Annotated in this window: 109 protein-coding genes and 6 pseudogenes (2 of these 115 cut by a window edge); 61 read left to right on the forward strand and 54 right to left on the reverse strand. The window is 52.4% G+C overall.

The genetic code is table 11. From position 1 onward, the window contains the following. The 5 genes from V7775_RS14255 to V7775_RS14275 all read right to left on the reverse strand — a co-directional run. Positions 1-710, reverse strand: partial view of a maleate cis-trans isomerase family protein gene (locus V7775_RS14255; RefSeq protein ID WP_335752580.1) — the 5' portion only. 79 nt of this gene lie to the left of the window's left edge; 710 of the gene's 789 nt are visible here — the first part of the coding sequence; it begins with the start codon at positions 708-710; its stop codon lies off the left edge, out of view. A gap of 21 nt (positions 711-731) precedes the next feature. Next, the gene (ehuA, locus tag V7775_RS14260) at positions 732-1,547 is read right to left on the reverse strand and encodes an ectoine/hydroxyectoine ABC transporter ATP-binding protein EhuA (protein WP_335752581.1); all 816 of its coding nucleotides are present in this window, start codon (positions 1,545-1,547) and stop codon (positions 732-734) included. 3 nt (positions 1,548-1,550) lie between these two features. Further along, positions 1,551-2,249, reverse strand: a complete 699-nt coding sequence (ehuD, locus tag V7775_RS14265) for an ectoine/hydroxyectoine ABC transporter permease subunit EhuD (RefSeq protein ID WP_335752582.1) — start codon at positions 2,247-2,249, stop codon at positions 1,551-1,553. A 3-nt stretch (positions 2,250-2,252) separates the two neighbouring features. After that, the gene (gene ehuC, locus V7775_RS14270; protein WP_335752583.1) at positions 2,253-2,918 is read right to left on the reverse strand and encodes an ectoine/hydroxyectoine ABC transporter permease subunit EhuC; all 666 of its coding nucleotides are present in this window, start codon (positions 2,916-2,918) and stop codon (positions 2,253-2,255) included. Positions 2,919-2,998: 80 nt separating this feature from the next. Then, positions 2,999-3,841 (reverse strand): transporter substrate-binding domain-containing protein, encoded by an 843-nt coding sequence (locus tag V7775_RS14275; RefSeq protein WP_335752584.1) that lies wholly within the window; start codon positions 3,839-3,841, stop codon positions 2,999-3,001. A gap of 252 nt (positions 3,842-4,093) precedes the next feature. Between V7775_RS14275 and V7775_RS14280 the strand changes: the two genes are divergently transcribed. Next, positions 4,094-4,543: an Lrp/AsnC family transcriptional regulator gene (locus V7775_RS14280; RefSeq protein WP_335752585.1), complete on the forward strand. Its 450-nt coding sequence runs from the start codon at positions 4,094-4,096 to the stop codon at positions 4,541-4,543. 65 nt (positions 4,544-4,608) lie between these two features. Here the strand turns inward: V7775_RS14280 and V7775_RS14285 are convergent, their stop codons facing one another. Beyond that, positions 4,609-4,950, reverse strand: coding sequence for a RidA family protein (locus tag V7775_RS14285; protein ID WP_335752586.1), 342 nt, complete (start codon positions 4,948-4,950; stop codon positions 4,609-4,611). A gap of 119 nt (positions 4,951-5,069) precedes the next feature. On the opposite strand from V7775_RS14285, the gene V7775_RS14290 reads away from it, so the two are divergent. The 7 genes and pseudogenes from V7775_RS14290 to V7775_RS14320 all read left to right on the forward strand — a co-directional run bounded on the left by V7775_RS14290 (position 5,070) and on the right by V7775_RS14320 (position 13,717). Next, positions 5,070-5,966, forward strand: a complete 897-nt coding sequence (locus tag V7775_RS14290; RefSeq protein WP_335752587.1) for a LysR family transcriptional regulator — start codon at positions 5,070-5,072, stop codon at positions 5,964-5,966. Between the two features lie 104 nt (positions 5,967-6,070). After that, complete coding sequence (locus V7775_RS14295) at positions 6,071-7,522, forward strand: aldehyde dehydrogenase family protein (protein WP_335752588.1); 1,452 nt, start codon at positions 6,071-6,073, stop codon at positions 7,520-7,522. Further along, the gene (locus tag V7775_RS14300) at positions 7,522-8,496 is read left to right on the forward strand and encodes a membrane dipeptidase (protein WP_335752589.1); all 975 of its coding nucleotides are present in this window, start codon (positions 7,522-7,524) and stop codon (positions 8,494-8,496) included. Before V7775_RS14295 ends, V7775_RS14300 begins: the two co-directional genes overlap by 1 nt. Before the next feature lie 8 nt (positions 8,497-8,504). Further along, positions 8,505-10,211: a hypothetical protein gene (locus tag V7775_RS14305; RefSeq protein ID WP_335752590.1), complete on the forward strand. Its 1,707-nt coding sequence runs from the start codon at positions 8,505-8,507 to the stop codon at positions 10,209-10,211. Further along, entirely contained in the window at positions 10,208-10,861 is a 654-nt protein-coding gene (locus V7775_RS14310; RefSeq protein ID WP_335752591.1) for a DUF3726 domain-containing protein, read from the forward strand. Before V7775_RS14305 ends, V7775_RS14310 begins: the two co-directional genes overlap by 4 nt. Positions 10,862-10,948: 87 nt before the next feature. Continuing rightward, on the forward strand, positions 10,949-12,763 hold the full coding sequence (locus V7775_RS14315) for a BCCT family transporter (protein WP_335752592.1): 1,815 nt from the start codon (positions 10,949-10,951) through the stop codon (positions 12,761-12,763). A 193-nt stretch (positions 12,764-12,956) separates the two neighbouring features. After that, positions 12,957-13,717 (forward strand): annotated as a pseudogene (locus V7775_RS14320) (IS6 family transposase). Between the two features lie 313 nt (positions 13,718-14,030). On the opposite strand, the gene V7775_RS14325 reads toward V7775_RS14320, so the two are convergent. The 4 genes from V7775_RS14325 to V7775_RS14340 are packed head-to-tail and all read right to left on the reverse strand — an operon-like array spanning position 14,031 to position 17,320. Further along, positions 14,031-14,687 (reverse strand): GntR family transcriptional regulator, encoded by a 657-nt coding sequence (locus tag V7775_RS14325; protein WP_335752593.1) that lies wholly within the window; start codon positions 14,685-14,687, stop codon positions 14,031-14,033. Between the two features lie 23 nt (positions 14,688-14,710). Beyond that, positions 14,711-15,406, reverse strand: coding sequence for a type 1 glutamine amidotransferase (locus tag V7775_RS14330; RefSeq protein WP_335752594.1), 696 nt, complete (start codon positions 15,404-15,406; stop codon positions 14,711-14,713). Positions 15,407-15,411: 5 nt separating this feature from the next. After that, entirely contained in the window at positions 15,412-16,506 is a 1,095-nt protein-coding gene (locus V7775_RS14335) for a Zn-dependent alcohol dehydrogenase (protein ID WP_335752595.1), read from the reverse strand. A 16-nt stretch (positions 16,507-16,522) separates the two neighbouring features. Then, positions 16,523-17,320, reverse strand: coding sequence for an alpha/beta fold hydrolase (locus V7775_RS14340; protein WP_335752596.1), 798 nt, complete (start codon positions 17,318-17,320; stop codon positions 16,523-16,525). Between the two features lie 111 nt (positions 17,321-17,431). Here V7775_RS14340 and V7775_RS14345 point away from each other — a divergent pair, with 111 nt between their 5' ends. The 19 genes from V7775_RS14345 to V7775_RS14435 all read left to right on the forward strand — a co-directional run bounded on the left by V7775_RS14345 (position 17,432) and on the right by V7775_RS14435 (position 40,524). Beyond that, a complete protein-coding gene (locus V7775_RS14345; protein WP_335752597.1) occupies positions 17,432-18,694 on the forward strand; it encodes a cytochrome P450 in 1,263 nt (420 codons plus the stop codon). Next, on the forward strand, positions 18,691-19,740 hold the full coding sequence (locus V7775_RS14350; protein WP_335752598.1) for a 2Fe-2S iron-sulfur cluster-binding protein: 1,050 nt from the start codon (positions 18,691-18,693) through the stop codon (positions 19,738-19,740). The genes V7775_RS14345 and V7775_RS14350 overlap by 4 nt, the downstream gene beginning before the upstream one ends. Then, positions 19,737-20,918 carry a CaiB/BaiF CoA transferase family protein gene (locus V7775_RS14355; protein WP_335752599.1) on the forward strand — a complete coding sequence of 394 codons (1,182 nt, stop codon included), beginning with the start codon at positions 19,737-19,739 and terminating at the stop codon, positions 20,916-20,918. The genes V7775_RS14350 and V7775_RS14355 overlap by 4 nt, the downstream gene beginning before the upstream one ends. Before the next feature lie 4 nt (positions 20,919-20,922). Further along, a complete protein-coding gene (gene acdA / locus V7775_RS14360) occupies positions 20,923-22,116 on the forward strand; it encodes a 3-sulfinopropanoyl-CoA desulfinase (protein ID WP_335752600.1) in 1,194 nt (397 codons plus the stop codon). A 3-nt stretch (positions 22,117-22,119) separates the two neighbouring features. Next, on the forward strand, positions 22,120-23,436 hold the full coding sequence (locus tag V7775_RS14365) for a tetratricopeptide repeat protein (RefSeq protein ID WP_335752601.1): 1,317 nt from the start codon (positions 22,120-22,122) through the stop codon (positions 23,434-23,436). Between the two features lie 33 nt (positions 23,437-23,469). Then, complete coding sequence (gene gabT, locus V7775_RS14370) at positions 23,470-24,765, forward strand: 4-aminobutyrate--2-oxoglutarate transaminase (protein ID WP_335752602.1); 1,296 nt, start codon at positions 23,470-23,472, stop codon at positions 24,763-24,765. Next, positions 24,758-26,206 (forward strand): NAD-dependent succinate-semialdehyde dehydrogenase, encoded by a 1,449-nt coding sequence (locus V7775_RS14375; RefSeq protein ID WP_335752603.1) that lies wholly within the window; start codon positions 24,758-24,760, stop codon positions 26,204-26,206. Before gabT ends, V7775_RS14375 begins: the two co-directional genes overlap by 8 nt. Before the next feature lie 125 nt (positions 26,207-26,331). Next, positions 26,332-27,507: an ABC transporter substrate-binding protein gene (locus tag V7775_RS14380; RefSeq protein ID WP_335752604.1), complete on the forward strand. Its 1,176-nt coding sequence runs from the start codon at positions 26,332-26,334 to the stop codon at positions 27,505-27,507. Positions 27,508-27,578: 71 nt separating this feature from the next. Beyond that, on the forward strand, positions 27,579-28,694 hold the full coding sequence (locus V7775_RS14385) for an ABC transporter ATP-binding protein (protein ID WP_335752605.1): 1,116 nt from the start codon (positions 27,579-27,581) through the stop codon (positions 28,692-28,694). Then, positions 28,691-29,554, forward strand: coding sequence for an ABC transporter permease (locus V7775_RS14390; RefSeq protein ID WP_335752606.1), 864 nt, complete (start codon positions 28,691-28,693; stop codon positions 29,552-29,554). The genes V7775_RS14385 and V7775_RS14390 overlap by 4 nt, the downstream gene beginning before the upstream one ends. Then, positions 29,551-30,381: an ABC transporter permease gene (locus V7775_RS14395; protein ID WP_335752607.1), complete on the forward strand. Its 831-nt coding sequence runs from the start codon at positions 29,551-29,553 to the stop codon at positions 30,379-30,381. The genes V7775_RS14390 and V7775_RS14395 overlap by 4 nt, the downstream gene beginning before the upstream one ends. A gap of 31 nt (positions 30,382-30,412) precedes the next feature. After that, a complete protein-coding gene (locus tag V7775_RS14400) occupies positions 30,413-32,242 on the forward strand; it encodes a sensor histidine kinase (protein WP_335752608.1) in 1,830 nt (609 codons plus the stop codon). Then, positions 32,235-32,864, forward strand: a complete 630-nt coding sequence (locus V7775_RS14405) for a response regulator transcription factor (protein ID WP_335752609.1) — start codon at positions 32,235-32,237, stop codon at positions 32,862-32,864. The genes V7775_RS14400 and V7775_RS14405 overlap by 8 nt, the downstream gene beginning before the upstream one ends. A 94-nt stretch (positions 32,865-32,958) precedes the next feature. After that, the gene (locus V7775_RS14410; protein ID WP_335752610.1) at positions 32,959-35,280 is read left to right on the forward strand and encodes a molybdopterin-dependent oxidoreductase; all 2,322 of its coding nucleotides are present in this window, start codon (positions 32,959-32,961) and stop codon (positions 35,278-35,280) included. A 19-nt stretch (positions 35,281-35,299) separates the two neighbouring features. Continuing rightward, on the forward strand, positions 35,300-36,595 hold the full coding sequence (locus V7775_RS14415; protein ID WP_335752611.1) for a glutamine synthetase family protein: 1,296 nt from the start codon (positions 35,300-35,302) through the stop codon (positions 36,593-36,595). Between the two features lie 9 nt (positions 36,596-36,604). Beyond that, complete coding sequence (locus tag V7775_RS14420) at positions 36,605-37,321, forward strand: nitrilase-related carbon-nitrogen hydrolase (protein ID WP_335752612.1); 717 nt, start codon at positions 36,605-36,607, stop codon at positions 37,319-37,321. A gap of 87 nt (positions 37,322-37,408) precedes the next feature. Further along, on the forward strand, positions 37,409-38,425 hold the full coding sequence (locus V7775_RS14425; RefSeq protein WP_335752613.1) for a YeiH family protein: 1,017 nt from the start codon (positions 37,409-37,411) through the stop codon (positions 38,423-38,425). A 456-nt stretch (positions 38,426-38,881) separates the two neighbouring features. Beyond that, entirely contained in the window at positions 38,882-39,313 is a 432-nt protein-coding gene (locus V7775_RS14430) for a MarR family winged helix-turn-helix transcriptional regulator (protein WP_335752614.1), read from the forward strand. Further along, complete coding sequence (locus V7775_RS14435) at positions 39,310-40,524, forward strand: MFS transporter (RefSeq protein ID WP_335752615.1); 1,215 nt, start codon at positions 39,310-39,312, stop codon at positions 40,522-40,524. Before V7775_RS14430 ends, V7775_RS14435 begins: the two co-directional genes overlap by 4 nt. A 423-nt stretch (positions 40,525-40,947) precedes the next feature. On the opposite strand, the gene V7775_RS14440 is transcribed toward V7775_RS14435, so the two are convergent. Continuing rightward, positions 40,948-41,619, reverse strand: coding sequence for a GntR family transcriptional regulator (locus V7775_RS14440; RefSeq protein WP_335752616.1), 672 nt, complete (start codon positions 41,617-41,619; stop codon positions 40,948-40,950). A 92-nt stretch (positions 41,620-41,711) separates the two neighbouring features. Between V7775_RS14440 and V7775_RS14445 the strand changes: the two genes are divergently transcribed. The 4 genes from V7775_RS14445 to V7775_RS14460 all read left to right on the forward strand — a co-directional run bounded on the left by V7775_RS14445 (position 41,712) and on the right by V7775_RS14460 (position 45,782). Then, entirely contained in the window at positions 41,712-42,743 is a 1,032-nt protein-coding gene (locus V7775_RS14445; RefSeq protein WP_335752617.1) for a TRAP transporter substrate-binding protein, read from the forward strand. Between the two features lie 84 nt (positions 42,744-42,827). After that, positions 42,828-43,307: a TRAP transporter small permease gene (locus tag V7775_RS14450; RefSeq protein WP_335752618.1), complete on the forward strand. Its 480-nt coding sequence runs from the start codon at positions 42,828-42,830 to the stop codon at positions 43,305-43,307. An 11-nt stretch (positions 43,308-43,318) separates the two neighbouring features. After that, a complete protein-coding gene (locus tag V7775_RS14455) occupies positions 43,319-44,602 on the forward strand; it encodes a TRAP transporter large permease (protein WP_335752619.1) in 1,284 nt (427 codons plus the stop codon). 34 nt (positions 44,603-44,636) lie between these two features. Further along, positions 44,637-45,782: an alpha-hydroxy acid oxidase gene (locus V7775_RS14460; RefSeq protein ID WP_335752620.1), complete on the forward strand. Its 1,146-nt coding sequence runs from the start codon at positions 44,637-44,639 to the stop codon at positions 45,780-45,782. Positions 45,783-45,898: 116 nt separating this feature from the next. Here the strand turns inward: V7775_RS14460 and V7775_RS14465 are convergent, their stop codons facing one another. The 13 genes from V7775_RS14465 to V7775_RS14525 all read right to left on the reverse strand — a co-directional run bounded on the left by V7775_RS14465 (position 45,899) and on the right by V7775_RS14525 (position 56,495). Continuing rightward, positions 45,899-46,171 (reverse strand): methylglyoxal synthase, encoded by a 273-nt coding sequence (locus V7775_RS14465; RefSeq protein WP_335752621.1) that lies wholly within the window; start codon positions 46,169-46,171, stop codon positions 45,899-45,901. Positions 46,172-46,181: 10 nt separating this feature from the next. Continuing rightward, entirely contained in the window at positions 46,182-46,706 is a 525-nt protein-coding gene (locus V7775_RS14470; RefSeq protein ID WP_335752622.1) for a 2,4'-dihydroxyacetophenone dioxygenase family protein, read from the reverse strand. A gap of 13 nt (positions 46,707-46,719) precedes the next feature. Beyond that, on the reverse strand, positions 46,720-47,424 hold the full coding sequence (locus V7775_RS14475; protein WP_335752623.1) for an SDR family NAD(P)-dependent oxidoreductase: 705 nt from the start codon (positions 47,422-47,424) through the stop codon (positions 46,720-46,722). Then, positions 47,421-48,053 (reverse strand): 2-dehydro-3-deoxy-6-phosphogalactonate aldolase, encoded by a 633-nt coding sequence (locus tag V7775_RS14480; RefSeq protein ID WP_335752624.1) that lies wholly within the window; start codon positions 48,051-48,053, stop codon positions 47,421-47,423. The genes V7775_RS14475 and V7775_RS14480 overlap by 4 nt, the downstream gene beginning before the upstream one ends. After that, positions 48,050-48,967, reverse strand: a complete 918-nt coding sequence (locus V7775_RS14485; RefSeq protein ID WP_335752625.1) for a 2-dehydro-3-deoxygalactonokinase — start codon at positions 48,965-48,967, stop codon at positions 48,050-48,052. The genes V7775_RS14480 and V7775_RS14485 overlap by 4 nt, the downstream gene beginning before the upstream one ends. Then, on the reverse strand, positions 48,948-49,637 hold the full coding sequence (locus tag V7775_RS14490) for an RraA family protein (RefSeq protein WP_335752626.1): 690 nt from the start codon (positions 49,635-49,637) through the stop codon (positions 48,948-48,950). Before V7775_RS14490 ends, V7775_RS14485 begins: the two co-directional genes overlap by 20 nt. A gap of 12 nt (positions 49,638-49,649) precedes the next feature. Further along, positions 49,650-50,681 (reverse strand): C-terminal binding protein, encoded by a 1,032-nt coding sequence (locus V7775_RS14495; RefSeq protein WP_335752627.1) that lies wholly within the window; start codon positions 50,679-50,681, stop codon positions 49,650-49,652. Continuing rightward, positions 50,671-51,168: a lactoylglutathione lyase family protein gene (locus V7775_RS14500; RefSeq protein ID WP_335752628.1), complete on the reverse strand. Its 498-nt coding sequence runs from the start codon at positions 51,166-51,168 to the stop codon at positions 50,671-50,673. The genes V7775_RS14495 and V7775_RS14500 overlap by 11 nt, the downstream gene beginning before the upstream one ends. 24 nt (positions 51,169-51,192) lie before the next feature. Next, the gene (locus V7775_RS14505) at positions 51,193-51,981 is read right to left on the reverse strand and encodes an SDR family NAD(P)-dependent oxidoreductase (RefSeq protein ID WP_335752629.1); all 789 of its coding nucleotides are present in this window, start codon (positions 51,979-51,981) and stop codon (positions 51,193-51,195) included. A gap of 1 nt (position 51,982) precedes the next feature. Then, the gene (locus V7775_RS14510; protein WP_335752630.1) at positions 51,983-52,966 is read right to left on the reverse strand and encodes an ABC transporter permease; all 984 of its coding nucleotides are present in this window, start codon (positions 52,964-52,966) and stop codon (positions 51,983-51,985) included. Further along, positions 52,963-54,489, reverse strand: a complete 1,527-nt coding sequence (locus tag V7775_RS14515) for a sugar ABC transporter ATP-binding protein (RefSeq protein WP_335752631.1) — start codon at positions 54,487-54,489, stop codon at positions 52,963-52,965. Before V7775_RS14515 ends, V7775_RS14510 begins: the two co-directional genes overlap by 4 nt. 84 nt (positions 54,490-54,573) lie before the next feature. After that, positions 54,574-55,608, reverse strand: a complete 1,035-nt coding sequence (locus tag V7775_RS14520; RefSeq protein ID WP_335752632.1) for a sugar ABC transporter substrate-binding protein — start codon at positions 55,606-55,608, stop codon at positions 54,574-54,576. Positions 55,609-55,631: 23 nt separating this feature from the next. Further along, positions 55,632-56,495 (reverse strand): SMP-30/gluconolactonase/LRE family protein, encoded by an 864-nt coding sequence (locus V7775_RS14525; protein ID WP_335752633.1) that lies wholly within the window; start codon positions 56,493-56,495, stop codon positions 55,632-55,634. A 103-nt stretch (positions 56,496-56,598) separates the two neighbouring features. Between V7775_RS14525 and V7775_RS14530 the strand changes: the two genes are divergently transcribed. From V7775_RS14530 to V7775_RS14575, 11 genes and pseudogenes are all read left to right on the forward strand, one after another. Beyond that, positions 56,599-57,252, forward strand: coding sequence for a GntR family transcriptional regulator (locus tag V7775_RS14530; protein WP_335752634.1), 654 nt, complete (start codon positions 56,599-56,601; stop codon positions 57,250-57,252). 174 nt (positions 57,253-57,426) lie between these two features. Continuing rightward, positions 57,427-57,960, forward strand: a pseudogene (locus V7775_RS24780) (ATP-binding cassette domain-containing protein); the annotation flags it as partial. A gap of 318 nt (positions 57,961-58,278) precedes the next feature. After that, positions 58,279-58,971 (forward strand): annotated as a pseudogene (locus V7775_RS24785) (ATP-binding cassette domain-containing protein); the annotation flags it as partial. Between the two features lie 76 nt (positions 58,972-59,047). After that, complete coding sequence (locus V7775_RS14540) at positions 59,048-59,983, forward strand: ABC transporter permease (protein ID WP_335752636.1); 936 nt, start codon at positions 59,048-59,050, stop codon at positions 59,981-59,983. 53 nt (positions 59,984-60,036) lie between these two features. Then, the gene (locus tag V7775_RS14545; RefSeq protein WP_335752637.1) at positions 60,037-61,035 is read left to right on the forward strand and encodes a substrate-binding domain-containing protein; all 999 of its coding nucleotides are present in this window, start codon (positions 60,037-60,039) and stop codon (positions 61,033-61,035) included. Between the two features lie 55 nt (positions 61,036-61,090). Continuing rightward, on the forward strand, positions 61,091-61,987 hold the full coding sequence (locus V7775_RS14550) for a hypothetical protein (RefSeq protein WP_335752638.1): 897 nt from the start codon (positions 61,091-61,093) through the stop codon (positions 61,985-61,987). Further along, complete coding sequence (locus V7775_RS14555; RefSeq protein WP_335752639.1) at positions 61,975-62,784, forward strand: NAD-dependent epimerase/dehydratase family protein; 810 nt, start codon at positions 61,975-61,977, stop codon at positions 62,782-62,784. Before V7775_RS14550 ends, V7775_RS14555 begins: the two co-directional genes overlap by 13 nt. A gap of 1,296 nt (positions 62,785-64,080) precedes the next feature. Then, entirely contained in the window at positions 64,081-64,440 is a 360-nt protein-coding gene (locus V7775_RS14560) for a hypothetical protein (protein WP_335752640.1), read from the forward strand. A gap of 161 nt (positions 64,441-64,601) precedes the next feature. Then, positions 64,602-64,904, forward strand: coding sequence for a hypothetical protein (locus V7775_RS14565; RefSeq protein ID WP_443070127.1), 303 nt, complete (start codon positions 64,602-64,604; stop codon positions 64,902-64,904). A 10-nt stretch (positions 64,905-64,914) separates the two neighbouring features. After that, positions 64,915-65,522 (forward strand): annotated as a pseudogene (locus V7775_RS14570) (ABC transporter ATP-binding protein); the annotation flags it as partial. Between the two features lie 117 nt (positions 65,523-65,639). Next, the gene (locus V7775_RS14575; RefSeq protein ID WP_335752641.1) at positions 65,640-65,957 is read left to right on the forward strand and encodes an SDR family oxidoreductase; all 318 of its coding nucleotides are present in this window, start codon (positions 65,640-65,642) and stop codon (positions 65,955-65,957) included. A gap of 148 nt (positions 65,958-66,105) precedes the next feature. Here V7775_RS14575 and V7775_RS14580 read toward each other — a convergent pair whose 3' ends face one another. Beyond that, positions 66,106-67,230 carry a pyridoxal phosphate-dependent aminotransferase gene (locus tag V7775_RS14580; RefSeq protein WP_335752642.1) on the reverse strand — a complete coding sequence of 375 codons (1,125 nt, stop codon included), beginning with the start codon at positions 67,228-67,230 and terminating at the stop codon, positions 66,106-66,108. Positions 67,231-67,270: 40 nt separating this feature from the next. Here V7775_RS14580 and V7775_RS14585 point away from each other — a divergent pair, with 40 nt between their 5' ends. Further along, complete coding sequence (locus V7775_RS14585; protein WP_335752643.1) at positions 67,271-68,029, forward strand: N-acyl homoserine lactonase family protein; 759 nt, start codon at positions 67,271-67,273, stop codon at positions 68,027-68,029. On the opposite strand, the gene V7775_RS14590 is transcribed toward V7775_RS14585, so the two are convergent. Together V7775_RS14590 and V7775_RS14595 are read right to left on the reverse strand one after the other, a co-directional pair. Continuing rightward, positions 68,026-68,760, reverse strand: a complete 735-nt coding sequence (locus V7775_RS14590; RefSeq protein ID WP_335752644.1) for an SDR family NAD(P)-dependent oxidoreductase — start codon at positions 68,758-68,760, stop codon at positions 68,026-68,028. The two genes, V7775_RS14585 and V7775_RS14590, sit on opposite strands and share 4 nt — an antisense overlap. A 21-nt stretch (positions 68,761-68,781) precedes the next feature. Further along, positions 68,782-69,939 (reverse strand): kynureninase, encoded by a 1,158-nt coding sequence (locus V7775_RS14595; protein ID WP_335752645.1) that lies wholly within the window; start codon positions 69,937-69,939, stop codon positions 68,782-68,784. 136 nt (positions 69,940-70,075) lie between these two features. Here V7775_RS14595 and V7775_RS14600 point away from each other — a divergent pair, with 136 nt between their 5' ends. From V7775_RS14600 to V7775_RS14610, 5 genes and pseudogenes are all read left to right on the forward strand, one after another. Beyond that, positions 70,076-70,786, forward strand: a complete 711-nt coding sequence (locus V7775_RS14600; protein WP_335752646.1) for a GntR family transcriptional regulator — start codon at positions 70,076-70,078, stop codon at positions 70,784-70,786. A 258-nt stretch (positions 70,787-71,044) separates the two neighbouring features. Next, on the forward strand, positions 71,045-71,245 hold the full coding sequence (locus tag V7775_RS24790; RefSeq protein WP_443070133.1) for a 2-oxo acid dehydrogenase subunit E2: 201 nt from the start codon (positions 71,045-71,047) through the stop codon (positions 71,243-71,245). A gap of 34 nt (positions 71,246-71,279) precedes the next feature. Further along, positions 71,280-73,279, forward strand: a pseudogene (tkt, locus tag V7775_RS14605) (transketolase). Position 73,280: 1 nt separating this feature from the next. Then, a complete protein-coding gene (locus V7775_RS24795) occupies positions 73,281-73,445 on the forward strand; it encodes an FAD-dependent oxidoreductase (protein ID WP_443070128.1) in 165 nt (54 codons plus the stop codon). A 4-nt stretch (positions 73,446-73,449) separates the two neighbouring features. Further along, positions 73,450-74,089, forward strand: a pseudogene (locus V7775_RS14610) (FAD-dependent oxidoreductase); the annotation flags it as partial. Positions 74,090-74,575: 486 nt separating this feature from the next. Here the strand turns inward: V7775_RS14610 and V7775_RS14615 are convergent. The 7 genes from V7775_RS14615 to V7775_RS14640 all read right to left on the reverse strand — a co-directional run bounded on the left by V7775_RS14615 (position 74,576) and on the right by V7775_RS14640 (position 81,244). Beyond that, entirely contained in the window at positions 74,576-76,090 is a 1,515-nt protein-coding gene (locus tag V7775_RS14615; protein WP_335752752.1) for a thiamine pyrophosphate-binding protein, read from the reverse strand. Next, on the reverse strand, positions 75,976-76,218 hold the full coding sequence (locus V7775_RS24800) for a hypothetical protein (RefSeq protein WP_443070134.1): 243 nt from the start codon (positions 76,216-76,218) through the stop codon (positions 75,976-75,978). The genes V7775_RS14615 and V7775_RS24800 overlap by 115 nt, the downstream gene beginning before the upstream one ends. 112 nt (positions 76,219-76,330) lie before the next feature. Next, positions 76,331-76,663 carry a hypothetical protein gene (locus V7775_RS14620; RefSeq protein WP_335752647.1) on the reverse strand — a complete coding sequence of 111 codons (333 nt, stop codon included), beginning with the start codon at positions 76,661-76,663 and terminating at the stop codon, positions 76,331-76,333. Further along, positions 76,660-77,829: an acyl-CoA dehydrogenase family protein gene (locus V7775_RS14625; RefSeq protein ID WP_335752648.1), complete on the reverse strand. Its 1,170-nt coding sequence runs from the start codon at positions 77,827-77,829 to the stop codon at positions 76,660-76,662. Before V7775_RS14625 ends, V7775_RS14620 begins: the two co-directional genes overlap by 4 nt. Before the next feature lie 55 nt (positions 77,830-77,884). Next, positions 77,885-78,703: a cyclase family protein gene (locus tag V7775_RS14630; protein WP_335752649.1), complete on the reverse strand. Its 819-nt coding sequence runs from the start codon at positions 78,701-78,703 to the stop codon at positions 77,885-77,887. Then, positions 78,696-79,871 carry a CaiB/BaiF CoA transferase family protein gene (locus V7775_RS14635; protein WP_335752650.1) on the reverse strand — a complete coding sequence of 392 codons (1,176 nt, stop codon included), beginning with the start codon at positions 79,869-79,871 and terminating at the stop codon, positions 78,696-78,698. The genes V7775_RS14630 and V7775_RS14635 overlap by 8 nt, the downstream gene beginning before the upstream one ends. Further along, positions 79,871-81,244 carry a hypothetical protein gene (locus V7775_RS14640; protein ID WP_335752651.1) on the reverse strand — a complete coding sequence of 458 codons (1,374 nt, stop codon included), beginning with the start codon at positions 81,242-81,244 and terminating at the stop codon, positions 79,871-79,873. Before V7775_RS14640 ends, V7775_RS14635 begins: the two co-directional genes overlap by 1 nt. A 91-nt stretch (positions 81,245-81,335) precedes the next feature. On the opposite strand from V7775_RS14640, the gene V7775_RS14645 reads away from it, so the two are divergent. Beyond that, entirely contained in the window at positions 81,336-81,713 is a 378-nt protein-coding gene (locus V7775_RS14645) for a LysR family transcriptional regulator (protein WP_335752652.1), read from the forward strand. 50 nt (positions 81,714-81,763) lie between these two features. After that, complete coding sequence (locus V7775_RS14650) at positions 81,764-83,065, forward strand: patatin-like phospholipase family protein (protein ID WP_335752653.1); 1,302 nt, start codon at positions 81,764-81,766, stop codon at positions 83,063-83,065. 32 nt (positions 83,066-83,097) lie between these two features. On the opposite strand, the gene V7775_RS14655 is transcribed toward V7775_RS14650, so the two are convergent. From V7775_RS14655 to speD, 4 genes are all read right to left on the reverse strand, one after another. Then, positions 83,098-84,639: a polyamine aminopropyltransferase gene (locus V7775_RS14655; RefSeq protein ID WP_335752654.1), complete on the reverse strand. Its 1,542-nt coding sequence runs from the start codon at positions 84,637-84,639 to the stop codon at positions 83,098-83,100. An 82-nt stretch (positions 84,640-84,721) separates the two neighbouring features. Further along, positions 84,722-85,306: a hypothetical protein gene (locus V7775_RS14660; RefSeq protein WP_335752655.1), complete on the reverse strand. Its 585-nt coding sequence runs from the start codon at positions 85,304-85,306 to the stop codon at positions 84,722-84,724. A gap of 36 nt (positions 85,307-85,342) precedes the next feature. Beyond that, entirely contained in the window at positions 85,343-86,626 is a 1,284-nt protein-coding gene (locus V7775_RS14665; protein ID WP_335752656.1) for a rhomboid family intramembrane serine protease, read from the reverse strand. 6 nt (positions 86,627-86,632) lie between these two features. Beyond that, positions 86,633-87,028: an adenosylmethionine decarboxylase gene (speD, locus tag V7775_RS14670; protein ID WP_335752657.1), complete on the reverse strand. Its 396-nt coding sequence runs from the start codon at positions 87,026-87,028 to the stop codon at positions 86,633-86,635. Between the two features lie 460 nt (positions 87,029-87,488). Here speD and rlmF point away from each other — a divergent pair, with 460 nt between their 5' ends. Continuing rightward, entirely contained in the window at positions 87,489-88,415 is a 927-nt protein-coding gene (gene rlmF, locus V7775_RS14675) for a 23S rRNA (adenine(1618)-N(6))-methyltransferase RlmF (RefSeq protein WP_335752658.1), read from the forward strand. Between the two features lie 101 nt (positions 88,416-88,516). Here rlmF and V7775_RS14680 read toward each other — a convergent pair whose 3' ends face one another. Both V7775_RS14680 and V7775_RS14685 read right to left on the reverse strand, forming a co-directional pair. Beyond that, positions 88,517-89,476, reverse strand: a complete 960-nt coding sequence (locus V7775_RS14680) for a YHYH protein (RefSeq protein WP_335752659.1) — start codon at positions 89,474-89,476, stop codon at positions 88,517-88,519. Positions 89,477-89,499: 23 nt separating this feature from the next. Next, on the reverse strand, positions 89,500-90,141 hold the full coding sequence (locus V7775_RS14685; RefSeq protein ID WP_335752660.1) for a PEBP family protein: 642 nt from the start codon (positions 90,139-90,141) through the stop codon (positions 89,500-89,502). Positions 90,142-90,613: 472 nt separating this feature from the next. Between V7775_RS14685 and V7775_RS24805 the strand changes: the two genes are divergently transcribed. The 3 genes from V7775_RS24805 (at position 90,614) to V7775_RS14695 (ending at position 93,345) form a co-directional block, all read left to right on the forward strand. Beyond that, positions 90,614-90,928, forward strand: coding sequence for a hypothetical protein (locus V7775_RS24805; RefSeq protein WP_443070129.1), 315 nt, complete (start codon positions 90,614-90,616; stop codon positions 90,926-90,928). A 256-nt stretch (positions 90,929-91,184) separates the two neighbouring features. Beyond that, positions 91,185-91,556: a glycine cleavage T C-terminal barrel domain-containing protein gene (locus V7775_RS14690; RefSeq protein ID WP_335752661.1), complete on the forward strand. Its 372-nt coding sequence runs from the start codon at positions 91,185-91,187 to the stop codon at positions 91,554-91,556. Beyond that, positions 91,519-93,345 (forward strand): BCCT family transporter, encoded by a 1,827-nt coding sequence (locus V7775_RS14695; RefSeq protein ID WP_335752662.1) that lies wholly within the window; start codon positions 91,519-91,521, stop codon positions 93,343-93,345. The genes V7775_RS14690 and V7775_RS14695 overlap by 38 nt, the downstream gene beginning before the upstream one ends. 97 nt (positions 93,346-93,442) lie before the next feature. Here V7775_RS14695 and V7775_RS14700 read toward each other — a convergent pair whose 3' ends face one another. From V7775_RS14700 to V7775_RS14725, 6 genes are all read right to left on the reverse strand, one after another. After that, complete coding sequence (locus tag V7775_RS14700; protein WP_335752663.1) at positions 93,443-94,660, reverse strand: FAD-dependent monooxygenase; 1,218 nt, start codon at positions 94,658-94,660, stop codon at positions 93,443-93,445. A gap of 131 nt (positions 94,661-94,791) precedes the next feature. Beyond that, positions 94,792-95,814, reverse strand: coding sequence for a hypothetical protein (locus tag V7775_RS14705; RefSeq protein ID WP_335752664.1), 1,023 nt, complete (start codon positions 95,812-95,814; stop codon positions 94,792-94,794). Then, positions 95,811-96,578, reverse strand: coding sequence for a class I SAM-dependent methyltransferase (locus V7775_RS14710; protein WP_335752665.1), 768 nt, complete (start codon positions 96,576-96,578; stop codon positions 95,811-95,813). Before V7775_RS14710 ends, V7775_RS14705 begins: the two co-directional genes overlap by 4 nt. Next, the gene (locus tag V7775_RS14715) at positions 96,575-97,384 is read right to left on the reverse strand and encodes a glycosyltransferase family 8 protein (protein WP_335752666.1); all 810 of its coding nucleotides are present in this window, start codon (positions 97,382-97,384) and stop codon (positions 96,575-96,577) included. Before V7775_RS14715 ends, V7775_RS14710 begins: the two co-directional genes overlap by 4 nt. Then, positions 97,384-98,181, reverse strand: a complete 798-nt coding sequence (locus tag V7775_RS14720; RefSeq protein WP_335752667.1) for a PEP/pyruvate-binding domain-containing protein — start codon at positions 98,179-98,181, stop codon at positions 97,384-97,386. Before V7775_RS14720 ends, V7775_RS14715 begins: the two co-directional genes overlap by 1 nt. Beyond that, on the reverse strand, positions 98,153-99,997 hold the full coding sequence (locus V7775_RS14725; protein WP_335752668.1) for a PEP-utilizing enzyme: 1,845 nt from the start codon (positions 99,995-99,997) through the stop codon (positions 98,153-98,155). The genes V7775_RS14720 and V7775_RS14725 overlap by 29 nt, the downstream gene beginning before the upstream one ends. Before the next feature lie 201 nt (positions 99,998-100,198). On the opposite strand from V7775_RS14725, the gene V7775_RS14730 reads away from it, so the two are divergent. The 5 genes from V7775_RS14730 to V7775_RS14750 all read left to right on the forward strand — a co-directional run bounded on the left by V7775_RS14730 (position 100,199) and on the right by V7775_RS14750 (position 104,122). Further along, positions 100,199-100,426: a hypothetical protein gene (locus V7775_RS14730; RefSeq protein ID WP_335752669.1), complete on the forward strand. Its 228-nt coding sequence runs from the start codon at positions 100,199-100,201 to the stop codon at positions 100,424-100,426. A 65-nt stretch (positions 100,427-100,491) separates the two neighbouring features. Further along, a complete protein-coding gene (locus V7775_RS14735; protein WP_335752670.1) occupies positions 100,492-101,484 on the forward strand; it encodes a nucleotidyltransferase family protein in 993 nt (330 codons plus the stop codon). Between the two features lie 3 nt (positions 101,485-101,487). Next, the gene (locus V7775_RS14740; protein WP_335752671.1) at positions 101,488-102,084 is read left to right on the forward strand and encodes a 3'-5' exoribonuclease domain-containing protein; all 597 of its coding nucleotides are present in this window, start codon (positions 101,488-101,490) and stop codon (positions 102,082-102,084) included. A gap of 62 nt (positions 102,085-102,146) precedes the next feature. Further along, the gene (locus V7775_RS14745; protein WP_335752672.1) at positions 102,147-103,220 is read left to right on the forward strand and encodes a hypothetical protein; all 1,074 of its coding nucleotides are present in this window, start codon (positions 102,147-102,149) and stop codon (positions 103,218-103,220) included. After that, the gene (locus tag V7775_RS14750; protein ID WP_335752673.1) at positions 103,214-104,122 is read left to right on the forward strand and encodes a hypothetical protein; all 909 of its coding nucleotides are present in this window, start codon (positions 103,214-103,216) and stop codon (positions 104,120-104,122) included. The genes V7775_RS14745 and V7775_RS14750 overlap by 7 nt, the downstream gene beginning before the upstream one ends. Positions 104,123-104,194: 72 nt before the next feature. Here the strand turns inward: V7775_RS14750 and V7775_RS14755 are convergent, their stop codons facing one another. Beyond that, the gene (locus tag V7775_RS14755) at positions 104,195-105,301 is read right to left on the reverse strand and encodes a Fic family protein (RefSeq protein ID WP_335752674.1); all 1,107 of its coding nucleotides are present in this window, start codon (positions 105,299-105,301) and stop codon (positions 104,195-104,197) included. 333 nt (positions 105,302-105,634) lie between these two features. Here V7775_RS14755 and V7775_RS14760 point away from each other — a divergent pair, with 333 nt between their 5' ends. Then, complete coding sequence (locus tag V7775_RS14760; RefSeq protein WP_335752675.1) at positions 105,635-106,459, forward strand: enoyl-CoA hydratase-related protein; 825 nt, start codon at positions 105,635-105,637, stop codon at positions 106,457-106,459. Positions 106,460-106,540: 81 nt separating this feature from the next. Here V7775_RS14760 and V7775_RS14765 read toward each other — a convergent pair whose 3' ends face one another. The 7 genes from V7775_RS14765 to V7775_RS14795 all read right to left on the reverse strand — a co-directional run bounded on the left by V7775_RS14765 (position 106,541) and on the right by V7775_RS14795 (position 114,724). Further along, entirely contained in the window at positions 106,541-107,194 is a 654-nt protein-coding gene (locus V7775_RS14765) for a LysE family translocator (RefSeq protein WP_335752676.1), read from the reverse strand. Between the two features lie 14 nt (positions 107,195-107,208). After that, a complete protein-coding gene (locus V7775_RS14770; protein WP_335752677.1) occupies positions 107,209-108,258 on the reverse strand; it encodes an isopenicillin N synthase family dioxygenase in 1,050 nt (349 codons plus the stop codon). An 89-nt stretch (positions 108,259-108,347) separates the two neighbouring features. Continuing rightward, positions 108,348-109,685, reverse strand: a complete 1,338-nt coding sequence (locus tag V7775_RS14775) for a sensor histidine kinase (RefSeq protein WP_335752678.1) — start codon at positions 109,683-109,685, stop codon at positions 108,348-108,350. 297 nt (positions 109,686-109,982) lie between these two features. Continuing rightward, positions 109,983-111,044, reverse strand: coding sequence for a plasmid replication protein RepC (gene repC / locus V7775_RS14780; RefSeq protein WP_335752679.1), 1,062 nt, complete (start codon positions 111,042-111,044; stop codon positions 109,983-109,985). Positions 111,045-111,220: 176 nt separating this feature from the next. Next, entirely contained in the window at positions 111,221-112,183 is a 963-nt protein-coding gene (gene repB / locus V7775_RS14785) for a plasmid partitioning protein RepB (RefSeq protein WP_335752680.1), read from the reverse strand. Further along, positions 112,184-113,368, reverse strand: coding sequence for a plasmid partitioning protein RepA (repA, locus tag V7775_RS14790; protein ID WP_335752681.1), 1,185 nt, complete (start codon positions 113,366-113,368; stop codon positions 112,184-112,186). 306 nt (positions 113,369-113,674) lie between these two features. Next, positions 113,675-114,724: a GlxA family transcriptional regulator gene (locus tag V7775_RS14795; RefSeq protein ID WP_335752682.1), complete on the reverse strand. Its 1,050-nt coding sequence runs from the start codon at positions 114,722-114,724 to the stop codon at positions 113,675-113,677. 261 nt (positions 114,725-114,985) lie between these two features. On the opposite strand from V7775_RS14795, the gene V7775_RS14800 reads away from it, so the two are divergent. After that, on the forward strand, positions 114,986-115,343 hold the beginning of the coding sequence (locus V7775_RS14800) for a GlxA family transcriptional regulator (RefSeq protein WP_335752683.1). It continues 635 nt past the right edge of the window; only the first 358 of its 993 coding nucleotides appear in the window; it begins with the start codon at positions 114,986-114,988; its stop codon lies beyond the right edge, outside the window.

The following is a 115,343-nucleotide window of genomic DNA, read 5'->3' on the forward strand; positions in this document are numbered from 1 at the left end:
AGGCAACTCCAGAATAGCGCCTGATTGGACGTAACCACAGGTTTTCCAACAGCTTGCTCAATCTCTTCAACGACTTCAAGCGCGCGGATGCCGCTGCAGGACAGGAAAATCACATCAGCGTCAGGGTGATCAATCTCGAGCGCAAACTTTTTCCAATAGGCGGGTGTGACCTGACCAAATTCCAAGCCCGTTTCGAGGTTGAGGCCCTGAATATCGAGGATGTCGAACCCTTTCTCGATCAAGAAATCAGCCTCGGCTGAATTGATCTCATCCAGATAGGGCGTGCCAACCACAAGTTTTTGCGCCCCCAATTCGCGCAACGCATCGACAACGCCAGTAACGAGGCACATCGGCTGGGTCCATGGCGCGCCCTTTGTAATTTCTGCGAATACACGGTCCTCACCATTCACAATCGACCCGCTGGTACACGTATAGCTGATCACCTTGGGTTTCATATCCGGTTGCAGGCGCCCAGCGGCCTCGGCCATGTGGTCGATGTGCCGCGCGAGAGTCTCTTTCGTTGTGTAATCTTCGGTCTTAAGGCGAGTGATATGAACACCAACACCCTCGGGTGCCATGTCAAAGAAGTCCTGCTCTGCTGCCAGATCAGTAGACATCAGTATAAAGCCAAGTTGCGCCCTGTCGTGGCGCCCACCGTCCATTTCAGGGACCCGGGCTTTGGACGCGATAACATCACCAGATTTGTACATATTGGTGTCCTTTTTGGCGCTCTACACGGCCTCTTTCACGGCGCTCAAGAACTGTTGAGTGCGCTCTCGTTGCGGATTGCCAAACAATTCGGCAGGTGGACCTTGCTCTTCGATCTTACCGTCATAGAAGAAACAGACCCGGTCGGAGATATCACGGGCAAACCCCATTTGGTGCGTCACCATAAGCATCGTCAGATTATGTTCAGAGACCAGCTTGCGGATAACGTTTGTCACCTCCCCGATCACTTCGGGATCAAGCGCGGACGTGACTTCGTCAAATAACATCACCTTGGGGCGCATCGCCAATGCACGCGCAATCGCGACCCGCTGTTGTTGACCACCAGAGAGGCGAGACGGGTGCTGATCTTTCTTTTCCGCCATACCGACCAACTCAAGAAGTTCTTCACCACGGTCTCGTGCTTCGGCCTTTGACATGCCGAGAACCTGAACAGGGCCCTCCATACAGTTCTGGATTGCCGTCATGTGTGGGAACAGATTGAAATGTTGGAAACACATGCCAATGTCAGTGCGGCGTTCACGCAGGTGACGTTCATTGGCTAGAACCAATTCCCCGCCTTTCTCCATATGGGTCAGTGGTTTGCCATCCACATAGATGACGCCGCCGTTGATCTTCTCAAGCGTCATGAGCATCCGCAAAACAGTCGTCTTGCCTGAACCCGATGGTCCAATAACCGAAACCATTTCGCCTGCTGCAACGTCCAAATCAAGGTCGTCCAAAACCACCAGCGAATCGTAGGCTTTGCGCACTTTCTTAAAGCTGACCATCGGTTTGTTGTCGCCCGTAATCTCGGCCGGGAAACCTGACAAATCTTCCATTTCTTACATTCCTAATTTGCGGCGCACGAAGTTTTCGAATGCGCGGATAAGGCCAGCGGCGGGTAGGGAAAGGGCCAAAAAGATAATACCAACAATTGTGTATGCTTCTAGGTAGCGCCAAGTCTCTGAACCAATCGAATTAGCGGTGTGGATAAGTTCGGCAACGCCAATTACCGAAAGCATCGGGGTATCTTTGAAAATGCCTACAAGGTAGTTACCCATGCCCGGAATGGCTGGTGGGATCGCCTGTGGAATGATCAACCGCCTGTATGTCTGCACGGTTGTCATGTTCAACGCGGTCGCCGCTTCCCACTGGCCTTTTGGCACAGAATCCAGACCACCCCGGTAGACTTCGGACAGGTAGCAGGAATAATGCAAACCAATGGCGATCATACCTGACACCCAAGGACTGAGCGTAATTCCAAACTGGGGCCCGACGTAGAATATGAAGAATATCTGCAACAAGAGCGGCGTCGATCGAACAAACTCAACAAACTCGCGGACAACAAAGGTCAGAACCTTGCTGTCGCTGCGCTGCGCGAGGGCAAAAACCAACCCAAGCACGAGTGCGATAAGATATCCCGCTGCCGCAGCAATCAGCGTATTTACCGTGGCCTCAAGCAGGCGAGGAAGAATTCCCCAAGCGTAATCCCATCGCCAATCAAACTTTGGGAACCAAGGTTCATTAAACCATTCAAACATGGATCATGTCCTCCCCAGTTTTCGGGCCATAAAGCCCTCAAGCCAACGCATGAATGGGGTCAGCATAAAGCGGGCCAATATGTAGTAGATGATCAATGCCGTGCCAAAGATTTGGGCCGACATATAGGTGCTTGCGTTGATCTGCTTGGCTTGGAACATCAAATCGGTGACAGAGATGAGCGATACAAGGGCAGTACCCTTCAAAATTTCGACCATCAGGTTGCCCCATGCGGGAAGCATATTCACCAGCGCTTGCGGAAGAATAATACGCCACATCCGCCGTGCAGAACTCATGTTGATCGCAGTTGCTGCTTCCCATTGACCTTTTGGGACAGACATAATGCCACCGCGCACCAGCTCGGCGCCATAAGCGCCCGCATTCAATCCAATAGCAACCCAACCGGCTGTGAACTTTTCTAAGGTTAATCCGAAGAGCGGGAGAACAAAGAAGATCCAATAAAGCTGCACCAACAACGACGTGCCGCGAAAGAGCTCAATATACGTGACAGCAGAACCCATGATAAATTTGTTCGATGACATTTTCATCAATCCGAACACCAGCGCCAAGAAGACTGTCAGTGCCGCCCCCAACAGGAACTGAGCGACAGTGATCCCGGTTCCTGATAATAGAAGCGGCCAGTATTGGCTTAAGAAATCAAAAAGACTCATATGTGCGTGCGAACCTTTGCTATTTAAGAAAAGTGGCAGGCCAATTTGGCCTACCACTTCGATTTAGTAGTGCTAATCGATTAGCGGTTTTCGCATGCCCACTGAGCTGTCGTGTCTCCTGGGAGGTGATCAACGCCATACTCATGCTCAGCGACTTTCGCCATCATCTCGTCTGTGCCGATGTAACCGGCAAGTGCTTCGTTAAAGCCAGCGAGGAAGTCTTGGTCTTCGTGACGGAAGCCAATGCCAGCAAAGTTCTTGCTCCAGATCGGCATCAATGAATTGTCGCCGAGCTCGATTTCATCATGATCGTTAGCGAGATGGGATGCTTCGAAGTATGTCAAAATCGCTGCATCCGCGCGGCCAGCTTTCAAAGCCGCGACCATTTCCGTTGGGCCAGGCACCTGCATCAAGTGAGCATCGTCGATACCGACTTTCTTTGCCGCTTCAACAGTGTTGTAACCAGCGCCCGTCACCATAATATGGCCACCGCTCAGAACGTCAGCATAATTGTTGATGTTCTTTGGATTTCCAGCGGGAACCAAAACAGCATCACCAGCTTTTGCAACCGGAGTTGAGAACGAGACGTTTTCACAACGGGAACCGAGAATATACATGCCACCAGTGATCAGGTCAAAACGCTCGGCCTTCAGTCCTGGGATCAATCCACCCCAATCACCAACAACGGCTTCGATGTTTGTCAGGCCCATCTTAGCGAGAGTTTCGACTGCGATGTCGTTCGTGAAGCCGTCGGCATTACCATTCTCATCTGGATAACCCCAGAGTGGGATGTTGGCAAAACCGATACGAATGGTTTCACCGGCGTCAATCCGGTCTTGCAGTGGGCCCGCGAGGACAGATGATGCGGTTGTCGCGAGGGCGAAACCGGCTGCGATTAGGGTTTTTGTGACGTTCATTGACATTATTTCCTCCTTGATATTGTTGCGATGGGCAGGCGCCTTTTTTGCGCCTTTTCCCGGATGTTTGATGGGGGGTTCCTCGCACCAAAGCTGCTGCTCAGGCACCAAAGATCTCTGGATTTTGACGTTCTTAGACTTCAACTCCCCAATTTCTGACTTCGACTCTAATGCCGATAGAGGACGTTTTTCGTCAATATTTGGTCATACTCGACTAATTTGATTGCCATTACCAAAATAGTCGATCAAAATCAGATCATGGATGAAAAAGACATAGAGATTCTTAGACTGGTTCAGACCGATGCCCGACTGACTGCTGAGGCTATTGGTTTTGAAATTGGATTGTCGCCACCGGCAGTCCAAAAACGACTTAAAAAACTACGCGAGACAGGTGTAATTGAGAAAGAGATCGCAGTGCTTTCCTCTGCCAAATTGGGCCGAGGGATGACTGTGATTGTCCAAGTCATGCTGGAACGCGAAAGCCGCAGGCATCTTGATGCGTTCAAACGCAGAATGCGTGCGGCGCCTGCTGTGCAGCAATGCTACTACGCCACAGGCGAGGCAGATCTTATCCTTGTCGTTATCGTAAAAGACATCGTCGAATACGAGGAATTTACCCAAGAGTACTTCTTCGATGAATCGAATGTGAGTAAATTCACATCATCAATCGTGATGGACCGGGTCAAGGTTTCGCTCGATATCATTTGAACAATGCGTTGAAGCCGTTTCACCCAACGTAAGGATAAACGGCTTCAAACTGAAGGCGCTGCCATTCAGGAATAAGCAGCGTACACAATGAACTCGACTTTGTAATCAGGGCGCGCGAGCTTTGCTTCGCCGCAGGCGCGCGCGGGGGCGTGGCCACTTGGAACCCATTCGTTCCAAGCTTCGTTAAGCCCGTCAAAATCTGCCATATCGGCTAACCAGATCGTAACCCGCAACAGGTTTTCACGTGAAGATCCGGCCTTGAGCAAGAGCGCATCAATATTGGTCAGGCAGGCTTTAACTTGGTCCTGAATAGTCTCGCCTTCGGCAACCTGGCCTGTGAGATAGGCCACGCCATTGTGCTTCACAATTTTGGAAGAGCGTTGCCCAGTTTCAATGCGTTCGATCATGTTCGTTCCTAGCTTGTATCTATCATCTGCTGAGTACGTCAGCGACGCCGGACTTATGGACATACAGCAATAATTAAGGCAAACGTAATATTATTGAATATAATTCAGGGAAATTGAAGTTGGCTATCAAGATCGAAATGCTCAGATGTTTCACCATGGTTGCGCTGCACGGCAGCCTCTCTGATGCGGCGGACGCGCTTGGGCGCACGCCCTCCGCTGTGTCGATGATGCTGAAACAATTTGAAGATCATGTCGGTTCTCCACTGTTTGAGACGGCGCGCAAGTCACGACTGACCCCAATCGGGGGTCTGATCTACGAGGAAGCTCGTCGTGAGGTGGCGCATTTTGAAAACACTGTTTCAGTTATCGAGGGCCTGTCAAAATCAGAACTTGGCTATTTGCGCCTTGCGGTTACGCCATCTGTTGCAACAACCATATTGCCGACGATAATCCACCGGTTCTGTCAGATGTACCCAGAGGTTCGAATTGATATTCGAGATATGGACTCCGCTGCAATAGCGCGCGATCTAGAACGAGAGCAAGCTGACGTCGGCATCGGAACACTGCCAAAGATTGACGGGATGAACCGCGTTGAACTGTTCAGTGACCCCTTTGGTGTAGTGTGCCGCAAAGACCATTCACTCGCTCAAAATTGGGATCAGCTTTCGTGGCAGGACATGGATGAATATGTGCTTATCGCGAATGGCTTGTGCAAGTTGATTACTGATCCTGGCTTTGCGCCTATCCTTGACAAGTCTCGGCTTATGGTTCGCAATACTACGTCCCTGATGGGTTTGGTGCGCGAGGGTGTCGGTATAACAATATTGCCGCGCTTAGCCGTCACGGGTCCGCAAGACAACATCGCGTTTTTGCCGCTGAAGGACGTAAATACAAAGCGGACTGTTCATCTGGTTTCGCAGCCTCAGAATTTCCTGATGCCAGCGGCCAGAGCGTTCCTAAAACTTATCACATCAATGATCCACGAAGGCGCGTTAGGGGTGGATAAGGAAATTTAGCAAAGCTGAACTAGATTACAATAAATTCGAAATGCCTGAATCGCCACAGTGAGGTATCCTTGTTCAGCACGCGCACCCGCGTTGCTTAGCCAAAGGAATAGATCTTGCAAACTTCAAACCTTAACTTCATTGCGGGTGACTGGGTCGCCGGTAGCTCTGAGATCGAAAACAGAAACCCCTCAGACCTGAGCGATTTGATTGGCATGTTCGCGCAAGCGACGCCGGATCAATTGGATGCCACGCTAGATCAAGCGCGCCGCGCACAAGTTGAATGGGAAGCTTACGGGATCGAGCGCAAGTACAACGTGCTGATGGCAATCGGTACCGAGATGATGGCGCGCGCCGAAGAGCTTGGCACATTGCTGGCCCGTGAAGAAGGCAAGCCAATGGCCGAAGGCAAAGGCGAGGTCTATCGCGCTGGTCAGTTCTTTACTTACTACGCTGCAGAAACATTGCGCCAGATGGGTGACACTGCAGACTCGGTTCGTGACGGGATTGAAATTGATGTGCGCCGCGAAGCAGTTGGCGTTGTCGCAATCATCTCGCCATGGAACTTCCCGACGGCCACGGCCTCTTGGAAAATTGCGCCCGCGTTGTGCTATGGCAATGCAGTTGTGTGGAAGCCGGCGAATGTCACGCCTGCCTCGGCTGTTGCGCTGGTCGAAATTATTGCGCGTCAGGACATCCCGAAGGGGCTGGTATCGTTGGTGATGGGGGCGGGATCATCCATCGGTCAACGTCTGGTCGAAAGTCCGAAAGTGAACGCAATCAGCTTTACAGGGTCGGTGCCTGTGGGCAAAGGCATCGCGGCGGCAGCCATCCAAAACCTGACACGTGTTCAGATGGAGATGGGATCAAAGAACGCTTTAGCCGTGATGGATGACGCGGATATTGACCTGGCTGTCTCGCTCGCCCTTGGTGGCGCGTTTGGTGGATCGGGCCAGAAGTGCACGGCCTCTTCGCGTCTTGTTGTGCATCAATCGGTGCATGACCAGTTTGTTGAAAAGCTGGTTGAGGGTGTAAAGGCGATGAAAGTCGGCCATGCCTTGGAAGCTGGCACGCAGTTGGGTCCGGTTGTTTCCGAGCAGCAGTTGAAAGAAAACCTCGCCTACGTCGATCTCGCCGCTACCGAAGGCGCTGAATTGCTTTGCGGTGGTCAGCGTTTGGAAATGCCAACCGAAGGCTACTATATGTCGCCGGGTGTTTTTGTTGGCACGCATAATGACATGCGCATCAACCGCGAAGAGATGTTTGCGCCGCTTGCCTGTGTGATCCCTGTCGCCAGCTATGATGAGGCCTTGCATGTGGTGAATGATACAAACTTTGGCCTGACGGCGGGCATTGTGACGACCAATCTGGCACGTGCAACGCATTTCCGGCGCAACGCCAAGTCGGGTTGCGTAATGGTGAACTTGCCGACTGCTGGTACGGATTATCACGTCCCATTTGGGGGCCGCGGTGACAGTTCTTATGGACCGCGCGAGCAGGGCAAGACGGCAGCTGAATTTTACACAATTGTGAAGACCTCCTACATCTCCTCAGGGACGCCATTGTAATGCGGATCGACAATCTTCAATACGCGAATTGGTCCGAAAAGATATTTCGTCAAATGCGGGCAGGAGGCGTGGACGCTGTTCACGTCACCATCGCCTATCACGAGAATTTTCGCGAAACCGTACTGAATTTTGAGCAATGGAACCGCTGGTTTGAGCAGTTCCCCGATCTTATTATGAAGGGCCAGTGGGCCAGTGATGTAGACATCGCCAAAGAGACGGGTCGCACCGCGATTTTCTTTGGCTTCCAAAACCCTAGCCCGATTGAAGACGACATCGGATTGGTGGAAATCGTGCACACGCTTGGCGCACGATTTATGCAGTTGACCTATAACAACCAATCGCTGCTGGCGACGGGTTGCTATGAGGCCGAAGACACTGGCATCACCCGCATGGGCAAACAGGTCATCAAAGAGATGAACCGCGTTGGTTTGGTCGTGGACATGAGCCATTCTGCGGATCGCTCAACAATTGAAGCTGCCGATCTATCAGAGCGCCCGATCGCAATCACCCATGCCAATCCTTATGAGTGGTCGCCAGCGCTGCGTAACAAAAAGGATGAGGTCATTCGCGCGGTTACGGAAAATGGCGGGATGCTGGGCTTTTCTGTTTACCCGCATCACCTCAAGGGTAAATCCGATTGCACGCTGCAAAACTTTTGCGAGATGATCGCGCGCACAGCAGAAAAATTCGGTGTGCAAAACCTTGGGATTGGCACGGATCTTTGTCAGGATCATCCCGATAGTGTCGTCGAATGGATGCGTGTGGGTCGTTGGAGTAAAGAGATTGATTTCGGCGAGGGTTCTGCGGCGGCTCCAGGTTTTCCGCCTATGCCGATTTGGTTCAACGACAACCGCGACTTTGGCAACATCGAAAATGGGCTGCTCGAGACCGGCATGAACCAGCAAGAAGTCACAAGCATAATGGGTGACAATTGGCATCGGTTTTATGCCGACAATTTCACGCCAGCCGGATGAAGATAAATATGGAGATTGCTCAATTGAATACATCGTCTGGTATTCCGAAACGCGATCCGGCTGAGGTAATGCGGCTAGCGCGACTTGGCGCCTTTCATCAATCTCGGCTCTCGTTCATGCGGGTTTTGACGCGCCGTATGACGCGCGAAAAATGGACGTTTACACGGCCTGTCTTTGAGATCGACGCTGTTGGTGTCGGCCACGCAGTTTATTGCGCCCATACGCCAGATCGGACCTATTCGCTGATTGCATTTGCCCATGATCTGCCCGCAGAAAACCGGTCTGATCGCGTTATCGCAGAGGCTTGGGATAGCACTTTCACACTCTTTGACGGAGTCCCAACTGACGATGATATTGCGCGCCTTGGCCAAAACGTTCCCTTGCAAGAAGCCGGGCGGGTGACGCAATCAGAACTCTCTGTTTCGCGTGCTAATCGATCTGTGCGCCTTTGGGATCATGTTGTATCCAGCCTCGCATCGGGGCAACAGCCAGACGTGGATGAGGTCAAGAATGTCGGATATCTTATGCGCACAACTGCGGTTTACGGTTCAGGTAAATTGGGCGCAGCGGATCGCGAAATGATCGCAATGCGCCCCGAATGTACAGCCCCATTTCAGATCGAAATGCTGTCGGTGTTTCTGACCCGTACCTATGTGCGTGATCTTGCTCAGCACATGGCTAATCTGCGTGGCGGCGAAAATGCGGTCACGCTTGATCCCGACATTGCACGCGACATGGGTATTGGCAATTCCACCGGGCTTGGCATGGCTCCATTCTTGGTGAACCACCCTGTTTTACTGAACAATTGGATATCTGCCCGCGAAGAAGCGATTGCACGTGTGCGAGATTTACCTCTAGCCAGCGCAGCCGAAGTCGAAATTTTTCGCAACCTCTTTGCGCGTTCGGTCATCTCCGCAGAGGCTTGGCACTCGGTTCATCCAATCCAAGTTGAAAAACTCGTAGTGTTGCGCGCCGATTTGCAAAAACTGACCTCCCATATTGAGAGCGCTGATTTGAGCAAAGACAACCCTTGGGATCGCTTGTTCCTTTGGGCCGACGCGCATTTGGGCCTCGACGCCGTCGAATGTTTGGCCTCCCTTATGTTGGAGCCCTACGGTGATTTGGTGGATTCGTTAGCCGACCGGATGTCACACAACGATACGGCCTCCTTTCGGATTGATGGCACAATGAGCGTTGCCGCGTTACAGGCGATTTTGACCCAAACATACGCTTGGGCACTGTCCATTGACTGGAGCGATAAAGACGCCTGTGCCCGCGCGTGGTACGTCTCTGAAGAGAAACTCGAACCCCGCTTGGGCGAGCGGTTTGAAGAACCCATTGCCGCGTATGAACAGCCCCTTGCACCGGGGCGGGACGCGGCCGCGCTCTATCATGCTTTGCGTGATTGGGAGCCAGATACGTCGCTCGCGGCCTTCTTACTGGCCCACCCCGAACACCGCCACACCATTCGCCGCGCCCAGATTGTTGAACGCGCACCATTTGCGGAAATACGGGACAACACCATTGGCTCGGACTTGCTGCCAATTGATATGCTAAGATGTAAGCTCGCCTTCTTTGGCGCGACACATTTTGATCCAAGGTCGGATCGCTGGCTGCGGATTTGCCTATTTGGCAACGCGCCATATCCAGAGGAATTGCAAACTTCTGCCGATGATTTCTGGCCCTATCCGCGGCTTGAGCAGGGGGGAACATGAGCCACTCCCTTAACGAGATCGAGGCCTTGTCCAAACGCGCAGCGCGTGGGGCGGGCATGTCGTGGGGCTTATCCGAAGAAGCGGCAAAAGCCGTTCGCTGGTTGGCTTCACATGGGTTGCAAGGCGTGGCTTTGCTTGCAGATGTTCTGGCCCGCAATGACCACGCTTCGCGCGCCAGCGTTGCACCAATGTCACTTGAGAACGATTCTTGGGCGGCTGCCTCTGGAACGCTTTGCCCGCTTGCAAGTGGTGCAGCACTCAATGATTGCGCGGATCGGCTGTCGCAAGGTCATTCAATTGAATTGATCAACGTATCACACCCGTTGCTGGTGGTTCCTTTTGCGGCATGGGCGTCAATTCATATCGCGGCACCTGTAACCGTGTCTTGGCTGGACACACGCATTGGAACAGACGGCTGCGGGATATGGATCGATGATCCAATGGGCGAGCTTGAAAAGACAAGTGCTGTATCACTGACTTGCGCGCGCGCGTCTCATATGGGCGACGACACAAAAATGCCAGCCCTGCGCGGCGAAGTTCCACCGGCCGCATGGACGCATTTGGGAACATTCGCCCATCGCACATATGCGCCCTCAAGCGAGCGATCACGTGCTTTGGGCGCTGGTGCCGGAGACACCGACAACGACTAACAACCAGTTTACCAAACCCGCTGTTTATGCGTCGAAACGCAGTGGGATCATAATAGTACGGCGTACAACCATCAACAGGGGACACTCATGTCAATAAAACCACCCTTTACCGCGTTGGAGATCGAAAAGGCTCCATCCGGTTTCTACGAAGGCTACAGCCTTCCTATCGCGCTTATCAGCAAGGCCATCATGGCTGCACTGGTAATCTGGGCCTTGATCTGGCCAGGAAACGCAAGCAGCGTTCTTTCTGCTGTGAACGGAACTTTACTGAATGTTTTCAACAGCTTTTACATAATTTCCGTAGGGCTTTTTGCCTTTTTCCTTTTTGTTCTAGCCTTGTTGCCTGCAACAGGAAGCAAGAAATTAGGCACAGCAGACACGAAGCCTGAGTTTTCCAATTTCTCTTGGTTTTCCATGATGTTTGGTGCCGGTCTTGGCGTCGGATTGATGGTTTTTGCGACCGCAGAGCCCTTAGGCTTGTGGGGGTCAAATCCGTTGATCTTGTCAGGTGAAGTCGCGGCAAATTCCGAAGAAGCAGTCAAATCAGCATATCGCTATACCTTCCTTCACTACGGCTTTCATGCATGGGCAATCTATGTTCTGACTGGCCTGTCATTAGCATATTATGCCTACACACGCGAAATGCCGTTGACGATACGATCCGCGCTTACGCCGCTTTTGGGCAAAGCTGCGAACGGTCCCATCGGGCATTTGGTTGACGTACTTGGCGTTGTTGCAACAATCCTTGGTGTTTCCGTTACGATTGGTTTCGGTGTGAGCCAGTTTGTGGATGGTGTTTACGCGGTCACAGGCATGGAATGGTTGATGAACGGCGATGCAGACGCACCAAAGCCAAGCACAGTTGGTTTGATTTCGGCACTGATTGTCATCATGGCTTTGTCCATCTTGTCAGCGGTTTCAGGTGTTGGACGTGGCATCAAATATCTGTCGAACCTTAACTTGGTTCTGTCAGTTATTCTGCTTTTGACTTTCGTCTTCTTTGGCTCGTTCTTCTTTGCGATGACCAAATTTGGTGCGGGTTTGGTAGATTACATTCTGCATTTTGTTCAAATGTCATTTGGTGCCTACGCGCCGCAATCCGCTGATGCATTTGCAGCGGCAATTCCAGAGGCCGCAAATGCACTACCCGCAGAAGATATCAGCACGATCTATGGTGCTGCGACGTCACCTTGGGGATCACTTGCAGGGTTCACCGAAGGTTTGCCCTCATCTGCAGCTGAGCTAGACGCAGCAGCTCTTTATGCAGCGGGTGAGCAAGGTCGTCAGTTTGGATGGCAGTCGGGCTGGACCACGTTTTATTGGGCTTGGTGGATCGCGTTTTCACCTTTCGTCGGCTTGTTTTTGGCGCGCATCTCCAAAGGCCGAACTGTACGTGAATTCATCTTTGGTTGCGTTATCGCACCTGCGATTGTTTGCTTCTTGTGGATGACTATCCTTGGCGGCACAGCGATTGATTTGGAACTTAACGGTGGTGCTGCTGGTTCGTTGATTGGCGCTACAAACACAGCGAAATTATTTGCGACACTTGAGCAGATGATTTCTGGCGGCTTTCTATCAGCGATTACGATCATGTGTGTTGTTCTGATCATGACGTTCCTTGTCACATCTGCAGACTCTGGCATCTTGGTTATGAACACCATCATGTCTGGTGGTGAGCAAGAAACTGGTATCAAACACCGTATTATCTGGGGGTTGATCCTCACGGCGGTGATTGGCACGTTGATCATTGCAGGCAATAGCGGTGCCGCGGCGAACCCGTTCGGCGCGTTGCAAAACGCGATGATCATCGGTGCACTGCCGTTCACAATTGTGATGGTGTTCATGATGATTTCGCTCACCAAAGCGCTTTACCGCGATAGCGTTCGGGCCAAGCAAGACTAGGTAAATTTTGTAAGTAGGCCGTTAACAACGACTGCGGCCTACTTACCGTTTCACGAAAGACAAGCGACTGATTTCCACCAAACATGGTCGGATCGCCTCCAACGGCTCTGTCGCAAAACTGTGTCGATTGGGTGAGACGGCTAGACCATGTTAGATGCGGAGCTTTGTTCTTGAAGGTGAGCGCCCAACCGTGATGATTGATTTCCAAGGGGATCACTTCCCCAAAAGCGTGATCCTTTTTGCCATATTTTTCTACGTGCGTTACGGCGTCTCGTATAGAGACTTGGAAGAAATTATGGCTGAACGTGGTGTTGAAATCGATCATGTCACGCTGAACCGTTGGGTGGTGAAGTTCTCACCGCTGATCGCTGAAAATGCCAAGGCAAGAAAGAAGCAAACCGCCTCTTCATGGCGAAAGCCCTCTCGGGATATTACTGCGCAATACCCTGTCAGGTGACAGATGAAACCTATGTCAAAGTTCGCGGAAAATAGGTCTACCTGTATCGCGCAGTCGATCGCGGCGGACAAACCCTTGATTTCATGATGTCAGAGCGCCGCGATACCGCTGCTGCGCGGCGATTTTCAAACGGGCAGTTGGCACAAACGGTATCCCAGATCGTATTGCCATCGACAAAAGTCGAGCCAATTTGGCTGGCCTGCAAAACTTAAATGTCATCCTCAAATTCACGGGAGGAGGGCGGATCATCGAAATCGTTCAATCCAAATATCTCAACAACTGCATGGCAGGGTAAACTTGTTTGCCGGAGAATGAACATCGTCGAACAGGATCACAGGTTTATCAAACGGATTACACGGCCAGTGCTCGGCTTCAAAGCGTTCCATTCTGCGGCTGCAACATTGGCTGGGATCAAAGCCGCGCATATGAACCGCAAGGGTCAATTAGCCGATACAGGTATCCCAGCGTTCAGGCAGTTTGCCACGCTCGAAGCATAATTGCGTCCGCAGAAGACCGTTCGTCAATAGAATGAAAAGTTTGCGACAGAGCCTTCAGCAATCACATCAACACTCACTTTGGCTGCACGCCATCTCTCGATCTTGCGTCATTCTTCTAAGCTGAGTTGTTAATAAGTTCTCATTGTGTGGTTTCCTTTTGAGTGCCAACGGGCTGTTACCACTCAAAAGTCGCAAGTCAGGGTGCGCGCGCACCATCACCAGATAATTTTGATACAGTTGACATAGCGTTTGAAAATCAGCGGAATAAATCGGCTCAGTCGAACTAAAAAGCCATATAAAACAACGCTAACCTCTATAATGCAGCCAACTGAAGATCGCACCCATCGGTAATATGGTCGTGCATGGCGCGTTGTGCGTGATCAAACCCACCGGACAGAATTTTGTCCAAAAGATCCATATGGCCGGTCAATGATTCTTGCAATCTCGGGGTGTCCAGTTTTTCGAAACTTTGGATCGCGATTGCCCTATTCCAGTTTGTGTCGAAGGCCTCCAACAGAAATGTGTTGCCAGATGTAGCGACAAAGGCATGGTGTATCGTTCGATTGGCCTCAAAGTATGCGGCATTTGTCTGTGGTGTCTTGCTTTCCTCTAGAGCAATTGTCGCGCGTAGTGTTTTGATATCCTCAGCGGTTCCTAAATCCGCCAGAAGGCCAGCACAAAACCCTTCTACGGCTTTGCGGGCCTGATAGATGTCGCGCACTTCAGATTTCGTGACACGACGAATTTCAAATCCACCGTTCACTGATGACCGCAGCACGCCTTCCTGTTCCAGCCGCAACAAGGCTTCGCGGACAGGTGTTCGGCTAACGTCCAGCATCTGGGCAAGTTTAACTTGATGGAGCCGCTCGTTCGGATTGATTGCACCCGATTGAAGCCCACCGACGATTTGGTCGTAAACCAGATCAGCCAACCGTGGACGGATTGCGGTTACTTTTTGTAGGCCTTGCATGTTTTACCTTTGGTCGAGGTTGTTCAGCCCTCTATATCAAGGGATTGATGTTTTAAGAAGGACTTGATTTGTTCAACCACCGCTGGCGACGGAGATCTATGCATTAAGCGTGTGTGTGCTTCGGAAACGCGTTCAGCAGGGACGCTGGCGCGGCGCAGTTCGATCAGATCCGAGATCAAGCTGTTGTCAAATTCTGGGTGAGCCTGAACGGAATATCCGATCTTTCCATAAGAAATCGCGGCGTGTTCGCAAAACGACGACTGGCCAACAGTTTTTGCGCCTTCAGGCAGTTCTGTGACTTGATCCTGATGCCAAGCATTAATTGTTACAGGTGTCTCTATCCCGTCAAATTTATAGTCGTGGGGACCAAGACCCCAGCCTTTGTCAGATTTCTCTACTTTTCCGCCTAGGGCTTGCGCCATGATCTGGTGGCCGAAGCAGACACCTACCATTGGAATTTGCGCGTCTTTGGCCGCACAGATTAGGTCTTCGAGCTGGGCAATCCATGGTAAGTCTTCATAGGCTGAAAACGCGGAGCCGGTGATCAACCACGCGTCACATTCCGTCACGCTGGCGGGAAATACGTCTTCAAGAACCGCATAGCTTTGAAACGTAAACGCGTCATCGGCGAGCAATCTGACAAACAGATCATCCATTTCGCCGTGGTTTTCATTAATCTGGGGCAGGGTTTTCCCTGTGCGTAAGATACCAATCTTCATCTTGTTCACTCCATTCCAAAGTCAATAATTGTACGGATACCGATGCCGCGATCCATGTCCGCAAAGCCCTCGTTTATCCGAGCAAGCGGTAAGCGCGCTGTCAGCATGTCATCAAGGTTGAGCCGCCCATCCATATAGAGGCGTGCAAGCCGCGGCATGTCGGTGCGAAACTGGTTTGATCCCATGTCGCAGCCCATGACCTTTCGTTCGGCAATGAAGTGGCCAAAGGGCAGGGCGACATCTTCGTCGAGGCCCATCAGGCCGATCATCACCGTGGTTCCGCCTTTGCGCGTGCTTAAGAAACATTGCTTGACCAGCGCGGGATTGCCCACCGCGTCAAATGCGGCCTCAACGCCTTTGCCATCTGTGACGGCGCGAATTGCCTCCACTGGATCGGTCTCCTTGGGATTGACCGTGTGGGTCGCACCAAGGGTTGTCGCCATCGCCAGCCGCTCAGGGTTCAGGTCGACTGCGACGATAATTGTTGCCCCTGCCAACCGGGCGGCCTGTACCGTTGATAGACCGACTGCGCCGCAGCCAAACACCGCGACGGTTTCACCCGCGCGAATTTGCGCCGTCCGCGTGACCGCACCCCATCCCGTCATCACGCCACATCCAATCAGCGCCGCACGGTCCAATGGCATCGCGCTGTCGATCTTTGTGAGGGCATGCTCATGGACAAGTATTTCTTCGGCAAAGCCGGAAAGGTTCATGAATTGCGACACAGGTTTCCCCGCAAGGCTGATGCGAGGTGGTTCATCCTCATGGCGGTGCAATGTATCGCCACCTTCGCAGATGGATGGGCGGCCAGACAGGCACATCTCGCAGCAGCCGCAAAATGCAGACAGGCAGCCGATCACGTGATCGCCGGGTTTGAGGTAACTCACACCAGCCCCAACCGCACGCACGATGCCAGCCGTCTCATGCCCGAGAACCGCAGGAGCCATTATTGGCAGGTGGCCGCGCATAAAATGCAGGTCGGTGTGGCATAAGCCAGTGGCATGAACTTCTACCCGTACCTCGTGATGGCCGGGATTGCCCAATTCGATATTTTCGATAACCAGATCGGAGCCGTATTCGTGTAAAATCGCAGCTTTCATGTCTTTTTCCTAATCCTCATAAACCATGGTCGAGGAAGAACCGTAGGCGCGCGGTAACCGGCGCGTGGTTTTCCAAGTTCACGATATGGCCTGCGTTCGGGATGATTGTTGCGCTTGCCCCGGGGATCATTTGGGCGATGGCATAGGCGTAGGCCGGGGGGGTTTCCGCGTCTTGGGCACCCGCCATAGCAAGTGTGGGGCAGGTGATGTTTGCCAGCTTGTCCACGGCGTCGTGATCAGCAATCAACCGTGTTGTTAGGGCCAATCCGTTGGCGCGCGCGCGCGACATGGAAGTAATTGCCTCGACCTTTATTTCTTCAGGGCAGTCTGGACTGACAATCGCGCGGATCATACCGTCCGAAAACTTGGCAGGGCTGGTGCCACTGTTGAGATCCGCAAGGATTGAGTCTGCAAATGCAATTGGATCAACATCGCCGCCATATCCGAACTTAGGCGAGCTATCTAGAATCGCCGCACTGTCTACTAGATCTGGGTGGGTTGCCGCGAAGTGCTGCAAAATCATGCCACCTACTGAGAGTCCGATAAAGTGCGCCGACTGCAGCCCTAAAGTGTCCGTGATGAATTTTCTTAAGGTCTCGACGGTCCAATCCATGTCCGCACCTTCGGGCGCGTCGTCCGAGCCGCCAAAGCCGGGCATATCCCACGCAACGCAGCGGTAACTATCAGAAAAGATATCCATTTGTGGGGCCCACGCCGTCGCAGAGCCCGCCATCGCATGTAGGAAAACAAGCGCAGGGTTTGCGGCATTTCCCGCCTCTATCCATGCAATCTGGGCGTTCTTGTTTTTAGGCATATTGGTCGATCCTCAAAAAATACTTGCTTGTGTATTCATGAATACAGTATGCACGATCCAATCGCAACTGTCATGGAATGGCAGGCGCAAACCACGACAGGAGAGACCTTAATGAAACCGCAACTCGCTGCAGACCTTTCTGAACAAGGCCTTTTCGATCACGGAATCCCACAGGATATTTTCAAGAAGCTGCGCGAGATGGATGGTTTGGCGTGGAACCCTCTTCCGAGCGAGGGACCGGATGCTGGTTTTTGGTCTGTAGGTCGGTTTGATGATGTTGTGGCCGTCAGTCGCGACACTGAGACATTCTCGTCTGCGACGGGCCATATCCAAATGTACAACATTGACGACGACGCACTCACTGCGCGGGCTTCGATGATTGACATGGATCCGCCCGATCATAGCCGACTGCGGCGTCTAGTGAACCCCGGGTTCATTCCGAAAGTGATACGCACCTACGCTGATATTGTGCGTGATCGTGTCTCCGTTTTGCTGGATGAAATGTTGGGCGATGGCGGTGGTGACTGGGTTAGTAAAGTTTCCAAACCCATCCCGATTGGTATCATCTGCGATATGCTGGGCGTGCCAGAAGCAGACCGCGATTTGATGATCGAGATGACGGATTATCTGGTGGCGGGCACCTCTGCCGAACCGCTTGACCCTAATGCTTATGGAAACACGACGCCTCTGCGTCTTTTACCGTTCAACAGCCCAGCAGCCTATGGATTGAGTGAATACGCACGCAAGCTTGGTGATGAGCGTCGCGCCAATCCGCGCGATGATCTGATTAGCCAGTTGGTCACGCATGAGATCGATGGTGAGCAACTATCGGATGAGGAATACACCAACTTTTTCCGGCTGTTGATTTTTGCGGGCAATGAAACAACACGGACAGCAATGTCACATATGGCATTACAGCTTGCACAGTATCCTGAGCAATTTGCCCGCCTCAAGGCTGAGCCGGAGCTTATTGATACTGCTGTTGAGGAGATCGTCCGCTTCTCATCACCCATCATGTATTTCCGGCGTACAGCCACGAAAGATACCGAGCTTAGTGGCACCAAGGTAGCTGCAGGGGACCGTGTCGTCATGTGGTACGCCAGTGCTAACTTTGACGAGAACCGTTTTGACGATGCGCAGTCTTTCGACATCGCCCGTTCCAAAATGCCAATCCATGCTGGTTATGGCGGAGGCGGTGTACATACCTGCCTTGGCGCAGGTCTTGCGCGGATCGAGTTGAAGGTGTTGCTTGAGGAAATTCTTGCGCGTGACATCAAGATCGAAATCGACGGTGACCCTGAGTATGTGAATACGAATTTCGTCAATGGCATCGAGGTTCTGAACGTGAAGATGTCTCAGGGAACCGGCGCATGAGTGACCGTTTCACCACATTTGATGTACGCGAAGTCGTCAAAGAGTCTGAGATTATCACGTCGTTCTATCTTGAACCGCGCACTCCGCTTGCCCGCGAATTTGTGCCGGGTGAGTACCTGATCTTTGAACATCGCCCTGAAAACGGGGAACCCATACGCCGCGAGTATTCCATTTCTGGAACGCGCGATGATGAAATCCGCGTGACGATCAAGCGCGAATTGGCACCTGAGCAAGGGTTGCAAGATGGCATTATGTCGACCCGTTTTCATGATGCAACGATGGCAGGTGATACCGTTAAGGCTGCGGGGCCAATGGGTGCCTTTACGCTTGATCGGGATGCGGATCGGCCAGTGGTGCTATTAAGTGGCGGCGTCGGGCTAACGCCAGTTGTGGCTATGGCACATGAACTGGCAGGGACTGCACGCGAAACCGTATTTATACATGCTTGTGAAAACGGGCAGGTTCACGCGCTTGGCCAAGAGATGCGCGAGCTGGCAACTGCGCATGAGAATTTCTCAACTCATGTGCTGTACCGCACGCCAATAGATAGGGATCAGCTGGGTCGCGATTATGACACCGCTGGCATGATCACCCAAGATCTGCTGGAAAAATTGACCCCCGGCAAAGACGTTGATTTCTATCTGTGTGGTCCTGGCCCGTTCATGGCGGCGATGTATGACACGCTTTTGGCAATGGATGTTGATCCTGACAGGATTTCATATGAATTTTTCGGGCCTGCGACTGTGTTGAGGCCTAAAAAGAAGACAGTCGCGAAACCCACCGCATCTGATGCTCCAGTGATTACCTTTGCCAAATCTGGCGTCGAAGCGGCGTGGAATCCGGCAGAAGAAAACCTACTGGAGTTTGCCGAGGAAAACGGCGTCATGGTCGACTACAGCTGTCGGGCAGGAACCTGTGTGACCTGCATGACGAAGGTCATAAAAGGATCCGTCAGCTACTCAGTTGATCCATTTGAACAACCCAAAGACGGGTACGCATTGCTGTGCTGTTGTGTGCCTGATGGTGATTTGGAGCTGGACGTATGATGGGTGCATTGGACGGCTTGCGGATTTTGGATTTGAGCCGAATTTTGGCTGGACCAACCGCCACCCAATTATTGGGTGATTTTGGCGCAGACATCATCAAGGTCGAGCGGCCTGGATTGGGTGATGACACCCGCGCATGGGGTCCTCCCTTTGTTGAAGGCGGCGATGGCCCGACCCAAGAAAGTGCGTATTATCTGTGTGCTAACCGAAATAAGCGATCTATCGCGGTGGATATTGCGAAGCCTGAGGGCGCTCAAACGGTGCGTGAATTGCTGGCCACCTGTGATGTGTTGGTTGAGAATTTCAAACCTGGCGGGTTGGATAAATACGGGTTGTCCTACAGCGATTTGAAAGAACAGTTTCCACGACTGGTCTATTGCTCGATTTCGGGTTTTGGACAGACCGGACCAAACAGCGAAAAACCGGGCTATGATTTGCTTGCACAGGCTTATGGCGGCATCATGAGCCTGACAGGAGAACCGGAAGGCGAACCGATGAAGGTTGCCGTTGGTATCGCCGATGTCATGACTGGGATGTATGCGTCCAACGCCATTCTGGCGGCCTTGCGCCACCGTGATAAAATGGATGAGGGTCAGCATATTGATATCGCATTGGTCGATTGTCAGATTGCGTGGCTTATCAACGAAGGTACCAATTATCTGACGTCTAAAATCCTACCCCAGCGGCGCGGAAATCAGCACCCCAATATCGTGCCATATCAAGTCTTTGAAATGGCTGATGGTCATGCCGTGGTTGCCGTCGGAAATGACGCACAGTTCGAACGGTTCTGTACTTTGATCCGTCGCGAAGAACTGGCGAGTGACCCGAAGTACGTTACAAATGCAGGCCGTCTCGTAAACCGTGAGGCGTTGATCGCGACATTAACCGAAACATTGTCCAAATTGGAACGCGACTGGCTGATCTCGGGGATGGAAGCCAACAAGATCCCCGGCGGACCAATCAATCAACTGGATGATGTGTTTGCCAGTGATCAAGTTGCTGCCCGCGAAATGAAAATCACCATGCCCCATAGCGGGGCAGCATCAGGTGAGGTCGATCTAATCGGCAATCCTGTGAAATTCTCAAAAACCCCGGTCACCTATCGGCGCGCGCCGCCGACCTGTGGTGCCGACACTGATGATATCTTGGCTGAACTTGCAGCCACGCAAAAGGAATAACACCATGCTTTTTCTGACAGACAGCCAACGCGACATCCAAGCCCGCGCAAAGGCGCTTTCTGACGGTTACGTCAAAGACATGGCCGCCGAAATTGACCGGACCGAACAGTACCCGTGGGAGACCACCAAGAAGTTGGCCGAAGCTGGCTTTATGGGGATGTCGATCCCTAAAGAATTCGGTGGGCAGGGCGCTAGTTATCTGGACGTGGTTCTGGTGATTGAACAAATGGCGCGCAACTGTGGCGTAACAGCCCGTATCGTTGTTGAGGCAAACATGGGCGGCATCGGCGCGATCATGGCCTATGGCAGCCAAGAACAAAAAGAGCTGTGTGCGCCCTATGTGCTGGCCGGGGACAAGCCAGCAATTTGTATCACTGAACCGAATGCGGGATCAGCAGCAACAGAAATGACAACCACGGCCGAAAAGGTCGATGGTGGCTACAAAATCAACGGTGTGAAGCATTGGATCACCGGCGGTGGTGTCTCCAAGGTCCATCTGATTTTTGCGCGCGTAGTTGAGAACGGTGAATTCCTCGGCATAGGCGGGTTCATTGCGATCCGCGATGAAGACGAAGGTTTGCGCGTAGGTAAGCGCGAACCGGCGATGGGTCTGCGCGCGATCCCCGAGACGCATCTGCACTTTGAGAATCTTTTTGTTGCCGACAACCGTGCGGTGCAATTTCCGCAAGGCTATCGCAAAGGATTTGCAGCACTCATGAACGCCTACAATGCGCAACGTGTAGGCGCGGCGACTGTCGCGCATGGTATCGCACAGGGTGCGTTTGAGCGTGCGGTGGAATTTGCCAAGGAACGCGAACAGTTCGGTCGCCCGATTGCGGAATTCCAAGGCTTGCAATGGATGATGTCGGACATGTCCACTGGCCTCGCTGCGGCGCAGGCGTTGATCTATAAGGCGGCGATGGCCGAGGAAGGCCAATTCCCGAACATGCAAGAAGCGGCGCAGGCAAAAATCTTTGCTGCTGAAAATGCCATCAAAGTGACGGACAGTGCGATGCAAATTCACGGTGCTATGGGGTATTCGCGTAATCTGCCAATGGAGCGGATGTACCGCGATGCGCGTATGTTCACGATAGGTGGCGGCACGGCGCAAATGTTGCGCAATCAAGTCGCAAGCTCACTGCTTGAGATGAAATTGCCCCAAACCCGTGCGGGCCATCTAAAACTCGCAGCGGAGTAACCCATGGATAAGCTCGACCGTTTCGGCGCTCAGGTGTCGCACAAGGATCAATTGGACATAGATGTCTTTGGGGAAGCGGCCGAGCTGATGCTAGGGTATGCGCCTGATCCCGTTGGTATGATAAATACGTTGCTGGAAAAGTCGCCTGATTTCATTATGGCGCGGTGTTTTCTGGCAGGTATTTTTCTGACCGCCAGCGACAAGCGTCGCCAGCCGTTAATGCACAAGCACTACGATATTCTGGCGACACAAGCGGAGCATGCAAATGAGCGTGAAAAAGGTCATATTCACGCGCTTAAACTATGGTCTGGGGGCAATCTTTATGCTGCTAGCCAAGCGTATGCAGATATTCTGAACACGTGTCCGCGCGACATCGTGGCCTTGCAGCTAGGGCATCAGACGGACTTTTTGTTGGGCCACGCATCGTCGACCCGTGACAGGCCTACCCGCGTGTTGGGCCATTGGTCCAAAACTGACCCGCAGTACTCCTACATTCTAGGAATGCAGGCTTTTGGGTTGGAAGAAGCAGGTCACTATTCGGCTGCACAATCCATGGCCGAACGCTGTGTAGGCATGAACGAGAAAGATACGTGGGGCGTTCACGCGCTGGCGCATTGTCTTGAAATGCAGGGCAAGGTCGATGAGGGCGTTGATTTCATGACCCGGTGCGAGGACCGCTGGGGGAATGATACCTATATGTCGATCCATAATCGCTGGCATCTGGGGCTGTATTATCTGGAACGCTGCGAGTTCGACACTGCGCTTGCAATGCATGACGCGCATATGGCGGTCACGCCAAAGTCCGAGCTGATGGACATGCACGATTCCGCCGCCCTTTTGTGGCGATTGCAGATGGACGGCGTGGATGTGGGAGATCGTTGGAACGTGGTCGCGGATAATTACGCGTGTGTCATTGATCAGGCCTACATGTCGTTCACAGATCTACACGCGATGATGTCTTTTGCTGCGACGGGTCGCGATAAAGAAGCCAAAGCGCAGATTGCGGTTTTGGAAAATGCAGCAACTGCCAATACCGACACGGGAACAATTATCCAGCAGGCAGGCTTGCCGCTGGTCCGCGGGTTTGAGGCCTTTGGTCGGGGGGATTATGCGGCCGCCAAACGTCACATTGGCAACGCGCGCCACAATAGTCACCTGATGGGCGGATCCATCGCACAGCGCGACGTGATCAACTGGACCTTAATCGAAGCCGCAATTCGCGACGGTGACACGCCTATGGCAAATGCGCTGTTGGCGGAACGCACGTTGATGAAACCACATTCACCTTTGACGGATATGTTTGCCCGCAAAGCAGCCTGATCCGCATCTTTTTTGCCTTGGGAGGGGCTTGGGATGACACAAAATAAGAACACCGATTTGCTTGAGCGTCGTGGGGCTGCGATTTCAAATGGAGTCGGTCTGATGCATCCTGTTTTTGCACGACGTGCCGAGAATTCGGAAATTTGGGATGCTGACGGCAAACGGTTCATCGACTTTGCAGCAGGTATTGCGGTTACCAACTGTGGTCATAGGCATCCATCTATTGTGGCTGCTGTAACTGAACAATTGGGGGCATTTACGCATACCTGCCAGCACGTGACCCCGTACGAAAACATGATCCAGCTGGCGGAGCGGTTGAATGAAATTGTTCCCGGTGATGGCCCAATGAAATCGGCATTTTTCACCAGCGGTGCAGAAGCCGTTGAAAACGCCGTCAAGCTCGCGCGTGCCTTTACGGGTCGCGACGGTGTTATCGCGTTTGGTGGCGGTTTTCACGGGCGCACCTTTATGGGAATGTCTTTGACTGGGAAGGTCGCGCCCTACAAAGCGGGTTTCGGCGCGATGATGCCTGACGTTTACCACGTGCCAATGCCCAAGGGACTGTCTGGCACAAACGAAGACACCGCGATGGTGGGCCTTAGAGCGCTGTTCAAGGAGAGCATTGAGCCATCACGCATTGCCGCAATCATCATCGAACCTGTGCAGGGCGAGGGGGGCTTTTATCAGGCACCTGATGCGTTGCTCGTGGGGTTGCGGGAATTGTGTGACGCGCACGGCATTATGTTGATTGCTGATGAAGTGCAGACAGGATTTGCGCGCACGGGCAAGATGTTTGCGATGGAACATTCGGGCATAAACGCCGATCTTACGGCGATGGCTAAGGGCCTTGCAGGGGGCATGCCACTGTCGGCAGTCACAGGTCGCGCTAAAATAATGGATCACGTTGGGCCGGGCAGCATTGGTGGGACTTACGGTGGTAACCCGTTGGCTATTGCCGCAAGTCTTGCAGTGCTGGACATTATCGAAAAAGAAGGCCTGTGCGAACGAGCAACCAAGCTTGGTGAAGCATTGAGCGCGCGTTTGAACGCTATGCGCGCGCAAGTGCCTGAGATTGCCGACGTCCGTGGTCCGGGCTTTATGGTGGCGGTTGAATTCCGCGATCCCGTGACAGGCGCCCCTTTGGGTGCGATGGCAAGCGCGGTCAAAGACGGTGCGCGTGAACGTGGGCTGCTGCTGTTGACCTGCGGCTCAGACGGCAATGTCGTGCGTTTCCTCGCACCACTGACCATCCCGCAAGACCATTTCGATGAAGCGATGCCCATTCTTGAGGCGTCTATCCTTGCCGCAAGTGGTGGTGATCATGCTTGAATTGAAGGATAGCAGCCTGCTTACTGGCTCTGCTTATATAGCTGGGGAGTGGTTTGCAGGGTCCGCGCAATTTGCAGTGAGCAATCCCTCAAACGGAGCGCTGATCGGCCGAGTGTCGGATTGCACGCCAGAAGATGCGACCCGCGCAATTGTGGCCGCAGAGGCCGCACAAAAAGGCTGGGCGAAGAGGACAGCCCTTGAACGTGCTGATGTCTTGATGGCGCTTTATCATGCAATGATCACCAATCGCGATGATCTTGCCGCTATCCTGACTGCAGAAATGGGGAAACCTATTGCTGAGGCAACGGGCGAGATCACTTATGGTGCGGGCTTTATACGTTGGTTCGCAGAAGAAGCGCGGCGCTCATATGGCGATGTAATCCCAGGGCATCAAGGCGACAAACGATTGTTCGCGCTGAAGCAGCCCGTAGGGGTGGTGGCCGCGATCACACCATGGAATTTCCCGAATGCAATGATCACGCGCAAACTGGGGCCTGCGTTGGCCGCTGGCTGCGCAATGATTCTGAAACCCGCAGCAGAAACGCCGTATTCAGCGCTGGCATTGGCCGTGTTGTGCGAACGTGTGGGCGTGCCAAAAGGTCTGTTTAGCGTTCTTCCCACAACTGATGCGCCGGCCATGGGCGAAGTGTTCTGCGCCAGCGGAACTGTGCGTAAATTGACGTTTACGGGATCGACGCAAACGGGGCGCACCTTGATGGCGCAGTGCGCCGGTACGGTCAAGAAAATGGGACTTGAGTTGGGTGGAAATGCTCCATTCATCGTTTTTGATGATGCAGATCTGGATGCAGCAATTGAAGGGTTGATGATCGCGAAATACCGCAACAATGGGCAGACTTGCGTATGCGCCAATCGCATTTATGTACAAGACGGGGTTTATGACGCGTTTGCCGAAAAGCTGGTTCACGCGGTTGAAGCGTTGAAAGTTGGCGACGGATTTACCCCAGGCGTGACCATTGGCCCGTTGATCGATGAACGGGCGGTCAAAAAAGTTGACGCGCATGTCTCTGATGCGGTTGCGAAGGGTGCCAAGGTTATTGCTGGCGGCGCCCCGCACCAACGTGGAGGCACGTTCTACACGCCGACAGTATTGCGCGATGTCACTGCGGATATGCAAGTGGCCACTGACGAGACATTCGGACCCGTTTCGCCCCTGTTTAGATTCACAGATACCGATGACGTGATAGCCGCAGCCAATGACACCATCTTTGGTCTAGCATCTTACTTTTATGCCAATGATCTTAGCCGTGTATGGCGCGTGGCCGAGGCATTAGACTATGGAATGGTTGGTGTGAACACAGGGCTTATTTCCACCGAAGTTGCGCCCTTTGGCGGGGTTAAACAGTCTGGTCTGGGCCGCGAAGGTGCGCGGCAAGGCTTGGAGGACTATCAAGAGGTGAAATACCTCTGCCTAGCGGTCTGACACTAGGTATAAATACGGATGCGCGTCTCAATCGACACCGATTGTGGCCCCGCAGCAATTTCTTAGACTTTAGTTAACCGTGCAAAAAGTGCGGATCAAAATTATGATTTAATAGGGAGTCAGAGATGACAAAAGATGAAATGGAAAAGCGCCGCGCAATGGCTGGACGGTCACCGTCCGCTTGGGCACCTGATCCGAGCCGTCGCAATGTCTTGAAGAGCATGGGGGCCGCTGCAATGGCTGCTGGTATGAGTGGTCTGTCCGCGACACAAGCTCGCGCTGCCACATCAATGAATTACATGTGCTGGGAAGGTTATAACGACCCGCGTATTGTTGAGCCGTTTGAAGCCACAAACGATGTGTCGCTTAATTTTGATTTGATCGTCGACAGCCCCGGTGGCTTCGCAAAATTGGCCGCTGGTGGCCACCGTGACTTTGATGTCGTGTCGACCGACAGCCCTTGGGTCCAGCGTATGGGGCCGGCAGAACTCTGTGAGTTCATCGATCCAGCTGAATTCCAAGACGTTTACGACAAGTTCTATCCTCAGTTCCAACCACCGTTCGAACCTTTGCAGTTCAACGGTCAGACAACAGGCCTGCCCACACGTTGGGGCTGGGTTGGACCATGCGTAAATACCGAAACCAGTGATCCTGACGAATGGCGCAGCTGGGACGCAGCGTTTGATCGTAAGAATAAAGACAAGATTGGTATTATGGATTGGGGCGACTGGCCTATCATGCCTATGGCATTGCACGCTGGCATCGACCCATATCAGGAACTGGGCAAGGCCGAATTGGACGAAATCCGCAAAGTTCTGCGGGCTCTGTTTGCGAACTCCCGTGCGCTGTTCTCTGACCTTAGCTTGTCGCAAAAGGCGCTTTTGGATGGATCTGTCAAAACACTCGTCGGCACTGGCACTTATTCGACATCCGGGCTGCGCAAGGCAGGTTACGACAATATCGTAGCCGTTGTTCCCGAAGCGTCGGGCGGCATCAAAAAGGGCATCATCTGGCTTGAGGCTACGGCGATTGTCAAAACGCCTGCTGACATCGAATTGTCAAAGGCAATGTTGCGCCATGTAACCGATGAAGATGCTGCATATGCGTTGACGCTGAATGATTTTACATCAAACCCATCGCCTAACAAAGCCGTTGAAGCCATGTATACCGAAGAAGAACGGTCGGTTCTTCAGCTGGATTATGTGGATACGGTTTGGGAAAATTCGGTTTTGCACAACGTCGCACCGAACATCGATGACATGTTGGTTATTTGGCAAGAAGAACTCGCCAACGCTAACTGATTGATCTCCTTTAAAGACCTATGATCCTGCCACTGTGTGGGCAGGATCAAACCTGCGTGAGAGGAATACATGTGTCTGCTGACATCTCGACCAACGACATTTGCACCATTGATGGTGTCATCAAAAATTACGGAAACTTTCGGGCGTTGCACGGTATCAATCTGACCGTAAAAGAGGGCGAGTTTGTTGCCCTTGTGGGACCCTCAGGCAGTGGTAAATCAACTCTTTTACAAGTCATTTCAGGGTTTGAAGCTGCGACAGAAGGCACGTTGACAATCGACGGCGAGGATATGACTAATGTGGCCCCTGCGGACCGGCCCACATCGATGGTGTTTCAAAAATTAGCTCTGTTTCCGCATAAAACAATAGCCGAAAATATCGGTTTTCCGCTAAAATTACGCAAAGTTTCCAAAGCGGAAATAGAACGCCGTACGCTTGATATGATCGCGCTGATGCAGCTCAAACCAGAATATTTGACCCGCTACCCTGCACAGTTGTCTGGCGGTGAACAACAACGCGTGGCGCTTGCCCGCTCGATGATCTCGCATCCGAAATTGCTGTTGCTCGATGAACCTTTGAGCGCCCTTGACGTCAAGTTGAAGAAAGTGCTTCAGGCAGAATTGAAACGTCTACACCGCAGCCTTGGCGTGACGTTCATTCACGTGACCCACGATCTAGAAGAAGCAATGATGCTGGCAGACCATATCTGCGTCATGAAAGACGGGCTTTTGCTGCAAGTTGGCACGCCTGACGATATCTATTATCGCCCAACCCATAAATTTGTCGCTGAGTTCATTGGCGAGACCAACTTGTTTCCGGTAACTGTTGAAAACAACCGCTACGTTGCGACGGACATGGCGGGTATTCAGGGACATTCAAGTTTCGGTCCCGAAGCTGCTACCCAGCCGCAGGCCTATCTGATGGTCCGTCCAGAATTTGTACACATGGTGGGGTCCGGCGAGAAGCTGGATGTCACTTTGGACGTCATTGTGTCTGAAACATTCAACCGTGGATCCACGACGCAAGTCAAAGCTGTCACAAAGGATGGCGGCCACTTAATGACGCTGGAAATACAGGGTCACATAGACGCCCAAATCATCGTCGGAGCTGAAATTCGGGTTGGGTGGCGTGACGAGGATACTCACTTGTTTGATCGGGCTACTGACACACTTCAGGTCGCCGCATGAGCCAGTCATTAGAACCCAGCCGTTTTATGGTGGCGCTTCACGCGTTGCCCAGTGTCCTTCTACAATCGGCGTTTTTTATCGTGCCGCTGTGCATGACAATCGCACTGTCGTTTCAGGAAACTGAATTTTATCGTGTGCAATGGGTCTGGTCGCTTGAGACCTGGACCGACGTGTTCACAACCAAGTACTACTGGTCGATTTTGTGGAATACGATCTTGATGGCAATCGCCTGTGTGATCGTCTGTGCGGTTATCGGATTTCCGATCGCCTATGCGCTGGTTACGCGGTTCAAACGCTGGCAAACGACGATAAAAATTTTGTTGGTGTTTGCGTTTTTGACCGATGCCGTACTGAAGACCTTTGGGTGGGTTGTATTTCTAGATCAAACTGGCCCAGCAAACTATATCCTGAGCTGGTTGGGGTTGCCCAGTTTACCCGATTGGGTTCTGTACTCACGGTTCTCTGCGCTACTTGGCATGGTTTACACGTTGTTGCCATTTTCGATTTTCACCATCTTTTTGTCGGTCGATGTGATCGACAGAAATTTGCTGCGTGCTGCATATGATTGCGGCGCTGGAAAATTTCGTGCCTTTTGGGAGGTGACTTTGCCATTGAGCAAGAGTGGTCTTATGGCCGGCGCCTTGTTGGTGTTTGTTTTGTCACTTGGGTCGTTCTTAGAACCCAAGGTATTGGGCGGCGGCCTGAACCCGATGGCTGCGGAACTAATTCGACAAACATTTGAGACACGGATCAATTGGCCGCTGGGTTCGGCCCTCACAATCGTTGTCATCTCGATCACTGTTATCACGATCCTTCTGGCCTCGCGTCTGCTGGATCTGCGCCAAAAGGGACAGTCATGAACAAGACCTTTGAAGCAAGGTTCATCAACGTCGGATTGATTTCGTCCGTCATTGCAGTCCTTATCTTTTTCTACATTCCGATTTTCACCCTGATCCTTTTCTCCTTCAAAGAGGGTAGGTATCTGAACTTGCCATTCGACGGTTGGACACTGGATTGGTACCGCGATCTGTTCACTAACAGTGATGTTGGTAAGGCAACGTTGAATTCGCTGATCATCGCGGTGTCAGCCATGCTGATCTCAACAGCGGTTGGTCTTGGGGCGGCACAATCGTTTGTGCGCTTCGATTTTCGCGGCAAAAAAGCGTTTCAGCTAGTTGCCTTGGCACCATTGGTTTTCCCACAGCTTTTGTTAGGCGTGGTCTTGTTGCTGTGGTTCTCTGTTTTGGGAAATATCTTTGATTTCTCAAATAACTTGCTCACGGCGATCATTGGTCATTGCGTCTACCTGGTCCCGTTTACCACGATTATCATCTCGGTTCAGGCAGCAACATTTGATCCCACACTGGAACAGGCCGCACAAGATTTCGGGGCTACCCCGTGGGAAGTTTTCCGTGAGGTCACGTTCCCGATCCTTTGGCCCGGAATTTTCTCTGCTGCGATCTTTGCTTTCCTGCTGTCTTGGGGGAATTTCTACATCACTTACAGTTTGTCAGGCACTGGACGTTCATTGCCGACTTTCGTTTTCTCTGGGATGGCTTTAGGGTCAACACCGCTTTACCCTGCACTTGCGACGGTGACATTCGTAGCCGGACTACTGTTGATTGTGGTCGCTGAAAGCTTGCGTCGCCGGTCGCTGGCCCTAACACAGGGAGCGCCCAAGGAATAGGTGAATTCGATTGCTAGCCAGAACCATACACGTGGCACGGTTTATTTGTCGCAGCATCTGGCAAAGCTTATGGGTTCTGACCCTGATCACCTGCCTTTGGGCACAGGCGGGTCGTGCACAGGATGTAGTTCTGCCCGAGAACTTCTATGATCCCCAACTTTTGGCCTATGGCGATTGGATGGTGTATACTGTGGACGGCTCTCGCCCTGACATTGACGCGTTAGATGATGCGGATTGGGCCAAGGTTAAGACAAAATCGGTTCATGCGCCGCAAGGCAAAGTTTCTTGGTATCGCATCGATTTTACGATCGGATGGCATTACCGAACGCGCGATCTGGGAATCTACTTAGGAATGGTTGAGCAGGCCCATGAGGTCTACCTGAATGGACGCTTGATCGGGAAGGGAGGTTTTCTGTCACCCAATGGTATTGATGCTGCAGGTAAGCCGTCTCTTATGGGGTTACCGAAGTTAGGCATGTGGTACAGCTTCATGAACCTTAGTCGTAGTAATTCGCTCGTTGTGGCGGTTGAGGGGCTGACCGAGCCCTCAGCCTTTGCCGTTGACGCTATTCAAATCGATGACAGGGATCGCCTAATACTGACCGCGCGCAGCGTAGAGGCGTCTCTCAAGATCCTACAGGGGGCGGCGATTAGTATCCTTCTTTTGATTGCATTATTCTGCGGGTTTTTGTTTGTTTCAGGCTTTCGAGGTCCGTCAAATTTGCGTTTTGGGCTGTTCGTACTTGTCGCGGCAATCTTGATCCTTCTGGATTCACTCATCTTTTACGACCTCGGCGGGCGCTTTGCGTGGGTTGAACGTGTCCTAGCGGTAGGAAAGCTGCTGTGTACGGTTTTGTTTTGTCGCCTGGTTCAAGCCGAAATACTTGGCCAACTTGGCCGTGGAATCTCTCTGTCACTGGGGGTTACCCTTACGGCTATAGGGTTGATCGCAGTTGCGATGACACCTATCTCGTTACCCTTTTTGGACCTGACAACCGATGTTGTCGCAGTCGTATTAGTTCTTTACACCATGCTGCGGGCACTCAAAGCGCAAGGTGGCTTTACATTTCAGGTGATGTTGATGTGGGCCCTAGCGGCTGTGCTTTTGTTTGCGTATCTTTATCAGTTCATTGCCGCGTCTCCGTGGCACGCGCTGAGTACTATCCAAATTAGTTACCTTTTGACGACCTTTACCTTTCTTTTTCTGATCGCACAAAGATATCAAGATATGTCTCGTCATCTGGGGAATTTGTCGGAACGATTGGTGACGGTTCGTGATCTTGAACGCGCACGAATGGCGCGCGACATGCACGACGGATTAGGGCAAGGCATTGCTGCGGTGGGGTTGCATCTGAAAATCCTCGCGGCGGACAAAGCCGATGCACGGTTTGGAAATCTCACCCAATCTATTGACGATTTGAATGTGGGCGTTGTGGAAATCATCGAAAATTTGCGCCCTTCCATTCTGCACAATCAGACGCTGGGTGCCGCCATTGAACGGCATCTTGAACGAACGTTGGCCGCAACTGAAATCGGTTATGATTGCGCGGTGAACAAAAAGATTGAGCTGCCGTTCGCTCTAAAAGAGCAGCTATTCCGTATCTATCAAGAGAGCCTAAACAACGCGATTAAACATGCTGAATGTTTCAATATCAGCGTCGAGATGAATACAGTGGGAAGGCGTCTTAAACTCTCGGTTTCGGACGACGGCCAAGGATTTAATGTTGGGGAAAAGCGTGACCTTGGTTTGGGCCTAAGCACGATGCGGGAACGTGCATCGCTGGCAAATGCCGTCTATATATTGGAAAGTGCGCTGGGTCGCGGAACAAAGATCAAAATGGAGGTCACGTTGGATGATTAAGATCGTCGTAGTAGATGACCATCAAATGTTCCGTGAAGGGGTAATTACCCTTTTGAACGCATCTGATGATATGCAGGTTATTGGTCAAGCTGGAAATGCCGGAGAAGCGCGCAGAGTCATCGGTACGCTAAAACCGGATGTTGTCATTATGGATATCTCGCTGGGAAAGCAAAATGGCATCCAGCTCAGTAAGTCACTGCAAGCTGACGGAATGGTCTTTGCACTGCTTATTGTGACCATGCAAACTGATCCCGACTTTTTTAGAATTGCCCACAAAGAAGCGCAAGTTGACGGGTATGTCCTAAAACTTGATGCGTTTGACGAACTTGTGCGCGCCGTTCGGTTTATCGCTGATGGTAAGAAGTTTATCAGTCCCTCGCTCGCGTCTGAGCTGGCGTATGCAAGCGAAGAAACTGATGACACGGACGGTCTGACACCGCGTGAACTTCAAGTCGTTACACTGGTTGTTGATGGGTATTCTAGCTTGCAGATAGGCGAGCAGCTGGGAATTTCTAAACGCACGGTTGATACTTACCGCGCCAACGTGCGCGAAAAGCTGCAAATTTCGTCAAACTCTGAACTTGTGCGCTACGCGATCCGTAAGGGCCTCATTAAGGTGTGAAGACTCCGTATTTGTACGGAGGTATAAAGCAGTTAACCCCAATATATAAGTAGTTCGAATTAGGGCAATCTGCGCAAAGAACGCGCAGGGAACCATGACAGAACATCAAAACACATCGACACACTGGGGCACCTACCAAGTGCGGAGCGAAAACGGACGTTTGAAGTCTGTGAAGCCCTTTGAGGGCGATCCTAACCCTTCCGATCTTGGCGGGAACATGATCGCTGCGATTCACCATGAAACACGCGTTCGTCGTCCGTCAGTCCGTGCTAGTTTTCTAAAAGATCCGACCAATTCAGATCCTCGTGCGCGTGGCACAGAACCCTTTGTTGAAATCCCCTGGGACGAAGCGCTTGATCTTGCTGCATCAGAATTGAAACGTGTTCGAACTGCCCACGGCAACGCGTCGATTTTTGGCGGCTCGTATGGGTGGGCCAGTGCGGGGCGGTTTCATCATGCCCAAAGCCAAGTCCATCGTTTTCTCAACGGTTACGGCGGGTATACGGCGTCGACGGACACCTATAGCTACGCCGCCGTGAGTGCCTTGATGCCACATATTGTCGGCCCGTTTTCAAAAATGGTTCTGGACGAAGCAACATCGTGGGACGCAATCGCGGGCCACGCTGATTTGGTTGTGATGTTTGGCGGCATGTCATTGAAAAATGCTGACATCAATGCAGGCGGCGTTGGGCGTCATACGCTTAAAGCATGGCTGGGCAAGGTCCGGGCAAGCGGAACAGATTTTATCAACATCAGTCCCATCCGCACCGATGCGCCCGATGTTTGCGAGGCTGACTGGATCGCGCCACACCCCAACAGTGATACGGCCCTAATGCTGGGGTTGGCTTACGTGCTTCACACCGAAGGGCTGGCAGATCAAGCTTTTTTGGGGCGTTACACCACTGGTTATGACCGCTTCCTGCCATACCTTCTGGGGCAGGTCGACGACACTCCAAAAACACCGGATTGGGCTGCATCCATTTGCGGCATTCCTGCTCAGACCATCGCGGACCTCGCAAAACGTATGGCTGCAGGTCGCACGATGGTTACGGTCGCTTGGGCGTTGCAACGGGCAGATCATGGCGAGCAACCCTGTTGGATGGCCATCGTCTTGGCCGCGATGTTGGGCCAGATCGGATTGCCGGGCGGTGGGTTTGGCATTGGCTATGGTTGCGCCAATGGTGTTGGAAATCCCACGCATGCGATCCGGTTCCCCGCCTTTCCACAGGGCAAAAACCCGATACCGGACCCAATCCCAGTTGCGCGTATCAGCGATGCATTGCTCTCGCCCGGCCAACCTTACCGTTTCAACGGCCAAGACCGTGCGTATCCCGATCTGCGCTTGGTTTATTGGACGGGGGGCAATCCGTTTCACCATCAGATGGACCTTGGCAAATTGGTACTTGGGTTCCAGCAGCCTGAAACCATCATTGTTAACGAGGTCTGGTGGACCGCGACTGCCCGTCATGCTGACATTGTTTTCCCCGCGACCTCTAGCTTTGAACGGCGTGACATCTCAATGGTGCGTTGGGATCCGCTGATTACGCATATGGATGCTGCTATTCCTCCACAGGGTGAAGCCCGTGATGACTACGCCATCTTTGCAGGACTGTCAGAACGATTGGGTTTTGCTGATGCCTTTACTGAAGGGCGCAGCGCGGATGAGTGGGTTTCGCACATTTGGGACGAAGCGCAGCAGGCTGGTAAATCGGCGGGCATTTCATTGCCTTATCTTGCTGATCTCACTAGAGACGGCACACACGCTCGGCCAATCTCAGAAACACCGAGTGTTCTGCTGGCTGGTTTTAGGGCCGATCCAACGACCTATCCCCTTAGCACCCCATCAGGCAAGATCGAGATTTTCAGCGATGTCATCGCGGGATGGGGTGACCCTGATTGTCCCGGCCATCCAGTTTGGCTGGGCAGTTATGAATGGCGTGGTAGCAAGGCTGCTGAAACCTATCCGCTTCATTTGATTAGTAACCAACCCAAAACGCGGCTGCACAGCCAAATGGATTGCGGTGCGACAAGCGTCGCATCAAAAATCAAAGGCCGCGAACCTGCTACGCTGAACACCGCTGATGCCGCTGCACGCGGTATCAAAGCGGGCGACGTGATAAAGCTATTTAATGCGCGTGGTTCTTGCCTCGCTGGGGCTGTGTTGTCGGACGACATCAAACTTGGCGTGATCCAGCTGTCAACGGGTGCGTGGTACGATCCCGAAACGCCTGGTGATCCGTTAGCGATGTGTGTTCACGGCAACCCTAATGTTCTCACGCGCGATGCCGGAACATCAACATTAGGGCAGGGACCCACAGCGCACTCTACGCTTGTCGAGGTCACCCGCTTTGACGATCCACTCCCCCCCATAACGGTGTTTTCGCCCCCTGAATTTGTGCCCACAGAGGCAAAATAGACCCAACAAGGACTTCTACATGACAAAACCAATCATTCCACTTCCCGAAGGCATCAAGACCGTCGTATTTGGCACTGGTGATATCAACGGTGTCATGCGCGGGAAACGTATCCCTGCCGCTCACTGGGACACGATCTGTGAAGACGGCTGTGCGATCATTGCCGCGATCTATGCCATGGATATGACCTGTGATATCTGGGACACGCCGTATTGCAGTTTTGGCAACGGTTATGTCGACATGCACATTTACCCAAGTACGACACCTGTGCCAATTCCGTGGGAACCGGGTGTTGCGATGTGTCTGGGCTACAGCGAAGGAATGGATCACAAACCTGTTCCAATTGACCCGCGTCAGGTGTTGATCCGGCAGTTGGAACGCGCCAAGGAAATGGGCTTGGAAATTCAGGTTGGTTCCGAACTGGAGTTCTATCTGCTCGATCCCGAAACCAAATTGCCGCGGCAAAAAGGCATTCAGGTTTACGGCATCAACCGTCAATCCGAGATGGAGCATGTTCTGGGTCCGATCCGCGATGACCTGATCGAGATGGGAATTCCGATTGAGCAATCAAACCCAGAATATGCCGCCGGCCAAGCAGAAGTTAACGTGCGCTATTCCGAAGCATTATCCAGTGCCGACAACGTGGTTTTGTTCCGTACGCTGGTCAAAGAGATCGCCCAAAAGCACGGCTATATCGCTACCTTTATGGCAAAACCGTTTATTGATGAGGCTGGAAGCGGGTTCCATACCCATTACTCCGTTTGGAAAGACGGCAAGAACGCCTTTGCAGAGAACGGAAAGTTGAACGAATTGGGAATGTCGTTCCTTGCAGGGATGCAAAAACGGATTGGGTCAACGTCGTTTGTATCGTCAACAACCCCCAATGCGTATCGCCGTCGCCAACCCTATACATTCTGTCCCGTCAACGCGAGCTGGGGTCATGACAACCGTACCGTTGCCCTGCGGGTTATTGAGGGCACGGACAAAGCAGTCCGGGTCGAAAAACGCGACGCATCTGCTGATTGTAACCCGTATTACTTGCTGGCTTGCGATATCGCTGCAGGTCTTGACGGGATCGAACAAGGTATGAAACCAGGCCCGGCCACCGAAGGCGATGCATATTCCGAATGTGACGATCCTGCGCTGCCTCTCAACTTGCGCGACGCTATTGACGCCGCCGAGGCCGACGGTTTTGTGCGCGGTGTTCTGGGGGACGGGTGCTACGATATCTTGATTGAACAGGCACGCCGTGAGATCGCGTTTGTTGAACATCAAGTGACGGATGTCGAACGTGATCGTTACCTTGGCAACTTGTAAGGTAGGTCGATGAAAATTGCGGTCCATCAATGCACGTCCCCTGCGGGGGACGTGGCTATAGCCTTATCCGAGGTACGTTCTGCTTTGGCGATGGCCTCTGCAGGGCAGGCCGATATCTGCGTTTTGCCAGAACTTTTGTTCCCAGGCTATAATCAACCTGAAGCCATACGTGAGCTGGCGCAGGTACAGGGCGGTTCTTGGGAGGTTTCGGTGTCGCAAATGGCAGCGCATGCGAATTGCGGTATTGTCTTCGGCTGGGCCGAGCGGGAAGGGGATGTCATTTACAACGCTGCGAGTGTGTTTGACGAAAATGGCGTTAAAATCGCGCATTACCGCAAACGTCATTTGTTCGGTCCACAAGAAAAAGAGATCTTTGAACCAGCTCATCAGGATTGTATTTTTACCTTTCGCGACACCCTCTGCGGTGTTTTGATCTGTTATGATATCGAATTTACTGAACCCGCGCGGAAGTTGGCAGGGCAGGATGTTCGCCACATTTTTGTTCCCACAGCAAATCCCGATCAATACGCTGATGTGTCTGATGTCACTATACGATCCCGCGCATTGGAAAATGCAGTGACAGTGACATACGCAAATCTGTGTGGCACTGAGGGCGATCTAACCTATGCTGGATTTTCGGTGATCGCAGGGCCGGACGGCAAGCATCTTTTGCGGTGCGGCACGACGCGATCCTTCGGTCTAATCGATACAGGTGAGATGTCGTGATTTAGACGAAATACGGCTCTCCAAATTCTCCATCTCTCTCAGGAAGCAACAACAAGTCGTTCGCGACAATAAGGACGGCTTTTCGCTATGCATACTTTCTCTATCTCTATCGGTTTGTCGAACGTACGTTCGCTATTTCCCGGCTTCCTAATATCGGCGCTCATTGCCTTGGCTGCCCAATTCATATCCGAGCATTACGGCGCTCCCGCAATGTTGATGGCCCTTCTGTTTGGCATTGCCTTGAGTTTTTTGTCCGATGACCCTCATTGCGAAACTGGCATCGCCTTTTCTGCGCGGTCAGTTCTACGCTTTGGCGTGGCACTTCTTGGGATGCGGATCAGTTTTAACATGGCGGCTGACCTTGGTTGGGCAATCGTTTGTCTCGTTATCGGAGGCGTCATCGCGACGATTTTGTTTGGCTTGCTGATTGCACGTCTGTTTGGCCACGGGTCACGATTTGCATTTCTGTCCGCCGGTTCAGTAGCGATATGCGGCGCGTCGGCAGCGATGGCTATCTCAGCCATCTTACCACGGGATGATCGGACTGAAGAACGGTTGGTGTTTACAGTCGTTGGCGTCACGATCCTGTCGACGTTCGCGATGATCGTCTATCCGATCCTTGCGGATGCGTTGGGTTACGATGCAAAGACGGCAGGCATCTTTCTCGGGGCGACGATCCACGACGTGGCACAGGTCGTCGGTGCCGGTTTTTCGATCTCTGAAGATACCGGCGATGTAGCTACGGTCGTGAAGCTTATTCGTGTAGCAATGCTTGCGCCCGTTATTCTGGTCGCATCAATCATCATCAGACGGGTCAGCATGACCGATCAAGATAGCGCGAAACGCCCGCCTCTGATCCCCGCGTTTGTAGCTGCATTTGCAATACTCGTCGCACTTAATTCTTTCGGGTTTTTTCCATCATCCTTGACCACCTTGGCCGCAGAGATTTCTCGGTGGGCGCTGCTGACCGCAATTGCCGCGGTAGGAATGAAGACTGCACTGAAAGAAGTGATTAACGTCGGTTTACCCGCAATTTCACTTTTAGTTGTGGAGACAACATTCATCGGTTGCCTAACCGTAGCGGCGCTCTATTGGATGGTATAAAATATCTGATCCTAAACGAGAAAGTTCAATATTTGATTTTGATCTCGGAATTTATCAAATTCAAAAAAGTCAAAAATTAACATAAGATAGATTTTAGGTAAGAAGTATTAACCTATTATCTCGCCATGTTCAGAGCCAATATTTTGACCACGCATTAGACATTTGCCCCCAAAATATTAAAATACCTAACCTTCATGTTGGCCGCAGCGAAGGGCCGGGTTGAGCCCTCTTTACCGAATTTCTGCAATGCGGCTAATATCCGCTATCACGATAGAGGCAAAAACTTTCTACAATCGATTAGCTTTTGAACAGGGTCTGTGGCTACATTCAACGATGTGGTTTTGCCTGTTCCAAGAGCGAGATTTTTTAACGGCTTGCAGGTTGGTTTTCCTAACGTCACCACAACCTGATCCATTTTCTTGCCGACGCGAAGTTAAGGGTATATACCCTTAACTTATGAGTGACAAATGTATTTGCACGTCCCTGCGTCAGGCCGCTCAGGCCAGCACCGCTCTCTATAACAGGGTGCTAGCACCATCCGGCCTGAAGGTGACAATGTTTCGACTCTTGCGCCAAATCGAAGCCAACCCCGACGCAACGATCAGCGAGTTGGCTGAACTTGTGGGGTTGGACCGCAGCACGCTTGGGCGAAACCTTAAGGTGCTAAAGCGTCAAGGTCTGCTGGTTTTGCCGACTTGCGCGGATGCGCGGGCGCGCAGCGTGGTGCTGACCCCAGCGGGCTGCGCGACGCTTGTGAAAGCGGTTCCGCTTTGGACACAGGCGCAGTCGGAGATGAAGGCATCACTCGGTATGGAGCTCGATAACCTTCTAGGCACGCTGGAGCGTATTTTTGAATTAGATACCAAAAGCAAGGACACATCCCCATGACAAAACCTGTTGGCGCTTGGCACGGCGCAGTGGTGGCCCTTGTCTGCGGATCGCTCATCCTGCTCGTCTCGCTGGGTGTGCGCCATACCTTCGGGCTGTTCCTGCAACCTGTCACCATGGATCAGGGCTGGGGGCGCGAGACGTTCGCTTTTGCCATTGCGCTGCAAAACCTCGTCTGGGGAGCCAGCCAGCCCTTCACCGGCGTGATCGCCGACCGCTATGGAGCTAAGCCCGTGGTTGCCGCCGGTGCGGTTCTCTATGGTCTTGGCCTGTATACCATGTCGCAGGTTGCAGGCGAGACGGTGTTCATTCTAGGTGCGGGTGTACTCATTGGGTTGGGTCTATCAGGCACTACGTTTCCGGTGATATTCGGCGCGATCAGCAGATTGGTCTCACCGCAACAACGTTCGCTTGCCATGGGTATCACGATGTCGGTTGGCTCTTTCGGGCAATTCGCGATGCTGCCGCTAAGCCTCGGACTGATCACTGTGTTCGAGTGGCAAACAGCATTGATTATCCTTGCTGGCCTGACTCTAGCCATGCTGCCGCTCGCTTTGGGCATCCGCAACATGCCAGCCAAGCCCGCCTCCGTTGAGGAAGATGTCACTTTCTCTCGCGCCCTGCGCGACGCCTTCGGGACGCGTGATTTTTGGCTACTATCACTGGGATTTTTTGCCTGCGGGTTTCAGGTCGTGTTCATCGCCATTCACTTACCTGCGTTCTTGGCGGATGAAGGTATTGGCAATGGGGTGGCCACGACTGTGCTGGCCCTGATCGGCCTCGTGAACATCGCGGGCACCTACTATGCGGGTCTGTGGGGTGGACGGCACCGCAAACCTATGTTGCTGTCTTGGATTTACCTTGGACGAGCAGTGGTGATCGCGGCCTTCGTTCTTCTGCCGGTAACGTCCACAACCGCCTATATCTTTGGCGCATTGATGGGTTTGTTCTGGCTATCGACTGTGCCGTTAACCAACGGCACAGTCGCGGCCGTCTGGGGTGTCAAGCATATGTCGATGCTGGGCGGAATCGTATTCTTCGCGCACCAGTTGGGGTCCTTTGCCGGAGGCTGGCTGGGCGGCTGGCTCTATGACCAAACGGGCAGCTACGACTTGGCCTGGGCCATCGCCATTGCTCTCAGCCTGATCGCGGCGGTACTAAACTGGCCGATCACCGAGCGGACGCTGGCGCAGAGGCGGGCTGTGGTATGAGTAGGGTTTCGGCAATCACATTGATCTTGATTGCGATGGCAGCTGTGCTCGTCGCTGCACTGTTCACTCTTTACCAGAATCCATTAATGGAAATTTATCTTGCTGATTGGGCACTATGTTGATGATGCCTAGTTCATATTTGGCGTAAATCTCAGTAGATATAGTTCTTCAAAAAAAGGACCGTTTGTTGAACCGTCGCTCAGAAGCCGACATTGGTACATTCACAACGAAGGCACAATTTGACCGCGGTGTGTGAGTTTGTGCAAGGTGCAGCGAATGGCTGCAATACGTAGGTATTGTGGGGACACCACAGTGTTGGCGACGCAGAAAGCAGGGCTCTGAACAGGGTGAAAATATAAGTCAGCACTTCTCCCTATAATCTATCTTATGTTAAATACAGTGAACATATTTAAATTAACTTCTCTACATTTTTGCAAGCCCGATAATATCTGAGTATGATCGCTCTCCCCGCGTGATTTGGCGCGCCAGAATCATATTTGCTGCCTTCACTTTGCCGTTACGCAAGTGCTTGGTGATTGCGGTATGTTCCTTGAAAGACTTCTCAGTCCGCTTCGGGCGTTTTGACAAGTGCGTTCGCATCGTTTGGACGATGTCGCTGACGTTCTGATATCCGTCCTGAAGGTAACTGTTACCGCAGTGTTTAAAAAATGAGGCATGAAAATCGGCATCTAACTCGAGGTATTCCTCGAATGCACCGACCGTGCGGGCTTCTGACATCTTAGACACAAGCTCCTCCAGCTCAGCGAGTAAAGCGATAGAGTTGATATCCAACGCTTGGCTCATAGCCGCTGTTTCGAGGAGCAGCCGATACTGGCAGAGCTGTTCCACACTGTCTTGAGAGAGACTAAAAACAAAGGCACCTCGTTGTGGGATGATCTGAACAAGGCCTTGGAGATTCAATGCGGCAAGCGCTTCGCGAATCGGGGTCTTACTTATGCCTATTACTATAGAGAGCTTGGATTCCTGCAGCTTCTCTCCCAGACTAAAAGTCCCGTTAATGATGCCCTTGCGAATATACTCTTCCGCAATTTTACTCAGGGAATCTGGTCGTTTAAGTTGAATGAATTCTGTCACGATAAGTCTACTCTCTTCAGATCTTCACAACGATAGCACAGTTTTGTTGATTTAAAAAATATATCTGATATGTCAGACGTCAGGGCCCTATAATGCCCATCGAAATCAATCCTTGGGAGGATACCTTGTTTAAGAAATCCACATTCACACTCGGCGTCATTTTGTCGACTGGCCTTGCCGTCGCTGCATCCGCTGAGACAGTCATCAAGGTCGGGCATGGCGCAGCCGAGTCTTTCCACATGCATCGCGCTATTTTGCACTTCGAAAAGCTTGTCGAGGCGGGCTCTGACGGCGAGATCGACGTACAGATATTCCCTTCCTCGCAGATGGGCCCTGATCGGGAAATGATTGAAGGCGTCCAAACCGGTGTTCTGGAAATGGCGATCCCGCCTTCCTCCTTCTTCGCTGGATGGGATCCAGCCTTTGCCGTCATCGAACTGCCGTACATGTATGCGTCCAAAGAAATTGCTTTTGATGTGCTGGACAGCCCAGCTGGCGATGGCATGATCGAGCGGGTTGAAAACCAGGGGTTGGTTGGGCTTGGTTGGCTCGAATTGGGCGTACGCAATGTCACCAACAATGTTCGCCCAATCGCAACACCTGCCGATCTGGAAGGCGTCAAGCTGCGCACCATGCAGGTACCTGCCCACGTCGCGACGTTCCAGGCTCTTGGAGCCAACCCGACGCCTATGAACTTTGGCGAAGTGTACTCAGCGCTGCAGCAAGGTGTAATTGACGGACAAGAAAACCCGCTTGCGATCATCACGTCCCAGCGCTTTTACGAAGTTCAATCCTACCTCTCCACGACTGGTCACGTTTTCGCTGTTTATATGCCTGTAATCAGCCAACAGTTCTTTGGTACGCTCTCAGAGGAACACCAGCAGTTGGTTCGCGACTCGATGGCCGCCTCTCGAGTTTATCAAGCCGAGCTCGTTGCGTCCGAAGATGCATCTCAATTGGAGGAAATCCGGGCGGCCGGTGTTGAAGTACTTGAATTGACCGCTGAGCAACGTCAGGCATTTGCTGACGCAACCGAAAGCGTGCGATTGCAGTACCGTGATCAAGTCGGTGTAGAAGCGTATGACGCTTGGATCGCTGCTGTTGCCGAGGCAACCGGCAACTAAGCCTTTCGCGCGATTTTCGAATTGGGTGTCCAAGGTCAAATGTGTTTGGGCACCCTCCATTTTTAGAGATGAGAGAGTGATGGCATGCTGAAGTGGCTGGACCAAAACATAGAGAAGATGTTGGCTTCAATTCTCTTGGCAGCGATCGTGCTATTGATCTTCGTCAACGTAATTATGCGATACGTCCTGAATGCATCATTGTCATGGGGTGAGGAACTGACCCTTTGGTTTTTTGTCTGGTTTGTTTGGCTTGCGGTCAGCTACGCCTTTCAAAACCGCGAACATGTGCGCATCACCGTCATACGGGACCTGCTCGGTGAACGCGCGCGTTTGTACGCAGACATCGTCATAGATATTCTTGTCCTCGCGTTTCTGGTGATGCTGACAATTGAATGCGTCAAGTTGATCATGCTTCCCTTTGTAGCCAGCCAGAACTCCGTCGTTCTCGGCCTCCCTATCCCAATTCTTTATTCCTCTGCACCCGTCGGTGCAGCGTTGTCGTCAATTCGAGTTGTTCAGAACTTGATTAATACAATGCGCACCATCGCCGCCCACAAAGCTTAGGAGCGAACAAAATGCTAGCTGCAACAATATTCATTTCACTGTTTGTCTTGCTCCTCATGAGCGTTCCTATTGGTATCTGTCTTGGGCTTGCGACGATGATTGCAATGCTGTTCGTTGATGGGACACCGCCTATGGTGTTGTTGGCCCGCTCGGTCGTCACTGGCGCGGACTCCTTTCCATTGATCGCAGTTCCGTTGTTCATTCTGGCCGGGGATCTGATGCAGCACGGCGGCATGTCACGCCGTTTGGTCAGTTTCGCCAATGCCCTGATTGGCCATATCCATAGTGGTCTGGCTTATGTGAACGTTTTGGCGTGTGTGTTCTTCGCCGCAATATCGGGATCGTCGCCCGCAACCGTTGCGGCCATCGGATCGAACATGATCCCGGAAATGGAGAAAGTCGGTTACTCTCGGCGTTTCAGCGGTGCATTGACCGCATCTTCCGGCATGATCGGGGTGATGATCCCGCCCAGCATTCCGTTCATCATCTATGGTGTAACCGCCGAAGTTTCGATCGGAAAACTGTTTCTTGCTGGCATCATTCCCGGCGTGCTGTTCGCGGTCATGTTCATGTTTGTTGCACGTCTACTGTTGCGTAAAGATACCGAAGTACAGGAATCCACGACTGAGTTTTCGACCGTTGGCGTCTGGAAGAGTTTCCGAGAGTCCATTTGGGCGCTTTTTGTGCCAGTGATCATCTTGGGTGGAATTTACAGTGGTGCATTTACACCGACTGAGGCAGGCGCAGTTGCGGTTGTTTATGCGGCTATAATTGGAATATTCGTTTATGGTGATATCAGCTTGCGCGATCTTCCAAATGTACTGGCAGGCAGTGCAAAAACAAGCGGAACTATTCTCGTTCTGGTCATCATGGCGACTGCCTTTGGACGATTGATCACTTTGGCTCGCATCCCCGCTGAATTATCAGCCTCCATCACCAGCCTGTCTGACAATCCAATCATCATTTTGTTACTTATCAATCTTTTGTTGTTGGTGATTGGGATGTTCATGGAAACGATTTCATCGATCATTATCATGACGCCCATCCTGCTACCTGTTGCGACGGCGTTGGGTGTCGATCCCATCGCTTTTGGTGTCATCCTCACGGTCAATTTGGCCATTGGGTTTTGCACGCCGCCACTCGGTGTAAATCTGTTTGTCGCAAGCAGCATTTCTGGCGTTTCCATCGAACAGTTGAGCAAGGCGATCTTACCGTTCTTCGTCGGCATGCTTGTTCTGTTGATGCTGATCACCTACGTGCCAGCGATTTCATTGGCTTTGCCGTCTCTTTATTAACCAATGCGATTTGCAACAAAATTGGAGTACCCGGATGGATCTCGACTTGTCTCACCCATCAATCGAAGACTTGCGGAAAGCCGCGCGCGCACGCATTCCTAAGTTCGCCTTCGAATACCTCGATAGCGCGACTGGTAGGGAGCTTGGCCTGAAGACAAATCGTGACGCTCTAGACGCGATTGGATTCATGCCCCACGTTCTGTGTGGCCGTACCAAAGCGGATCTTCAAACCACGTTGCTCGGTCAGAAATATGATCTGCCGTTCGGAATTGCTCCCGTTGGCATGTCTGGCATGATGTGGGCTGGTGCAGAACGTATGCTCGCGCAAGCAGCTGTTAGGCACAACATTCCGTTTTCGCTCTCAAGTGTTGCGGTCGCTTCGCCGGAAGATGTCGCACCCCACATCGGCAACAATGGGTGGTTTCAGCACTATCCTGTAAAGTCCGCCGAGTTGCGCAGAAAAATGTTGCTGCGGATCAAAGCCGCAGGTTTTCATACGCTCATCATTACCGTTGACGTACCCCAAGAGAGCAGACGCGAACGCCAAAGACGCGCCAATCTGACAGTACCTCCAAAGGCGGATCTTCGGACCATAACGGAGATGGTGAAATGTCCTTCGTGGTGTATTGCCCATCTGCGGGAAGGCATCATGCCAAGGATGCGGTTTTTTGACGATTATATTCCTCAAAGGGGTCGGGAAAGCTTTACACATGCTGGCGCGTTGATCCGAGGAATCCCAGACTGGAAATATCTGCAAGAGCTGCGTCAGGAATGGGATGGCAATCTGGTTGTCAAAGGCGTCCTCCGGCCAGAAGACGCCACACGAATGGTCGCTGAAGGTGTGGATTGTATCTGGGTTTCCAACCATTCGGGGCGTCAATTCGAAGCTGCTCCTGCCGTCATCGATCAACTGCCAAAAATCCGCAAAGCCGTCGGTCCAAACGTTCCACTCATCTACGATTCTGGTGTGGCTTGGGGAATGGACGTCATGCGTGCATTGGCTAAGGGCGCAGATTTCGTCATGGTTGGCCGCGCCTTTCAGTTCGCTGTTGCAGCATTCGGTGCACGCGGCATCGATCACCTCGTGCACATTCTAAAGGCGGACATCGAGGCCAACATGAGCCAGCTTGGTGTCGAGAAAATCGACCAATTGCCTCATTACCTTTTGTCGAACGACTGACCTCGCGAGCGGTGCGCCTATATCCAGTGGCCCCTAATCGCATCAGTAATCAAATTTACTGTTCCAACACTGCGGACCATTGGAAGGTCATAGACTGTTGCCAGTCGTGTCAGTGCCTAGACGTCTACGTCATGCGGCATGGGTGACAACGGATCGACAAAGAAGATCAGCGCATCAAGCCCCTCTTCACAGATCATTGCACCGATTTGCTGATCTCCCCCCAATTGCCCACTTTTCAATGCAACAATGCTCAAATCCGGCATCGCATCCGAAAGTCGACCTCCGGTCGTTACCTTGGAATAGATGTTAGCAGACCGAAACGCATCAATATTCACGCCCACCCAATCCACCAGTAGAGATTTGCATGCGTCGTGGGCCACATGGGCCACACGTTACTTTTTAGCGGATGAACTGATCGACAAAATCTGCCCCTAATCCGACCTCTTCAAAATGCTTTTTGCAAAGGTCGATCTTAGTAAACACGTCCTCGTATCCGAGGACTTCGCCCCAGGGGTCAACATAACACATGACGCCATTGACCTGAAAATAAGTCATCATTTCCTCGACGCCCTCAGGCACCACTAATGTGTGGGTCTCGCCGGGCGGTTCATAGACATAGCCACCTTCCTCAGCCGTCCAATCATGCTCAAGATAGCTCCAGCGGCCTTTCAGAACAAACCCATGTACGGGTTGAGGGTGGCGATGCCGTGACAACACGCCGGATTTGCGGACCCGCAGAATGTTCATCCAGTACCCTTGTGATCGATTTAGACATAGCGGGCGAAACCAAACGTTCTCGGCCTGCGGTACCCAAAGGCGTTCGTCGTCGGGGATTGCGTCAGGGATAACGATCTCGGTTTGTGCCTCTTTCGGAAAAGGCAATTGATATGGCGTGCGTTCGTCGTAGTTGCTTTTATCGACCATGATGGCCTCCATTTTACATTGCCAGGTATCCGCCATCGACGGGATAAACGGACGCGGTTACAAAACTTGCTTCGTCAGAAAGCAGCCATTTTACCAAGGCACCAACTTCGCTGGTTTTACCCCAGCGATTTAGAGGTGTGCGGTTAAAAATAGCGGTTTCACGTTCGGGTGCGTCACGCAGACCTTGGGTCATCTCGGTTTCGATCCAACCCGGGGCAACTGCATTGACGCGAATACCATCAGCCGCCCATCTACCAGCAAGTGATTTGGTCAACTGCGCCACCCCACCCTTGGATGCTGAATAAGCAGGCACCAATGGCCCCCCGAATGTGCTGAGCATTGACGCCATGTTCACGATCGCGCCACCGGATTTTGCCAGTAGTGGCTGCGCGGCAAGGCAGCAGCGCATCGTTCCTGTCAGATTCACATCAATGACCTTTTGAAACACATCGATGTCGTATTCCTTTTCGCGCACCAGAATCCCTGCGCAATTCACCAGCCCAGAAAGACTGTCTAGCTTGTTGAACAACGCATCGACTGATGCACCATCTGTGACATCCATCAGGCAGGTCTCGATTTCGGGAGCGCCTTCAAACCGATCAATTTCGTCTTGCGAAACTGTTGCGGCAATAACGTGATAACCAGCGATGTTCAGGACTTGTGCCACACCCGCCCCGATACCGCTGGTGCCACCCGTCACGACGACAGTCTGTGTCATTGATTTTTCCCTTTTTCGAACTCACTGACGAACGCCTTAGAACGCGCCTTAAGCTCTAACATGTCATATGATGGTCTAAATAGCGCAGATCCAAGTCCGAAACTGTCTGCACCTGCCATGCGGTATTCGCCCATTGTTTCTGGCGTTATGCCGCCGACGACAGCAACGAGCGCGTCTTTGGGTAGGACCGCGCGCATCGCAGAAATTGCCTTTGGCGGGGCCATCTCGGCTGGAAATATCTTGAGGACCGCTGCACCCAATTCCAACGCTGCAAATGCTTCCGTCGGCGTAAGAACACCGGGACACCATTTCATATCCAGAGAAGTTGCCTGTGCACCAACCTTCGGATTCATATTAGGAGCAACGATGATCTGCCCGCCAGCATCGCGCACTGCTGACACATCATTCTCAGTCAAGACGGTGCCTGCACCAACGATAACGCTATCGCCAAACTTCATGGCGATCCGTTCAATAGACCTTAGCGCATCGGGTGAGTTCAGAGGCACTTCGATTATGCGAAACCCTGCGTCCACCAATACCCCAGCCACATCAAGTGCGCGATCTGGCTCCAGCCCGCGCAAAATCGCGATTAGCGGGTTTGCCGCCAGTGCCCTGTCAAACAATGTCATGATAAAATCCCCGCTGCTTGTGCGATCATAAAGTGGCCTTTAGCGACGATATCGTCAGGTGCGCGATTGGTCTTCAAGCCTGCAATGCACAACGCGATTTCGTAGCGGTCCGCCAAATCGTCGCGTCCAATAATTGTGACGGGTCCTTTAATCTGAGCCACATCCGCGCCTTTTATTTCGGCACCGATCAGCAAGCCGGAAAGGTAGTCCTTAACCATTTTCCCTGAGATTTTGTTAAAAAGCGGCAGGGTTCGGACACCAAACAAATCGTGCAAAAGGTTGCTACCCTCCGCCAAACCCGCGGCGCATCCTTTGCGAAACGCGACCTCTTGAAATGGCGCCTCTTCCATCAAAGTTCCTAGAATTGTGTGCTTACTTAAGGCTGCGAAGACCTCACCTGTCATGAAGGTTGAATAGTCTTCGATCTGGTTGCTGCGCACAGTGATCCACTTGCTGTGAGTGCCCGGCATTACGAAAACACAATCGGACATACCCAAAGCAGACGCACCGATGATCTGCGTCTCTTCACCGCGCATTACGTCGGGCGCACCATTGTGATCGGCGGCCATTCCAGTGACAAATGTTACTGTCGTCCCGTCCGAGGTCTTATGAGTGACAAGCGCATCAGCGAGTTGCTGAACGCCCGAGGGCACTGAAACATAGGGCGTCTCGACCCATCCATTTCGACTGGTGATCATTCCAGACGCAATAATGGGCAGACCAGGGGCCTGTTGCCAGGGCCCTATCAAATCTTTGAATGACCCTTCAAAGTCTCCATCCTTGACGTGCATAATACCCAAAGGTTTGGATACATGTTCCAAGACCTCCCCGCCCGCGCCAATAAGAAAGGCGCGGAGCGAAGATGTGCCCCAGTCGATACCTATGAGTGCGGGCTCAGATGCGACCGAATTCATTCAACAAATCCTCGATTGTTTTGCCTTGGGCAACCCATTTACGCGTTTCTTCTTCGCGGTCGGCTTGTTCTTGGGCCAGTTTCACGACCCCTTCAGCAATGCCCAAAGGAATAACAACAACGCCCATAAGGTCGGCCACAACAAAATCACCAGGATTTACCACAACACCGCCACAGGCAATTGGCACATTGATCGACAGTTCTTCTTTGCGACCCGAGAACATCGTGTGCGTTCCGCGCGGAGTAATTGCGCGGGTCCAGATCGGCCAGTTGATGTCTTCCAGCTCATCCGTGTCGCGCCCTGCCCCGTCAACGATCATGCCGCGGATACCCCGGTTCTGAGCCAAGCCGCCCATAAGGCCACCGCAAACAGATGTGTTCAGATCACCACCTGCATCGACAACAATCACGTCGTTTGGCTGGCTCATTTCAAGCGCGCGAAGCGGATCAACCAAATCGCCTTTGGACAGTTGAACCGTTACGGCTTGCCCGGTGATTTTGGCACGAAACGCTGGCTTGATGCCGCTGTCCATGACGCCCGTGCGGTACTGCACATCGGCAAAAATAGCGGCGGCAGAGTAAGCTCGGACAACTTTGTCGAACCTCGCGAGAAGGTCTGGGTTGCGCTCAAAATCGTTAAACACTTTTAGATCATTTAGGGCTTCTGGCATTTTTACCTCCTGTTAGGATTTTGTTTTGGCCAATGCATCTGCATTGACGGGATAATCTGGCGCTACGCCGGTCAAGACTTTGGCCACTTGGGTTGCTGCTGTGACACGCGCCGCCATGATGGATTCTTCCGAATAATAGGCAGCGTGCGGTGTCACGATGACGCTTGGTAATGTGAAGATCGGGTTGTCATCCGGCGTCCAACTGGCGCGTTTTGCAGGTTCCTCTTCAGGATCATCCAAGCCAGCAGATGCAAGATGTCCGTCGGTCAAAGCGCGGTACAGCGCCTTGTTATCGACGGTTGGTCCGCGACCCGTATTGACCAGAATTGCACCGGGTTTCATGGCCGCGAATTCAGCGTCAGACAAAAAGTGTTTTGTCTCCGCTGTCATCGGCGCTTGCATCAAGATGTAGTCAGAACGCGCAAGCAAATCCGCCTTTGAAACCAGTTCAGCATTGTGTTGAGCAGCTACCTCTGCAGGTAGGAACGGATCAAAGGCAATGACATCTACTCCGAAGGCTTGCGCCCGTGATGCAATCGCCTGTCCAATCTTGCCGAAAGAAACAACGCCCATCGTCCGACCACGCAGCCGATTAACTGGTTGGCCACTTTGCCATTTCCAAATACCTTTGTGCGTCGCGCGATCATAATCAGGCAACTTGCGGGCCAGCGTAAGCCAAATCGCGATTGCATGATCGGCCACTTCTTCGGTGCAATAATCCAGCACGTTCGTTACCAGAATGCCTTTGTTTGTCGCGGTTTCCACATCGACAATATCGACCCCTACCCCGTACCTCGCAATAACTTCGCATTTTCCCATCGCGCCAATCGTCTGGGCTCCGATCCGCGCATATTGGTTGATCATCGCAGCACAATCAGCAGCGGCAACGAGGAGGTCATCTTCGCTTTTACTTTGCAGAGCGATGATCTCTGCACCGGCCGCTTCAAGAATGGCGCGCTCAACATCCACGTCCCCAAAATCGTAATCTGTGATTACGACCTTGGGACGATCTGCCCGTGGTGGGCCAATCTTGTTACTCAGCATAAGCGCCTGCCGAATACGTTAGTTCGTAGGAGTGGCTGTAGAGTTCAAAAATATTGCCAAACGGGTCTTCCATATAGACCATGCGATAAGGCTTTTCGCCCGGATAATACTTGCGCACCTGCTGCATACGCTGCTTGCCGCCAAGTTCTTCGATGATCTTGATTCGGCCTTCCAAATCATCGTCCTGCACGCAGAAGTGAAACAGGCCACGGCGCCAGTATTCGAACGGGCGCTCTTCTTCGACAGTAGTCTTGAATTCGAACAGTTCGATTCCAATTCCATCTGCCATCGACAAATGCGCAATGCGGAATGAGCCCCATCCCTCACCAAACACGTCGTCACACATTTCGCCAATGGCGCTGTCGTCGTGTTGGATTTCTGTTGGTTCCATGAGCACGTATAACCCGAAGGCTTTTGAGTAGAACTCAACTGCCTTTTCCAAGTCAGGAACTGTGATGCCTATGTGTGAGAATGAAAGTGCAGCCATGAATAGGCTCCTTTGTTTGTTGGATTAAAGAATGCTGCGGATGATACCGCCTTCGACTTTGTGCGCGCCGCCGTTCATGGCCTGATTGGCCGCAACGGTGACGATTGTTCGGGCGACTTCGTCGGCCCGAACAAATCGCTGGATCAGCGAGGTCGGCTCGTCTGATTTAAAGTAGTTTTCAACCGTTTCTTTGAGCGGTTCGCCCCGTTGGGCAGCGAGCCCATCAAAATAGGCCGCGACACCTTCGGTCCACGTGGGTCCTGGTAAAACAGAGTTCACCCGAACCCCGGTTCCTTTTGTTGTCTCGGCCATCCCGCGGGTCAAACCGAGCATTGCAGTCTTGGTCACAGAATAATGGATCATCTGCGGAAGCGGTTTGACGCCGGCTTCGCTGGCAAGGTTTACAATGGATCCCGTACCCCGTTTGAGCATTGCGGGCAGAAAAACCCGAGACATGCGCACAGCACTCATCACATTTATATCGAAATAGAGCATCCAATCAGCATCCGTCAGATCCTCGAAGGCTTTGACGGAAAAAATGCCGACATTGTTGACGAGAACATCAACGTCACCTTGGCTTTGCGCAAAATTGCACAAATCAATGACTTGAACAGGATCTGTCAGGTCACCTGCCTTGCCGACGACATTACCCAAGGACGACAGCTCCGCGACGCAGGTGTCGACTTCTTCTTGCGTTAGGCCGTGAACGATGACCTTTGCGCCTTCTTCAAGGAAGGCCGTCGCGGTGGCCTTGCCTATGCCCGATGCGGAACCGGTCACCAGAACAAGTTTGTCTTTCAATCCGAGATCCATATTACCCTCTTTTCTCTGAAGTGTTCTTGCCAAAGATGTAGGACAACATCGCCGACAGCTCGACGCGCCACATATCAATCCCCACAGCCAGCAGAATGATCAGGCCCAAAACGATGTTCTGAACCGAAGACGGCGCGGCGTTCAGATTGAGGCCGTTTTGGACGATCACAATTGTCATCGCGCCCATGAAGGTCGCAAGAATGTTGCCCCTACCACCAGCAAGGCTGGCCCCACCTACGACTGCCGCCGCGATGGCTTGCAGTTCAAGTGTCTGTCCATAGTTGGGCGATCCGGAATTCAGTCGGGCAGACATCAAAACGGCACCGACAGCAGTCATGAACCCAGCAATAGCAAATGTAATGGCCTGCACCTTACGAACATTAATGCCCGTCAGGACTGCGGCGGATGGATTGCCACCAACGGCATAGATCTCGCGCCCGAGTTTGGTGAAATTCATCGTAAATGCAGCCAACGCGTAGAAGAAAAGTAGATAAAAGAAAGGAAGAGGAATTCCTGCCAGTTTGCCGTAGAAGATTGGCTCCAGACCGGGATCTAGCGAAAAGATCGGTGAGCCATTATTGAAGGTCAGTGCAAGTCCGCGGAATGCGATGAGGGCGGCAAGTGTTGTGATAAAGGACGGTATTCGCCCATACGACGTGATAAACCCCAGACAGAGGCCCAATAATCCTCCCACGATCAAGATCAGCGGCAGTGCCATCATCAAAGGCAGCCCAACGAACTTGAGCATCTGCGCCAGTATCATCGTCAACAATGCGACCATTGAACCTGCGCTTAGATCGATCCCTGCAGCGAATATCACGACTGTTGAACCGATGGCGATCAAGGCCACAATACTCACCTGCAAGAACAGGTTTGATAAGTTGCCAGGGTTAAGGAACCTGTCGGTCGTCAGGGAAACAATCAGGGCGACGATGACCATTGCCGCAAACGGGCCAATCAACTGAGCGTCAAAAATTCGTTTCATGCGACTAAATGCTCCTTGGATGCCTGTTGGAATTGATCTGCCGATGCGCGCACAAGGTCGTCATGCGACAGTTCTTTTGCGGCCACGACCTTATTGACCGCTCCATGTTGGACGATCGCGACACGGTCGCTCATCGCAAGCAACTCGTCATGATCCGAACTAATCAAGACAATCGATTTTCCAGCTTTGGTGAGTGCATTCATCAATTTGTAAACGGCGATTTTAGCGCCGATATCGATGCCCTGTGTCGGTTCATCAAAAATCAAAATGCGGGAATCTGAAAATAGCCAGCGGGCGATAACGATCTTTTGCTGGTTGCCTCCGGACAGGAAGTTCACGGTCTTGGATTCCGCCTGAGCGGAGATTTCCAGCTCTTGCATAAGACGTTCGGTGCCATTCTCTTCGGCGGCCAAATCAAGAAGGCCTGATTTCGTAATTTCCGCGAGAGACGCAGCCGTGATGTTCCCACTGGCCCTGAAATTGAAAAAGAGCCCGTCAGTTTTGCGGTTTTCCGGAACCAAGGCCATGCCAGCCCTGATGGCCTCCATCTCGTTGCGGAACCTCACGGGGCGTCCATCAATTTCAATCGATCCGTCGGTCAACCTATCAACCCCAAACAGCGCGCGCGCAATTTCGGTTCGACCACTGCCCAGAACACCGCCAAGTCCGAGAACCTCGCCACGCCTCAATTCGAACGTGACATCTTTGACCCCCGACTTGGTGCTCAAACAATTTGCGCGCAGGACCACCTCGTTGGTCGCGTTGTCGTCTTTGGGATAATGTTCGCCGACATCACCCCCGACCATTGCGCTGACTATCTCGCTGACATTGATTTCGGTCTCGCCTGCCGCGCTAACCACGCGCCCGCCACGCAAGATAGTAACTTCGTCAACAATGCGTTCGACCTCATCAAGGCGGTGGGACACATAAAGAATTGCGGCTCCACGGTCTCGCATGCCGCGCAATAGCTGGTGCAACTGCTCGATTTCGTCTTCACCTAAAGCCGCTGTAGGTTCGTCCAGGATGATCATGCTGGCATCCATCGCGATCGCTTTGGCAATCTCGACAAGCTGTTGCTCACCTACTGAAAGGTTGCCGGTAATCGCCTCAGGCTGGATGCCAACGTCCATTTCCTTGAGGACCCGGGCAGACTCTGAATTAATTTTTTGCCAATCGACAACACCGAACCGAGAGCGCGGCATGTTGCCTAGAAAAATGTTCTCTCCGACCGACAAGGTGGGGACGATCGAGAATTCTTGGAACACTGTTGCAATGCCCAAGTCACGCGCCCAAAGCGGGCCGGGAATTTGAACCTCTTTACCGTTATGAAATATCTTTCCGCTGTCGGGTTGTTGAACCCCCGAGAGCGTTTTGATCATCGTCGACTTGCCACACCCGTTTTCCCCTAACAATCCGTGGATCGATCCTTTCATCAGCTTGATGCACACCTTGTCGTTTGCGAGAACGCCAGGGTAAGCCTTACTGATGTCGCCAAATTCCCAAAGAGGAGTTTTATCGCTCATCATGGTTGCCTCACGGGTTAGGGGTAGAAGGGGCTCTCGCTCCTCGACGGCACACGTGCGCACCGCCGAGAAACAGGGAGGAGATCAGTAGTCTTGGGACGGTTGCGGAAAGAGCTTTTCAGGCTCTTGCAGCACTGCAATTGCACCATCACGATCCTCAATGGATGTCGGTGTCTCGATCCAGCCGCCTGCGTAAGTACCCTCAAGAGCGTCAAGCGTTGCATGCATCGCCGCCTGCCCCATCAAATATGGTGATGTATTCACCGTTGCAGTTACGTTTCCTGCGGCAATTTCTTCTAGCCCAGACGTATCGCCATCGTTTCCAAGCAAAGCGATATCTGTGCGGCCCAATGCCTTTGCTGCAAAAGAAGCACCGATGATCATGTAGTCGTTTGCCGCAAAGATTACGTCGAGGTCAGGATGGGACTGCAAAATATCCATGCCCGCTGTGTTCCCGCCTTCGACGTTCCAACCACCAGAGATCGAAACAACAACTTCGAAGTTCTCGTTGCCTTCGATCCCGTCAAGGAAACCGCCAACACGCTCTGTCGAGTGATACCCAGGCTGGCCTTCGATGATACCAACACGCACAGGTTCGGCACCGTAAGTTTCTATAGCCCAGTCCGCGATTTTATGCGTTCCGTTGCGCTGTGAATAGCCAACGACACCGTGGATAGGTGTTGGAAAGTTCGGGATGTCCGAGTTGATCATCAGGACAGCAATACCCTGATCTACTGCCCGCTCGATCAATGGCGCCGCCGCGAATTCATCATGGGTGCCGAAGATAATCGCATCAACGTCCTGTGTCAGAACATCTTGGATCATTCCCATCTGGCCATTGATGTCCGCGCCGCTTTGCGGGGCCAGCATGAAGACTTCGGCGCCTTGTGCTTCCGCGACTGTTTTGATGCCTTCGCCGATTGCGATGTAATAGTTAAATTCCGTTGCTGGTGGCATGTAAGCGATACGGAACGTGTCATTTGTTGGTGTTATTGTGTCCATTGACGCCTGAGCACCGTCGGCAAGTGGTGCCGGCGTTGGATAGTCTTCGGCAAGCACTGCTGTTGTAGACACAGCCAACGCTGCGACGATCGTTGTGGATTTGAGGTAGTTGATCATTTTTTCCTCCCTGATCATTTCGTTCAACCGCAGAACGGGCTGTCCTGCAGTCCTTTGAAGCCGGGTTTGACTGCGAACAGCCCACCCGAATTTGGCTCGCGTTCAAGCGTGGCTTCATCGCTCATCAAACGCGACGTCGTGATATAGAGAGTGTCGAGATCCGGCCCGCCAAATGCACAGCAAGTCGCCTTGCAAACTGGTAAATCGATGACCGTATCGATGTGACCTTCAGGGCTCACGCGAACAACGCGCTTGCCTTCCCATTCCGCATTCCAAACACCGCCTTCAGAATCTACGCACGACCCATCCGGCAAACCTGGCTCGCCCTGAAAGGAGGCGAACACGCGACGATTTGAGAGGCCAGTGCCGTAGTCGAATGCGAGGATCTCGCGGTCAGGCGTATCAGCGAAAAACATCGTCGCGCCGTCCGCTGTGAAGCACGTAGAATTCGCACAAGAAACACCCTCGAGCAAAGTTTCTACGTTCAGTCTTTCGTCGATTCGAATAACCGACGAGTTTGCTTCACCAGATTTCTCGTTCATGCCACCAACCACAAACCGGCCTTGCCGATCTGTGCGACCGTCATTGGCTCGTGTCTCCTGGTTAACGGGCTCAAAATCACAGATTTTTTCTTCAGCGCCTGTGTCCAAATCCAAAAAAGAAATTCGATCCGCGAAGGCCACGATAAACCCGCCAGATTGGCGCGGCGCAAAGCAACAGACCCGATCCCTCATCGGATATGACTGGCCCTGCGATGTTGCCGGGTCAAACGACCAAAGTGCGCGACCTTCAATATCAGTCCACCAAACCAAACCATCGACGGCATTCCAGAAAATGCCTTCGCCATGCTGATTTTTGCAGTCAATTATGAGTTTCGCGCAGGTCAACTAGTCCTCCCATCCAAGAATCAACTGGTGTCTGATATACCAGCTTGCGAGGCTTGATATATCAGATACAATGAACCGTGCAACAGAAAGATTTGGATACTCCATGACGCTCACTCGCCCCAAGTCACTTAGAGAGCTCGCTTTAGAACACCTGCGAGGCCGGATCGTCCGTGGGGAACTGAAGATGGGTCAAACACTCTCTGAACGCAAAATCTCAGACGAACTTGGAGTGTCGAAATCACCTGTCCGCGAAGCGCTTGCACAATTGCGCGACGAGGGGCTCGTCTCAATTGAGCCTCAAAAGGGCGCCCGCGTTTTCACTTTGACGCAACATGAAGTCGGACAGATTTGCGACTTTCGTCAGGCGATTGAAGTGGCAGCGTTTGAAATTGCACTCGACCGAAACCAGAAGGCCCTATCAAAGGAAATGAACCAAATTGTGACGGACATGGCGCGGGCGCGTAAGTCTGGCGACGAGGCTAAGTACCTTTCACTCGACACCGCCTTCCACCAAGCTATTTTTCGCAACTGCGATAATGACTACCTTTCCGCCAGTTACGATCGTTACGTCGGAAAGATTGCCGCTCTTCGTACTCATTTGTCAGTCCTTCCACAGCACACCAATTTATCCTTCGAAGAGCATGTTGGCCTAGCGAAAGCGGTTCAGAGCAGTGATATGTCAGAGATTAAGCGCTTGTTGGCGGAGCATATCGACCGAACACGTCAGACCTATGCATCATCGATTGAACTCCCCTAGCCACAAAATCTCAGCCCGATTGCGCGGGCACTGACCCCTCAAAATTAATCCACTTTGGCTTCAATGAATTTCGGGCGGTCCTTCTCGACCAGCCCAGCCATTGATTTCGTTCATTTTCTTTGTGTTGACATCTGACATATCAGACGGCAGCTTGATGCCGGGAGGATGTCATAAGTGGTTTCAAGTGATTCAACAGCCGTAAGCGCACAACGCGAAAGCAGCCTGCTTTCTCTGCAGGGCGTTCAAAAAGCCTTTGGTGCAAACGTCGTCCTAAAAGACATCGATTTCTCCCTTAATTACGGTGAAATCCATGCGTTAGTTGGTGAAAACGGCGCGGGCAAATCAACCTGTCTTGGGCTGCTTTACGGGCTTCACCATCCGACGCTCGGCTCGATTCAGCGCGACGGCGCTACCGTCAAAATCGAAGGCCCTGCCCGTGCGCAAGACTTGGGGATCGGTTGCGTGTTTCAGGAACTCAGCCTCGCAGGATCACTTTCAATTGCCGAAAACGTCTTTGCCGGATGCGCTCCTTCTCGGATGGGCATTGTAAATTGGCGCGAACTTAATCGTCGCGCTGACGCAATCTTGGCGGAATTCGACCTATCGCTGGACGTCACAGCACCTGTGGATAGCCTGCCAATCAGCACGCGCCAAATTGTCGAGATCGCCAAGGCGCTGTCTTTGGATTCAAAGGTTCTTTTGCTTGACGAGCCAACCTCTGCACTAACGCCAGATGAAGTTCATGCGCTTTTTGCAGTTTTGCGCAAACTGACCGCACGCGGCATCGGCATTGTCTATGTCAGCCACCACATGTCCGAGGTTTTCGCGATTTCAGATCGCATTTCAGTGCTGCGAAACGGTCATATGATCAGTTCTGGCCCCACGAGCGAAACAACCCAAAGCAAGATTGTCGGTGAAATGATTGGCAGCGCCCATCCTGGCGACGTCATCCGCAGCAACGCGTCCTTGGGCGATGTCGTTCTCAGCGTCGAAGGCCTGACACAAGCGGGGCACTTCAAAGACATCAGTTTTGAACTGCGCAAAGGTGAGATCCTTGGAATGGCTGGTCTATTAGGGTCACGTCGCAGTGAAATCGTGCGCTGTATTGCTGGCCTCACACGGGCAGATGCGGGACAGATCACGCTGAAGGGACGCAAAGTCGCCTTTACTTCATTGCGAGCCGCAATGGGGGCCGGAGTCGGGTTGGTTCCCGAAGAACGAAAAACCGAGGGCCTGTTTCTGAACGATCCGCTGAGTGCAAACCTCGTCTCATCCAGCATGGAGAAACATACAACTTTTGGGCTTTTGCAAAAGCGATCCATTACTGCTGCAAGCCAACGCGCAATCGATGCGTTCAGTGTCCGCACGCAAGGCCCGTCCGAGCAAATCGGATCGCTGTCAGGTGGCAATCAGCAAAAAGTAATGCTCGCCAAGTGGCTTGAGCGATCCCCCGATCTATTGATCATCGAAGAGCCGACAAAGGGCGTTGATGTCGGTGCAAAATTCCAAATCCACACAGAATTGTTGCGCCGCGCCGCCGAAGGCATGGCGATCCTTATCGTCTCATCAGACTTCCCGGAATTGGTGTCATTAGCAACCAATATTCTGGTGATCCACGAAGGCCAAGTGACAGGGCAAGTCGCGGCAAAAGACGCAAGCGACGATTCATTATTGCAAATGGCGGCAGGGCTTCCTGTCACCTCATCCCAAATTTCTTAATCCGAGGCGGAACACTGACGTGAATGCAGTCAACCAATCAGAGACCCAACCGCAGCTCAGCAGCGCGAGACGTATAATGAAGGCGTTTGTCGACGTACGCGAACTTACCCTGCTCGTGCTTATTGTTGTGATCATCATCACGATGTCTTGGCTAAACCAATACTTCTTTTCTGCAGCAAATTTCCGCGCAGTTGCTGTCGGAATGGCCCCTAACGCAGTGATCGTTATTGGCATGGCCATATTGCTCGCCTCGGGTGGTTTTGACCTTTCGGTCGGCGCTGTCATGGCGCTTTCATCAACTGTCGTTGCGATGTTGTTGCTGGACGGAGTTTCAATCCCCATAGCGACGACCCTTGGCATCATGCTCGGCGCCGTTGCCGGGCTTGGTAACGGGTTTTTGGTGACAATACTGGGGATCAATCCGCTGATTGCGACACTAGGAACCATGTCGATAACACGTGGCATTGCGCTGGTTCTGACCGAGGGCTTTTCGCTGTCGAGCCTACCGCCAGAATTTGCCTGGATCGGCAAAACGGCAATAAGCGGCTTCCCGGTTCTTGTCATTCTGGTTTTGGCTTTGGTCATTATCTTTGACCTTGCAGTGCGCCACACGCGGTTCTTCCGACAGGTCTATTTCATCGGCGCAAACGAAAAGGCCGCGATGCTATCGGGCATCCACGTCAACCGCGTCCGCATCATTGCATATGTCCTGACAGGCATGCTCGCCGCACTTGCCGGTGTTCTGCTCGCATCACGTTTGATGAGCGGCACGCCAACCGCGGGCAATGGTATTGAGCTCCAGGTCCTCGCCGCAGCCGTCATCGGTGGCGCGTCCCTGCACGGCGGCGAGGGCACAATTCTGGGTGCATTCCTCGGTGTCGTATTTGTGGCGCTCATCAACAACTCGATGACCATGCTGGCTGTGTCGATTTACTGGCAAATGATTGTGATCGGCACCGTTCTGGTCAGTGCCGTCGCCCTCGACATGCTGATCCGAGGAAAGCCCGCCTGATCAGTTTCAACTCATCACCTACACGACGCTCTAAACCCTTAAAGGAGACCACAATGAAAGATTTCAATGTAAAACGGCGCTCATTACTCACTGCTGGCACGACCGCCGGACTGGCCGCAGCCTTTGGCCTACCGGCGCTGTCCAGCCAAGCCTTGGCGCAAGGTGCGGGGAAAGAATATGTGTTCTTGTCAATCGTAACGCAGGTCCCGTTCTGGGTGGACTATCGCAACGCGATGAAAGACCTTGAAGAGCTGATGGGTATCAAGGCGACGTTCACTGGTCCGTTGGATTTCGATACCGCTGCGCAAGCCCGCCAACTTGACGAATTGATCGCGCGCAGGCCCGCTGGCATTCTGATTTTCCCGGGTGACCCCGCAACTTTGGCCCCGGGTGTAGAACGCGCGATTGAGGCAGGTATCCCCGTCACCTGCTGTATTGGCGACATTCCCGACAGCCCGCGTTCAACCTTCCTTGGCATCAATGGCGTGCAAGCCGGACGTGTTGGTGGCGAAATGCTCGCACAAGCGATTGGCGGCAAAGGCAAGGTCATCCTTGGCACCTTCCCAGCCCCGTCAACGTTGGAACGCGTCGAAGGCTACAAGCAAATCTTTGCAGAGAAATATCCAGACATCGAAGTCGTCGATGTTGTGAATGACCGTGCTGATCCGTCCTATGCGCCGACAGCCTATGCCCAAGCGATCCAAGCCCATCCGGATGTCGTTGGTATTGGGGGCACGGACGGTGACAGCGGCAAAGGTGCCGCCATTGCAGTCACGGAAGCTGGCCGTGCCGGAGACATCAAAATTGTCGCGATGGATCGTAACGACGACATGCTCCCCTACATCGAAGACGGTACAATTACTGGGGCGGTGGCGCAAAAGTCCTATCTCGAGATCTTCCTCGCGTTCCACATGATGCATTGGCAAAACACAGATGCGCTCAAGGTCCTTCCTGACTGGAGGGCCGCGGGCATCAATCCGCTGCCAGAGCGTGTGGAGACCGGTGTTATGAAGATTACCGCCGAAAACGTGGCACAGTTCAAACATCTGTAAACCAAAATCGGCACCGTTTCGGCGGTGCCGACCTTACCGTTAAGGGGCTACTTTCTTGGACGACCTTTGGAAACTTGAAACGCTCAAATCAGGTGATCTGACCCTGATCATCCTGCCAGGCATCGGTGGGCGCCTTTGGGATGTTCAATTCAAAGGGCAATCCCTGTTTTTTCAGAACACAGACCTGTTGGGTCACGCCCCTGATCTTGAAAATCCAACCTCTCTGCCGACCCGCTCCCCTCATTTCAAGTTCCCCCTTTGGGGTGGTGAGAAGACATGGATCGCGCCTGATACTGCATGGGCAAACGATGCGCCGTTTCCGGTGCTGGATTCAGGTGCCTATGCCATATTTAAATCCGATGATCATCAGATCGCTCTACAAAGCGGCATTTGCCCCCTGTCGCACCTTCAGATCAGTCGAACAATCAGCATTGGCGACGAGGATCAATTCAGCATCCATCACAATATCACCAACACGGGCGATCAAGCACGTTTGACCGGCATTTGGTCCGTCATGATGTTGGATCATCCAGCCTGCATCGCGGTGGGCGGGGAAAAGTTGACTTCTACGCCTGTTTTTGGCGATGCTGGCGATCAACTTATCCACAAAACTGCAGGCTTGATCTGTAATTGCCAAACCCGCGGTGAGTTCAAACTCGGGTTGGACAACCCGGAGGGTCGAACTCTAGTTCAAACGGGCACAGCCGTGATGCTATGTGAAACGCAGCCCCCACAACCCAGCGATACCTTTGCGCATACATTCCCGTTGGAAATCTTTAATTCTGGGGATTATCCATATTGCGAAGCCGAATGGCATTCGCCCGCCACAATGCTGGACGCCCATCAAACCATCACCTTTGATCAACGTTTTACGATCTGGTCAGACCCGAAAACCACAAATTCAATCGCCCTTAGCGCCGGTAAAAAGGAACTCTTGGAATGCATGTCTTAATCACCGGCGCAGGCGGCCATTTGGGCCGCAAGCTATTTGATTTTCTAGAAGGAGACCCGCAATTTGACGTCAGCGGTATTGATATTCGCCCTGTCGTTCATCCGCACATTTACACAGCTGATCTAAGCGGCAGCGCTGATTGGGCCGATCTGTTGGACGGGGTCGATGTGATCATCCACCTTGCCGGAGATCGCGAACCCACTGCATCTTGGGCCTCAAGCATCCAGAACAACATGGATGCGACCCTCACTCTGTACCATCACGCCGTCAACAAAGGCGTGAAGCGCGTGGTCTTGGCCAGTTCCAACTGGATACATGGCGACAAACGGTTCACCACCGATCGGCTAGATGCCGACGCCCCTGCCGGACCGGTCAACGCCTATGGCATGTCAAAACTGTTCTGCGAACGCACGGGCGCATATTTCGCGGAACATCATGATCTATCGGTCATTTGCATGCGAATTGGTTGGACCCAGTGGACCCACGATAATCAGCCAGGGGTCCACATGGCGATGGGTCGTTGGGGGCAAGAAATGTGGCTTAGTGATCGTGATTTCCTTGATGGCATGAAGGCGGCACTGCTGGCCAAAAACGTTAAGTTTGCTGCTCTTAATCTCATGTCTGATAACCTAAATATGCGCTGGGATATGTCACAAACGATAAAGGTCATCGGGTTCACACCGCGCGATGGCAGCCCCGCAAATATGAACCTGAGGTTGCGGATGCAAACCCGTCTGAAGAAGTTCCTCACCTTCTCATTGCCGCGCTATTTCGAGAAGCGTTTTCCGACTTGGTAGGGCTTGAACGGGCCTATTTCACAAGCGCTCATCGGGTACGACCAAACGTCAGGGCTACCGGCAGAATTAAATAAGAACGGTTTGCGTGTAGGGATACCTTGGTGATGTTCAATCCGTTTTTAACAATCGCTATGATCGCCACACCGATGTTTGTGCGGTGCACGCCATCACTACTATGGGAACCAGATTGGCCTCCCACTGCTTCTCAAGTGACCAGCGGTAAACGTCTTCACCACCCTGCCCAACGTAAACCAACCAATTCCGTTTCTACCCGAACGAACCGAAGTCGGCACGCTAGTCAATAATGACATCGTCGCACCGTCCCTGCTTCCACATCGGTACTAATTCTCCGGTGTTCTATTCATAGAGCCAACCAATCACGTCCCGCGATTGTCGATCCAAGATGCGCTTAGTTGGCTGTGCCTCCAGTCTATTTTTTACCCCAATCATTGTTGGATTGGGCAGAGTTCTGTTCGTATCTGTCGATACTTCATTCCCTCAGATAGAGGTTTAAATTCAAAGACCTAAGAAGAATACCGCTCGTTCTCAGACCAGTCGCACCTTCCAGTTGCACAGAGTCCTCAAGCAAAGGCACGATAGAGTATCGAAAACTTACGAAATAGAATGCAACGAAAGAATGTAGGTATTTGATAAAGAATAGAAAGTATTTTCTAACTCCACAGAAAGATGGGTTTCCCAAAGGCCCGCGGACAGCTGATCTTCTTGCGGAGGCGATTACGCGTATTGATGCCAACGGTTCTGGTGTCGATCTGCGGACCGTCCAGCTTTGGTTTCAAGACAACGAGAAAGGGATCAGCACCGACAATATTCGGTGGTTGGCAAGGTTTTTTGGATGCGATGATCCTCAAGCAACAAGCGAATGGCAGGCAGGCCTGAGTGCCGCGCAACCGTGTTTGACTGCCAAGAGACGCGAACGGAAGAAAAATGGAGACAACGATCAACCGAGTCCTCAAGAAATGGAAGCTTCGGCCACGGTCGGTAGAAACACCATTGGTCCGATTCAACGTTTCAATTTAGCAAGAACGTCGGAGGCACTTTTTAGCTACCGATCGCCCTTTGACATACCGGTCATAGAATTTTGCGGGTGCTGTAACGCTCGGTTTTCTGGCCTACAATATGGACGCTCATCATGTCACCTACAATCCCGAGACCGGCCTCAATAAACAAGCGGTTTTTGGGGCGCCAAGTTGGACCAACAAAGGGTTAGTTTTGCTCCCGCTGTTCTTGATTGTTGTGACGCAGTTCCTGTAATTTTGGAAAGATGAACGAACCTCATTGCTCAGTTTAAGAGATCTTGAGGTGCTTGGGGACGGCGGTTGGCTGCGCAAAGCAGAAACGTTTTCCATTGCATTCAGGGCGATCTTCCTGGCCTATCTCTTGATCGTATGTGTTCTTCAATTGACTGCCACGTATTTCAGCGCTTTGATGCAAGGTGTAGCTAAGAACGCCAAGGTAGATTGGATCCTCGTGGCTGTTGTGCGCCCGGATGTCATATCGATCCCAGAGGCGCTTGTTCTATCAATACTAACGTCCATCTATTCGGGAATGATCTATTGGTTTTACCTAGTCGGTCTCTTGTTATTGTTTATGATGGCCAATGATTTTTACGAAGTATTCCGTTGTTTGAACGTTTGAATCTACCCATGCTAAAAGGCTCAAGGCCCTCGAAGTCGGAACAGAAATGATGTGTTCGACTTTTCGCTGCACGGTTTTTGGATTTTTGATAGCCATGTGCATCAAGCTCAACATCGCATTCCTGCTTTCGGATGGGTCCAATATAGTCAGCGGGCTCATTAATGATGCGCTTTCTGCAATTGGTGCGCGCGAAGTTGAAGTTGGTTGGTTACGCGAGCAGCGTCATAGATGTCATAAATGCTCCGGGTAAATTGATCTACCCGAGTGAACTTGCCAAAGGTTTGCAAATCCTCGCGGAAGGCGGCGACATCGACTACGTTGGTGGATCGGCTGTTGAACTGATCGGCAACGGTGAGCCCGCAGGCACGTTCCGTGAGTTCGAAAGCCATGATGGTGCTTTTAAAACGCTCCGCACCCTTCCCCTTCCCAAGATTAAAAGGTCGTTTGGCTGTGACAAATCGTGACAAAGGGAATTTGAGCGTTCAACACCTCTGCAAAAACTTTGGCGGCGTGCGAGCAATTGATGATGTATCGCTAGGTCTGCGCAAAGGTGTCATTACTGGATTGATCGGCCCTAGCGGCGCGGACAAAACCACGTTGTTGAATGTCATCGCGGGTTACCACAAGCCAAGGGCGGGTACTTTTGGATGGTGAAGACATTACTGGATGTTCTCCAAATCAGCTCTTTGGCAAAGGGATATTGCGGACGTTCCAAATAGCACAAGAATTTTCCACGCTGACCTTTCGAGGAAACCTTATGGTGGTGCCTGGTGGTCAAGACGGTGAAACCTACTTTGAGGCATGGTCGCCCCGGCCGCATTCGCAACCAAGAACGTACCTTGCGCGACAAAGCGGACGGAGTCCTGGATTTTCTAGAGATTACCCACGTTGCGGATGAACTCGCATGGAATCTGTCTGGTGGACAGAAAAAGCTGCTTGAGCTTGGCCGTACGATGATGGTCGATCCACGCCTCGTGTTTCTTGACGAGGTCGGCGCAGGCGTAAACCGCACGCTTTTAAAAACAATCATCACAGCAGTACGCCGCCTTAACGTCGAAAAGGGTCACACGTTCTGCCTGCTTGCCCAAGGTTCGGTCGAAGATATTTTGAAAAAATCGGCGATGTCGCCGAAATTGGTTTGGCGGTTCTTATAGTCGAGCAAAACGCTGCGTCTGCACTTGAAGTTGCTGATATTGGCTATGAGCAAAGCGGCAGTCGCCTTTCTGACCCGTCAGTTGGCAGCGGAAGCCGTACACAGTCCCGTCAACGTCTTTGCCGTTTGCCCCGGTGCGACGGACACGCCAATGTTTCAGGCCAGCACCTTGTCAAAAATGACGCCACAAGAACGCGTGGCATTTGAAAAACGTCTCCCCAAAGGGCGTCTTATCAAGTCCGCAGACACCGCCAGCCTGGTCCATTTCCTAGCAACGAATCTTGTACAGGTCATGCACGGCGCGGTTATTGATGCGTCGATGGGGCTTGGCGTGCGACCCGGTCTTCAGACAGAAGCCAACTAAGCATCAAAACGCAATCCACCCGCCACGTCATAATGCCACGCCAAGAAACAAGGTCATATGCAGGCACGGGTGGATGCAACTTATTCTTCGTCACATATCGGTTCCCCAGACCATCGTACGTGGTCTGGGGTGTCTTACTATGTGCGCCCTACCACTTCGACAGCAAGTCGCCAAGGCGGGCGAGGCCTACATCAAGCTTCACTTCTGCGCCGCCACCACACCCGATACGGATATGGTTTGGCTGATCATACGCGATGCCCGGCATCAAGAACGTCTTGTAGGGGGCCGCGAGCAGCTTGCGCGCAAAATCGGCACTGTTGATTCCATCGCTAAGCTTCGCCAATCCGATCAATCCTGCCTTCGGGCGGACCCAGGACAGGCGTGGATGACCTTTCACAAACGTGTCCAGCACCTCAAGGTTGGCGAGCCCGTCTGCACGCGCCTTGACCATTGATGCCTCGTAACGCTCTGGACGCATGGCGATTTCAGCAATCGCTTCGCCCATCACGTTCATCAACTCGCTCGAGTTTTCGCGCAAAATGATCGCATCCATGATCAGGTCTTTGTCTTTACAAATCAACCAACCGCACCGTAGCCCCTGAAGGCCAAGCGCCTTAGATACGCTACCGGTCGTGATCCCTTTGTCATACATGCCAGCAACAGATGGTGCACGTGGGCCGCCTTCCCATTCAAGTCCGGCATAAACTTCGTCAACGACCAGCCACGCATCCACGCTGCGGGCGTAATCGACCAGCTGTTGAAGCTCCGCAGTCGAAAACCGTTGCCCCGTCGGGTTGTTCGGGTTTGTCACGAAGATCATTTTCGTGTTTTTGTTGATGACTTTTTCCAGTTGATCCATTGGGAAGATCCAGTCGTCAGCTTCTTTGCGTTCAACATAGCGTTGTGTGCAGCCGATCGCTTTCGAAATCACACCAGTCTGTGGCCAGCCGGGCGTTTCGATGACAACTTCATCTTCGGGTTCTAGCAGCTGCATCATCGCCAAATAGTTCGCTTCTGCCGTACCGGCGGTCACAAACACGTCGCTTGGCTCACAAAGACCATCAAGCCCTGCTTCACGCAAGATGTGCCCGCGCAGCGCTGGAAGGCCGCGGAAATCAATACTGTTCCAATCCAGCAAGAGCTCTGGATCGAGGTCGTCCATAAACTCGCCAAGCTTGGGGGATTGGGACAGGGAATACCCGACAATTGCTTCGGGTTCTGCTTCGGTAGTTTCGAGCAAATACTCGAAAAGGGTATGTATCTTGACTTTCATGGCGCACCTATGGTTGATGACGTTATAAGGAGAAAAGCAAATGAAAACAGTTAGTTATATAAAGGGATCACCAACAGAACTACATGTCTTGGACTTTGGTTTGTTCCAAGTTCATGCCAATGGTCGTATCATCGGGATTTGTGGGTTTTTGATCCACACAAGTGCGGGACAAAAGATCCTAGTGGATACGGGATATCACCGTAAATACGCTGCAGATCCGCATGGCTCCTCTGTTGAAGATGGTATGGATAAGTTTGGCGATATCCTGAAGCTTGACCCGGTCAACTTCCCCAAAGAGCAATTGGCGTTGAGCAGCGTAGATGTATCGGACATTGATCTGCTGATCATGACCCACACACACATCGACCACGTCGGCGGCCTTGCTGATTTCCCAGATTGCCCAATCTTGATGTCACGTGCCGAACGCGCACTTGATAAGCCATTGTACTGGGGAGATGCCCAGCCGCTGGAATGGCCTGATCGCGAGTATCTTCTTTTGGATGAAGATACAGAAATTGGGCCGGGCTTCCGTATCCTGCAAACACCAGGACATGCGCCGGGCCAAATCTCGATTGAACTTGATTTGCCCGAAACCGGCCCTGTTCTGTTGACCAGTGACGCTATTTCACGGCCCTCAGAAATCGATGACGGCTTTGGTGGTTCTTGGGACGAAGAGCTCGCACACAAAAACTTTGTGCGACTGATGGATCGGGCCAAAGAAACTGAGGCATTTGTCATTTTTGGACACTCCCCTGATCAATGGCCCACGTTGCGCAAAACACCGGAATTTTATTCCTAATGAACATCACGACCCTGGTTTAAAATGATAATGTTCCCGCTGGAAACGTCTCCAGCGGGAGACACCAAAAAGCGCACCCATTCAGCGATTTCAGTGGGCTGCATCGCGTGCCCGTGCGGCATCTTTGCGACCGCCTCGGCGAGGACGTCTTCGCTTAGAACATCAAACAAAGGCGTTTGTGTCATTGCAGGCGCGATCGAATTGACAGAGATCTTGTCACGCGCAAAAGTACGCGCCAAATGTTTGGTCAGGCTGTCCATCGCGGCCTTACTGGCGCGGTAGTGCGGTGGATCAAAGGACTCGAAATTATAGGCACCATTGGACGAGATGTTGACGATCTTGCGGACACCAGGGCGCCCTTTCATTAGCTTCATTGCAGCCTGAGAACAATGAAACGCCGCATCAAAATTGATCTTCATCTGAAGTTCAAATTCTGCCACAGGAACATCAGGGAAGTCGGACATAAAGCAGGTGCCCGCGTTGTTTACCAAAATATCAACGCCACCTTCAGCGGCCTCGATTGTACTGAATGCGGATAGGATTTGCTCTGGGTTCGTCAGGTCGACCTCCATGCCGACAAACTCCGAACCGAGGGTTCCTTCCATTTCTTTCAAACCATCGCGGGCTATGTCGAAGCCATAGCATTTGACGTTATCCCTAAGCAGGGCGTCGACTATCGCGCGACCCATTCCTCCGGCTGCGCCAGTGACCACTGCAATACGTTGAACCATTTTGAATTCCCTTCCAGAGACTTAGGTTACCGCGCCGCGCACGCGGAAACGTTCGTCGTCCCAGAGTTTTTCATTCAGCACCTTTTCCAAAGCTTCGGCCGCCTTAACGAAATCTGCTTCAGCTAAGTAAAGCGGCGTGATGCCAAATCGCAAAATGTCTGGCGCACGGAAGTCTCCGATGACATTTTGGTCAATCAAAGCCTGCATGATCGCGTACCCTTCTGGGTGACGGAACGATACCATGCTGCCGCGCACAGTGGCATCGCGTGGAGATGCCAACACGAGATCCGGACACCACTTCTCGACCTCTGCAATGAACATGTCACCGAGCTGTTGAGCACGTTCATACAATGCAGTCATGTCTACATCGTCAAAAAGTTCCAAGGCTGTGTTGAGCGCGGTAAGAGCAAGGATTGAAGGCGTGCCAGTCTGCATCTTTTGGACGCCACGCGCTGCGGTGAACGCTGAATCAAAAGCAAACGGATCCGAGTGACCCATCCAGCCCGAGATGACCGGTGTCACGGCATCGCTATGACGCGGCGAAATATAGAGATAAGCAGGCGCGCCCGGGCCACCATTTAAGAATTTGTACCCACAGCCCACTGCAAAGTCTGCGTTGCAATCTGCCAAGTTGATTGGAAAAGCGCCAGCAGAATGCGACAGATCCCAAATAACAAATGCACCGGAGGCATGTGCCATTGCAGTGACTTTTTTCATGTCGCGGCGAAGGCCTGTGCGGTAATCGACTTCGGTCAACATAAGCACCGCAACGTCATTGCCGATTGCCGCTTCAACCACATCGGTAGCGAGCGCTTTCACATGGAAACCGTCTTCGATCAGCTTCGCGATTCCTTCTGCGACATAAAGGTCGGTAGGAAAGTTGCCCGAGTCAGACAAAATACACCGGCGCTTTCCTGCCAGCTTCAACGCGGCACCGAGCGCTTTAAACAATGCGATCGAGGTTGAGTCCCCGACGATGACGGACTGCGGCTCCGCCCCAATCAACGGTTCCAACTTGCGCGCGACATCGTTCGGCAGGTCAAACCAGCCCTCATTGGACCAGCCGCGTACAAGCGAACCGCCCCACTCACGCTGCACGACATCGGCCAACCTTGCCGGCACGTCGCTTGGCAATGGACCAAGGGAATTACCATCCAAGTAAACAAGCTGTTCTGACATGTCGAACCGACCCTTCCGAAAAAGACCTGAACCTACGGTTTCTTGTGTTTTGGATGCTTTTTGCGACATGAATTTATACACATGAATAATTAATTCGTCGTTGTTACATTAAAACGTATATGTTATTCAAGTCCTCATGAGAGCAATCGAAAAAGCAGAGAGCGCCTTTGAGGCAATCGAAAGATCGATACTTAACGGCTCTACACCGCCTGGTGCGCCGCTGCGGGTCGCGACGCTGTCCAAAGCTCTAAATATTAGCGCGACACCCGTGCGCGAGGCTTTGGCTCGACTTGAAGAAAAACGTCTAGCGGTCGCTGGCGAAAATTGCGGATGGCGCGTCGCGCCTGTGTCATTGGCCGAGCTTGAAGACCTAGAAGATGCCCGTCTATCTATTGAGGAAAGGCTTCTTGAGGACTCGATCACGCATGGCGACATTGAATGGGAAAGCAACCTCATCGCTGCCCATCACAGGCTTATGCGGACGCCTCAGCCTATTGGGTCTAACACAATAGAAGATCGTGAGCGTTGGGCCATTGCCCATGATGGCTTCCACAAAAGCCTTCTTGCCGCAGGGCGATCTTCGTGGCTCAAATCGTTCCACGACACGACCCTTTTACAGCTTAATCGCCATCATCAGGCGCTTTTGTTTCATCCAGCCGTGATCAACCCAAAAGGGCCAGACAACCACTCTTCAGAAACACTGGAAGCGCTAAAGCGCGCCCTTGCGCCCGAACACCATGGTTTGTTGATGCAAGCCGCGCTGGACCGTGACCAGAAGGTTGCGAAACGTTTGCTCCGAGAGCACGTAGAAATTGCGCTCGCGAGCTATAAGTCCATTTTGGAATAGCCTCGGTTGCCCTGATCATAACAAGAGACGCCGCTCACGTATCGCGCACATCATGATCATTGAGACAGAACAGCCTACTGTCCGAACCTTTACTTCGCGCAGTTCAGTCTATGCCGATTGCGCTTTTGATACCCTTTCGCCAAAATGGCGAAGTGATAAATAGTGCTTCGACGTTAATGCATGATGTTTTCGGCTTGGAAACTGGGGCCACAAGCGAAGTCGAAGCTTTAATCTCTATCCGCAGTTGAAGTCCTGCCAATTATCAATCTGCCAGAGGCCGGAATTTTGGGCGTCGGGCCGACAAAACGCGTTGTGAAAGAACATAGGGGCGGATTGCAGGGACGGTACATCATCTCATTGTCGCTCGCGGCAGATCACCGCGCTGTTGATGGCGCTTACGGAGCGCAATTCCTCAAATCCTTGGTTGAGACAATCGAGACCCATTCTGAGTTCGCTTAACTTCAGACACGACTAAACATGACGGACACAGAATATGACTCATCAAACCACGCATGCCGTCCTTGCGAACGCCATCCGTGCATTATCGATGGACGCTGTGGAACAGGCCCAATCTGGGCACCCCGGTATGCCAATGGGAATGGCTGACGTTGCTACAGTGTTGTTCAGTCAATTCCTGAAGTTTGATGCTGCGCAACCAAATTGGGCTGACAGAGATCGTTTTGTTCTGTCTGCGGGCCGTGGTTCCATGCTCGTCTATAGCCTGTTGCACTTGTGCGGGTACGCGGATTGGGACATCGGCACACTCAAGAACTTCCGCCAACTTGGATCAAACGCGGCGGGTCACCCCGAATTTGGACATGGTGGGGGCATTGAGGCAACAACAGGTCCCTTGGGTCAGGGGCTCGCGACAGCCGTCGGTCTTGCCTTGGGCGAAGCCCGTGACAATGCACAGTTTGGCGATGCTCTTGTTGATCATCGGACCTACGTTATCGCCGGTGATGGATGCCTGATGGAGGGCATATCCCACGAAGTGATCTCGTTTGCGGGTCACCACAAACTCTCGAAACTAACGGTTCTGTTTGATGACAACGCTATCACCATAGACGGTGACGTCGGGCTTGCGTGTAGCGATGACCAAGTGAAACGGTTTGAGGCGTCGGGGTGGCATTGCCAAGCGATTGATGGGCACAATCCAGATGCCATTGCACAAGCGCTGTGCAACGCGCAAAACTCCCCCCTCCCCTCAATGATTGCCTGCAAGACGATCATTGGTTTTGGAACGGACAAAAAGGCGGGCTCTTCCGCAGCGCATGGTGCGCCTCTTGGGGCGGACGAAATTGCCGCCGCGCGGGAAAACTGAATTGGGCACATGCACCTTTCCACATCCCCGAACCCATTCAAAACGCATGGGCTACAATTGGCGCACGCGGAGCGCAGAAACGCGGGGAATGGCAGTCCCGTCTGGATGCCACTGAAGAGGTCACGCAAACATCATTTGCATCTCATCTTTCTGGCGAACTCCCTGACGAATGGGAAGCAGCGTTAGAACAGCATGCCCAAAAGATGGCCGAAACTGCACCGAAGATGGCAACCCGTCAGGCTTCCGGCAAAGCACTTGAGGTCCTCACACCTATAATCAATGGCCTTGTGGGTGGATCGGCAGACCTTTCGGGATCTGTGAACACCAAAACTGCGGACACGCTGTCGTTGACGCCATAATCCTACCAAAACCGCTATATTCACTACGGTGTGCGTGAACACGCCATGGGGCCATCATGAACGGGCTAGCGCTGCATGGGGGGCAATTCCGTACTCGGGCACGTTTCTGGTTTTTGCCAATTATATGCACGCCTCGATCCGCTTATCCGCATTGATGGGACTACAGGTCGTCTATGTGCTGACCCACGACAGCATCGGCCTCGGAGAAGATGGCCCAACGCATCAACCAGTGGAAACATTGGCGATGTTGCGTGCAACGCCAAACTTACACGTCTATCGCCCTGCAGATGCCATTGAAGCGGCGGAAAGTTGGGCACATGCCTTGAAACGGACGGATGGCCCAACGGCCATAGTTTTGTCGCGTCAGGGTCTGCCGACACTGCGCGAGGATGGCACCCTCAAAGGGTACGGCGATCGAGGTGGTTATATCCTGCGCCCAGCAGACGGAGACGCGCGTGATGTAACATTGATTGCGACAGGTTCAGAGGTCTCTCTTGCTGTTGAAGCGCAAGCAGAACTGGCGAACAGCGGCATTAGGGCTGCGGTTGTTTCCCTGCCCTGCTGGGAGGTGTTTGATCAGCAGCCTGAGGCGTATCGCGCGCAGGTTCTTGGATCGGCGCTCTGTATCGGGATTGAAGCCGCCGGCGAATTAGGGTGGCACAAGTATATTGGCAAAGAGGGTGCTTTCGTAGGCATGCACGGCTTTGCGCTTCGGGGCCCGCCCCGGAGCTGTTTGAACATTTCGGACTGACACCCACGCACATCGCCAACACCGCAAAGGCCGTGTTGAAGCAAACAGAAGGCGCATCCTAGCATGGTAAACACCACCTATGATTTGATCGTTGTTGGCGCAGGACCCGGCGGCTATGTTGCCGCAATCCGTGCTGCACAACTTGGTCTGAAAACAGCCATTGTCGAACGCGAACACTTGGGCGGCATTTTCCTGAATTGGGGGTGTAGAGACGAAACTGACACTTAGCGATGGCAGCACATCCAACAGGACCTTCGACAAAGTGATCTCGGCCATCGGGGTTGTCCCCAATATAGAAAACCTAGGGCTCGAAGCGGTGGGCATCAAAACGGCACCAACAGGAATTGTAACAGATGGTGCTGGCGCGACCACATGCGCGGGAATTTATGCCATCGGCGATGTCGCTGGCGCGCCTATGCTCGCGCATAAAGCTGAACATGAGGGCGTTATTTGTGTCGAAAAAATCGTAAATGGCCATGCACATAAACTTGAAAAATGACGCATTCCTGGCTGTACCTACTGCCAGCCGCAAGTGGCCTCGGTGGGCCTCACTGAAGCCGCAGCGCGCGCAGCCAGACACACTGTAAAAGTCGGTCGTTTCCCCTTTGCAGCCAATGGCAAAGCGATTGCGATGGGCGATGGGCGATGCTTCAGGTCTTGTGAAAACCATATTCGACGCGCGGACGGGGGAACTACTTGGGGCTCATATGGTAGGTCCTGAAGTAACTGAATTAATTCAGGGCTTTGTAACTGCAATCGGCCATGAAACAACCGATGAGCATCTGCTGCAACTGGTCTATCCGCACCCCACCTTATCGGAGGCGATGCACGAATCTGCCTTAGACGCACGAGGGATTGCAATTCATATTTAGCACTAGGCCTTCTAATGCCAAGAGAGGGCACATTCTATACTAGGTTGCGAATTCCTCCCTATCTTGTTGGAAAGCAAGGAGACCAAAAGATGGCCTATACAGAGTTAAATCTGGGCATGCGTCGCGTAATTGAAAATATATTGGATGCAAAATGAGATCGAACCCCTGCCTCAACCCGTACGCTGATGCATTTCGCCGCGATGCACCTGTAGCCGCGCTCTCAAATCGGTACACGAAGTTGATTTGGGACCTCTTGAACGGCCCACCCAAAAAGTATCTGGGATGCAGAACACCTTCCGAGGCGCACAGGGAATAACTTAGCATATATCCCGAGGAGAAGCTTCATATGCGCCCCCTAGCGGCAGAAAGCATGCCTTGGGTACTCGCAACCCGATGGTACAGCATGATGGTTTCATATCCCTACGTCTAAAGTGGCAACTGGCAAAACCCCAAGAGCGCGTTACATAAAAAACGCATGACATCATCTTAAATTAGGCCGCGATACGCGTTGCGTGGCATCGGGACTGCGATCAGGCTTGGACCTGTTCTTGAAGTAGTTTTCTCAACAGCATCTACAAGCGTCTCGGCATCTGTTGCCGTTATGGCGTTAATTCCCATAGCGGTTGCCATCGCTGCGTAGTCTGTAATCCCGAAATCGACCCCGGCAGCTTGATACCCTTCAGAATTCTGTTTTTGCGCGATCAGCGAATAGGAGCCATCAACCACCACAAGAACAGTCACTGGCACAGCAAGATCGCGTAAGGTCGCAAGCTCACCCAACACCATATCCAGACACCCGTCTCCCATCACGGCAAGCGCCGGCGCGCGGTCCTTTGCCAAAGAATATCCAATAGCTAATGGCAGGGCACAGCCCATGGTGCATAAGCCCGTTGATTGCATCAGTTGGTTTGACCGTGTGCAGGTCATGATCTGGCTCCACAGAATTCTGTGTGCACCACTGTCGACGGATACGGCCAATCCCTTGGGCAGCGCGCTGTTCATAGCATGAAAAAGCGTATCTACACCCCAAGTGTCTGCTGTGCCAAAGGCATCCATAAGCGCCATACGCGCAATTTCAGGTTCACTATTGGGCCAACAGGCTTTTGGAGCAACGCCGTCGAACAATCCCAGTCCTTCGCTACTCGGAACACAGAACAGTATGTCTTCACGGTGCATAAAATGATCGTTTTCGCTTTGCGCAAAGCTGATCGCGACCTCCTGCGCAAAAGGATCACGCCAACCGCTGCGCATTTCAATAGGGTCATATCCCGCGCAGATAACGCAGTCTGATTGTGCCAACAGAGGTAAGACAATCGCATCTGATTTTGGGCTTAAGCCGTGGCCACCAAGACAAAGTGAGTCGTTCTCTGGCAGGATACCTTTGGCTTTGTATGTCGTGATAACGGGTATGTTGTGTTTACGGGCAAACGCGGCAACCGCCCCAGCACCGCCCGGCTCGCATAACAAATCTTGGCCAGCAAGGATCAACGGGCGCTGCGCATTTGCAAACAAGTTGCGCGCAGCAACAGTTGCTTCACTTTCGGCAGGACGTGTGGGTGCAGAAAGGACAGGCGGTTTACCGCGGTGGGCTGCGTGGTCTGAGTTGGCGACAGGAATCGGCAGGTCGATATGCACAGGACCCGGACGGGCTGACATTGCTAAATGCAGCGCCTTGTCGATCATCGTATCACAGGCATTTTCTCGGGCTTCAAAGCTCGCTTTGACAAACGGGTGCAGGGCAGCTTGATGATCAAATATTTGATGCGAATAGCTAAGCGTTTCTTCCTCAGGGACTTTGCCCGTCAGCACGATCAAGGGCACGCGTTCTTGTGCCGCGTTGGCAACTGCGTTCAACCCATTAGCCACGCCGGGCCCAACTGTCGCAACTAGCACACCGGGGGCGCCTGTGGCGCGGTATGCGCCTTCAGCCATAAAGCCCGCAGCATTTTCATGCCGCGCAATGACAAAAGATATCCCTGCCCGTTCCAAAGCATCGACCATAGCCAGCACATCGCAGGCCCCTCAGATACTTTGCCATCTTGGCCAAGCATTAACGCCGTATCATAGCCATCTTGCTTTGCTTGCACCGCCGCCAACCGGCCATTGAGGTAGTTGCCATTGGACTTAATCCGCTGTGGCTGAGCACTGTCAGAACTACGCCGCCAGCTAGAAACATGAACATTTAGGCCATCAGTGCTGTAATCACCTCACGCCATACCAGTAATGGCAAGGGAACAGGGATCACACAAAAACGGTTGTCCGGGGCCGGACAAAAAGGCGGTGATGGTGATATGCACGTTGTCTTGAAAGGCATTCGCGACCAGCAGTTGTTTGATCGCCTCCCGCATCTCGTTTGCTGAAAAGGGGGTTTGTGAACCGCATGAACCGCTGGCCGTCTTCAAGGCGGGCCAGATGGGCGTCCAACTGCCAGATATTAAACTGCGTGCCGTCCCAATACGCGCGGATGCCCTCAAACACTGCCGCACCGTATTTGAAAGCCAACGACGAGACATGGCAATTGGCGTCATTCCAATCCACAAGCCCGTCGAGCCAAGCATATTCAGGATTTGTCATACCCTGTCTTTCGTTTGCGGTAGCTTACGATTCAGGATGCCACTGGCGACCATGTTGCGAAGGATTTCTACCGTGCCGCCACCGATGGTGAACATACGCGCATCTCGCGCCATGCGCTCTAGCGGCAGGTCGCGGCCATAGCCGCTGGCCCCGTGCAATTGTAGTGCCTCGTTGGTTACATCAATTGCCATTTCTGCTGTGAAAATTTTGGCTTGTGCAGATGCTACCATATCGGGAAATGGATCTGCACTGTCAGCGGTGTCATGCACCAACAGACGTGCAGCGCGCAGCTTTACCGACATGTCTGCCAGCTTCCATTGCACACCTTGAAAATCCGAGATCGGACGCCCAAATTGCTGGCGCTTATCGACATAAGAAAGGGCTTCTTCATACGCGCCTTGCGCTAACCCAAGGGCCACGGAAGCTGCCCCAATACGTTGCGAATTATAGGCCCGCATGATTTGGCCAAAACCCTTTTTCAGCCCCGCAGGTGGCAACAAAAGCGCGGTTGCAGGAACGGTGCAATTTTCCAGATGCAAATGGGATTCTGGAATGCCACGCAGCCCCATTGCTGGGATGCGCTCGCCGACACGCAGGCCCTCGTTGCCTTCTTCAATCATGAAAGACCCGATGCCCTGATAGACATCGTCGTCAAAGACATGGGCCAGCACAAGGTAAAGGCGTGTGATGCCACCGCCTGTGATCCAATACTTCACGCCGTTCAACACATACCCATCGCCATGTTTATCGGCGCGGGTCTTCATCGAGGTTGCATCCGATCCCGCGGTCGGTTCGGTAAAGCAAATCGCGGGTTTGTCGCCATCAAACACCAGTTCTGCAGCGCGCGCTTTTTGCGCATCGGTGCCGTAGGCCATAATCGCAGGGATCGCACCCATGTTTGTGTCCACAACAATCCGACCCGAAATGCCGCACGCCTTCGCCGCCTCTTCAACGGCGATGCAGGTGGTCTTGAAAGACGCGCCTTGGCCGCCCCATTCGACTGGGATCGTCATGCCGGATATACCTGCCTTTGCCAGGGCTTTAGCGTGGGCAAAGGGATAGGCTTCGGTCCGGTCAATATCGGCGGCTGCAGGGCGCAGGAGCGTATCGGCAATGTCGCGCATGACCTCGCGCACATGGTTGTTCATCTCGGTGTCACTCGACATTTTCAGCCCTCAAAAAGAGTAAATTGGGGGCGAATATCGCCCCCAAAGGAAGTCATCAAACCATTGCGAAAATACGCGCAGGACCGCCTGTACCACCCTTGTGTTTGGGCGCGCCAATAACCAACGTCGCCCCGGCTGCTGGCACCTTGTCGAGGTTGGCCAAACATTCGATCCCAAACCGACCTGTGGGCAACCAAGCGTAATGCGAGGCAAAATCAGCAGACATACCATGATCAAGCGACAGCGTATCAGCAGCGATGGACATTGCGCCGGTTTCCTCAATCAGCATCTGCGTGGCCTCTACATGGAAGCCCGGGTAATGCTGCGCTGTGCCGTCAAAATTGCGGAACCCTTCGGTGTCCACCTTTGGCGACCAACCCGAGTGCATTGCAACACAGGCGTTTGCCGGAATTTCACCATGGGCTGCAATCCACGCGCGGATGTCATCTGGCGTGACCTGCGTGTCAGCATCATCCGCCGCACGCGCCGCAATGTCGATCACACACAATGGGGCGATCAAGCTGGACACAGGGATTTCATCAACCGACATGCCATCGGCCGAAAAGTGCAAAGGCGCGTCAATATGGGTGCCCGTGTGTTCGTTGACCGTATACTGGAACAGGTTGAAGGAGTGTTCAGCATAGTTGAAAAGTTGCTCTTTGCTGAACTGGGATTCACCAAAATAAGTTGGGAATTCAGGATGTAGCGTGTGGGTCATATCCTCAACACTGCCGTGGCCACCCGCCAATGCGGCAGGGGCCGAAACGACCGCACCAGCGGCCGCGGCCATTGACGTTGCAGCAGCGGTTTTGAAGAAAGACCGCCGCGACAGCATTTTCTCTTTCACCGAATTCATTACGCAAATATCACACATGGTTTTTCCTATCTGTTGGGGTTGAAGTCTCCGGTTTGTCCGGCTTGTTAATGAGGTAATTATGAGCACCAAGCGCAGGGCCGAGGCTGTCTATGCGACCGGGTGTTCGCGTCAGTTTGGGAAACACATTTGGGACTGTCACGGGGCCCAATGTGTCATGATTAATCGAAACAAGAGACTGCCGGTGCTGAACCTGCAGGTCACAGGCGGTGGCTGCGATATCATTGATCGGCCCACATGGTACACCGTGCTGAGCACACAACGCCTCGACGGCAGCACAGGGCATACTGCGGGTCCAGTCTTCGACAATCCCGTTGACCTCAGAACGGTGGGCAATCCGGGCTGCATTCGTCGAAAACCGGTCATAGATTAACATGTCGGTGCGCCCCATGGCCTGTGCGAGGCGTCCAAATAGACTGTCATTGGTGCAAGCGATGGCAACCCAAGTGCCATCACTGCAGGGGTAAGACGCATGAGGGACAGAGCGGTGGGTTTCAGACCCCATCCGCCCTCTGACATGATTAGTCTTGCTATAAACTGGTGCCAGCTCATCGAGGTAACGTAAAATACCTTCGTAAAGCGCGACATCAACCTGTTGCCCCTGCCCGTCTTTGCCGCGCGCCAGCAGAACGCCGTAAGCCCCAAATGTGCCGCTGATATAGTCAGATAGCGCCGAGGCCCCCGACAACAATGGTGCGCCTTCAATCTCTCCGGTTAGATGCGTGAAACCCGCAAGGCCCTCAGCAATACGCGCCAACCCCGGCAAGTTCGCCTTTGGGCCGTCCTGCCCAAAACCTGTGATCGAAAGCATGACAAGACCGGGGTTTTCCGCGCTTAGGCTTGCATAACCAAGCCCCCAACGGTCCAATGTACCGGGGCGGAAATTTTCGACGATAACATCAGCTGTCTTGGCCATTTCGCGAAATTGGGCGGCCCCTGATTTGGTCCGTAAATCCAACTCAACACTTTTCTTATTTCGTGCGTCCGAGAGCCACCAATAAGTGTCCCCCGTTGGGCTTTTGGTACCAAGCTGGCGCAACGTATCACCGGTGCCCGGCTTTTCAATCTTGATAACGTCAGCGCCAAATTCTGCCAAGGAGGACGCCGCATAGGGCCCAGCAACCAGCGTTGCTATATCCAAAACTTTAATACCATCAAGAGGGCGCATCAAAAGCTCCCAAACATCAAGTCGGCGCGGCGCAAAAGCAAAGTGCTGGTGGCTGTGTCTCCACGTTGCATCGCCGCTTGGGCAGCATCACGCAGCACCCAAGGTGTGTTGGGATGCTGGGCCAATTTCGGCGCAAGCCAGCGTTCCGACTTGGCGTATTGGCCCGTTGCAAGTAACGCAGAGCTATAGCTCCGTTCAACAATTTCCCGCTGCACAATCGAGCCTCCAAGCCGATGTAAATCGGGCAAGAGCACCTCTATCTCGCTGCTTGCAGCCAACGGGTTGGTAGAATACCGCGAAAAGGCCCGCACAAGTGGTTTCACTACAGTATGAAAGGTTTCCGCATTTTCATCAGCGCTCCCTTCAAAAGCGGTGTCCAGACTTTCGAAAAATACCTGTGATGCTGGCACATCTGGGCAGCGCGAAAATGCAAGGGCCGCGTGCATGTCAAGAAACGCATTGGTGTGGAGCGTCGCATTCTGCGCCCATTTCTCTGCCATCATCATCCAGCGCGCCCCAACATCGACACCTGCCAGCTCAAGCCGCCATAATAATGACGTCCCATCCGTCAATCGAAACCGGTTTGACGCCGCAACATCACTCAGGTGGGCATCGAATACGGACAAGGCACTGGCGAAATCACCTATCTCGATCTGTCGTAACGCAAGGTGCCACCAGATATGCGCGTTCAGCAGGTTCTGCTCTGACCAGAACGGCTTTTTTGCATCCAACAAGGCCATCGCGTCACTGTGACGGTTTTGCGTCTCGTATACATGGGCCAAGCAATGTAGCGCCCAACAATCTGAGGGTGCGATTTCAAGGGCCAGACGACCCCAACTTTCGGCAGCGGCATAATCACCGTTTTCTTCTAGAGCAAAACCATGCTGGGCCGCAGCGACGGCAAAGGCAGGATGGTCGGTATCAATACGCGACAAGGCCGCTGACGTTGACTCCAGCATCGCGGGTGCGTCCCCAACCAGAAACCAGGCTTCATGGGCACATTTATGGGCCAGAATATCACCTGGGCGATCCACAAGAACAGTATCCCACGTGTGCGCAGCCGCGCTAAAATTACCAAGTAACATTTGTTCCACAGCCGCCGCGTGGCCCCGTTCTGCCCCGGTAACACGCGTCAATGCTTTGCGCATGGCCGCGATGTTTTTGCCAACAGATGCGCCTGCTGGATCCATCCCACTGAGCAACTTCATCGCCGCGCAGAAAACTGGGCCCAACAGAAATGCGTTGTCGTTGACGGCTTCCAAATCGCCGACGGGTGTCCCTGAAAAGTTCAGGTAATCTGCCATGGCCGCATGCCATGCAGACAGCGCGTCGCCGCCAGACATTGAAACGTCAGTTTGGAAATTATCAAGCATCGATGCTCCCTTGGATTGTCAAACCATTGCACAGATTAAACCATACGTATAACGCATAGTAATCAACAGTTATCATGCGAAAGGATCATGAATGGACTTGCGAACTCTCGAAACCTTTTTGCATGTCATAAGATCGGGAGCAGTCGGAAAGACGGCGCTTAGATTGAACGTGACACAGTCGGCAATCTCGCGACGCCTGCATGGACTGGAAAAGGAATTGGGGGTCAAACTGTTTACGCCAGAAGGGCGCGGCATTCGCCCAACAAACGCGGCAACGTCTTTGATCCCAGAAATCGAGGCCGCGATAAAGACGCTTGAAGCTATTAAGTTTAAGGACCCAAATGTATCAAGCGAGGCAACAGTATTGCGCGTTGCGGCGATAGGCCTGCATAAAGTGACCCGAGGTCAGGTATACCTTACCTCAGATTGCAATATCCGTTGCCATCACCATCCGCACCCGCCAAGCTGAGGTCGAAAATTATTCCCTCAGTTGTGGGCGTCGATGAATCAGGAGCGGTGATGTCTGGGATTGGAATATTTCTATCGGGGATGGGCGCGCTTGCGGTCTGCCTTTTGGTGGCGGCGATCGTCTATGGTTTTATTGTACCGCTCAGAGTGCATTTCAAATCTGGTATGACAGACCTGCCTGCACCTGTTGGGGAGAACGACACCAGCCCCTTTGTCGGGCTGGCCCTTTCGGGTGGTGGCGCGCGTGCCGCGGTTTTTGCGGCCGCCGGAATGGAAGCGCTTCACAAGCACGGATTACTTGATGATGTGACTCATGTTTCCAGCGTAAGCGGCGGCGGATTTGCCGCGTCCTATTTCGCGCTTCACCCTGTTGGGGCGGATCAGCGGGTCTACTTTAAGCAGATGCAATCCGTCATGGCGCATGATTTCTTTTGGGATACGCAGATGAACCAATTGCGCATTCCATCCCGCGCCTTCAGCCCGTCGCGGCGGTTGGTCTCATTGCAAGACGCCCTAGATCGCCCTGACTTTTTGCGCACAGCCACTTTTTCCGATCTACCCAAAGATCGGACGTTTTTCTTCAACGCCGTCAGCTATGATACAGGACATAGGTTTGTCTTTTCTAATGGGGCGCTGGCATCACCAAAAGCCACTGCCAAGGCGGTATTGCCACCAGCCTTGCGGGCCCTGTCTTTTTCGGGTGCAACATCACTGCATGCCACACCGCACGGCGTTCCAGTCTCACTTGCTGTGGCGACGTCGGCCGCTTTTCCACCCTATCTCGGACCGACAACGCTCCAGATCGAAGGCCTTGGCGATAAGGCCCCAGATTTCTGGCACCTTGGCGACGGTGGGGTCGTTGAAAACTCGGGAGTCGAAACCCTACGCGAGGCCATCTACGCACGAGGTAAGAAACAACGGGCGAAAATCTATGCCTTCAACGCAGGCCAGCGGCTGAATCAGGAAAAATCCAAAAGGTCCCATGACATCAGCATCTGGAGCCGTGAAGTAACCCGCTTAGTTGATGTCTTGCAGGAATATGCGTCTGCGCACCGCGAGACTATGTTTGCAGCGCTGGATGCTAAACACGGCATGAAGATTGACGTTATAGATTTCGACTATATGGCGATTGATGAAATGGTGAAAACCGGAAATCCCCCCAATGACCGCTGGCTTACGTGGAAAGGGTGGGTTCACTCCACGCACGATGTCAGAACCGCAAGCAAGACCCCCGCTGAACATTTGGCCAAAGTACCAACGGCGTTGAAAATCACAGCATGCGATCAAGAGTTGATCGCAGCGGCAGCTAAGGATCTGGTAGAGCATCATTTGAAAACGATTGAGGCCAAATGAGCGGTTAGCAATGGGTGCAGTCTCGTGCTTAGTCAATAACCAGCTACGTCTTGCGCGTATTCGCGGTAGATTGTCGGGTTAAAAATTGTATTGATCTCAATATCGCGGATTGGCTTGAGGTCATCTGGAAATATGGTCGCCGCTGCAAACACTTCTGGTGTGATAAAGCGGAGGTTTTCCGGAAGTTCACCAAGACCAAACTCAGGCTGTATGCTCGCCAAGTTATACCCCCAAACACCGAAAGAAGGGATCGAAACGTGATACCCCAGCACATCAGGGAACACCTCGCCAAGAGTTGCGGAAATTGTCCCAAAGGTATGAGGGGAAAAGAAAGGTGAGCTGCTTTGCGTTACCAGAACACCATCGCTGGTCATGATTTGGCGCACCATGGCGTAAAATTCGATCGAGTATAGTTTGGACAATGCCTCATTGTGGGGGTCAGGAAAATCAATGATGACACGGTCATACTTTTGCTGGGTCTTACGGACAAAATTGAATGCATCGCCGTTATGCACCTTCAGCACTGCGGACTGCATGCTAGCCTCATTCAACTGAACCAGTGGTGCAAAATCACGCCCCAAGTCCGTCATTGCCGGGTCAAGGTCAACCAGATCAATGTTCTGAACCGAAGGGTATTTGAGCAATTCGCGCACTGCCAAGCCATCACCACCGCCCAACAACAACACGTTCTCTGGTTTGCTTTCCCCCCATGCCATTGCAGGATGAACAAGCGCTTCGTGATACCGATATTCATCAGTTTCCGCGAATTGCAGGTGGCCATCAATGTACAAACGTACATCCGCCTTCTGCCAAGTATTTGTCACAACAAGAGATTGATACTGAGACTGTTTTTTCCAAACAATGCGGTCGAAATACAAATGATCCTGCGCAAATCCTGTGATGCGACCAGCCAGCAGGGTTAACGCAAAAAGCAGTATAATGGTGGCAACTGCATACCCAAACATCCGCTTTGGGTTGTCGAGTTGATCGCGGAGCCAAATGACACTTAGCAAGGCAACTGCAGCGTTGGTTAAGCCAATCGCAAAAGACGCTGTGATCAAACCCAATGACGGCAACAACAGCAACGGAAACATCACAGATCCAAGAAGTGCACCGATGTAATCAAGTGAGAGAACATCAGCGATAGACTCCCGTGCAGACGAGCGTTCTGAAAGGACACGCATCAAGAGCGGAATTTCAAGACCAACAAGAAAGCCAATGGCAGAGATAAAACCAAACATGCCAACGGTGTAAAACCACGGCGCAAAGGGAAAGAGCATGAACAAAGAGATGCTGCACAGCCCACCAATCAACGCCAAGACCAGCTCAACCCAAACAAACGTTTGAATGAGATTTCCATGGATAAACCGCGAAACGTATGAGCCCATGCCCATCGCAAACATGAAAAATCCGATGGTGAGCGAAAACTGATAAACCGAGTTTCCAAGTAAATAGCTTGAGACGGTGCCAATGATCAGTTCGTAAACGATACCACACAGAGCAACCACCATTATGGTCCCTAGCAGGATCAACGCCTGTTTTCTTGGCAAGTCAGCGTAGCGTGTTTGTGTCATTGTAGTCGCCCGTTTGGATCATAGATAAAACGGGCCCGGCACTAAAAAGTACCGGGCCCTATAAGACACTAAGTGTGTTCGCTTACTTGCCAGCGCGCAAGCCACCTGAACGGGCACTACGCGGTGCTTTATAGCTTGAGCGGGCACCAACTGTGCGGTTGCTAAAGCTGCCTTTGGACACACCAGCACCGCGTTGCCGGCCAATAAGATTCCCGATCAACATACCCGCGATGAAGCCAGTTCCGGAGAACCGAAGGCCTGTGGAATTGCCGGCCATATCAGTACCGATCAAACGATTGTTTTCTTCGTCGATTTCGACTGAATACAGATCTTCCTCGCCAGTGTCTTTCACACCATTTGAGTTTGTATCAGCGAACCCAAGGAACTTTGCATCCTCAAGAATGGCCAACCCCTGCGTCTCTTCGTAAAACCGTGGGTCCGAATTCAACACATCTACCAAAAATCCGCGAAATTCTTCGACTTGATCGTCTGAAGCTTCAGTAACGCCAGTGGTATCTAGATGCTCTGAGTACTTACCGATCGCGAACTCAGTGCGGTCCAGTACTTGGCCCAAATCTGCAGTTTGTGGGCTACTTGGTGTCAGGAACGACACCGCGAAAAACCCTACAACGAGAACGCCAATTGCTATTTTGATCTTATTTATCATCTTCAAGTCCTTAGATACGTGTTGTGATTTTTGTGGTTATTTGGGTTGATAAATCCACCAGTCTTGCGACTGGCCTGTGCTATAATAATCTTTCAATTGCCCAACGCGGGCAAAGCCTAACGCTTCCAATTCTGCGGTGTTGGATCTTGATAGATCCTTTGGCAAAGGGAGGACCCCCATGCGAAACCCCGTTTTGCTAAGTTCATTGGCATAAAAGTCCAGCCCGGCGATGCCAACAGGGATTTCTTCCCAGATGAAGCCCGCAACGTCTTCAGTTTCAGGTGCTTTTTCAATACCCGTCACGCGGATGCCCGTGTCATCGGTTTCTACTGCTTCGGTCTGTCCCGCGTCAGGGTTATCTATACCGTAAATGATCTTTGCTTCGCCAACTTCATGGTAATCTGGAAGGGTCAGCTCAACATTTGCACCAAACTCTTGGTAGAGACGGTGAGCAGAGGCATAAACCCGACGCCCGTCTACTTCGTAATCGCTGGTTTCGATAAATATCTTGCGGATGTTATGTTTAGCCAACATCCCCAAAAGGTCATTCAACATTTGTGAACCCAAACCTTGACCCAAAGACGCCTCATCCAGATAGGTCCAGCTCAACCATGCCACGTCAGGCACGTCTTCATCGATGCCAAAACCAGTGACGCCCAGAACCTCTCCACGGTCCAACAAAACAAACATGTTTGTGTAGCCGTCGTTCAGAAAAATGCGCTCGGCTTCGGCCGCATCGTCTTCGTCGGTCTGGCCGATGATCTCGACCGCTCTGGAAACGTGTTTCCACTCCATTGGTTTTAGGTGTGGACCTTTTTTACCGAACAGTGATGACAGCATTGCAGCGCCCCCTCCGATTGTAGTTCCCGCAATGTGCGTAAAGACCGCCAATTCGGCGCGCAACAACGCAAATTCTGCGGACAATGCGAGAACGATTAAAAGTAAGTTCAGTTGGCGCAAATTCGGTGCCGAGGTTGCTATCACGGAGTATGCTACCAGCCCGTAGGCAATACCCGATATCCCGACAAACCCTGGCCCGCCTAGGCTCAATTCTAGTAGCACGCCTGCCAAGGCCGCCCCGAAGACCAACGCGATCATTCGAACGGTTCCCAGCGCAGGTTCTGTAACCGCACCACCGATCAGTATTAGGGCGCAATTCACGGCCAGATGGTACCAGTTTCCGTGTTGCAGCACCCCAACCAAAAGTTGCGGTATGGTTTGAAAGGCCTGTGGATCGCTTACGGGACCAGACAATATATGAATGGTGAGCGTCAACAAAATCAGGAACAACGTGAAGGGGCATCGTGTTAAATAGTTCATCCAATTTCAAAGCGTAGCCTCGGCGAGCATCGCATTGATATCACGTGAAAGGCCCCGCTCTATCGTGTTCACCTTTGACGACGTTGGTGCGAAATATTCCTCCAACACCTGCAAGCTGCGCTGGGGATCCGCGTCACCACACATGAAAATATCTATCGCCGCATAATCATATTCCGGCCAGGTGTGGATCGAAATATGAGATTCAGCCAAAAGAGCTACGCCAGTGAAGCCAGACCGGTCCCCGAAGTCGTGTAATTTAACATCTAAAACAACAGCACCGGCTGCATGCGCCGCTAAAACAAGCGCATCCCGCGCAGCTATTGGATCATGCAAGGCACGGGCGCCCTGAAAATCAGCGACAATATGTTTGCCTAAAGGCAAAGCTAGGGGATGGAGTTTCATGCGCGATCTCAGCGTCCTACGTTTGGCACTCTGGATAGACGACTGATGCCTACCTGTATAGGTTGATTTTCGACCAAGTGGGGCTTTCTACATTTCACCAAAATGGTTTGATCTAGTATATTCAATTTGGCCACTTAGCTCGGGCTTTCCACGAAACCCGTGGCTTGCCTCAAGGGCAAACCCAGCTCATGCTGGCATCATACCAAAGCGACAGTGAACTGTGGTGTTTTAGGGCTTGGGTGTAGTCTGACCAACTCGTGGTCGCGCAAATCATCGGTATCCAGCGGCTCATTCCCTCCAGCCACCGCACTGTATTCATGAGGTAAGTCTTATCACACCATTGGTACGACAAAGCCATTCTCATGTAACACCTTACAAATTTTACTATTTGTGCATGAGGGTTTAAGACCAACTAACGGTTTCGCTAGCACATTCCATCAATTTCAATAAGGGCTTCCTCATGGCCACTAAAACTATGCTGCATCCTCGCAATCAACACCGAGAAGGTTACGATTTTGCACGTTTAGTGGCGCATACACCTGAACTTGAGGCATTTACGATCACTAACCCCGTCGGTCAGACGACTATTAATTTCCAAGACGTGTCGGCGGTCCGTATGCTTAATCGGGCGTTGCTAAAGACGCATTATAACATTGGTTTTTGGGATATTCCTGACAATTACCTGTGCCCGCCAATTCCTGGTCGCGTCGATTACATCCACTATCTGGCGGACTTGCTTGCCTCCAACAACAATCAAGAAATCCCGCGCGGCCCTAAGATCAAAGCGTTAGACATAGGGACTGGTGCCAGCTTGGTGTACCCCATTATCGGCCAAAGTGAGTACGGTTGGGACTTTACCGGCGTCGATATAGACCCGGCCGCTATCAAATCGGCGCAGCAGATTTGCCAGTCGAACCAGCTGCAAATCACCCTCAGGCACCAAAATAAACGTGAGAACATTTTTAGGGGCGTGATCGAACCCCACGATGCTTTTCACATCACCCTGTGCAACCCGCCTTTCCATTCTTCCATGGAACAAGCCGATAGAGGCACCCAACGTAAGTGGCGCAATCTTGGCGAAGGGGATTCAAGAAAACTCAATTTTGGCGGTCAAAACGCCGAGCTTTGGTGTCCGGGCGGGGAAATAAAATTTATCGCCAGCATGGTTGAACAGAGCATGGAGTTCGCCGACCAGTGCCTGTGGTTTAGCTCGTTGGTGTCGAAAAAAGATAACCTCCGCCCCCTCAACAAAATTTTAGCCAAAGCTAAAGTTGCTGATTTTAAAGTAGTTGAAATGGCGCAAGGGCAGAAAACCAGTCGTTTTATTGCATGGACTTACATTAAGAAAAACCAACGCTCTTTGTACATGAATGGAACTAATAGATAGAACACATGGCACCCTCATGTGTCCCACATCGGCGTTTTGGACGGAATTTCGGCATCCGCCCAATCGCAGCATAACGAATGTGAACCATCGATGTGCAAGGGTCATCGACAAAATTCTCCTTCCATGACTTCCCCATCGCTGGTCACAGTTTTGGTCGTGTAGTCGTAACAATTCTTCGTAGCTGCGGGGCGGTAGCGAATGTAGTAATCCTCGCCCTGATAGATGTAGTCCATGCTCCGACTGCCATCCGCGCTTTGTGTGAAGACGAGGTTTTGAACACCACCTTGAGGCGGGCGACCTGGTTGTGCGCCGCCACCACCTGAGGCTGACAATGGACGAACGCGCGGCAAATCATTGAAGTTCGGCACCTCACCCATCAGGCACTGCACGATATAGGGCGCGTCTTCTGAGGTGTGGTAGCGGTAGCCGAATGTGTCGTCGGTCTGCCCATTGCAAACATCCAACACACCACCCGCAATGGTGCTGCCGTCGGGGTTCGTGTCGCCGTAGATCGGGAAACCATCAAAGGCCCAGCCGATAATTGCATCTGGTCCTGCATTGGACATTTGCGCGATCATGCAGGTTGGCGTGACGTGATAGTGATAGTCGTCACCACGGCCTGCGTGCCCGCCGCACACATCTAGCTGGTCGGTTTGTAGCGTGTCGTGTTGTGCCTGATGGTGTGCCAGATCAGCCTCGGACATTTCACCGCCGCCAGTATAGTCGTAAATAGGCACGCCATTTACTGCCACGCCAAGTGCTGCATCGCGGGTCAAAGGCGTGCCCGAAAAGACGGGTTTGAGGATGACAGGTGCGGGGTATTCGGCGGGAACGGGTACTTGTTCGTTGGTGCCCACGATGCCCGTCATCATGTCATGATCAGGATATGTGTCCGACGTCAGAATGGCTTGGGTATCAGAGCAGGCCACAGTGACGCTATCAGCAAAGCCCGCATCCGCAACAGAGGCGGCCACAGCATTGCAATGGTCATCGTGGGCCAGTGCAGGACTGGCAACAGCAACGAAAATCGAACAGGTCAGAAGGCTCATGGTGCGGTTCATGGTTCGCTTTCCTATTGAATGGGTCAATTGACCGTGATGCGGCACAAGACTGTATTGCTTTGTTCCAGGTCGGGTCCCCAGATCAGCTCGGCTTTTGGTTCCCAGTTGATTTCGTCGTAGCCGTCTTTGGGGCTGACCTCGCGGGCGGTAAACACGTCGGCCTGTGGCCACTCGGATGCATCAAAGGACACCGTGTCCCAACCATCAGGCTCATCCATTGCGTCAAATGTGCAAGCACCTTCGCCAGCAACTGGATTTGTGGACGCCTCGCAGGATTTATCCAAGGGGGCGGTGTGAATCACCTCACATACCCAATCTGCAGAGCTAACCGCCACGGTCTGTCCCGCTGCATCGCGGATTTGAAGGATCAGCCCGCCATCGCCCATCTGTTGACGACCTGTACCGATATATTCCAGACCAGTATCGTTTTCTTTGAAGTCCTTGGCCACAACGCCCACCACAAACGGGCGCTCGGCCTCGAACGTGAAACTTTCCGCATTAAAAGACCGCTCCGTCGTGATCGCTACACTGTCCTGCGCGACCTGCGTGCCATTGATACGCATCTCAAACCAATTGTCGGCCCAGACGTCGGATGAAAAGGTCTCAGCGACTGAGGTGGTTGCGCAGATTGAGCACAGAGCGAATATGGCGAAGGTAGGTTTCATGATGAATCCAATGCGATTGTTACAACCGTAATACGCGCATCATATGCAATTCCGTCGGGCTTCGTTAACAATCATTCGGTCCTGCCACAGATTGAGCCTGTCGGCGCCGACAACCGTATTCAGCATGACTTGATGAACCTGTATAAGTTGTTGGAACAGGAAAGCGGTCAAAGCTGCGGCCCTTGTTCACCCGTCTCACTTTATCTGGCTCAAACTAAAGAGCGTGAACATCAGCTGCGCCTACACGTAGCCAAGGCTAAATTATACGGCATGAGCTTTTACAAAACGGCATCATTCAGGGCTTTTACAAATCTGGCGGCATGGGCTTGATCGCCGCGCACTGGATCATCGAAGGCAAAACCCAATATGATATGTTTGTGCGGGACATGCCGCGATATGATAGCTGGACCCCAAATGAATTTACAAAAGCGCGGGTGCCGAGACATGGCTGAACGAGGTTTTTGCAAGCAACATGCCTAAAGCCTTGGGGCGGTCATACTTGCCCCCGCAGATCAGTAAACGTGGCGGGATTGCGGGTGAGTTCACGGTTACCCGTGTTGGCGTAGAAGAATTCTGGATCGTTGGATCCGGTATGCTGAGCGCTATCCTAAACAGTTCTTCAAGTGCGTTGACCTGTCCGCAGGCACCACATTTGAAATGCCATACCGACGCAATGTACGATTTCAATGTCGCTGGGCCGCAGTCGCCTGAGCTGCTGCAAACCTTGATAAACACGTCACTCGCGACTGCCGATTTTCCTTTCATGCGCTCCACTTGCAGGTGTTGAATTACCCCCACTTCGCGTGTGATTCACAGGCGACCTCGGCTGGGAACGGCACTGTCAAAACGAAGGCCAAGCGCAACCTAACACGGCCTTGTTTGATGCGGGAAAAGCGTTTGATGCAAGCCCCGCTTTGATGTCTCTACCGATCGAAAAAGTCTATGGTAGTTGGTCGCGCGAGTACTCGCCTCAGGACGTCAGCCTTGACAGGTTATGCAAAATCGACAAATCCTAATCAAACAAGGATGCCGCAGCCGAAGTGATGGCACGCGATCCGCGCGAACAACCTGTCTTGCTGCATTTGGACAAAGCCGATGTGGGTAAATCAGGCGCGCAAGCGACGGGCGGTGAACCCATCTCTAAAAATGGGGACGGCATCGGGCGTGTCACGTCCGGAGCCTACGGTTACACCTTCGGCAAATGCCTTGCCTTTGGTTTCGTGAAATACGCTCAGCCGGGGGAGACGGCTGAAATGATGATTTTAGGTCAGGCACAAAAACCACGATCTTTTTCGAGCCACCTGTTTATCCGAAGGGTGAACAATTGCCTACGTAACGAACGACAAGCACTACTAAAAAACAAAAAGGGGGGAAATCATGTCACTAACGGATCCATTTACAGACTTAGAAATTAGAACACAGGAAGAGGGCTTTTACGAAGGTAACAGCCTACCAATTGCTCTTATCAGCAAGGGCATCATGGTTGCGCTTGTTCTTTGGGCATTGATTTTTCCAGCTGGTGCCAATGGCATGTTGGGCAGCCTCAATGGTCAAATACTTGGACTATTTAATCAGTTCTATATCGTCATCGTAGGCTTTTTCGTCTTTTTCTTGTTGGTTATCGCAATCATTCCATCGACAGGTAAACGCTTGATGGGGAAACCTGGCCAACAACCTGAGTTTTCAAACTTCTCGTGGTTTTCGATGATGTTTGGTGCTGGTCTAGGCGTCGGACTGATGGTTTTTGCTACTGCTGAACCTCTTAGCCTTTGGGGTTCAAACCCTGTGGTCGTCGCTGGCGACGTCGCTGGAGGCACACCTGAGGCCGTACAATCTGCATATCGTTACACGTTCACTCACTACGGTTTTCATGCTTGGGCGATCTACGTCGTTACAGGTCTTAGTCTCGCTTACTATGCTTACACACGTGACATGCCGCTCACCATCCGCTCAGCTTTGACTCCACTTTTTGGGTCTTTGATGAACGGCATTTTGGGGCATATCGTTGATGTGCTTGGCGTTGTTGCAACCATCCTTGGCGTTTCAGTGACCATCGGCTTCGGTGTGAGCCAATTCATTGACGGTGTGTACGCGATCACCGGCATGGAGTGGATCATGAACCTGACAGGAGATGTTCCGACACCAAGCAAAGTTGGCCTCATCGCGGGGCTTATTATCATTATGGCAATGTCGATCCTGTCGGCGGTGTCTGGTGTTGGCAAAGGGGTTAAATACCTGTCGAACCTCAATCTGGTATTGTCGTTTATCCTTTTGTTGACCTTTATCATCTTTGGGTCGTTCATGTTCGCAATGACCACCTATGCAACGGCGTTTGTTGATTACATCCTGAACTTTCTATCACTGAGCTTTGGATCATACGGCCCTCAATCAGCTGATGCTTTTGCAGCAGCTTTGCCAGAAGCTGCAAAGCCTTTGGCTGCGGATCTTATGGCTGGTGCGACTAACCCTTGGGGCGATCTTAATGGCTTCACAAGTGGTCTTGAAGGTGCGGCAGCAGAACTTGATAGTGAAACACTTGCAGCCGTTTATGCCGCTGGTAACGATGGTCGCCAATTCGCTTGGCAGTCCGGATGGACCACATTCTACTGGGCTTGGTGGATTGCATTCTCTCCTTTTGTTGGTCTTTTCTTGGCGCGTATTTCAAAAGGACGGACTGTACGTGAGTTCATTGTAGGGTGTGTCATTGCACCAACATTAGTTTGCTTTGCATGGATGACCATTCTTGGTGGCACAGCAATCGATCTTGAACTTAGTGGCGCTGCACAAGGTGCCATCTCAGGAGCGTCACAAACCAATCAACTGTTCGCTACACTTGGCCAAATGATTGACGGTAGTTTGTTGACGGGTCTGACAGTGATGTGTGTGGTCTTGATTATGACCTTCCTCGTAACCTCTGCAGACTCAGGGATTTTGGTGATGAACACTATTATGTCTGGCGGCGCTGAGGAAACGGGGATTAAGCACCGGATTGTTTGGGGATTAATTCTGACCGCTGTGATCGGCACGCTGATTGCTGCGGCCGGGGAAAACAACCCATTGGATGCTTTGAGAAATGCCATGATCATCGGCGCATTGCCATTCACTGTTGTAATGGGTTTGATGTGTGTCGCGCTAGCAAAAGCGCTTTATCGCGATGGCCTGCGAGACAAAGATAGTTCAGCAACCGCCCAACCAGCGGAATAACTGTCGCTCACTCTGAGTAAAGAGAGCAACCTCGGTTGCTCTCTTTTTTATGTCTGAAGACCATTTGAACGGCGTGTGAACCACTTTGTGTTACCACTTACCCTGTCAATTTTGATGTTACTAACGCACTCGGGGGGCCTGCGGAGAAGGCGTTGTATCCGTAAAGCCAATCAAGATCACCCACACCCCAGCTTGTTGTATCAGAGCCAAGGTTTTGATCGCGAGACATCTGATCTGGTCCATCGGCAAAATGCAGGTTGTCCTTAAGACCCGCTGCGATGTTACAGATTTTTTGTGTTCTCGGTCGTCTTATCGTTTCGTAACTTTTGAGGCAGTCCGCCAATGTACCGCGCGTCGCCGCTTGCACACACCGTCCCAGTACCGCAGCGTCTTCAATTGCTTGCCCCGCACCTTGCGCCATAAACGGCACCATTGAATGGCAAGCATCCCCCAAAAGAGTTACCGTACCCCTTGTCCAACAAGGCATCGGCTGGTGATCAAAAATACCGCCACAAAAAGTTTCCTGCGCGGCATGGACAAGGTCCACGACCATGGGATGCCAGCCAGAAAATTCCGCGCGCAAACTGTCGACTTCACCCCGCATGACCCAACTCTCATCATTGGCTTCAGGTCGGTCGATCACGGCGACAAAGTTCAACAGCTTGTGACGCTGAACGTAATAGGTTACGAGGTGCTTACCTGGCCCAAGCCAAACCTGTGTTTCCGTTGGCAGCTTCAACTTGGCAATTCTATCGGCATCAATAAGGCCTCGATAGGCGATACAGCCAGAATAGCACGGTGTTACATCGCCAAAAAGAAAGCTGCGCACTCTTGATCTGATGCCATCAGCACCAATCATTCCATCAAATTCAAACGTCTGGCCATTTGAAAAAGTTACCTCTACGTTTTCGCGCTCTTGATGCATATCCGTCATCTCATACCCCAGATGAACCCGATCTTGCGGTATGGCTTTTGTCAAAGCATCTAGCAAATCAGTGCGCAGAATATGATAATAGGGATACCCGTAGCGCATCTTCATGTGTGTCGATAACGGGACGCTTGAAAGAGTTTCACCAGTACGCCACCGGCGCTGATGCCATGCAGTGGGTTCAACGGCACACGTCCTTAATTCCTCCTCAAGACCAAAGCTGTGCAAAATACGGGTCGCATTGGGGCTGAGTTGCAGACCTGCCCCCAACTCGCTGAAATGGTCCCCTCGCTCAAAGAGATGAGCATCAATTCCATGGGACAATAACGAAAGCGTCGCAGCCGCTCCGCCAATCCCTCCACCGATGACTGCTATGGAAACACTCATGCGAATTGAAAACGTGGAGAATTTGACGCCCCTCCAAACAGATTGAATGGCCACCTGAGATCATGCTCATCAACGCTAGGACGCATCAAATTCGCTCCATTAATTCGCACACTGGCTCGTCATCCCAATATCTAATGTAAGCTAGCTTTTAAGGATCTCGCCAACAGCAACGGCGCATAGGTGTCCCCTTTAGCGCGGCGCAAATCAAAAGCAGGGACATGCTCAATATCCAATGCACTTGAACGGGCTACGGGGGCCGGAGGGTCAAGCGACCTGAGCCATTGAGGCTGTTTATAGTTGGCCGCTAACGTCAGGCAGTCCGCAAGCTCGACGGCATTGAGGTAACCTTCGGTAAGAACACCTCCCTGCGGCATGCCCGACCGAAAGCCACATGTGACTACAGCAGCAAGCTTGCCACTGAATACCACTGGCGCATCCAGATGTGGGGCGACATCGCAGACATGAAGCCGCGTCTTGTCATCCTCTCCCGCCATACTCCCAAGCCGCTGTGCCAGATGGAGCAAGGCAGGATGCTGGCGCAAAGTACCCTGCCCAATCCGCAACGTCTCTGGCAACGCAATCACCCCAGCCCCCTGCCCCGGTACTAGAAAAACATGATCGTTCGCTACAAAGCTCCATTTTTGGGACAAAACAAAATCAATACAAAGACTGGTCTTTCCAGCGCCTTTATCCCCTACAAACACAACAATCTGATCGCCGTCACTTACCGCCGAAGCGTGCAGCTCAGCACCGCCTAAACGCAGCGCCCAGTCCCGCAATAGGGTTGAAATAACGCGGTACAGCGCGACAAAAGCGGTCAATCGACCAGGCGCAATAGTCAATTCAATCTCGCGCTTGACGGGACAGAACAGACGCATCCCTGGGCACACCATCACAGACGGATCACCGAGTTCGACACTACCAAGTATAGCGTTGTCACCAAAGCCAAACATCAAAGTGTCACGTCTAGCCGTGTCGTCAGTCACAGAACCCGTAAGCAACCGAATTTGGACGGCTTCCTCAGACCGATGCCCAACAGCAGCCCAGGACCCAAGCGTCTGCTCTTCCACAAAAGCTGCCAACCCCGCATCGTCGCTGCCAACCTCAAACGCAAGACCACCAACCTGTAGGTCAAACCAGTGCACACCGCTCACCGTTTGAATTCCAAATGCAAAAATGCGGGCGCCACATCCCGCCAACGCCGCAGATGACGGTTTGTCTCCACCGCCTCTGCGCTGGGTTGGGGTTCTTCAAAGCTGGTGAGGTGCAAGTTCTCAGACAGAAACGGTGTCAGAACACTCGACAAGGTCCGCTCCTGCCGGCTCACTGCAAAACTGCTACCGTCGTTTTCTCGCGTAGTCTGAAAGGTGATAGATCCTGGCACGTCTGATACGGTTGCGTAACGTGAAAGCTCAAGCAGGATACTACCGTCGTTGTTTTTACGCCACGCCATGCCGCTATGGCTGAAACACGGATGCAAAAGCGCCAGTGCCAAACGCCCACCGGGGCGCAAAACACGTGCCGCACCAACGGCAATGGGGGTTAGGTCGCGCATGCTCATGACGCCCATAAAACTCACCACAAGATCAGTGCTAGAATTGGGCAGCCCCGCAAACGGCGCTTCTTGTGGAACGACCTCGTAATGAATGTCGCCGCTTTGGGTAAGCGCTCTTGCTACGGCGATCATTTGTTCGGACGGATCGATGCCAGTGACTGTTGCGCCACTGCGTGCAAGCCTTCGGGTCACATCGCCGTCGCCGCAGCCCAGATCGACAACTTCCAACCCAGTAACCAACCCAATCATCGCCTCAAATGCGGGCCAATTGTACTCCTCGCGCACGCGATCATACCCCGCGGTTAGTTGGCTGCTCCAGTCCATGGCCGCAGCGTCCCAGTCTTTCATAGAACGACCAGTCACGTTTCTGCCCCTGTACTGTCGTAGACCTTCTGCCAAAGGGTGTCGGCTTTTGACAAAGGCACATCAATATTCCATGGTTTGGGGCGTTTCGTTTCGCGCCCCGCCCAGTGAACAATTTTGATATGACGCTCAAGCCGTTGAAATTGCGTGTCGTCTCCCGTTTCAGGATGCCCCGCGATGTACATGAAGTTATAAATTTCTGGCAGTTCCATCACCCGCAGATCGCCATGAGCTCGGAGATAAGCATTGATGCGCGGTTGATCAGCCCAGTACTCGCCCAAGCCCCGATCTAGCGTGATCATGGCGTCAGCCACTGAGTTAGACAAAAGTCTTTTCCCAATGACCATGAGCCCCGAATTGAACCGCCCCGCCATTGGCTTGCGGCATGGCACGGCCGCAAAATCGCAGTCTAAGAACAAAAGTTCTCCCAATTCGCCTGTACAAAGCGTGTCGCTGTCAAGATAGATGACCCGCTCTACGTCGTCCTGACGAAACGCCTCAAGCGCCAGAAACGCAGGCCGATGCGCATCCGCCTCTAGCTCCCCGTTAAAGCCTTCGTGCCAGCTACAATCATGAAACGTAACATTTGCAAAACGCCTTGAAATGCGGGCTTGGTTGTCCGCCCCAAGAGGGGCCTTTTGGGCATTGTAGAACACGCGCACTGGCAAATCTGCGAAAGCCCGCATGTTATCGTTCAGTGATTGAAGCATGACGGTCAACCCCGGCACAAAACGATCACTGCAAACAGTACAGATCGCCGCCTTCGGAAGGTTCAGGTTCAGTGGCCTTGAAAGAGCACCATCCATCAGCTGTGCTGCCGCGAGGGGGTTGTGACAGGGCGTGATTGCAAAACAATCGGGGTTAAACCGTCCAAAAATGCAAATTCGATATCATACCTAAGCCCGATCCGTGCGTCGTGACGATCAATCAGATCAGTGAGTTTCATTACGTGTTCAGGTGTCAGTGCTTTGGCTGAAGGACCTTCGGCAGTTGTTACATTGGTAAGACGATCAACAACCGCTTGGATCGTGGCAAAGCCGTCAACGACGCGTTTACACGGCCCACAAACCGCGTCGATATGTATACGCGATGGATCACCCGTAAACGGGTCACATGTGAATAAGACACCTGACAGCGTGGGCGTCACCATGTCCTGCAATACAACCGTACCCTCCATCCGGCATGCCGCCCCCCCCATCTGGCAGACATAGTTTTGAACCGTGTCAGCATGAAAGCTAGCCGCAACCCGTTGAAAGGCTACAAAGAGATTCCAGCGCCCGATAACATTCAGTTCAGTATGGCCCAGACCTGCTGCGGACTCGCCAGGTTGATCTTCGATTGCCATGCTTGAGCGCACAGCAAAACTTTCACCAGCTGACCTATGTCGGCGCGCAGTCAAAAAATGCTCCACCTGTGGTCCCAGATTATCAGGGGACATAAGGGCAATCTCCCCTACTGGAATAGCCACGAAATCCGGTACGTCGAACCCTGCCAAACACGCACGAACAAGCCCAGAGGCCTTCCCACCGAGCGTTCTGCCTCGATCAGATTCATGCCAAATTCGTTGACGCTGCTCAGACGCCACATTGCTTAGATTCTGCATTTTTTTTCTCCAAACTATTTACACGTGTGATGCGCCCCGAGATGCCGTCCATTTCGACCAGCTCACCTGGCTGAAAAAGAGTTGTGGCGTTGGGTACGGAAACCACCGCTGGTTTGCCGAATTCGCGGCATAAAATCGCGGCATGGGATAACACGCCGCCATATTCACAAATGATGCCGCCGACTTGCCCCAAGCCAACACTCCATGATGGCGGCAATATGCGGCAAACAACGATTGCCCCTTTTGGTGTTTGGGCAATGTCGTCAGCCGTTTTCACGATCCAGACAGGGCCGCGTGCGCACCCTGCAGATGCACCCTGCCCGCACAGCTCTTGGGTCTGTCCGTCGTTGATCTGCCCCGACGCGATGGTGTCATCCGTGATGCCGAAGAGGCAGATCATGATCGGGTCGATGACGCGTTCCGGTATTACACCTAAAAACTGAACGGGCGCTGAAGCGGTTTGGAACTCCGTCATGGTTGCGCGGGCCCAAGCAAGGTGTTCCGTCCAACGTGCACTGCGCCCTTGGCAAGTTCCCGCGGCCCAGTCTGCGGCAGCCTCAAAGATCATTTGATCAAGCGCCCACCGGTCCAGCAACACAATATCGTCGGCATCCTCCAGCCATCCGATGTCGGCCAAAAGGCCGCCAAGCTCACGCAGTCGGCGCCAAAACACAGCCTGAAACCGATGTTCAACATAGAGGTTATGGTTTTCCAAATACGGGGTGACCCGTTGTGCGCGACGAAAGGCCTGTTCGAATTTTTCTGCATCTTTGGGATCGTCGATCAGTGCCATGCAACGCGCAAACACATCTTCGCCAGATTGCGTCTGCGGATTATTTCCACTGTCGGTCTGTTCCAGCGCCGTTTTAACGCGGTTTAGAATGATAGACGGATGATCGTTCCACACGCGGTCGAAATAGGAAAACCCGATACCATCGGAATACTCAAACCAGTCCTCCCGTGCAGCCTCAAGCGCGGCAAACCATAAACCCAATTGGGAATTGCCCGCACACCGCTCGGAGATCTCATTAACAGTGCCTGCAGCCTTAATGTCATGTTCAACCCCAAGGCGTTGGGCCAGCCGCGCAAGCTCAAATATCTGACGCTGCGGTTCATATATTTCGAGCGTGCCATCCCTAAGCATGCTGTTGACAGTTGCTGGATTGGCGGACGGGAACAACTCTGTGAAAATTTCAGAGAATTGAAGCAGGCCCAGATACCCGATGTTCAAAAGCTCGAAATGGTACTGATATGCCTCAAAGAGCGCATCGACCAATCGGCGGTAGAACTGACACAAATCATGCCCAGATGACAACGCGCCTCCACCAAGGCTGCGCGCATCGCTTTCGAATTCCGGTAAGTCGGGCAAAGGAAGCGCACGTAACTGAGAGGTGAGCGAGACCATCTTTTCGCGCCAGTTTTGTTCGTAATCCTCAAAGCGTTCGAAAATGTGAGCTGTGCGATGCTCAAAGATCGGGATGCGCCGTTCGCTTTCCTGTGCTGTCGGCGGCGCCACGGGAGAGAAGTAGACACGTCCCTGATGAACCCGCACATCGATGCCGTTCGACATCGGAAATGCGAGCATCCGAGTGTTTATCTGCCCCATAGCGAGCTTGATCGCTTCTGGGATTATAGTCTCGAATGGGAAAATTGGCTCAGGGTGATGAACATCTTCGCGAAACCAAAATTCATCGGCATCATGACCGTCTAGATTAAGGCGTAAATGTTCGGGGTATATGATGTCCCCTGGGGTGACCATTGAGAGGCGAAACTGATCGCCCACGTCTTGAGATGTCTGTTTTACAAAATTAACCATTCGTTAACTAGATCAACATCCAAACACCGAAATCTAGGAGATTTTCCCTCAGGGGTGGTCAGAAGCGGGTTAATGCTCAACTACAGGTTGGTTTACGGCGTGTTTTTGCCATCTTCCACTGAAACGCGAAAACCTAATGACAAAACCTAATCGCCGCACAATTCTCGATCCGAAACTGAAACAAAAGAAGGATTTATCCACATGAACAAATTCGGAATCGCACTTACAGGCATTGGCATGGGTATTGCTGGTACAACAGCTGCGGGGACCTTCGAGGCACCGCTAAATACCTTGTCGGTACCAGTCCTGGAAGCGGAAGAAATCTCCGCGCCCACGCCGCTTTTCACAGATCAAACGGAGGGTGAGGTCTACATCACAGCTTCGGGTGTGAGCGGTAGCGTAGGTGGTGGTGGCGGCTTTGCTGCCTAATTAATGCTGTGCCAAGCCTTAGCGGGCTTGGCACTTTCCGTTTTTGACTGAGGAGTTTGTTCTTCGTGTTATCTGACCCGACACATCTGAAACTGGCCTTCAAAGCCTTGCGCATGTGGGCAACCGAGCAACCGCTTCACCACTCTTTAACCCCTGCAGAAAGGGAGTTCATGGCGCGGCGCCGCATTGAAACCGCGTTCGAGGATTTCAATGCACCCAGCCCCTTTCAACGTCTCTACCGCGATGTCTTTGCATGTCAAATGGCGGCAGCAACGGCTCTGCGTAAAGATCTAAAGGCAATTGGTGTGCCAAGCCGTCTCTACAAGGGCGCCGCTGTTGTGGAGCAGATGCTTGGCGGTGAACCATTTAGTGTGATGCGCGACGTAGATCTTGTGGTCCCGCCTGATTGCGCTGCAAAAGCGCGTGCCGTCCTGCGCCATCATGGGTTTCACCAATCTGACTTCGACCTCGAAACGCGGTCCCTAAGGGATACGGATGCCCGTCGCGTAGCTGCCTATGAGGCAGCAAGTTATGAACTTTATGCGTTTTCGCGTATCGAACGTGTGGCTCTCCCCAGCGCCTTGGCCGACTGCCCGCAGTTATGGCAACGCGCCCCGATTTGGCATGACGGGGATAGTGTGTTGGTGCTCGTCACTGTTGATGTCCATGTCCGCGCCGCTGAAGATATACTGGCCGAATATCTGTGGAGAGGTACCAAAGAGCATTCCTTCATAGATCGTTCAGTTGAGGCATGGCTTCTTGCGACGCGCTATTACCTTGATTTGGTCCGCCAAAAAAAGCGCCCAATTCTGCGGGATCTTTTTTATCTCACCCGATTGTTGCCGCAGGTCGATATCGGTCAGTGTCTTGAGCTCGCCGATCGCCACGACACCCTCCCTGCGTTTTATTACACATACAATTTTCTTCAAGCAGCGGGGATGCCCGTCGATCCGCTACCACCTGACATCTTGTTAAAAGGAAATAGAAAAAATGATTTTGGGTGGCAATATGGCAAACTCACCGGGACGCTTGATGCTTCTCCGTCCTTGGCAGCTTAGTTTATGACAGATAAAAGCTTATATATTGTCGTTGATATCGAAACTGACGGACCTTCGCCAAATCATCACGCGATGCGCAATCTCTCTGCCGTTGCGACGGATAGCCAAGGTCAGGAACTTGATACTTTCACCGTAAACCTTTTGCCGCCAAAAGGCACCGCGCCTGATCCCGATACACTTGCTTGGTGGCAGGACGAGCAACCCGATATCTGGGCTGCAATTACCACTGATCCTTTACCTGCAGAGACCGCAATCAAGCAGTTTGAGGCTTTCGTGCGAAACTATGACGGAAGACGCATTTTCTTGGCACATCCTCTGGCCTTCGACGGTTTGTGGATCAGTCACTATATGCAAAATGTCCTTGGGCAGGAATTGATGGCCTTCCACGGCACAACCGACCCGCTCTTTTTCGGAGCAGGGATCGACTTGCCTTCCTTTGTCTCAGGCGCGCTTGGGATTGATTACGGTCTTTGCCGCCATGGCCGCTACCCCCCCGAAGTTGCAACTGATCTGGCACACACGCATCACGGTCTCGACGATGCGAGGGGCCATGCCGACGTTCTACGTAAGACCCTGAAGATTTTGCGGCAGCGCCAATGACAAGGGCGCCTAGTCGTCGATCAGCGTTAAAATCCGCTGTTGAAGAATGCCTTGGGGCCAGCGTGTCACCCGGTACTCTCGACGGTGCGTGTGCGGCCCTCGCCGTTGATCCGGACGCTCTAGTGTGGATGACAGATGCAGCTACGATTTCGCGCGGGTGTGGCACACGCCGGCTCATTGACAGTACAGCTTTGTCGCAACCAAAGGTGATTGAACCTATTTTGTCAGGACAGGTTGGATTGGCAGAAGCTGCTGTTCCCCTGATTGCGACGGCGTGTGAACTCAAGGGCCAAACTGTTGTCGTGACCACCTGTGTTTTGCGGAATCTAAGGGCCTATCTTCATCCCAACATCTGCACCCAAAATACAGTTGGTGCCGCGCGGGATCGATATGACAGCGCGGCCAAGCTGACAGAGGACGTGATGTCCCATGCCCTGAAGACTGTTGGCTTGGCACGTCATCGCGTCATGTTTCTGGGTATGGGGCGGTTCGACTTTATTGCGCGCGCTGCGGACGCCAAACAGGCGGCTATGGCGGCCTCAGACATGATGACCACCTTCGGTTCTGACGTGGCGATTATGCAAAGCGATCACACCGCAACGGATGGCAACGTTGCCGATATATTGGCACAGGATACGTTATCAAACCAGTTCAGAGTCAACAAAGCGGCGGATCGAACAGGGTTTAACAGCCAGCGTTCTGGCGAACTTCCCCACGGGCGCGCGATCTGGCTATCTGTCCCGCCGATCGGTCCGCTCGACGCGAGCCGCGACATGTCTTGCGACTTATCACGTGGGCGGCTTGATGTTTCAGGGTGTAGCCGGCTTTTACGGGAAGGAAACGCTGGTGTCGTCCAGATGCAATCGCGCGGTGTTCTATTGAACGCCTTCTTTTGCCAACTTATTCCGGAAATTTGCACGCAGTCGGCATCTTACGATGGGCCTGTTGTGCCGCTCTTTAGCAGCACTGATGATCTCATCGTGGTGGGCCCGAATGATGCAGTCACACGCTGCTTGGAGCAAGTGTGCGCGCAAGCACAGAGCATCTTGGGCGCACAGACAACATTTGCCACAACATCAGTCGAGCCCAAACGACCGGCCAACACCGCGCGGCGTCTGGCGAACTTGATGTGTTGACCCCTCCCAACACATCCCCCCATCGGCCCCAAGCTCCGGGCCTGATCACAGAGGCCGAGCGCGCATTTCTGGTCGCATTGGGGCGAGGCATGGCAAATATTGGTGGAATCTATGTCGATGCCGGAAGCTTTCTAGGGGCATCAGCCGAAGCCTTGGCCTCGGGATACATCCAATCACGCCCGACCGACCGCACGCCACATGTGCATTGTTTTGACGCGTTCCAGACCCCCTTCTCCGAGACATGCACCTTGATTGAGGAGAAGTCCGGCGTCCAAGTTCGTCCCGGCGAGAGTTTTCGACCGATTTTTGAGGCCAATACACTGGCCGTTCGCGATCTTCTTGTGGTCCACGAAGGCGACATCAGCGATATCAACGCGTTCTCCCTGCCCATCTCACTTCTGTTTCTTGATATCTGCAAATCTCTGGAAACGCATGGGAAAGTAGTTGATCTATTTTTTCGCCAGTTACGTCCAGATGTCGGGATTTTGGTGCATCAGGATTACCACCATCCGCATCTGCCCTATATTCACGTCTGTACTGAATATCTTGCCCATCGTTTCGAAATCATCACCCCAAGGATCGGCGAGTCGTTGGCGTTACGGTTGAAATCGCGGCCAACAGAGGCAGAGCTCAAACGCGTAATTCAGTATGATTTTTCGAAAGATGAGCAAATCAGATTGATGGACGCCGCGCTGGCGCGGATGGGGAATGTAGACACTTTCGAAATGCAGTTGGCACGTTTGGTCCTACGGCGAAGGTTATTTGGTCACGCGCGTTTTGCGCAGGATGTTTTAACGTTCATACGACGCTGTTCATCTACGCTCTCGAAACGTCAGGTGATCTACTTAGATCGCATCCTAAATTATGCCAAAACGAACGAGTCACATTTTTCAGGTTGGTAAGCAGAGATCCGTCCCAACGCAGAGGCGGTGTTCGATGTCTTACCCCCCTGCCCTATCTGTTAGTCGCTAACCCTAATTCTCTAAGTTCAGCCAATACCGTGTGTACCGACGCTCCCCTGTTCGGCGTAGGGCACCCATTTCAGTTAGATCCTGCAAATCTCGGGTTGCGGTTGCGCGGGATGTCCCCGTGAGAGAAATGTAATTCTCGGCACTTAAGCCGCCTTTGAAACCTTCGGGCCCTTCCCGAAACATGCGCGCGATCCCCTTGGCTTGCCGTTCGTTAAACTTGTCGCGATGCTGATCATAGAAATGGGCCTTGCCGATAAAGAAACCAACACGATCAAGTGTCACTGTCTGCGCGGTCAAAACGGTGGCGGCAAACCATTCAAGCCAAGGCGTCACATCTAGCGTTTTCTGATGGCGTTCCAATTGGTCATAATACACCTTCCGCTCACGCTCGATTGTGAAGGCAAGCGCGATCAAACTGGGTTGTCCAATGCTCTGCGCCAGAGCCTTTTCAGCCAACGCTCGGCCTAAACGCCCATTCCCATCTTCAAAGGGGTGGATGCTCTCAAAATAGAGATGACTAAGGCCGGCGCGGGTTAAGGGCGGTAACGGTTCAGAACCTCCAGGTGCTGTCTTGTTAAACCACACAGCATAGCTGTCCATCTCGCTTGGAACCTGACCTGACGGCGGCGCCTCAAAATGTACTGTGGGCCGATCAAGACGACCGGAAACGATTTGCATTGCGTCAGCGTGTTGCCGATAAGCGCCCACTGTTTCCAAATGCCGATCATGAGAAAGCAGCATATCATGCCACCGATACAACGTCTCATGCGTCAAGGGTTCTGCATATGTTGAGTAGACATCAACCATCATCTCAGCCACGCCTTGCTCTCGCGGTTTTGTCGGATACGCATCAGGGGTCAAACCGAATTGACGGCGCAAAGACGACTGGACGCTCCTGCGATCCAGTATCTCACCCTCGATGGCGCTTGTTTTCATGGCCTCGTCACTGAGTAGGTCAATCCGAAATTGATCGCGCTCGACCGGATTAACATGCTGTACAGTGCCTAGAATCTTGCCAGAAGATACTAAAAAGCGCTCCTCGATAGACGTAAGGACGGCAGCATCATACCGAAATTCCGGCCAGTCAGGTTGTTGCCAGTTCCAAGACATGATCGATAGAACTCCCTTCTATAACTCACACATTGAACATATTTGAGCTATAGAGGTCAATCCAATTGATCACATGGCATGCAACCCTTGCGGTGGGCATCACCGACTGGCTCCCACATATCAGAAGTTAGGGCAAAGGTATCCTCGCTGACATGTATAGCGACAGTCTCGCCTTTTCCAAATTCCATTTGGCAGCTCAACCTTGCCGTTCCTCACGTGACGTGACCAGCACATGAACTGAGGTCTGGTCAGTATCCCCAATTGCAGTACCATCCAAAACGTGACGACAATCCATGATATTGGACAACGTCGATTACCAAACGGGGACAAAATATGGAACTGCAAGCCACACTTTATGAGGTGAGCGAACGTGTCGCGACAATCACACTCGATCGTGCGAACCGTGCCAATGCCTGGACTGGCAGAATGCATACGGAATACCGCTACTTACTCAAGAAGGCTGATGAGGACCCAGATGTTGGGGTTATCATCGTCACCGGCGCAGGCAATTTCTTTTGCGTAGGTGCCGACATTGATGTGCTTTCAGAGTTCACTGAAACTGGCGAATACAGCTCTGGCACCGATCCTGATTTAGTGATGCCCGGATCGGATGAATTTCCAGCATTTATGCACGAGTATGTTTATCACTTCGCACTTTCAAAGCCCGTAATCTCGGCAATGAACGGGCCCGCTGCGGGTGTTGGTTTTGTGTTGGCCTGTTACACTGACATCCGGTTTGCTGTTCCTGCCGCAAAACTGACCACCGCACATGGTCCGCTGAATTTACCTGCAGAATGCGGTTTATCGTGGTTGCTGCCTCGCCTGATCGGAAGCGCAAGAGCAACCGAGCTCCTGCTTTCCAGCCGCAAGTTTCTAACCGATGAGGCGCACGGAATAGGACTAGTTCACCGCCTCGTCGAACCTCAGGATTTAATGGCGGAAACCCGCTTGTATGCAATTGATCTTATCACCCGGAATTCCCCAGAATCCCTTCGGCAAACCAAGCGGCAGATCTACCTAGATTGGCACCGCGATGTCGGCACTGCGACCCGCGAAGCCGGAGATTTACTGCTGGATATGGTCAAACAACCTGACTACAGCGAGGCCGTCTCGGCATTCCTTGAGAAACGCAAAGCCAATTGGCAGACAGATACCTGAGCTTTGGCCGCATGCCCCCACTCACGCTGTAATGTCCGCACACCCTGCGTAAATGCATCCAAACCAAGGTTCGTTCAAAAATCAGATCATCCCTAGATGCAGGTTTACAGAAATTGCGATCAGGATCAGGCCCCCAAACCACGCCATTCTCTCGCGGGTTCGTTCCTGCCCGTTAATTTTTTGAACCAGCGCGCCCCCCATAAATGCAACGCCGATATCGACTGGAATTGCCGTCAGGGGAACCAGCACCCCCAATGTGAGGAGCTGTACTCTGGTATCCACTTCGCTTGAAACACCCAATCCGGTATCGACAAAGGGCGGCAGGAACAATGCAAAGAACAAGACTGTTTTCGGGTTGAGAAATTCAACCAGCACCCCTTGCCAGATGATAGACCCAAGCGATCGCGTGCGGACCTCTTTAACAATTAGTACCGTCTTAGCCTCGGAACGCGCATTCAGGATCATCGTAGCCCCCAGCCAAATCAAATAGGCCGACCCCACATATCGCAAGCCCACAACAATCGAGGGCATTTCCTCAAACAACTTTGCCAATCCCAATGCGGTCGCCACCGCAAGAACCATGCCACCCAAGGCAAGGCCCAAAGCAGAGGCAAGGCCCGCCGTGCGATTTTGACCCACAGTGCGCGACAACACATAAAGCATCGAGGGACCAGGTGTTGCACTCAGGAAAAAACCAGCAAGAAGCACGGCGAGGACATTGTCTATTGGCGGCATATATCAGGACTACTTTACTTCAGCCGTTGTTCGAACGGGTTGTTGATGGTGGGTTCAGCCAAACTGGCCACATTTTTGAGCGTCTTATGCCGGAAATACGGGAAATCACGGACCAGCATCCGCTCAAGATGCTCACCCGCAAGGAAGGGTTCATATTTACTTGGTTCGTCCGCCCGAACCAGGTGGGCAAACGGTTTTATTAATGTATCGTGGTTGGTTGCGACAAAATAAGGCAGCGAGAACCGTTCAGGGCTGAGGTTCAGAACGCGATGCGGTGTGGAACGGAAAACACCGTTTGTCCATGCCTCCATCATATCCCCGATGTTCACAACTAAGGCATCCGGGTCCACAGGCACATCTATCCACGTGTCCTCCTGCGTCATCACCTGAAGGCCCTTGTTACGGGTGTGTAGCAGGGTCAGGCATTCGTAATCAGTATGCGCGCCCATGTTGACCGACTTATGATCTTTGGTGGCAGCCTGCCGAACATAATGCAGCAGCCTAAGCTGTGAAATAGGTTTGCTCATGTGGTTCGTCATGGCACCATGCGGCAGTTCCAGATGCGCTTCCAAGGCGGTACATATCAGGCGCCCTAAGGCGGATACTTTTGCATAATATTGCGCAACTACATCCTGGAACCCTGCAAGTTCTGGCCAGACGTTTGGCCCCAAAACCCGATTGCCCGCCAAGTAATCCGGATCATCGGCGGGCAAGTCCAACCCCATGTCAAAAGCTTCATAACTGCGGTGAACCTCGTCGGGATAATCGCCCTTTTCAGTAAAGGGCACATAACCGCGGTGGTTGGAGCTTTTTGCGATGTAATATTCTTGTTTGAACGCATCCGACTGAGAAAAGAAACCCGACGCAGCCTCATAGGTGGCATCCACCAATGATCTGTCGATGCCATGATCGCAGATGCGGAAAAAACCAAACGTGCAGGCCGCCTCCCCCATAGCATTTGCCACGTCCATGAAACGGCTTCGATCCCCGCTGACCAGATCACTCACGCTGATCAAAGGAAGTTGTCGGGTTTCAGTAGTCCAGTTTGTATCAAAAATAGTCATGTTGCCCTCCAGATTATGTTCACCTTTGGTTAACATTTAGTGGTTAACAAACTCTTCCTATTGGGCCGTTTTGGTATCGGAATGTCTGCCTAAACTGCTGGAAAATAGAGGTGGAACGTAGCACCCTGCCCTATCTGAGAAGTGACCTCAATTGCGCCTCCAGATTGCTGCATAAACCCCAAGGCCATCGACAGCCCCAAACCGATCCCAAGGCCTACTGGCTTTGTTGTAAAAAACGGATCGAATATCTGTTGCATGCTGCTTTCCGATATTCCGCCACCAGTATCCTGAACGCTGAGCCTGACATAAGGACCAGGCGATAAGCTGGTGGTGATCCGCCGCTTGTCAGATATCGTGTGTAGGAGGTTTTGGGTGGTCACAGTAATGCTATCCTCGCCGGGCATCACATCACGCGCATTGCCAAACAGATTTGCAAGGATCGTACCCAGCACAACAGTATCGACGTTCACCTGTCGGATATCAGGCGCTAGCATAAACGCCACCGGACCATAGCGGCCCTCTGACGTCTCTTCATGAAAGGTTTGGACAAATGCATTTAGGTCGGTGATCTTAGGCGTCAGACGGGTCCGCTGTGAAAAGGTCAGCATGGCAGCGATTAATTCCGCACCACGCCGCGCTGCGACCTGAGCAGCGTTCAATGTCTCTGCTGACGATCCCTCCCCCACGAATTCTTCTAGGAATTCCAAATTACCTGAAACGACCGTCAGCAAATTATTGAACTCATGTGCAAATCGACCAGTCAAACGACCAACAGCCTCCAGCTTGCGCGCATTGAACAACTCGGCCTCCAACGCTTTTCGATTGGATATCTCTTGGCTCAGCTGGGTATGTGTCGCAACCAGATCATGGTACCGTTTTTTGGAACGATCGGCCTCTGACAATAACTCAAGTTTGGCAGTGGTCAGGGCCGCAATGGTGATGAGAATTTCCAGCTCTGCAGCGCCAAATGCGCCCGGATCGGGATGCTCACTGTCGATCACGCCAACAATACGGTTGTCACAGATCAAAGGGACGCAGATCTCAGACCGCGCAATTTGCGCATCGGTGATGTAGTTTTGGTCAAGTAACAGATCGTCAATAATAATTGGCTCTCGACTTGCGGCTACCTTACCCGTGATGCCCTGCCCAAAAGGTATTTTTAGCGGGTTTAGAATACTGCGCCCGTAGGGGTTCTTTTCACCCAATGCCGCAACCTGAGTGAGTTCTGTTTGGGCATCGTTTGCTTGATAGATCACACAATCCAGAAACTTGAGCCGCCCGACCACGTTTTGGGCAACATACCAAAATAAGTCCTCAACACTGGGAATAGAGATTAGATCGACGGCAAAGGCATTCAGCGTCCTTAGTGCTGCAGCCTCTTCCAGCTTTTCTTGAAGTCCGTTGTGCTGAGAAGGCGGCTTAGGCATATGTTGGTCCATCAAAAGTAACTCATTAAGGATATGTAAATTTCCCGCATAGGTATAGTAGAAAATTTATTAAGGGCTAAGACACCCGTTTTAAACGACGCCTATATTCGAATTTGACTATTAAGGTCAGGGACGTATTAACGAGCCTGATATTTTCAATCTCGATGCCAACAGTTAAGCTCGGATTGCCGTTGTCGGGGCTAATCCATAGCCTTACTAGACATTATTGCAGTTATAAATCCATATACCTTTGATATATATAGAAAAAACATGTTGTCAGCTGACAATACGTGCATTTCATCGTGAATAGCTCTTAAACAACGCTGAAACACAATAGCGTCCACTTGCAGCATGTTGTGCCAACCGTTTCAGGTATCCAGCAGGGTTATCAATAGATGCAAGGTTCTCAAGGATGCACAGGATTGCTGCCGTTGCATGCTGTCTTCCCATATCTTTGACAGCTTGTTCATACAGCGCGTTATTAATCCCCATCATCGGACCTAACTCATGTGCTATTTTAGATAGGTCATGCCAACCACGAACAGGCTCCGGAAAAAAGCTCTGGTATTCTGTGCAATAGCGCATGGTCTCTTCAAAGAGTTCTCTATCTAGCTGGGGAACATCCCCTGCCCCATTCCCACTTTTTGGAAGTATTTTAATTTCAGGTTGTATGTGCCGCTCATTTTGGATGTCAGAGCTGCTCATTTCGGCTGACAAAACCTTGTGCTCCATCTGTGTAATGCAATTTGTGAGTAGCGTTTCGTCAGGTTTACGACGGAGAACTTTAAACGCCTCAAGGGTGTCCTCATCTTCGCCCATCATTTCGATAACGCTTTGACGTAACGCTGCCAGTTCGGCACGCAATGCAGCCAGTTCACTGCGGCGCTTTTGTGCGGCTTGGCTGTTAGCAATGATCTGGGCTGCCATACGGGCCATGGGAGATAGATCAAAGCCAAAGGCGATACGTGTGCCTCCTTCCCCACGGTTGCGGGCAAACCGTTTGCGGTTGGCACTGTCATGTCGGCTGACAATTCCGCAAGAGACCAAGGTTCCCAAATGACGGCGCAGTGTGCTTTCCGGCATCCCGCCGAGGCGCTGAGAAAGCGTGCGATTTGCGGGAAAGACGATTGTGCTGTGTTCTGCTGGTGCGATCATACGGTCGGGATGGAAACTGATGAGGGCGCGCAAAACCGATAGGGTCCGATGTGTGAGGCCGTACTCTTCGGCCGCTTCGGTAAGTGCGGTCAACAGATTCCATTTATCTACCAGACCCTCTTCTTCAACGAGGGTGGGAGTACGCGATTTCAATGGGACAGCCGATATGTGCCGCCCAAACGATGTTTGGTGGTCCTGTTTCATTAATAATCACGAAAGACAAAGGGCTCCCGGCCCTACACCGTGATGTAGAGTTGACAGAGTTTCCAGTGGGGGTTATCTCAGATGTGCAAAGATCGAGAATGGCCTTCTGGGAGAAATCCTGGGGGGCTGTTTCTTTTTGTCCTTAGGGTCGTGCCTTTCTTGTTGTTGCTTCTACCTCAGTCATCGCGCCGCTGTGTTGCCCAGCGGTCGTGAAGTTCTTGCAGCAACGCCTCGGCGTTACCGTCAATCCAAGCATCAAACCCATCCGCGTTTTTGGTCGCGATGTTCAGGATGACGCCTTTGTTGGTTGTCTTGATGTCGCCCAATGCTTTGCCATTTGCATCACGCAGGGTGCGTGGCTTTGGCGGTGCCTTGGGCTTTTTGGTTGTTGTGCGATTGGCCCGTTCAAACACGGCGTCGAACCGCGCGTCTGAGTCCAGCTGCCCGAAGTCGGGTGTGTTCATCAGTGCAGTTGCGTGGCCGCGGCTGTTATTGTCATCCAACGCTTTGGCAAGGGCGATCCAGCGGTCACGCCCAATACCCGGCGCGCTGCCGATCTGGCGCAGGAAGGGCAGGGGGAAGGCGGTTCCGACCTTGAGCATTCGTGAGAGCATAGGCAGATCAATAGACAGCGCGTCTGCAATTGTCTGCCGTGCATAATCTTGGGCGGCCAGCTGCGCAGCAAACGATGCCTTCTCGATAAAGCTGAGGTCTTGCCGGGCAGTGTTTTCCTGTCCCTGCGCCATGACCAACGCATGATCATCAAGCTGCCGTATCATCGCCTTTACAGGCACACCCAATTCGCGCAGCGCCTTGAGGCGGCGGCGGCCATACACGATCTCATAGCGCCCATCGGTCTTATGATGGGGGCGCAAGAGAACAGGAACCTGTTGCCCATAGGTGCTTAGGCTTTCGCGCAGTTGGGCTTGGGCGACGCTGTCCACACCAAGGCGGTCTTCTACGCCAGCATCATCAATCAACGCAGCGTCAATTTCTTGGACCGCGTTTTCCTGAAGTTTTGTAAGGGAGGATTGCAATGCACCTACCGCGCCACGCGGTTGTGGTTTCGCAATGTCAGCCGGGCGTCGCCGCTCTGATTTTGCGGGCATGTCGCCGCCCAAAATGCCTTTACGTGCCATCTATCGTCCCCATGCTTGTTGCAAGAGCTGTTCAATCTCGTCGTTCACAAGATTCAGTGAATCGAGGGCGCGGTCATATGTGTTTCGGTGAAACGCGCTGCGCTCGACCTCATAGATTGTTTGTTGGGTTAGCCCTGCATCGCTGATCGCCGTGGATTTCAACATGGGGGCTACCATCACCTCATCGCCGAATAGTTGCCGCAGAAAGGCGACCACTTGCTGTTGCGGCCCGTCATTTGGTTCATAACGGTTGATCAAAAAGCGCATGAAATCGAATTTCATATCCGCACCAGCATTTGAAACAACATCCAAGAGGTCCGCGCTCATTTGCAGGAACTGGGACATGGAGGCGACATCAAGCATGTTGGGCACAATGGTGATCATGACACCCGTCGAAGCACAAAGCGCTGACATCGTTAGATAGCCAAGCTGCGGAGGGCAATCGAAGATGATTACATCATACTGGTCCTCAACTTCTTGCAAGGCTTCAGCCACCCGCGCGTAGAACGCGGGCTGTATATTGGCGAGCAGCGCTTGCGGCGTCTCATGTTCGAATTCTTGGAGGAGCAGACCGCCGGGGGCGAGGTCGATACCTGTGAAGAATGTCTTTTGGATGATCTGCGAGAAGGGCAGGGGGTCGTCATAACGGATCGCATCATAGATCGTGCCAGAATTCAGAAAGTCCACCTCTGGTCTATAGCCAAACAGTGTCGTTAGAGACGCTTGAGGGTCAATATCTACGGCCAGAACGCGTAAGCCCTTGAGGGCCAGCCGCTGCGCTGCATGAATGGCACTAGTGGTTTTACCTGATCCGCCTTTGAAGTTCAGGAAAGACAAAACTTGTACTTTGTCGCCCTCACGCCGCCCCCGCATATAGGTGCCGGGGGTTTTGGCGGAGGTTTCAAGGATCTTGCGGATATCCAGCAGCGTTTGGGCGTCATAATGCCTACGACCTCCCGAACTAGACTCTACTTCAGGGATTTTTTCATCAAAATGCAGTTTGCGTAGGAAGCTGGTAGAGATGCCGAGCATCTGTGCTGTTTCCCCCGCCGAAAAGCGCCGCAGCTCTTTTCTTGCGTTAGGTGCAAACACCTTGAGCATGTGGCTATCAAGCGCCGCAGCTAGGTCTTCCGCATTCTCACGAATACGGGTATTGATATCGAATTGCTCGAGCCGATTAGACATAATCTTGCACACCTATATACAAAGGCTCTGCGGCCTTTTTCAGTAACGCTTTATTTCGCTAGCGCCTTTAATATCGTTTCTTAGCTGAGAAACGAGGGGTTTGGCAACTGATTCCTGTAAAACGTACATTAAATGCCCGCTGGTGCCCCTGTTGTGGGCCCTTTGAAACGAATTTCGACGCGATCAAGGAAAGTGTTTTGCGAATCTGTCAGGTGAATTTTTATGAGCATGTCACGTGAAAGCCTGAGCGTAGGTGAACGGCTCGCCGTACCTGCCGCGTCTTTTATCCTTCGGGTTTCTAACCGATCAGCGTACTTTGAATTGCTGTAAATGTGCAGAGGGTGAGATGCCAAAGCGCGCCCTATAATGACGCGAAAACACACCTGTTGAGTTGAAGCCGCAAGCAGCTGCAACCTCAGTTACTGTTATTTCGGTTTCAATGAACAGTGACCGTGCACGATCCAATCGAAGGTTGCGATAGGTTGTCATGGGGGACTCGTTCAGGAATTGGCGGAAATGGCGTTCGATTTGACGGCGTGACATCTGCGTCTGAAGGCTCAGCTCGTCCAGAGAAAGGGGTTCTTCGATGAACTGATGCATGGTTTTTATGACCTGAATCAGCTTTGGATGACGTGTGCTAAGAGCGTATGCAAAAGAGGACCGTTGCGTGGAGCGGGCTTCAAAATCTCCACCGTTCAGGCACATGTCAGAGACTACGACAGCAAAATCACGGCCATAATCCCGCTGAATTATCGCAAGCATCATTTCGGCAGCCGCGGCGCCACCGCCGCATGTCCAAAAGTCGCCATCAATCTCAAATCGATTGGCGGTAGGTACCAGCGTCGGGAATTTTTCAACAAAACCGGGTTGGTTTTCCCAATGTAGCGTAAAAGATTGGTCTTTGAGTAATCCGGCACGCGCAAGCGTGGCAGCACCCGTGCAAATGCCGCCAAGCTTACCACCAAAGCGGGCATGGCGGCGCAGGGTTGCGACGGCCTTTTCACTGGCGGCCCCGACGCCTTGATTGCCTGAACAAACAAGAAGCCGAAGGTCTTTTGGTATGTTTTCCAGAGCACTTGTCACAGCTACTTCGACCCGAGAAGAGGAAACAACCGCCTCCCCTGTCTCAGAAAACACCGTCCAGTGATACAGGGGCTGCTGGGCCAATTGGTTCGCAACTCGCAAAGGATCAAGAGCTGCGCCAAACGCAAGAAGCGTGAACTCTGGAAGTAGTAAAAAACCTAGATGTTTTGTGGGCTTACAGCGGTCAACTGGAAAACAATATGCGCCCTTGGGCACGATTTCGGGCGTCATGTTGGGTGGTGTATCATTCGATATACGTTCTTGTTTGGTCATTCTGGCAGGTCGCCAAAAGTGTTTATGGCCCCGCTAGAGAAGATCCAAAACTTGGACATGGCGCAGTTTGATGCCGGTTCTATTGGATTTTTGCGTGTCATCGTTTCCAATCTGCCTGTGGGTCTAATCCAGCATGTTTTTGAGAAGTATCTAATTACCCTATCAATGTTTGAAAAAACTACATGGTATAAGTACGTCATAGATATAGTATAAATGCGACAACCAATCAAATTTAGAAATGTCCAAAAATTGGAAGCTGTGATGAGGCAAACCGCAAATTCTGGTGCTGCACGATTGTCGGTGGGGTTTATCCTAGCACGGAATTTCACGCTCAGCGCTTTTGCGAGTTTTGTTGATGTATTGCGACTTTCAGCGGATGATGGCGATAGTAGCCGACAAATTCTGTGTCGATGGAATGTCTTGTCGCCGTACAACACACAAATTCGTTCAAGTTGTGGAATACCACTGCAACCAGATGCTAAAATGAAGGAACCAAGTGACTTTGACTATATCGTAGTTGTTGGGGGCATACTGGGCCAAGTAGAGGATCTGGATGCCGTCAGTCTGGCCTATCTTCGTAAAGCAGCTGAGCAGAACATCCCATTGGTGGGGCTATGTA

It is taken from the genome of Sulfitobacter sp., assembly GCF_036960155.1.
GTDB lineage: Bacteria > Pseudomonadota > Alphaproteobacteria > Rhodobacterales > Rhodobacteraceae > Sulfitobacter.

What these genes read in the sequence shown, in the direction of transcription:
- V7775_RS14720 (WP_335752667.1), bottom strand. Translation starts at nt 98,181, where the DNA reads ATGCAGAATCTAAGCAATGTGGCGTCTGAGCAGCGTCAACGAATTTGG.
- V7775_RS14325 (WP_335752593.1), bottom strand. Translation starts at nt 14,687, where the DNA reads ATGCAAGGCCTACAAAAAGTAACCGCAATCCGTCCACGGTTGGCTGAT.
- V7775_RS14725 (WP_335752668.1), bottom strand. Translation starts at nt 99,997, where the DNA reads ATGGTTAATTTTGTAAAACAGACATCTCAAGACGTGGGCGATCAGTTT.
- V7775_RS14530 (WP_335752634.1), top strand. Translation starts at nt 56,599, where the DNA reads ATGACGCTCACTCGCCCCAAGTCACTTAGAGAGCTCGCTTTAGAACAC.
- acdA (WP_335752600.1), top strand. Translation starts at nt 20,923, where the DNA reads ATGCTTTTTCTGACAGACAGCCAACGCGACATCCAAGCCCGCGCAAAG.
- V7775_RS14580 (WP_335752642.1), bottom strand. Translation starts at nt 67,230, where the DNA reads ATGAAAGTCAAGATACATACCCTTTTCGAGTATTTGCTCGAAACTACC.
- V7775_RS14765 (WP_335752676.1), bottom strand. Translation starts at nt 107,194, where the DNA reads ATGCCGCCAATAGACAATGTCCTCGCCGTGCTTCTTGCTGGTTTTTTC.
- V7775_RS14630 (WP_335752649.1), bottom strand. Translation starts at nt 78,703, where the DNA reads ATGTGTGATATTTGCGTAATGAATTCGGTGAAAGAGAAAATGCTGTCG.
- rlmF (WP_335752658.1), top strand. Translation starts at nt 87,489, where the DNA reads ATGGCCACTAAAACTATGCTGCATCCTCGCAATCAACACCGAGAAGGT.
- ehuD (WP_335752582.1), bottom strand. Translation starts at nt 2,249, where the DNA reads ATGTTTGAATGGTTTAATGAACCTTGGTTCCCAAAGTTTGATTGGCGA.
- V7775_RS14275 (WP_335752584.1), bottom strand. Translation starts at nt 3,841, where the DNA reads ATGTCAATGAACGTCACAAAAACCCTAATCGCAGCCGGTTTCGCCCTC.
- V7775_RS14480 (WP_335752624.1), bottom strand. Translation starts at nt 48,053, where the DNA reads ATGACATTGTTTGACAGGGCACTGGCGGCAAACCCGCTAATCGCGATT.
- V7775_RS14665 (WP_335752656.1), bottom strand. Translation starts at nt 86,626, where the DNA reads ATGAACTATTTAACACGATGCCCCTTCACGTTGTTCCTGATTTTGTTG.
- V7775_RS14655 (WP_335752654.1), bottom strand. Translation starts at nt 84,639, where the DNA reads ATGACACAAACACGCTACGCTGACTTGCCAAGAAAACAGGCGTTGATC.
- V7775_RS24805 (WP_443070129.1), top strand. Translation starts at nt 90,614, where the DNA reads ATGCCTAAAGCCTTGGGGCGGTCATACTTGCCCCCGCAGATCAGTAAA.
- V7775_RS14540 (WP_335752636.1), top strand. Translation starts at nt 59,048, where the DNA reads ATGAAGGCGTTTGTCGACGTACGCGAACTTACCCTGCTCGTGCTTATT.
- ehuC (WP_335752583.1), bottom strand. Translation starts at nt 2,918, where the DNA reads ATGAGTCTTTTTGATTTCTTAAGCCAATACTGGCCGCTTCTATTATCA.
- V7775_RS14355 (WP_335752599.1), top strand. Translation starts at nt 19,737, where the DNA reads ATGATGGGTGCATTGGACGGCTTGCGGATTTTGGATTTGAGCCGAATT.
- V7775_RS24795 (WP_443070128.1), top strand. Translation starts at nt 73,281, where the DNA reads ATGGTAAACACCACCTATGATTTGATCGTTGTTGGCGCAGGACCCGGC.
- V7775_RS14585 (WP_335752643.1), top strand. Translation starts at nt 67,271, where the DNA reads ATGAAAACAGTTAGTTATATAAAGGGATCACCAACAGAACTACATGTC.
- V7775_RS14420 (WP_335752612.1), top strand. Translation starts at nt 36,605, where the DNA reads ATGAAAATTGCGGTCCATCAATGCACGTCCCCTGCGGGGGACGTGGCT.
- V7775_RS14695 (WP_335752662.1), top strand. Translation starts at nt 91,519, where the DNA reads ATGTCACTAACGGATCCATTTACAGACTTAGAAATTAGAACACAGGAA.
- V7775_RS14640 (WP_335752651.1), bottom strand. Translation starts at nt 81,244, where the DNA reads ATGCTTGATAATTTCCAAACTGACGTTTCAATGTCTGGCGGCGACGCG.
- V7775_RS14760 (WP_335752675.1), top strand. Translation starts at nt 105,635, where the DNA reads ATGGAACTGCAAGCCACACTTTATGAGGTGAGCGAACGTGTCGCGACA.
- V7775_RS14375 (WP_335752603.1), top strand. Translation starts at nt 24,758, where the DNA reads ATGCTTGAATTGAAGGATAGCAGCCTGCTTACTGGCTCTGCTTATATA.
- V7775_RS14330 (WP_335752594.1), bottom strand. Translation starts at nt 15,406, where the DNA reads ATGAAGATTGGTATCTTACGCACAGGGAAAACCCTGCCCCAGATTAAT.
- V7775_RS14620 (WP_335752647.1), bottom strand. Translation starts at nt 76,663, where the DNA reads ATGACAAATCCTGAATATGCTTGGCTCGACGGGCTTGTGGATTGGAAT.
- V7775_RS14625 (WP_335752648.1), bottom strand. Translation starts at nt 77,829, where the DNA reads ATGTCGAGTGACACCGAGATGAACAACCATGTGCGCGAGGTCATGCGC.
- V7775_RS14455 (WP_335752619.1), top strand. Translation starts at nt 43,319, where the DNA reads ATGCTAGCTGCAACAATATTCATTTCACTGTTTGTCTTGCTCCTCATG.
- V7775_RS14700 (WP_335752663.1), bottom strand. Translation starts at nt 94,660, where the DNA reads ATGAGTGTTTCCATAGCAGTCATCGGTGGAGGGATTGGCGGAGCGGCT.
- V7775_RS14305 (WP_335752590.1), top strand. Translation starts at nt 8,505, where the DNA reads ATGGAGATTGCTCAATTGAATACATCGTCTGGTATTCCGAAACGCGAT.
- repB (WP_335752680.1), bottom strand. Translation starts at nt 112,183, where the DNA reads ATGGCACGTAAAGGCATTTTGGGCGGCGACATGCCCGCAAAATCAGAG.
- V7775_RS14430 (WP_335752614.1), top strand. Translation starts at nt 38,882, where the DNA reads ATGAGTGACAAATGTATTTGCACGTCCCTGCGTCAGGCCGCTCAGGCC.
- gabT (WP_335752602.1), top strand. Translation starts at nt 23,470, where the DNA reads ATGACACAAAATAAGAACACCGATTTGCTTGAGCGTCGTGGGGCTGCG.
- V7775_RS14475 (WP_335752623.1), bottom strand. Translation starts at nt 47,424, where the DNA reads ATGACACAGACTGTCGTCGTGACGGGTGGCACCAGCGGTATCGGGGCG.
- V7775_RS14755 (WP_335752674.1), bottom strand. Translation starts at nt 105,301, where the DNA reads ATGTCTTGGAACTGGCAACAACCTGACTGGCCGGAATTTCGGTATGAT.
- V7775_RS14285 (WP_335752586.1), bottom strand. Translation starts at nt 4,950, where the DNA reads ATGATCGAACGCATTGAAACTGGGCAACGCTCTTCCAAAATTGTGAAG.
- V7775_RS14505 (WP_335752629.1), bottom strand. Translation starts at nt 51,981, where the DNA reads ATGGATCTCGGATTGAAAGACAAACTTGTTCTGGTGACCGGTTCCGCA.
- V7775_RS14315 (WP_335752592.1), top strand. Translation starts at nt 10,949, where the DNA reads ATGTCAATAAAACCACCCTTTACCGCGTTGGAGATCGAAAAGGCTCCA.
- V7775_RS14350 (WP_335752598.1), top strand. Translation starts at nt 18,691, where the DNA reads ATGAGTGACCGTTTCACCACATTTGATGTACGCGAAGTCGTCAAAGAG.
- V7775_RS14660 (WP_335752655.1), bottom strand. Translation starts at nt 85,306, where the DNA reads ATGATAAATAAGATCAAAATAGCAATTGGCGTTCTCGTTGTAGGGTTT.
- V7775_RS14730 (WP_335752669.1), top strand. Translation starts at nt 100,199, where the DNA reads ATGAACAAATTCGGAATCGCACTTACAGGCATTGGCATGGGTATTGCT.
- V7775_RS14565 (WP_443070127.1), top strand. Translation starts at nt 64,602, where the DNA reads ATGATGCGCTTTCTGCAATTGGTGCGCGCGAAGTTGAAGTTGGTTGGT.
- V7775_RS14345 (WP_335752597.1), top strand. Translation starts at nt 17,432, where the DNA reads ATGAAACCGCAACTCGCTGCAGACCTTTCTGAACAAGGCCTTTTCGAT.
- V7775_RS14600 (WP_335752646.1), top strand. Translation starts at nt 70,076, where the DNA reads ATGAGAGCAATCGAAAAAGCAGAGAGCGCCTTTGAGGCAATCGAAAGA.
- V7775_RS14645 (WP_335752652.1), top strand. Translation starts at nt 81,336, where the DNA reads ATGGACTTGCGAACTCTCGAAACCTTTTTGCATGTCATAAGATCGGGA.
- V7775_RS14485 (WP_335752625.1), bottom strand. Translation starts at nt 48,967, where the DNA reads ATGAATTCGGTCGCATCTGAGCCCGCACTCATAGGTATCGACTGGGGC.
- V7775_RS14715 (WP_335752666.1), bottom strand. Translation starts at nt 97,384, where the DNA reads ATGGATGGTGCTCTTTCAAGGCCACTGAACCTGAACCTTCCGAAGGCG.
- repC (WP_335752679.1), bottom strand. Translation starts at nt 111,044, where the DNA reads ATGAAACAGGACCACCAAACATCGTTTGGGCGGCACATATCGGCTGTC.
- V7775_RS14685 (WP_335752660.1), bottom strand. Translation starts at nt 90,141, where the DNA reads ATGAAACCTACCTTCGCCATATTCGCTCTGTGCTCAATCTGCGCAACC.
- V7775_RS14460 (WP_335752620.1), top strand. Translation starts at nt 44,637, where the DNA reads ATGGATCTCGACTTGTCTCACCCATCAATCGAAGACTTGCGGAAAGCC.
- V7775_RS14425 (WP_335752613.1), top strand. Translation starts at nt 37,409, where the DNA reads ATGCATACTTTCTCTATCTCTATCGGTTTGTCGAACGTACGTTCGCTA.
- V7775_RS14515 (WP_335752631.1), bottom strand. Translation starts at nt 54,489, where the DNA reads ATGAGCGATAAAACTCCTCTTTGGGAATTTGGCGACATCAGTAAGGCT.
- V7775_RS14310 (WP_335752591.1), top strand. Translation starts at nt 10,208, where the DNA reads ATGAGCCACTCCCTTAACGAGATCGAGGCCTTGTCCAAACGCGCAGCG.
- V7775_RS14395 (WP_335752607.1), top strand. Translation starts at nt 29,551, where the DNA reads ATGAACAAGACCTTTGAAGCAAGGTTCATCAACGTCGGATTGATTTCG.
- V7775_RS14450 (WP_335752618.1), top strand. Translation starts at nt 42,828, where the DNA reads ATGCTGAAGTGGCTGGACCAAAACATAGAGAAGATGTTGGCTTCAATT.
- V7775_RS14595 (WP_335752645.1), bottom strand. Translation starts at nt 69,939, where the DNA reads ATGTCAGAACAGCTTGTTTACTTGGATGGTAATTCCCTTGGTCCATTG.
- V7775_RS14775 (WP_335752678.1), bottom strand. Translation starts at nt 109,685, where the DNA reads ATGCCTAAGCCGCCTTCTCAGCACAACGGACTTCAAGAAAAGCTGGAA.
- V7775_RS14590 (WP_335752644.1), bottom strand. Translation starts at nt 68,760, where the DNA reads ATGGTTCAACGTATTGCAGTGGTCACTGGCGCAGCCGGAGGAATGGGT.
- V7775_RS14405 (WP_335752609.1), top strand. Translation starts at nt 32,235, where the DNA reads ATGATTAAGATCGTCGTAGTAGATGACCATCAAATGTTCCGTGAAGGG.
- V7775_RS14435 (WP_335752615.1), top strand. Translation starts at nt 39,310, where the DNA reads ATGACAAAACCTGTTGGCGCTTGGCACGGCGCAGTGGTGGCCCTTGTC.
- ehuA (WP_335752581.1), bottom strand. Translation starts at nt 1,547, where the DNA reads ATGGAAGATTTGTCAGGTTTCCCGGCCGAGATTACGGGCGACAACAAA.
- V7775_RS14635 (WP_335752650.1), bottom strand. Translation starts at nt 79,871, where the DNA reads ATGCGCCCTCTTGATGGTATTAAAGTTTTGGATATAGCAACGCTGGTT.
- V7775_RS14615 (WP_335752752.1), bottom strand. Translation starts at nt 76,090, where the DNA reads ATGGTCGATGCTTTGGAACGGGCAGGGATATCTTTTGTCATTGCGCGG.
- V7775_RS14470 (WP_335752622.1), bottom strand. Translation starts at nt 46,706, where the DNA reads ATGGTCGATAAAAGCAACTACGACGAACGCACGCCATATCAATTGCCT.
- V7775_RS14520 (WP_335752632.1), bottom strand. Translation starts at nt 55,608, where the DNA reads ATGATCAACTACCTCAAATCCACAACGATCGTCGCAGCGTTGGCTGTG.
- V7775_RS14445 (WP_335752617.1), top strand. Translation starts at nt 41,712, where the DNA reads ATGCCCATCGAAATCAATCCTTGGGAGGATACCTTGTTTAAGAAATCC.
- V7775_RS14795 (WP_335752682.1), bottom strand. Translation starts at nt 114,724, where the DNA reads ATGACCAAACAAGAACGTATATCGAATGATACACCACCCAACATGACG.
- V7775_RS14300 (WP_335752589.1), top strand. Translation starts at nt 7,522, where the DNA reads ATGCGGATCGACAATCTTCAATACGCGAATTGGTCCGAAAAGATATTT.
- V7775_RS14680 (WP_335752659.1), bottom strand. Translation starts at nt 89,476, where the DNA reads ATGAACCGCACCATGAGCCTTCTGACCTGTTCGATTTTCGTTGCTGTT.
- V7775_RS14500 (WP_335752628.1), bottom strand. Translation starts at nt 51,168, where the DNA reads ATGGCTGCACTTTCATTCTCACACATAGGCATCACAGTTCCTGACTTG.
- V7775_RS14545 (WP_335752637.1), top strand. Translation starts at nt 60,037, where the DNA reads ATGAAAGATTTCAATGTAAAACGGCGCTCATTACTCACTGCTGGCACG.
- V7775_RS14365 (WP_335752601.1), top strand. Translation starts at nt 22,120, where the DNA reads ATGGATAAGCTCGACCGTTTCGGCGCTCAGGTGTCGCACAAGGATCAA.
- V7775_RS14415 (WP_335752611.1), top strand. Translation starts at nt 35,300, where the DNA reads ATGACAAAACCAATCATTCCACTTCCCGAAGGCATCAAGACCGTCGTA.
- repA (WP_335752681.1), bottom strand. Translation starts at nt 113,368, where the DNA reads ATGTCTAATCGGCTCGAGCAATTCGATATCAATACCCGTATTCGTGAG.
- V7775_RS14650 (WP_335752653.1), top strand. Translation starts at nt 81,764, where the DNA reads ATGTCTGGGATTGGAATATTTCTATCGGGGATGGGCGCGCTTGCGGTC.
- V7775_RS14335 (WP_335752595.1), bottom strand. Translation starts at nt 16,506, where the DNA reads ATGAAAGCTGCGATTTTACACGAATACGGCTCCGATCTGGTTATCGAA.
- V7775_RS14280 (WP_335752585.1), top strand. Translation starts at nt 4,094, where the DNA reads ATGGATGAAAAAGACATAGAGATTCTTAGACTGGTTCAGACCGATGCC.
- V7775_RS14380 (WP_335752604.1), top strand. Translation starts at nt 26,332, where the DNA reads ATGACAAAAGATGAAATGGAAAAGCGCCGCGCAATGGCTGGACGGTCA.
- V7775_RS14410 (WP_335752610.1), top strand. Translation starts at nt 32,959, where the DNA reads ATGACAGAACATCAAAACACATCGACACACTGGGGCACCTACCAAGTG.
- V7775_RS14390 (WP_335752606.1), top strand. Translation starts at nt 28,691, where the DNA reads ATGAGCCAGTCATTAGAACCCAGCCGTTTTATGGTGGCGCTTCACGCG.
- V7775_RS14510 (WP_335752630.1), bottom strand. Translation starts at nt 52,966, where the DNA reads ATGAAACGAATTTTTGACGCTCAGTTGATTGGCCCGTTTGCGGCAATG.
- V7775_RS14495 (WP_335752627.1), bottom strand. Translation starts at nt 50,681, where the DNA reads ATGCTGAGTAACAAGATTGGCCCACCACGGGCAGATCGTCCCAAGGTC.
- V7775_RS14770 (WP_335752677.1), bottom strand. Translation starts at nt 108,258, where the DNA reads ATGACTATTTTTGATACAAACTGGACTACTGAAACCCGACAACTTCCT.
- V7775_RS14690 (WP_335752661.1), top strand. Translation starts at nt 91,185, where the DNA reads ATGGCACGCGATCCGCGCGAACAACCTGTCTTGCTGCATTTGGACAAA.
- V7775_RS14490 (WP_335752626.1), bottom strand. Translation starts at nt 49,637, where the DNA reads ATGCCAGAAGCCCTAAATGATCTAAAAGTGTTTAACGATTTTGAGCGC.
- V7775_RS14575 (WP_335752641.1), top strand. Translation starts at nt 65,640, where the DNA reads ATGAGCAAAGCGGCAGTCGCCTTTCTGACCCGTCAGTTGGCAGCGGAA.
- V7775_RS14340 (WP_335752596.1), bottom strand. Translation starts at nt 17,320, where the DNA reads ATGCCTAAAAACAAGAACGCCCAGATTGCATGGATAGAGGCGGGAAAT.
- speD (WP_335752657.1), bottom strand. Translation starts at nt 87,028, where the DNA reads ATGAAACTCCATCCCCTAGCTTTGCCTTTAGGCAAACATATTGTCGCT.
- V7775_RS14740 (WP_335752671.1), top strand. Translation starts at nt 101,488, where the DNA reads ATGACAGATAAAAGCTTATATATTGTCGTTGATATCGAAACTGACGGA.
- V7775_RS14555 (WP_335752639.1), top strand. Translation starts at nt 61,975, where the DNA reads ATGCATGTCTTAATCACCGGCGCAGGCGGCCATTTGGGCCGCAAGCTA.